At 30.3% G+C, this 115,343-nt stretch carries 122 protein-coding genes (1 of these 122 running past the window's edge); 56 read left to right on the top strand and 66 right to left on the bottom strand.

Going from position 1 to position 115,343, the window contains the following annotated elements; all coding sequences use genetic code 11:
- The 5 genes in view from VP91_RS04615 to VP91_RS04595 are tightly spaced (at most 23 nt apart) and all read right to left on the bottom strand, a layout consistent with a single transcriptional unit that may run on beyond the window.
- Window positions 1-352 carry the 5' portion of an FMN-dependent NADH-azoreductase gene (locus tag VP91_RS04615; protein ID WP_169036287.1) on the bottom strand. It extends 239 nt beyond the left edge of the window, so the window shows 352 of its 591 coding nt (coding positions 1-352); its start codon is at window positions 350-352; its stop codon lies off the left edge, out of view.
- A gap of 23 nt (window positions 353-375) precedes the next feature.
- On the bottom strand, window positions 376-1,083 hold the full coding sequence (locus VP91_RS04610; RefSeq protein ID WP_169036286.1) for a cytochrome c biogenesis CcdA family protein: 708 nt from the start codon (window positions 1,081-1,083) through the stop codon (window positions 376-378).
- Window positions 1,084-1,089: 6 nt separating this feature from the next.
- Window positions 1,090-1,932, bottom strand: coding sequence for a fumarylacetoacetate hydrolase family protein (locus VP91_RS04605; protein ID WP_169036285.1), 843 nt, complete (start codon window positions 1,930-1,932; stop codon window positions 1,090-1,092).
- Between the two features lie 4 nt (window positions 1,933-1,936).
- Window positions 1,937-2,803: an NAD(P)-dependent oxidoreductase gene (locus tag VP91_RS04600; protein WP_169036284.1), complete on the bottom strand. Its 867-nt coding sequence runs from the start codon at window positions 2,801-2,803 to the stop codon at window positions 1,937-1,939.
- A 5-nt stretch (window positions 2,804-2,808) separates the two neighbouring features.
- On the bottom strand, window positions 2,809-4,251 hold the full coding sequence (locus VP91_RS04595; protein WP_169036283.1) for an NAD-dependent succinate-semialdehyde dehydrogenase: 1,443 nt from the start codon (window positions 4,249-4,251) through the stop codon (window positions 2,809-2,811).
- 92 nt (window positions 4,252-4,343) lie between these two features.
- On the opposite strand from VP91_RS04595, the gene VP91_RS04590 reads away from it, so the two are divergent.
- Window positions 4,344-4,670, top strand: a complete 327-nt coding sequence (locus VP91_RS04590; RefSeq protein WP_169036282.1) for a GYD domain-containing protein — start codon at window positions 4,344-4,346, stop codon at window positions 4,668-4,670.
- 62 nt (window positions 4,671-4,732) lie between these two features.
- Here VP91_RS04590 and VP91_RS04585 read toward each other — a convergent pair whose 3' ends face one another.
- Together VP91_RS04585 and VP91_RS04580 are read right to left on the bottom strand one after the other, a co-directional pair.
- On the bottom strand, window positions 4,733-5,059 hold the full coding sequence (locus VP91_RS04585; protein WP_169036281.1) for a c-type cytochrome: 327 nt from the start codon (window positions 5,057-5,059) through the stop codon (window positions 4,733-4,735).
- Window positions 5,060-5,088: 29 nt separating this feature from the next.
- Window positions 5,089-6,306, bottom strand: a complete 1,218-nt coding sequence (locus VP91_RS04580) for a sulfite oxidase (protein ID WP_169036280.1) — start codon at window positions 6,304-6,306, stop codon at window positions 5,089-5,091.
- Between the two features lie 167 nt (window positions 6,307-6,473).
- Between VP91_RS04580 and moaA the strand changes: the two genes are divergently transcribed.
- Genes moaA through VP91_RS04555 form a run of 5 tightly spaced genes read left to right on the top strand, consistent with a single transcriptional unit; the run spans window position 6,474 to window position 9,199 of the window.
- On the top strand, window positions 6,474-7,466 hold the full coding sequence (gene moaA, locus VP91_RS04575; RefSeq protein ID WP_169036279.1) for a GTP 3',8-cyclase MoaA: 993 nt from the start codon (window positions 6,474-6,476) through the stop codon (window positions 7,464-7,466).
- Window positions 7,466-8,011: a cyclic pyranopterin monophosphate synthase MoaC gene (moaC, locus tag VP91_RS04570; protein WP_169036278.1), complete on the top strand. Its 546-nt coding sequence runs from the start codon at window positions 7,466-7,468 to the stop codon at window positions 8,009-8,011. The genes moaA and moaC overlap by 1 nt, the downstream gene beginning before the upstream one ends.
- Before the next feature lie 8 nt (window positions 8,012-8,019).
- Window positions 8,020-8,487 carry a thioesterase family protein gene (locus VP91_RS04565; protein WP_169036277.1) on the top strand — a complete coding sequence of 156 codons (468 nt, stop codon included), beginning with the start codon at window positions 8,020-8,022 and terminating at the stop codon, window positions 8,485-8,487.
- Entirely contained in the window at window positions 8,484-8,753 is a 270-nt protein-coding gene (locus tag VP91_RS04560; RefSeq protein ID WP_169036276.1) for a molybdopterin biosynthesis protein MoeD, read from the top strand. Before VP91_RS04565 ends, VP91_RS04560 begins: the two co-directional genes overlap by 4 nt.
- Window positions 8,753-9,199 (top strand): molybdopterin synthase catalytic subunit, encoded by a 447-nt coding sequence (locus VP91_RS04555; protein ID WP_169036275.1) that lies wholly within the window; start codon window positions 8,753-8,755, stop codon window positions 9,197-9,199. Before VP91_RS04560 ends, VP91_RS04555 begins: the two co-directional genes overlap by 1 nt.
- Window positions 9,200-9,241: 42 nt before the next feature.
- Here VP91_RS04555 and VP91_RS04550 read toward each other — a convergent pair whose 3' ends face one another.
- Window positions 9,242-9,676 carry a pseudoazurin gene (locus VP91_RS04550; protein ID WP_169036274.1) on the bottom strand — a complete coding sequence of 145 codons (435 nt, stop codon included), beginning with the start codon at window positions 9,674-9,676 and terminating at the stop codon, window positions 9,242-9,244.
- 124 nt (window positions 9,677-9,800) lie between these two features.
- Here VP91_RS04550 and VP91_RS04545 point away from each other — a divergent pair, with 124 nt between their 5' ends.
- Window positions 9,801-10,046 carry a DUF1244 domain-containing protein gene (locus tag VP91_RS04545; protein WP_169036273.1) on the top strand — a complete coding sequence of 82 codons (246 nt, stop codon included), beginning with the start codon at window positions 9,801-9,803 and terminating at the stop codon, window positions 10,044-10,046.
- Here VP91_RS04545 and moaB read toward each other — a convergent pair whose 3' ends face one another.
- A complete protein-coding gene (moaB, locus tag VP91_RS04540; protein WP_169036272.1) occupies window positions 10,047-10,547 on the bottom strand; it encodes a molybdenum cofactor biosynthesis protein B in 501 nt (166 codons plus the stop codon).
- Between the two features lie 24 nt (window positions 10,548-10,571).
- Between moaB and VP91_RS04535 the strand changes: the two genes are divergently transcribed.
- Genes VP91_RS04535 through VP91_RS04525 form a run of 3 tightly spaced genes read left to right on the top strand, consistent with a single transcriptional unit; the run spans window position 10,572 to window position 12,819 of the window.
- Window positions 10,572-11,315: a sulfite exporter TauE/SafE family protein gene (locus tag VP91_RS04535; protein ID WP_169036271.1), complete on the top strand. Its 744-nt coding sequence runs from the start codon at window positions 10,572-10,574 to the stop codon at window positions 11,313-11,315.
- 4 nt (window positions 11,316-11,319) lie between these two features.
- Window positions 11,320-12,225, top strand: coding sequence for a protein-methionine-sulfoxide reductase catalytic subunit MsrP (gene msrP / locus VP91_RS04530; RefSeq protein WP_169036270.1), 906 nt, complete (start codon window positions 11,320-11,322; stop codon window positions 12,223-12,225).
- Window positions 12,226-12,249: 24 nt separating this feature from the next.
- On the top strand, window positions 12,250-12,819 hold the full coding sequence (locus VP91_RS04525; protein ID WP_169036269.1) for a sulfite oxidase heme-binding subunit YedZ: 570 nt from the start codon (window positions 12,250-12,252) through the stop codon (window positions 12,817-12,819).
- Here VP91_RS04525 and VP91_RS04520 read toward each other — a convergent pair.
- Entirely contained in the window at window positions 12,816-13,163 is a 348-nt protein-coding gene (locus VP91_RS04520; RefSeq protein ID WP_169036268.1) for a DUF779 domain-containing protein, read from the bottom strand. The two genes, VP91_RS04525 and VP91_RS04520, sit on opposite strands and share 4 nt — an antisense overlap.
- Before the next feature lie 45 nt (window positions 13,164-13,208).
- Window positions 13,209-14,759 (bottom strand): aldehyde dehydrogenase, encoded by a 1,551-nt coding sequence (adh, locus tag VP91_RS04515; protein ID WP_425305183.1) that lies wholly within the window; start codon window positions 14,757-14,759, stop codon window positions 13,209-13,211.
- Window positions 14,760-15,094: 335 nt separating this feature from the next.
- Between adh and VP91_RS04510 the strand changes: the two genes are divergently transcribed.
- Window positions 15,095-15,685 carry a 2OG-Fe(II) oxygenase family protein gene (locus VP91_RS04510; RefSeq protein ID WP_169036266.1) on the top strand — a complete coding sequence of 197 codons (591 nt, stop codon included), beginning with the start codon at window positions 15,095-15,097 and terminating at the stop codon, window positions 15,683-15,685.
- Here the strand turns inward: VP91_RS04510 and VP91_RS04505 are convergent.
- Both VP91_RS04505 and VP91_RS04500 read right to left on the bottom strand, forming a co-directional pair.
- Window positions 15,675-16,565, bottom strand: coding sequence for a DMT family transporter (locus tag VP91_RS04505; RefSeq protein WP_169036265.1), 891 nt, complete (start codon window positions 16,563-16,565; stop codon window positions 15,675-15,677). The two genes, VP91_RS04510 and VP91_RS04505, sit on opposite strands and share 11 nt — an antisense overlap.
- Entirely contained in the window at window positions 16,562-17,041 is a 480-nt protein-coding gene (locus VP91_RS04500; protein ID WP_169036264.1) for a YbaK/EbsC family protein, read from the bottom strand. The genes VP91_RS04505 and VP91_RS04500 overlap by 4 nt, the downstream gene beginning before the upstream one ends.
- Window positions 17,042-17,188: 147 nt before the next feature.
- On the opposite strand from VP91_RS04500, the gene glnA reads away from it, so the two are divergent.
- Entirely contained in the window at window positions 17,189-18,595 is a 1,407-nt protein-coding gene (glnA, locus tag VP91_RS04495; protein WP_169036263.1) for a type I glutamate--ammonia ligase, read from the top strand.
- Between the two features lie 5 nt (window positions 18,596-18,600).
- On the opposite strand, the gene VP91_RS04490 is transcribed toward glnA, so the two are convergent.
- The 9 genes from VP91_RS04490 to VP91_RS04450 are packed head-to-tail and all read right to left on the bottom strand — an operon-like array spanning window position 18,601 to window position 24,997.
- On the bottom strand, window positions 18,601-18,771 hold the full coding sequence (locus VP91_RS04490; protein WP_169036262.1) for a hypothetical protein: 171 nt from the start codon (window positions 18,769-18,771) through the stop codon (window positions 18,601-18,603).
- A 58-nt stretch (window positions 18,772-18,829) separates the two neighbouring features.
- A complete protein-coding gene (locus VP91_RS04485) occupies window positions 18,830-19,162 on the bottom strand; it encodes a HesB/IscA family protein (RefSeq protein ID WP_169036261.1) in 333 nt (110 codons plus the stop codon).
- Entirely contained in the window at window positions 19,162-19,458 is a 297-nt protein-coding gene (locus VP91_RS04480; RefSeq protein ID WP_169036260.1) for an iron-sulfur cluster assembly protein, read from the bottom strand. Before VP91_RS04480 ends, VP91_RS04485 begins: the two co-directional genes overlap by 1 nt.
- 3 nt (window positions 19,459-19,461) lie before the next feature.
- Entirely contained in the window at window positions 19,462-19,932 is a 471-nt protein-coding gene (gene sufU, locus VP91_RS04475) for a Fe-S cluster assembly sulfur transfer protein SufU (RefSeq protein WP_169036259.1), read from the bottom strand.
- Window positions 19,929-21,149 carry an aminotransferase class V-fold PLP-dependent enzyme gene (locus VP91_RS04470; RefSeq protein WP_169036258.1) on the bottom strand — a complete coding sequence of 407 codons (1,221 nt, stop codon included), beginning with the start codon at window positions 21,147-21,149 and terminating at the stop codon, window positions 19,929-19,931. Before VP91_RS04470 ends, sufU begins: the two co-directional genes overlap by 4 nt.
- Complete coding sequence (gene sufD / locus VP91_RS04465) at window positions 21,146-22,393, bottom strand: Fe-S cluster assembly protein SufD (RefSeq protein ID WP_169036257.1); 1,248 nt, start codon at window positions 22,391-22,393, stop codon at window positions 21,146-21,148. The genes VP91_RS04470 and sufD overlap by 4 nt, the downstream gene beginning before the upstream one ends.
- Entirely contained in the window at window positions 22,394-23,128 is a 735-nt protein-coding gene (sufC, locus tag VP91_RS04460) for a Fe-S cluster assembly ATPase SufC (protein ID WP_169036256.1), read from the bottom strand.
- Window positions 23,128-24,570 (bottom strand): Fe-S cluster assembly protein SufB, encoded by a 1,443-nt coding sequence (sufB, locus tag VP91_RS04455; protein WP_169036255.1) that lies wholly within the window; start codon window positions 24,568-24,570, stop codon window positions 23,128-23,130. The genes sufC and sufB overlap by 1 nt, the downstream gene beginning before the upstream one ends.
- Before the next feature lies 1 nt (window position 24,571).
- Entirely contained in the window at window positions 24,572-24,997 is a 426-nt protein-coding gene (locus tag VP91_RS04450; protein ID WP_169036254.1) for an RrF2 family transcriptional regulator, read from the bottom strand.
- Between the two features lie 150 nt (window positions 24,998-25,147).
- Between VP91_RS04450 and VP91_RS04445 the strand changes: the two genes are divergently transcribed.
- Entirely contained in the window at window positions 25,148-25,792 is a 645-nt protein-coding gene (locus tag VP91_RS04445; protein ID WP_425305182.1) for an alpha/beta hydrolase, read from the top strand.
- On the opposite strand, the gene VP91_RS04440 is transcribed toward VP91_RS04445, so the two are convergent.
- The gene (locus VP91_RS04440; protein WP_169036252.1) at window positions 25,789-26,985 is read right to left on the bottom strand and encodes an anhydro-N-acetylmuramic acid kinase; all 1,197 of its coding nucleotides are present in this window, start codon (window positions 26,983-26,985) and stop codon (window positions 25,789-25,791) included. The genes VP91_RS04445 and VP91_RS04440 overlap by 4 nt on opposite strands.
- 47 nt (window positions 26,986-27,032) lie before the next feature.
- Here VP91_RS04440 and tyrS point away from each other — a divergent pair, with 47 nt between their 5' ends.
- Complete coding sequence (gene tyrS / locus VP91_RS04435; protein WP_169036251.1) at window positions 27,033-28,262, top strand: tyrosine--tRNA ligase; 1,230 nt, start codon at window positions 27,033-27,035, stop codon at window positions 28,260-28,262.
- On the opposite strand, the gene VP91_RS04430 is transcribed toward tyrS, so the two are convergent.
- The 3 genes from VP91_RS04430 to VP91_RS04420 form a co-directional block, all read right to left on the bottom strand.
- Window positions 28,259-30,457 carry an AsmA-like C-terminal region-containing protein gene (locus VP91_RS04430; protein WP_211181513.1) on the bottom strand — a complete coding sequence of 733 codons (2,199 nt, stop codon included), beginning with the start codon at window positions 30,455-30,457 and terminating at the stop codon, window positions 28,259-28,261. The two genes, tyrS and VP91_RS04430, sit on opposite strands and share 4 nt — an antisense overlap.
- Window positions 30,454-31,549, bottom strand: a protein-coding gene (gene prfB / locus VP91_RS04425) for a peptide chain release factor 2 (RefSeq protein WP_425305180.1) whose coding sequence is annotated in 2 segments (ribosomal slippage) — window positions 30,454-31,479 and window positions 31,481-31,549 — 1,095 coding nt in all. Because the reading frame shifts where the segments join, the coding sequence is not laid out codon by codon here. The genes VP91_RS04430 and prfB overlap by 4 nt, the downstream gene beginning before the upstream one ends.
- Window positions 31,549-33,882 carry a penicillin-binding protein 1A gene (locus tag VP91_RS04420; RefSeq protein ID WP_169036250.1) on the bottom strand — a complete coding sequence of 778 codons (2,334 nt, stop codon included), beginning with the start codon at window positions 33,880-33,882 and terminating at the stop codon, window positions 31,549-31,551. Before VP91_RS04420 ends, prfB begins: the two co-directional genes overlap by 1 nt.
- Before the next feature lie 100 nt (window positions 33,883-33,982).
- Here VP91_RS04420 and VP91_RS04415 point away from each other — a divergent pair, with 100 nt between their 5' ends.
- Window positions 33,983-35,827 (top strand): Rne/Rng family ribonuclease, encoded by a 1,845-nt coding sequence (locus tag VP91_RS04415; protein ID WP_169036249.1) that lies wholly within the window; start codon window positions 33,983-33,985, stop codon window positions 35,825-35,827.
- Here the strand turns inward: VP91_RS04415 and VP91_RS04410 are convergent.
- Window positions 35,824-36,597, bottom strand: a complete 774-nt coding sequence (locus tag VP91_RS04410; RefSeq protein WP_169036248.1) for a thiazole synthase — start codon at window positions 36,595-36,597, stop codon at window positions 35,824-35,826. The genes VP91_RS04415 and VP91_RS04410 overlap by 4 nt on opposite strands.
- A gap of 4 nt (window positions 36,598-36,601) precedes the next feature.
- Window positions 36,602-36,820: a sulfur carrier protein ThiS gene (thiS, locus tag VP91_RS04405; RefSeq protein WP_169036247.1), complete on the bottom strand. Its 219-nt coding sequence runs from the start codon at window positions 36,818-36,820 to the stop codon at window positions 36,602-36,604.
- Window positions 36,821-36,836: 16 nt separating this feature from the next.
- Between thiS and aroQ the strand changes: the two genes are divergently transcribed.
- Genes aroQ through accC form a run of 3 tightly spaced genes read left to right on the top strand, consistent with a single transcriptional unit; the run spans window position 36,837 to window position 39,035 of the window.
- Window positions 36,837-37,286 carry a type II 3-dehydroquinate dehydratase gene (aroQ, locus tag VP91_RS04400; RefSeq protein ID WP_169036246.1) on the top strand — a complete coding sequence of 150 codons (450 nt, stop codon included), beginning with the start codon at window positions 36,837-36,839 and terminating at the stop codon, window positions 37,284-37,286.
- A complete protein-coding gene (locus tag VP91_RS04395) occupies window positions 37,273-37,698 on the top strand; it encodes an acetyl-CoA carboxylase biotin carboxyl carrier protein (RefSeq protein ID WP_169036245.1) in 426 nt (141 codons plus the stop codon). The genes aroQ and VP91_RS04395 overlap by 14 nt, the downstream gene beginning before the upstream one ends.
- On the top strand, window positions 37,698-39,035 hold the full coding sequence (gene accC / locus VP91_RS04390) for an acetyl-CoA carboxylase biotin carboxylase subunit (protein ID WP_169036244.1): 1,338 nt from the start codon (window positions 37,698-37,700) through the stop codon (window positions 39,033-39,035). The genes VP91_RS04395 and accC overlap by 1 nt, the downstream gene beginning before the upstream one ends.
- Here accC and VP91_RS04385 read toward each other — a convergent pair.
- Both VP91_RS04385 and VP91_RS04380 read right to left on the bottom strand, forming a co-directional pair.
- Window positions 39,032-39,436 (bottom strand): DUF2155 domain-containing protein, encoded by a 405-nt coding sequence (locus VP91_RS04385; RefSeq protein WP_169036243.1) that lies wholly within the window; start codon window positions 39,434-39,436, stop codon window positions 39,032-39,034. The two genes, accC and VP91_RS04385, sit on opposite strands and share 4 nt — an antisense overlap.
- On the bottom strand, window positions 39,396-39,755 hold the full coding sequence (locus VP91_RS04380) for an NADH-ubiquinone oxidoreductase subunit NDUFA12 family protein (protein ID WP_169036242.1): 360 nt from the start codon (window positions 39,753-39,755) through the stop codon (window positions 39,396-39,398). The genes VP91_RS04385 and VP91_RS04380 overlap by 41 nt, the downstream gene beginning before the upstream one ends.
- Window positions 39,756-39,869: 114 nt before the next feature.
- Between VP91_RS04380 and VP91_RS04375 the strand changes: the two genes are divergently transcribed.
- Window positions 39,870-40,694 carry a ribonucleotide reductase gene (locus VP91_RS04375; protein WP_169036241.1) on the top strand — a complete coding sequence of 275 codons (825 nt, stop codon included), beginning with the start codon at window positions 39,870-39,872 and terminating at the stop codon, window positions 40,692-40,694.
- 2 nt (window positions 40,695-40,696) lie between these two features.
- On the opposite strand, the gene aspS is transcribed toward VP91_RS04375, so the two are convergent.
- Genes aspS through VP91_RS04360 form a run of 3 tightly spaced genes read right to left on the bottom strand, consistent with a single transcriptional unit; the run spans window position 40,697 to window position 44,217 of the window.
- Window positions 40,697-42,481 carry an aspartate--tRNA ligase gene (gene aspS / locus VP91_RS04370; RefSeq protein ID WP_169036240.1) on the bottom strand — a complete coding sequence of 595 codons (1,785 nt, stop codon included), beginning with the start codon at window positions 42,479-42,481 and terminating at the stop codon, window positions 40,697-40,699.
- Complete coding sequence (locus tag VP91_RS04365) at window positions 42,482-43,144, bottom strand: DnaA ATPase domain-containing protein (RefSeq protein ID WP_169036239.1); 663 nt, start codon at window positions 43,142-43,144, stop codon at window positions 42,482-42,484. It abuts the gene before it with no gap.
- Window positions 43,141-44,217, bottom strand: a complete 1,077-nt coding sequence (locus VP91_RS04360) for a hypothetical protein (RefSeq protein ID WP_169036238.1) — start codon at window positions 44,215-44,217, stop codon at window positions 43,141-43,143. Before VP91_RS04360 ends, VP91_RS04365 begins: the two co-directional genes overlap by 4 nt.
- Window positions 44,218-44,228: 11 nt before the next feature.
- On the opposite strand from VP91_RS04360, the gene purM reads away from it, so the two are divergent.
- Together purM and purN are read left to right on the top strand one after the other, a co-directional pair.
- Window positions 44,229-45,257: a phosphoribosylformylglycinamidine cyclo-ligase gene (gene purM, locus VP91_RS04355; RefSeq protein ID WP_169036237.1), complete on the top strand. Its 1,029-nt coding sequence runs from the start codon at window positions 44,229-44,231 to the stop codon at window positions 45,255-45,257.
- On the top strand, window positions 45,235-45,813 hold the full coding sequence (purN, locus tag VP91_RS04350; protein WP_169036236.1) for a phosphoribosylglycinamide formyltransferase: 579 nt from the start codon (window positions 45,235-45,237) through the stop codon (window positions 45,811-45,813). Before purM ends, purN begins: the two co-directional genes overlap by 23 nt.
- On the opposite strand, the gene VP91_RS04345 is transcribed toward purN, so the two are convergent.
- Together VP91_RS04345 and VP91_RS04340 are read right to left on the bottom strand one after the other, a co-directional pair.
- Window positions 45,803-46,168: a hypothetical protein gene (locus VP91_RS04345; RefSeq protein ID WP_169036235.1), complete on the bottom strand. Its 366-nt coding sequence runs from the start codon at window positions 46,166-46,168 to the stop codon at window positions 45,803-45,805. The genes purN and VP91_RS04345 overlap by 11 nt on opposite strands.
- Before the next feature lie 121 nt (window positions 46,169-46,289).
- Entirely contained in the window at window positions 46,290-46,571 is a 282-nt protein-coding gene (locus tag VP91_RS04340) for a hypothetical protein (RefSeq protein ID WP_169036234.1), read from the bottom strand.
- Between the two features lie 123 nt (window positions 46,572-46,694).
- On the opposite strand from VP91_RS04340, the gene VP91_RS04335 reads away from it, so the two are divergent.
- A complete protein-coding gene (locus VP91_RS04335; protein ID WP_169036233.1) occupies window positions 46,695-47,543 on the top strand; it encodes a DMT family transporter in 849 nt (282 codons plus the stop codon).
- A gap of 6 nt (window positions 47,544-47,549) precedes the next feature.
- On the opposite strand, the gene VP91_RS04330 is transcribed toward VP91_RS04335, so the two are convergent.
- From VP91_RS04330 to VP91_RS04315, 4 genes are read right to left on the bottom strand one after another with little or no spacing between them, the layout of a single operon-like run.
- Entirely contained in the window at window positions 47,550-48,137 is a 588-nt protein-coding gene (locus tag VP91_RS04330; RefSeq protein WP_169036232.1) for a sarcosine oxidase subunit gamma family protein, read from the bottom strand.
- The gene (locus tag VP91_RS04325; RefSeq protein ID WP_169036231.1) at window positions 48,134-51,130 is read right to left on the bottom strand and encodes a sarcosine oxidase subunit alpha family protein; all 2,997 of its coding nucleotides are present in this window, start codon (window positions 51,128-51,130) and stop codon (window positions 48,134-48,136) included. The genes VP91_RS04330 and VP91_RS04325 overlap by 4 nt, the downstream gene beginning before the upstream one ends.
- Window position 51,131: 1 nt before the next feature.
- Window positions 51,132-51,398, bottom strand: a complete 267-nt coding sequence (locus VP91_RS04320; protein WP_169036230.1) for a sarcosine oxidase subunit delta — start codon at window positions 51,396-51,398, stop codon at window positions 51,132-51,134.
- Complete coding sequence (locus VP91_RS04315; RefSeq protein WP_169036229.1) at window positions 51,399-52,655, bottom strand: sarcosine oxidase subunit beta family protein; 1,257 nt, start codon at window positions 52,653-52,655, stop codon at window positions 51,399-51,401.
- 127 nt (window positions 52,656-52,782) lie between these two features.
- Between VP91_RS04315 and VP91_RS04310 the strand changes: the two genes are divergently transcribed.
- Complete coding sequence (locus VP91_RS04310) at window positions 52,783-54,468, top strand: formate--tetrahydrofolate ligase (RefSeq protein WP_169036228.1); 1,686 nt, start codon at window positions 52,783-52,785, stop codon at window positions 54,466-54,468.
- 3 nt (window positions 54,469-54,471) lie between these two features.
- On the opposite strand, the gene VP91_RS04305 is transcribed toward VP91_RS04310, so the two are convergent.
- Genes VP91_RS04305 through VP91_RS04290 form a run of 4 tightly spaced genes read right to left on the bottom strand, consistent with a single transcriptional unit; the run spans window position 54,472 to window position 57,654 of the window.
- Window positions 54,472-55,263: a type 1 glutamine amidotransferase gene (locus VP91_RS04305; protein WP_169036227.1), complete on the bottom strand. Its 792-nt coding sequence runs from the start codon at window positions 55,261-55,263 to the stop codon at window positions 54,472-54,474.
- Window positions 55,260-56,423: an iron-containing alcohol dehydrogenase gene (locus VP91_RS04300; RefSeq protein WP_169036226.1), complete on the bottom strand. Its 1,164-nt coding sequence runs from the start codon at window positions 56,421-56,423 to the stop codon at window positions 55,260-55,262. Before VP91_RS04300 ends, VP91_RS04305 begins: the two co-directional genes overlap by 4 nt.
- A 14-nt stretch (window positions 56,424-56,437) precedes the next feature.
- Window positions 56,438-56,632 carry a hypothetical protein gene (locus VP91_RS04295; RefSeq protein WP_169036225.1) on the bottom strand — a complete coding sequence of 65 codons (195 nt, stop codon included), beginning with the start codon at window positions 56,630-56,632 and terminating at the stop codon, window positions 56,438-56,440.
- Window positions 56,626-57,654: a 2-dehydropantoate 2-reductase N-terminal domain-containing protein gene (locus VP91_RS04290; protein WP_169036224.1), complete on the bottom strand. Its 1,029-nt coding sequence runs from the start codon at window positions 57,652-57,654 to the stop codon at window positions 56,626-56,628. Before VP91_RS04290 ends, VP91_RS04295 begins: the two co-directional genes overlap by 7 nt.
- Before the next feature lie 80 nt (window positions 57,655-57,734).
- On the opposite strand from VP91_RS04290, the gene VP91_RS04285 reads away from it, so the two are divergent.
- Together VP91_RS04285 and VP91_RS04280 are read left to right on the top strand one after the other, a co-directional pair.
- Window positions 57,735-59,075, top strand: a complete 1,341-nt coding sequence (locus VP91_RS04285) for an NAD(P)-binding domain-containing protein (RefSeq protein WP_169036223.1) — start codon at window positions 57,735-57,737, stop codon at window positions 59,073-59,075.
- 20 nt (window positions 59,076-59,095) lie between these two features.
- Window positions 59,096-59,470: a cupin domain-containing protein gene (locus VP91_RS04280; protein ID WP_169036222.1), complete on the top strand. Its 375-nt coding sequence runs from the start codon at window positions 59,096-59,098 to the stop codon at window positions 59,468-59,470.
- Here the strand turns inward: VP91_RS04280 and VP91_RS04275 are convergent.
- The 6 genes from VP91_RS04275 to VP91_RS04250 form a co-directional block, all read right to left on the bottom strand.
- Window positions 59,467-61,620, bottom strand: a complete 2,154-nt coding sequence (locus VP91_RS04275; RefSeq protein WP_169036221.1) for an ABC transporter permease — start codon at window positions 61,618-61,620, stop codon at window positions 59,467-59,469. The genes VP91_RS04280 and VP91_RS04275 overlap by 4 nt on opposite strands.
- A 3-nt stretch (window positions 61,621-61,623) precedes the next feature.
- On the bottom strand, window positions 61,624-62,655 hold the full coding sequence (locus VP91_RS04270) for a quaternary amine ABC transporter ATP-binding protein (protein WP_169036220.1): 1,032 nt from the start codon (window positions 62,653-62,655) through the stop codon (window positions 61,624-61,626).
- Between the two features lie 73 nt (window positions 62,656-62,728).
- The gene (locus tag VP91_RS04265) at window positions 62,729-63,283 is read right to left on the bottom strand and encodes a hypothetical protein (protein ID WP_211181512.1); all 555 of its coding nucleotides are present in this window, start codon (window positions 63,281-63,283) and stop codon (window positions 62,729-62,731) included.
- Between the two features lie 2 nt (window positions 63,284-63,285).
- Window positions 63,286-63,660 carry a hypothetical protein gene (locus tag VP91_RS04260; protein ID WP_169036218.1) on the bottom strand — a complete coding sequence of 125 codons (375 nt, stop codon included), beginning with the start codon at window positions 63,658-63,660 and terminating at the stop codon, window positions 63,286-63,288.
- An 8-nt stretch (window positions 63,661-63,668) separates the two neighbouring features.
- Window positions 63,669-64,112: a hypothetical protein gene (locus VP91_RS04255; protein ID WP_169036217.1), complete on the bottom strand. Its 444-nt coding sequence runs from the start codon at window positions 64,110-64,112 to the stop codon at window positions 63,669-63,671.
- Between the two features lie 99 nt (window positions 64,113-64,211).
- On the bottom strand, window positions 64,212-65,117 hold the full coding sequence (locus VP91_RS04250) for an ABC transporter substrate-binding protein (RefSeq protein WP_425305181.1): 906 nt from the start codon (window positions 65,115-65,117) through the stop codon (window positions 64,212-64,214).
- 176 nt (window positions 65,118-65,293) lie between these two features.
- Between VP91_RS04250 and VP91_RS04245 the strand changes: the two genes are divergently transcribed.
- The 17 genes from VP91_RS04245 to VP91_RS04165 all read left to right on the top strand — a co-directional run bounded on the left by VP91_RS04245 (window position 65,294) and on the right by VP91_RS04165 (window position 82,470).
- A complete protein-coding gene (locus VP91_RS04245) occupies window positions 65,294-67,621 on the top strand; it encodes a DUF1989 domain-containing protein (protein ID WP_169036215.1) in 2,328 nt (775 codons plus the stop codon).
- A 2-nt stretch (window positions 67,622-67,623) separates the two neighbouring features.
- Window positions 67,624-67,974: a hypothetical protein gene (locus VP91_RS04240; protein WP_169036214.1), complete on the top strand. Its 351-nt coding sequence runs from the start codon at window positions 67,624-67,626 to the stop codon at window positions 67,972-67,974.
- Window positions 67,975-68,076: 102 nt separating this feature from the next.
- Window positions 68,077-69,405, top strand: coding sequence for an NAD(P)/FAD-dependent oxidoreductase (locus VP91_RS04235; RefSeq protein ID WP_169036213.1), 1,329 nt, complete (start codon window positions 68,077-68,079; stop codon window positions 69,403-69,405).
- A 72-nt stretch (window positions 69,406-69,477) separates the two neighbouring features.
- Complete coding sequence (locus VP91_RS04230) at window positions 69,478-70,947, top strand: glutamine synthetase family protein (protein ID WP_169036212.1); 1,470 nt, start codon at window positions 69,478-69,480, stop codon at window positions 70,945-70,947.
- A 25-nt stretch (window positions 70,948-70,972) separates the two neighbouring features.
- Window positions 70,973-71,917: a class II glutamine amidotransferase gene (locus VP91_RS04225; protein WP_169036211.1), complete on the top strand. Its 945-nt coding sequence runs from the start codon at window positions 70,973-70,975 to the stop codon at window positions 71,915-71,917.
- Window positions 71,905-72,759, top strand: a complete 855-nt coding sequence (locus tag VP91_RS04220; protein WP_169036210.1) for a GXGXG motif-containing protein — start codon at window positions 71,905-71,907, stop codon at window positions 72,757-72,759. The genes VP91_RS04225 and VP91_RS04220 overlap by 13 nt, the downstream gene beginning before the upstream one ends.
- The gene (locus VP91_RS04215; RefSeq protein ID WP_169036209.1) at window positions 72,759-74,183 is read left to right on the top strand and encodes an FMN-binding glutamate synthase family protein; all 1,425 of its coding nucleotides are present in this window, start codon (window positions 72,759-72,761) and stop codon (window positions 74,181-74,183) included. Before VP91_RS04220 ends, VP91_RS04215 begins: the two co-directional genes overlap by 1 nt.
- Before the next feature lie 9 nt (window positions 74,184-74,192).
- Window positions 74,193-74,600 (top strand): hypothetical protein, encoded by a 408-nt coding sequence (locus VP91_RS04210; RefSeq protein WP_169036208.1) that lies wholly within the window; start codon window positions 74,193-74,195, stop codon window positions 74,598-74,600.
- 126 nt (window positions 74,601-74,726) lie between these two features.
- Window positions 74,727-76,127, top strand: a complete 1,401-nt coding sequence (locus VP91_RS04205) for an ammonium transporter (RefSeq protein ID WP_169036207.1) — start codon at window positions 74,727-74,729, stop codon at window positions 76,125-76,127.
- 12 nt (window positions 76,128-76,139) lie between these two features.
- Complete coding sequence (locus VP91_RS04200; RefSeq protein WP_169036206.1) at window positions 76,140-76,364, top strand: hypothetical protein; 225 nt, start codon at window positions 76,140-76,142, stop codon at window positions 76,362-76,364.
- A gap of 65 nt (window positions 76,365-76,429) precedes the next feature.
- On the top strand, window positions 76,430-76,582 hold the full coding sequence (locus VP91_RS04195; protein WP_169036205.1) for a hypothetical protein: 153 nt from the start codon (window positions 76,430-76,432) through the stop codon (window positions 76,580-76,582).
- Window positions 76,583-76,596: 14 nt separating this feature from the next.
- Window positions 76,597-77,481, top strand: a complete 885-nt coding sequence (locus VP91_RS04190) for a class II glutamine amidotransferase (protein ID WP_169036204.1) — start codon at window positions 76,597-76,599, stop codon at window positions 77,479-77,481.
- Window positions 77,481-78,164: a protein glxC gene (locus VP91_RS04185; RefSeq protein WP_169036203.1), complete on the top strand. Its 684-nt coding sequence runs from the start codon at window positions 77,481-77,483 to the stop codon at window positions 78,162-78,164. The genes VP91_RS04190 and VP91_RS04185 overlap by 1 nt, the downstream gene beginning before the upstream one ends.
- A gap of 2 nt (window positions 78,165-78,166) precedes the next feature.
- Window positions 78,167-79,495 carry an FMN-binding glutamate synthase family protein gene (locus tag VP91_RS04180; RefSeq protein WP_169036202.1) on the top strand — a complete coding sequence of 443 codons (1,329 nt, stop codon included), beginning with the start codon at window positions 78,167-78,169 and terminating at the stop codon, window positions 79,493-79,495.
- A gap of 42 nt (window positions 79,496-79,537) precedes the next feature.
- The gene (gene glnT / locus VP91_RS04175; protein ID WP_169036201.1) at window positions 79,538-80,863 is read left to right on the top strand and encodes a type III glutamate--ammonia ligase; all 1,326 of its coding nucleotides are present in this window, start codon (window positions 79,538-79,540) and stop codon (window positions 80,861-80,863) included.
- A 4-nt stretch (window positions 80,864-80,867) separates the two neighbouring features.
- On the top strand, window positions 80,868-81,995 hold the full coding sequence (locus VP91_RS04170) for a diaminopropionate ammonia-lyase (RefSeq protein ID WP_169036200.1): 1,128 nt from the start codon (window positions 80,868-80,870) through the stop codon (window positions 81,993-81,995).
- A 13-nt stretch (window positions 81,996-82,008) separates the two neighbouring features.
- Window positions 82,009-82,470, top strand: a complete 462-nt coding sequence (locus tag VP91_RS04165) for a hypothetical protein (RefSeq protein ID WP_169036199.1) — start codon at window positions 82,009-82,011, stop codon at window positions 82,468-82,470.
- Here VP91_RS04165 and zapE read toward each other — a convergent pair.
- Genes zapE through VP91_RS04130 form a run of 7 tightly spaced genes read right to left on the bottom strand, consistent with a single transcriptional unit; the run spans window position 82,461 to window position 89,488 of the window.
- On the bottom strand, window positions 82,461-83,510 hold the full coding sequence (gene zapE / locus VP91_RS04160; protein ID WP_169036198.1) for a cell division protein ZapE: 1,050 nt from the start codon (window positions 83,508-83,510) through the stop codon (window positions 82,461-82,463). The two genes, VP91_RS04165 and zapE, sit on opposite strands and share 10 nt — an antisense overlap.
- Complete coding sequence (locus VP91_RS04155) at window positions 83,507-83,935, bottom strand: hypothetical protein (RefSeq protein ID WP_169036197.1); 429 nt, start codon at window positions 83,933-83,935, stop codon at window positions 83,507-83,509. The genes zapE and VP91_RS04155 overlap by 4 nt, the downstream gene beginning before the upstream one ends.
- A 1-nt stretch (window position 83,936) precedes the next feature.
- Window positions 83,937-85,235, bottom strand: a complete 1,299-nt coding sequence (locus VP91_RS04150; RefSeq protein ID WP_169036196.1) for a PQQ-binding-like beta-propeller repeat protein — start codon at window positions 85,233-85,235, stop codon at window positions 83,937-83,939.
- On the bottom strand, window positions 85,228-85,872 hold the full coding sequence (locus VP91_RS04145) for a hypothetical protein (RefSeq protein WP_169036195.1): 645 nt from the start codon (window positions 85,870-85,872) through the stop codon (window positions 85,228-85,230). Before VP91_RS04145 ends, VP91_RS04150 begins: the two co-directional genes overlap by 8 nt.
- 2 nt (window positions 85,873-85,874) lie before the next feature.
- The gene (acnA, locus tag VP91_RS04140; protein ID WP_169036194.1) at window positions 85,875-88,544 is read right to left on the bottom strand and encodes an aconitate hydratase AcnA; all 2,670 of its coding nucleotides are present in this window, start codon (window positions 88,542-88,544) and stop codon (window positions 85,875-85,877) included.
- Window positions 88,545-88,550: 6 nt separating this feature from the next.
- Complete coding sequence (locus VP91_RS04135; RefSeq protein ID WP_169036193.1) at window positions 88,551-89,141, bottom strand: LysE family translocator; 591 nt, start codon at window positions 89,139-89,141, stop codon at window positions 88,551-88,553.
- Window positions 89,142-89,146: 5 nt separating this feature from the next.
- Complete coding sequence (locus VP91_RS04130) at window positions 89,147-89,488, bottom strand: tRNA-binding protein (protein WP_169036192.1); 342 nt, start codon at window positions 89,486-89,488, stop codon at window positions 89,147-89,149.
- 27 nt (window positions 89,489-89,515) lie between these two features.
- On the opposite strand from VP91_RS04130, the gene argE reads away from it, so the two are divergent.
- Genes argE through VP91_RS04110 form a run of 4 tightly spaced genes read left to right on the top strand, consistent with a single transcriptional unit; the run spans window position 89,516 to window position 93,133 of the window.
- Window positions 89,516-90,706, top strand: coding sequence for an acetylornithine deacetylase (gene argE / locus VP91_RS04125; RefSeq protein ID WP_169036191.1), 1,191 nt, complete (start codon window positions 89,516-89,518; stop codon window positions 90,704-90,706).
- Between the two features lie 38 nt (window positions 90,707-90,744).
- Complete coding sequence (gene puuE, locus VP91_RS04120; protein ID WP_169036190.1) at window positions 90,745-91,644, top strand: allantoinase PuuE; 900 nt, start codon at window positions 90,745-90,747, stop codon at window positions 91,642-91,644.
- Between the two features lie 2 nt (window positions 91,645-91,646).
- Window positions 91,647-92,633 carry an allantoicase gene (gene alc, locus VP91_RS04115; RefSeq protein ID WP_169036189.1) on the top strand — a complete coding sequence of 329 codons (987 nt, stop codon included), beginning with the start codon at window positions 91,647-91,649 and terminating at the stop codon, window positions 92,631-92,633.
- The gene (locus VP91_RS04110; protein WP_169036188.1) at window positions 92,630-93,133 is read left to right on the top strand and encodes an ureidoglycolate lyase; all 504 of its coding nucleotides are present in this window, start codon (window positions 92,630-92,632) and stop codon (window positions 93,131-93,133) included. The genes alc and VP91_RS04110 overlap by 4 nt, the downstream gene beginning before the upstream one ends.
- 47 nt (window positions 93,134-93,180) lie before the next feature.
- Here the strand turns inward: VP91_RS04110 and VP91_RS04105 are convergent, their stop codons facing one another.
- The 3 genes from VP91_RS04105 to speB form a co-directional block, all read right to left on the bottom strand.
- Window positions 93,181-94,629, bottom strand: coding sequence for an NCS1 family nucleobase:cation symporter-1 (locus VP91_RS04105; RefSeq protein WP_169036187.1), 1,449 nt, complete (start codon window positions 94,627-94,629; stop codon window positions 93,181-93,183).
- Window positions 94,630-94,813: 184 nt separating this feature from the next.
- A complete protein-coding gene (locus VP91_RS04100; protein ID WP_169036186.1) occupies window positions 94,814-96,250 on the bottom strand; it encodes an aldehyde dehydrogenase family protein in 1,437 nt (478 codons plus the stop codon).
- 20 nt (window positions 96,251-96,270) lie between these two features.
- Window positions 96,271-97,230, bottom strand: a complete 960-nt coding sequence (gene speB, locus VP91_RS04095) for an agmatinase (RefSeq protein ID WP_169036185.1) — start codon at window positions 97,228-97,230, stop codon at window positions 96,271-96,273.
- Between the two features lie 57 nt (window positions 97,231-97,287).
- Between speB and VP91_RS04090 the strand changes: the two genes are divergently transcribed.
- The 9 genes from VP91_RS04090 (at window position 97,288) to VP91_RS04050 (ending at window position 104,653) form a co-directional block, all read left to right on the top strand.
- Window positions 97,288-98,010, top strand: coding sequence for a putative zinc-binding metallopeptidase (locus tag VP91_RS04090; RefSeq protein ID WP_169036184.1), 723 nt, complete (start codon window positions 97,288-97,290; stop codon window positions 98,008-98,010).
- A gap of 3 nt (window positions 98,011-98,013) precedes the next feature.
- Window positions 98,014-98,658 (top strand): peptidylprolyl isomerase, encoded by a 645-nt coding sequence (locus tag VP91_RS04085; RefSeq protein ID WP_169036183.1) that lies wholly within the window; start codon window positions 98,014-98,016, stop codon window positions 98,656-98,658.
- A gap of 147 nt (window positions 98,659-98,805) precedes the next feature.
- Window positions 98,806-99,942: an aromatic ring-hydroxylating oxygenase subunit alpha gene (locus VP91_RS04080; RefSeq protein WP_169036182.1), complete on the top strand. Its 1,137-nt coding sequence runs from the start codon at window positions 98,806-98,808 to the stop codon at window positions 99,940-99,942.
- On the top strand, window positions 99,935-100,354 hold the full coding sequence (gene gloA, locus VP91_RS04075) for a lactoylglutathione lyase (RefSeq protein ID WP_169036181.1): 420 nt from the start codon (window positions 99,935-99,937) through the stop codon (window positions 100,352-100,354). Before VP91_RS04080 ends, gloA begins: the two co-directional genes overlap by 8 nt.
- Window positions 100,355-100,371: 17 nt before the next feature.
- The gene (locus VP91_RS04070) at window positions 100,372-100,767 is read left to right on the top strand and encodes a cupin domain-containing protein (protein WP_169036180.1); all 396 of its coding nucleotides are present in this window, start codon (window positions 100,372-100,374) and stop codon (window positions 100,765-100,767) included.
- 20 nt (window positions 100,768-100,787) lie between these two features.
- A complete protein-coding gene (locus VP91_RS04065; RefSeq protein ID WP_169036179.1) occupies window positions 100,788-102,209 on the top strand; it encodes a glutamine synthetase family protein in 1,422 nt (473 codons plus the stop codon).
- Entirely contained in the window at window positions 102,209-103,219 is a 1,011-nt protein-coding gene (locus VP91_RS04060; protein WP_169036178.1) for an alpha/beta fold hydrolase, read from the top strand. Before VP91_RS04065 ends, VP91_RS04060 begins: the two co-directional genes overlap by 1 nt.
- A gap of 65 nt (window positions 103,220-103,284) precedes the next feature.
- Window positions 103,285-103,452, top strand: coding sequence for a hypothetical protein (locus tag VP91_RS06995; RefSeq protein ID WP_320412069.1), 168 nt, complete (start codon window positions 103,285-103,287; stop codon window positions 103,450-103,452).
- A gap of 67 nt (window positions 103,453-103,519) precedes the next feature.
- Window positions 103,520-104,653, top strand: coding sequence for a primosomal protein (locus tag VP91_RS04050; protein ID WP_169036177.1), 1,134 nt, complete (start codon window positions 103,520-103,522; stop codon window positions 104,651-104,653).
- A 2-nt stretch (window positions 104,654-104,655) separates the two neighbouring features.
- Here VP91_RS04050 and VP91_RS04045 read toward each other — a convergent pair whose 3' ends face one another.
- The 7 genes from VP91_RS04045 to VP91_RS04015 all read right to left on the bottom strand — a co-directional run bounded on the left by VP91_RS04045 (window position 104,656) and on the right by VP91_RS04015 (window position 113,410).
- Entirely contained in the window at window positions 104,656-106,878 is a 2,223-nt protein-coding gene (locus VP91_RS04045; RefSeq protein WP_169036176.1) for a 3-hydroxyacyl-CoA dehydrogenase/enoyl-CoA hydratase family protein, read from the bottom strand.
- 55 nt (window positions 106,879-106,933) lie between these two features.
- Window positions 106,934-107,788 carry an ABC transporter permease gene (locus VP91_RS04040; RefSeq protein WP_169036175.1) on the bottom strand — a complete coding sequence of 285 codons (855 nt, stop codon included), beginning with the start codon at window positions 107,786-107,788 and terminating at the stop codon, window positions 106,934-106,936.
- Between the two features lie 3 nt (window positions 107,789-107,791).
- A complete protein-coding gene (locus VP91_RS04035; protein WP_169036174.1) occupies window positions 107,792-109,039 on the bottom strand; it encodes an ABC transporter permease in 1,248 nt (415 codons plus the stop codon).
- Window positions 109,040-109,105: 66 nt separating this feature from the next.
- Complete coding sequence (locus VP91_RS04030; protein WP_169036173.1) at window positions 109,106-110,224, bottom strand: extracellular solute-binding protein; 1,119 nt, start codon at window positions 110,222-110,224, stop codon at window positions 109,106-109,108.
- 124 nt (window positions 110,225-110,348) lie between these two features.
- A complete protein-coding gene (locus VP91_RS04025; protein ID WP_169036172.1) occupies window positions 110,349-111,437 on the bottom strand; it encodes an ABC transporter ATP-binding protein in 1,089 nt (362 codons plus the stop codon).
- A gap of 57 nt (window positions 111,438-111,494) precedes the next feature.
- Window positions 111,495-112,661: a M24 family metallopeptidase gene (locus VP91_RS04020; RefSeq protein WP_169036171.1), complete on the bottom strand. Its 1,167-nt coding sequence runs from the start codon at window positions 112,659-112,661 to the stop codon at window positions 111,495-111,497.
- A 5-nt stretch (window positions 112,662-112,666) separates the two neighbouring features.
- On the bottom strand, window positions 112,667-113,410 hold the full coding sequence (locus tag VP91_RS04015) for a maleate cis-trans isomerase family protein (protein WP_169036170.1): 744 nt from the start codon (window positions 113,408-113,410) through the stop codon (window positions 112,667-112,669).
- Window positions 113,411-113,876: 466 nt separating this feature from the next.
- On the opposite strand from VP91_RS04015, the gene VP91_RS04010 reads away from it, so the two are divergent.
- On the top strand, window positions 113,877-115,124 hold the full coding sequence (locus VP91_RS04010; RefSeq protein WP_169036169.1) for a hypothetical protein: 1,248 nt from the start codon (window positions 113,877-113,879) through the stop codon (window positions 115,122-115,124).
- Window positions 115,125-115,343: the final 219 nt, after the last annotated feature.

Genomic DNA, 115,343 nt, shown 5'->3' with positions numbered 1-115,343 from the left:
TATATTTAAAAGTCTCTTTAACTCTTGCAGCTAAATCTGCCCACGCTTTTAGTGTTGCGGGTGGTCCAAAATTATAAATGGGAACTGAAATTATTATTGTATCACAATCTTTAAGTTCTAAAACTAACTTATCTGATAACTCAAACATTTTTTTATGTTGTGCAGTTTTTTTATCTTCAGGAATTTTCATTCCTGACTCAGTTAGATTGGAAATAAAAATCATCTCATCATTAAGATCTCTATAAATAACCTCATCTTTAGGTTTTTTAATTTTGTCTAATAATTTTTTTGCTAATGCCCTTGAAGTAGAACCTTCTTTTCTAGCACTTGTATCAATTTGATAAATTTTCATAAGTATAAATAATTATTAAACTATTAACCAAAATTTTGCAAAAAGGGTAATGTGTTTAATAGATAATAGCCAAAAATCTGGAGTTGATTAGTTAAAATTAAAATTCCTGTTATTAAAAGAATTATACCCCCAATTCTTGAAACTAAGTTGATATTTTTTCTAAAATTTTTAGAAAACATCAAAAATTTTTGCATTAGATATCCAGATAAAATAAAAGGTATTGCTAAACCTAGTGAATAAAAGCTTAATAAAATTATTGCGTTAAACATTGTTTCTTCTGTTGAGGCTAATGCAAGAATAGAACCTAGGATTGGTCCTATACATGGTGTCCAACCAAAACCAAAAGCCATTCCGACTACAAAAGAAAACCAAACATTATTATTATTTTTTGCATAAATTTTTTTCTCATAATTTAAAAAACTTATATTAATAATTCCAATTAATTGTAGAGAGAATACAATTATTACTAATCCTGCAACTATTCTTAAAAATTGAGAGTTTTGTAATAAGACCTGTCCTAAGTAAGAGGCTGCAGCACCAAACATAATAAACACAAAAGAAAAACCCAAGGTGAATAATATTAATGGGATTAAGTTTATTTTTTTATCCTCAAGTAATTCATTTAAAGAAGCTCCAGTAATAAAAGAAATATAACCAGGTATTAGGGGTAAAACACAGGGTGATAGAAAACTAATTAATCCTGCACCGAAAGCAACGAAAAGTTCAATCATATTAAATTATTCTGCTTTTACTTTTATATTTTGTTTACCAAGACTATCAATTGACAAGTTCATCAAATCACCATTTTTTAAAAAAACCGGGGGACTCATTCCTAAGCCAACTCCAGGTGGAGTACCTGTTGTGACTATATCACCAGGCATCAATGTTATAAAGCTAGTAATATGGGCTACCAAAAAATTAAAATTAAAAATCATTTGATTGGTGTTTCCTGTTTGATGTCTTTCACCATTAACATCTAATGTTAAATTTAAATTATTAATATTCTTAATCTCATCTTTTGTGACCAAATAAGGACCCAATGGACCAAATGTATCACCAGACTTTCCTTTAACCCACTGACCACCTTTTTCTTTTTGCCACTCACGCTCACTTATATCGTTACAAATACAATAACCAAAAATATAATCTTGAGCATCTTTTTCTAAAACTCTTTTAGCTACTTTTCCAATAACAAAAGCAATTTCAACCTCATGATCTAATTTATTAGAACCTTTTGGAATTATTACATCATCATTAGGTCCGACTATTGAATGAACTGATTTGTTAAATAGAACTGGATTTTCAGGAGTTTTTGCTCCTGTTTCTTTTGCATGTTCTGCATAATTTAATCCTATTGCAAAAAAATTTCCTGGTTTTGTTATACAAGACCCAATTCTTATATTTTCATTAATTTCTTCTAAACTTTCTAGATTACTTTTCTTTAATATTTCTAAGTTTTTAAAATTTATATTTTCAGGATCTAAATCTTTTATAATTGAAGTAAGGTTTCTATATTTTCCATTTTTATCTAATGCAGCAGGAATTTCTTTACCTTTTTTTCCAATTCTTAATAATTTCATATTTTTATTTTTTATCTATTTTATTAATCTCATTATATAATGAGCTATGATCAGTATCACCATGCCCATTTTTTACTAAGTTTTGATACATTTCTTTTATTAATTTTGAGATTGGTAAATGTAAATCAACTGCTTTGCCAGCGTTTATAATATTTGTCATGTCTTTTAATTGTGTTGTAGTTTTTCCTTTAGGTGAAAAATCTTTATCAGTCATCCTTTTTCCATGAGTTTGTAATATTTTGCTGTCTGCCCAACCTCCTGCTAAAGCTTTAATCATTTTATCAGGTTTTGTTCCTGATTTTTCACATAATGTTACTGCCTCCGCTACAGCTCCTATGGTCACACCAACTATAATTTGATTGGCTAATTTAGATATTTGTCCAGATGATACCGGTCCTACCAATGTTGGATTTCCTAATATTTTAAGTATATCAAAATTTTCTTTAAATATTTTTTCGTCTCCACCCACCATTATAGCTAGTGAAGCATCTTCAGCTCCTATCGTGCCACCTGAAACGGGAGCATCTAAATAATTTATATTTCTTTCTTTTAAAATTTCTGAATATTTTTTTGATATTTCAGGACTAATTGAACTCATATCTATTACTGTTGCTTGTGGTTTGATATTTTTTATAAATTCTTCACTACCCATTACTTTTTCAACAGCAGCGTCATCGGTGAGCATTGTAATAATTATGTCTGAGTTTATAACAACATTTTTAATTGATGTTGAAACTTCAGCACCGAATTCTTTTAATCTTTTAGCTTTATCTTGCGATCTATTAAATACTTTTACCTTGTAACCAGATTTTAGTAAGTTTTTTGCCATAGGAAAACCCATAAGGCCAATTCCTATAAAACTAATTTGCATAAATATTAGCCTTTAATACCCATGTGAGTATATTTAACATTAAGGTAGTCTTTGATAGCCATTGATCCACCTTCTCTTCCATAACCACTCTGTTTAATTCCACCAAATGGTGCTTCGGCAATCGCAACTACGCCTGTGTTCACTGCTACTGACCCTGTTTCTAGTTGTTCCGATGCCAAGTGGGCTGTTTCCATTGAATTAGTGCAAACATAACTACATAATCCAAGTTCATGATTGTTTGCTCTTTCAATTACTTCATCAAAAGATTTAAAAGATAACATTGGTACTAGTGGTCCAAATGGTTCTTGTTTCATAATAGTATAATCATCTTTTACATTATCAAATATTGTTGGCTCATAAAAAAACCCTTTGTTAAAACCAGCTGGTCTTTTTCCACCTAATAAAACTTTAGCACCTTCTTGTTTAGTTTGTTCAACTAACTCTTCAATCTCATCTAATCTTTTTTTAGTTGTTAAAGGACCTAATTGAGTGTCTGGGTCCATTCCATTACCAATTTTTAATTTTTTTGTTTTTTCTATAAATAAGTTTACAAACTCATCTTTTTTAGACTCTTGAATATAAAACCTATTAGGAGATATGCAGACTTGTCCATTATTTCTAAATTTAGCAGCTATTGCCATGTCAGCTGCTTTTTTAATATCCGCATCATCAAAAACAATAAATGGTGAATGACCCGACAGTTCCATTGTTACTCTTTGAACTTTATCAGCAGCTTGCTTTAATATTAATTTTCCAACTCTTGAAGATCCTGTTATTGAAATCTTTTTTACTATATCTGAGTCAATTAATTGTGATGCTATACTTGGCGGATCACCAGATAATAAGTTTACTACCCCTGCTGGTACTCCACATTCTCTACAGATATCAACCATCTCCATTACAACACCTGGTGTGATTACATCTGGTTTAATAATAACAGAGCATCCTGCTGCTAATGCTGTAGAAATTTTTCTTGCTGATAGAACTAAGGGAAAATTCCAAGGTGATAGTCCAGCTACAACTCCAACTGGTTGGTAATAAACATGTACCCTTGTATCTTCAAATCTACTTTCAACTGTTTGCCCATAAATTCTTTTTGTTTCTTCTGAGTTCCATTCAAAAATATCTGCAGCACCAGTAACTTCTCCTTTTCCTTCAGCTAAAGGTTTTCCTACCTCTAGAGTCATCCATTTGGCAAGTACATCTTGCTTCTCTCTCATTTTATCAGCAATTTTTCTTAAGGTATAAGCTCTTTGCCATGGTGGAGTTTTTTTCCAAACTTGTAGTCCTTTTTCAGCAGACTTTAATGCACGCTCAACATCAGCAGGTGTAGCTTTTGAGGCATGACCTAAAACTTCTTCTGTTGCAGGATTAATAACTTCATAAGTTTCCTTGTTAGAAGAGGGTGACCAATTGCCATCGATAAATTGTCCAAATTTTTCGTACATAATTTGCTAAACCTTAAGTTGATTTTAAAAAATAATTATTCTAATTTTTAACAAATATGTTTTAATCTTACAAATTAATAAAGGAGAAACTTATGAAAAAATATATTGTGATGGGAAATTATACTGCAAAAGCATTTCAAGGCTTTATGAAGAATCCTTCTCAAGATAGAGCAGCGGCAGCAACTCAATTATCAGAAGCTGTTGGTGGTAAAATGGTATCTTTTGATATCGTTAGAGGAACTTATGACTTTGTTGGAGTAATAACTGGGGATGTAGGTTTTGAGGCAACTGCAGCTGTTAAATTAGCTGTTGAGTCAACTGGAACAATAACAAACTTTACTATCCTTGAAAAAATGGACATTAACAAAGCTGCTGAATTAGCTACTAAAGCTATGGCTGGTTACAAACCTGCTGGATAACTGTTTATTCTAACTTCCAGCTTTTACTAGTTGGAAGTTAACTTGTCGTAATGTTTTTATAATTATTTTCCAGCAGAATTTGCTACATAAAAAGAGACTATATCTACTTGCTCTTTTGTTAACATTTCATCTTCCCCATAAGCAGGCATTACACCAAGTCCATAAAATACCATGTCTTGAACTTCGGCTTCTGTTGGTTTTAAAGAATCTAAACTAGGACCCACATTCCCTTCTGCTCCTGCTGCTTTTAAAACATGACAGCCCGCACACCCTGCAATTTCATTAAAAATTTCAAGACCCTGTATCATTTTAGTCTCATCTGCTTTTACACTTTTTAAAATAAAAAAAATGATAAAAAAAAGGGCTATAAAAAAATTATTTTTTTTCATAGGCCCTTTTAAATTATTTGATTAGTAAATTAAACTACAGAAATTTTTACGCTATGGTCTTTCCAGCCATTGTGCGCATAACCTCTTCTATTTTCCATTCTAAGCTCAGGTTGCGTGTTCGAACCATTGCTAGCTTTACTAGAAAGAGTGTAAGTTCCAGCGGATAAAGTAGTTTCTAAAGCGAACTGTCTCCAAGCAAATTTACCAAGGTCTGGTCCAATAAATTTTGCTTTTTTCCAACTGTTACCACCGTCTACTGACACTTTAACACTTCTAGCTTTTTTAGTTCCACCCATTGCAACACCAACGATTTGGACTTTTCCAGCTTTTACAGTACCCGTTTCATCTGTTGGTCTTGTAATCCAAGATTTAACTGGCATCTCCCAACATGTAGGATATTGAGATCCTTTTTTTCCTATAGGTGAGATTCTGTAACTACTTTTCATATATTTCACATCAGACTCTGTTTCTGTAAATGCTAATTTTCCAACATGTTTTACATTGTTAATTCCAAAATAACCCGGTGTAATAGTTCTTAATGGTCCACCATGTGAATTTGGTAGTGGATCACCATTCATTTCCCAAGCTAAGATAGCATCCTTATAAGCTTTTTTAGGAACTGATCTTTCTACCATTGCTTTTTTTGGATCCAGTCCAGTTGGCGCATGGTCAACTCCTGATGATGTCATAAAAACTGCACCGCTAGAAATACCACCACAAGCATCTACTACTGCTTTTACTGGAACACCCGTCCACAAAACACATGCAGCTGCTCCTGTTTTCCATTGTGATCCTCTTACTTTGTGTGCAAAAAACCCTCTTCCATTTCCTGAGCATTGCAAAATTGTAGCTATTGTTGTGTGACCAAGCTTTTGTAATTGAGCTAGTGTAAATGTTTTAGGATTTTTAACTCCTGAAACAGAAATCTTCCAATTTTTTCTATTACCGATTTGTGCATCAGTCATAGTTGGCATATTATTTCTTATATAAACATTTGCATTTGGTGTAACAATACTTTCTCCAATTGCACTTCTATGAGTTTCTATTCCTTTGTCTGAGTGAATAATTAATGCGTCTCTATTTTTCCAATTAATAAAATTAGGTAAACCTTTTGATCCATCTTTGTGATTTGCAGTTGCAAATGTAATTGGTACAATAGCTGCAGTGGCGGCTAAACCAGCTACTGAAGCTGATCCTGTTAAAAAATTTCTTCTACTTGAATTAACTCTTACTTTAGATTTTTTCATATTTTTCCTTTTTTTTAAATTCAATAAGTTAGAACATTTTAATAATATCAAAAAAAAACATGCTAACAATTAAAAAAATAAGTCTATTTCTCGTAATAGTTTATTAACTTATAGGTTGTGCCTAAAATAATCATTCTTATTAGATTTTTATTGTGTTAAAAAATATTATGAAGGAATTGCAAGATACATTTGGAAGAAAATTTCCTTATATAAGGCTTTCAATTACGGATGTGTGTAATTTTAGATGTACATATTGTTTGCCTCAAGGATATAAAAAAACACCTGGAGATATGAGTAGCTTCATGAGTGCTAAAGAAATATCAAGATTAGCAAAAGCATTGTCAGAATTAGGTGTGTGTAAAATAAGATTAACTGGTGGTGAGCCAACTGTTAGAAAAGATTTTTTTGATATTCTTAAAAATATGAAGCAGAATTCAAATATTCCAAAAATTACAATGACTACAAACGGCTATCGATTAGATAAGATTGCTAAACAATTATATGATGCAGGGTTAGATGGTATCAATATAAGCATAGATAGTTTAAATAGAGAAACTTTTAAAAATCTTACTGGACACGATAGGCTTTCAGAAATTTTAGCTGGTATAAAAATTTTACAAGATTTGGATTTTAAAAGCATAAAAGTCAATGCTGTTTTACTCAAAGATATAAATGATACTGAAAAAGATTTTGAAACTTTTGCAAACTTTATAAAAGAAAATAAAATTGACTTTAGATTTATAGAATTAATGGAAACTGGAGATAGTAAAGAATATTTCAAAAAAAATCATGTTCCTGCAAAAATATTTAAAGATTATTTAGAAAAAAATAATTGGATTTATCAAACTCATGGAAAAGATGCTGGTCCAGCTTTAAATTATATACATCCAGAGTTTAAAGGTAAGTTTGGATTAATAGCACCTTACTCAAAAGATTTTTGTAAATCCTGTAATAGATTAAGAATTACTGCTAGAGGTGATTTAAGATTATGTTTATTTGGAAATACCGGAACAAAAATTAGACATCTCTTACAAAGAGACAATCAAAAAGATGAATTGGTTGACCTGATCATCTCACAATTACACCTTAAAAAAGCGTCACACCACTTAGAACTTGGAGATACTGGAATTACTCCAAATCTTTCAAGCACTGGAGGATAATGACAACTTTAAAAGCTATAAATAAAGATCAATTAAAAGATTGGGCTAAAGAAATTTTTAAAAAAAATTCTTTTAATATGATTGATGTTTCTTCCAAAAAAGAAACTTTTAGAAGAGCTTTAGCATCTGGAAAAATTTATGTTGGAAAAGAAGTTTTTGATCTAATTAAGAATAAAGAAATGCCTAAAGGTGATCCTATTACTTTGGCTGAAATATCAGCTGTATTAGGTGTAAAAAAAACAAGTGAACTAATCCCTTTGTGTCACCCACTTCCAATAGATCATACTGCTACAAAAATTATTATGCATGAAGACGATAGTTCTTTAGAAGTTTTTTGTATTGTCTCAGCTTTTTCTAAAACGGGTGTAGAGATGGAGGCTATTATGGGAGTTAATGCAGCTTTAATTACAATTTATGATCTTAGTAAAATTGTAAATCAACACCTGCGAATTGATGGTATTAAACTGCTAATTAAAGAAGGTGGAAAAAGTGGTCTATGGACAAACCCTGATGGATTACCAGATTTTTTAAAAGGTATCTTTTAGATAAAATCGTGTCTGTTTATTTAAAATCAGAAAAAATAATTAAGGAATGGGTTGATTATAATAACCACCTTAATATGGCCTATTATATTTTAATTTTCGATCAAGCGTGCGAAGTATTACTTGAAAAATTCAAAATGGGTGCTGAATCAGCTAAAACAGAGAAAAGAAGTACAATGGTTGTTGAAACTAATACTAAATATATTAGTGAAGTAAAAGAAGGAAATGAAGTAGATACAATGCTAACTTTTTTTGATCATGATAAAAAAAGATTGCATTTAAAACTTGAAATAATTGAAAAAAAAACAAAAAAAGTTTCAGCCTCTATTGAGTGGCTTTCGTTATATGTTAATTTAGAAACAAGGAAAGTGACCGAATTTGAGAATGAAAAAATAATGATAATGAATAATTTCATTGAAAAAAATAAGAATGATTTTAATTATGAGGATCTAAAATTTTCTTCAAAACTTAAAAAATGAAAATAAAACTTGAACTTTTTGGTGCCTGTAGAGATTTTAGTGATAGAGATCATTTGGAATTTAATATTAAAGATCAAATAGAAATCAAAGATTTTAGAATAGAAATCATTAATTATTTAGAAAAAAACTTTAAAGGAAATGAAAGTTTTAAAAAAATTGTAAAAAGCTCAGCTTTTTGCTCAGAAGATAATAATATTATCAATGATAGTTATAAAATTTCAAGAGATCAAAAAATTGGAATTATACCCCCGATAGGTGGTGGATAATGTTTCATGCAAAAGTCATAGATATAACAAAAGAAAAAATTGAACTTTCAAAAGCTGAAAAATTTATTGCATCTAGTAAGTGTGGTGCTTCAATATATTTTGTTGGAACTGTACGAGATTTAAATAATGATAAAAAAGTAATTGGCATGACTTATGATAGTCACGACGCTTTGGTAATTAAAAGCTTTGAAGAAATATATAAAGATTCTTTAAAAAAATTTAAATTTGATAATACTGCAGTTTTCATAGAACACATAAAAGGTAAAATTCAACTGGGAGATATAAGTATTCTTATTGCTGTTGCTTGCAAGCATAGAAATCAGGCATACGAATTATCTAGATTCTTTATTGAAGAGATTAAAAAGAAAACCCCTATCTGGAAAAAAGAACATTACGAAAATGAAGATAGTGAATGGTTAGAAGGTAATCCAATTCAAACTAAATAATAAATTTCTGCCAGTATTTCTACTGGCAAAAAATTCTTTTACTTATAACTGATCAAATAATTCTGCTGCTAATTTTTTTGATTTACCAACAAATTTAATGGATTTTATTATTTCAAGGTTTGACTTGTCATTTCCTACTACTACAAACCCTATCATTCCCATCATTTTATGTGGTGTACACCAATAAGCATATATGCCAGGTTTTTCAAATTTAAACTGTGTATCCTTATTCATTTTTGATTTGAATTTTGTGACACCCTCTGGTGTTCCTCCTTTAATAAACTCAACATTATGACCTTTACTAGCAGCTTTCCAAAATACAGTGTCTCCAACATCAACTCTAACTATTTTGTTAGAAAATACCATTATCTCTTTTCCTGATTTATTTAACATTTCTATAGTTACATCTGCTGCAAATGCAGAATTAAAACTACTTAAAAAAATTAAAATAAGTGTTTTTTTTAATATATTTTTCATATTCATTTTTTTCTTTTCTACACATATATTGATTGATATTTTATAAGATAGATAAATTAACAACTTAAAATTCGCAACTAAATTATTTTTTTAAATTGTGAGTTGAATAAATAAAGATAAAAATATGGATAATAAATTAAACCAAGAGTTACAATCTTTAACATTTGAAAGATTATTAAGTCACTTAAGAGAAAGAAAAGATGTTCAAAATATAGATTTGATGAATCTTTCTGGATTTTGCAGAAACTGTTTATCTAAATGGTATAAGGAAGAAGCTGACAAAAAAGGTATTGTAATTTCTGATCTTGATGCAAGAGAGCATGTATATGGAATGCCTTACCCTGAATGGAAAGAAAAATATCAGAAATAATTATTTCTCTTTTAGTCTTGGAAATAATTCAACAAAATTACAAGGTTTGTGATTAATATCTAACTGATGTTTTAATATTCCTTCCCATGCATCTGTAACTCCTCCTGAAGATCCTGGTAATGCAAAAACGTATTTGCCATTTGCTAATACCGCACAGGCTCTAGACTGAATTGCTGAAGTGCCAACAGTTTTTAAGCTTATAGTTCTAAAAACTTCACCAAATCCTGGTATGTGTTTGTCTGCTATTTCATTGACTGCTTCAGGGGTAATATCTCTTCCAGTAAGACCTGTGCCACCTGTGGTAATAATTACATCGATATCTTTTTTATTTATCCACACTTGTAAAATTTTTCTTATATCTTCTTTTTCATCTTTGCAAATTTTTCTATCTACTAGATTGTGAGATGCTTCTTCAATTTTTTTTACTAAAATTGCACCTGACTTATCATTTTCAAAAGTTCTAGTGTCAGTTACTGTTAAAATAGCTATATTGACTTTCATATATTTTTATAAGAATAGTTAACCATGAGCATATTATCAATCTTATTTTTTATCACTGCAATTTTATACTCTAGTGTTGGTTTTGGTGGTGGCTCTACTTATCTGGCACTCCTATTAATTTGGGGGGTTCCATATACTATTTTTCCAATAATAGCTTTGACATGCAATATAATAGTTGTCTCAGGAAACTGCTTTAATTACATTCGAGCTGGTAATCTTAATTTTAAACTACTAATGCCTTATCTAATTGGATCTATTCCATTAGCATTTATAGGTGGTTCTCTTCCAGTTGATAAAAAAATTTTTGAAATTTTATTATTTTTCGTTTTGTCAGTAGCTGGATGCTTATTATTATTTAATTTTAAATCCTATGATGACCAAAAAGAGAGTTATAAAAATATCTCATATTTTATGTCTATCATTATTGGAGGTATCTTAGGATTTATCTCAGGAATTGTTGGTATTGGTGGGGGTATTTTTTTAAGTCCCATTCTATTTTTACTTAAAGTTGCTAAACCAAAACATATAGTTACTTCAGCATCTTTATTTATATTAATAAACTCTGTATTTGGAATTATTGGTCAATTAACTAAAAATTTAAACTTCAGTGACATGTATGGTTATTTCTATTTATTAATGGCAGTTTTAATTGGTGGACAAATAGGCAACTATTTAAATTTAAAGATATTTCCAACTAGATTATTAGCATTAATAACCTCTGGCCTTGTATTATTTGTAGCTATTAGAATGGGTTTTAAGTTAATTTAACTTTATGAAAAAATATAAACAATCAGAGATAACACCTGAAAAAATATATAAAAAAAGAAGAAAATTTATTAAATCTATTGGCCTAGGTATGAGCTCATTGTCCTTAAGCACCATACCGTTTTTAAACAAAGGCTATTCACAAAATAAAAATGAACTAACGTCATATGAGGATATAACAACTTATAACAACTATTATGAGTTTGGAACTGGGAAAGGTGACCCCTTCAAAAATTCACAAGAATTTGTTACTAAACCGTGGAGTGTCACTATTGAAGGTGAAGTAGATAATCCAATAACACTTTCAGCTGAAGAAATAATTTCTTTATTTCCTTCTGAAGAAAGAGTTTACAAACTTAGATGCGTTGAAGGATGGTCTATGGTAATTCCTTGGATGGGATTTTCTTTAAGTAAATTACTTAATAAAGTATCTGTTAAAAATAGTGCAAAATTTGTTGAATTTGAAAGTATTTACGACCCTTTGCAAATGAAAGGTCAAAAGTATCCAGTATTAAACTGGCCCTACAGAGAAGGATTAAGAATTGATGAAGCTATGCATCCTATAACAACAGTTGTTACCGGGCTTTATGGAAAAGCATTACCTAATCAAAATGGAGCTCCATTAAGAATTTTTGTTCCTTGGAAATATGGTTTTAAAAGCGCAAAAGCAATTGTTAAAATAAAATTAGTTGAAAATATGCCCACATCATCTTGGATGAGGTCATCCCCAAGAGAATATGGGTTTTATTCAAATGTTAATCCTAACGTTTCACATCCTAGATGGTCACAAGCAACAGAACGTGTCATAGGTGAAGGTATTTTTTCTCCCAGAATTGAAACAGAAATGTTTAATGGGTATGGTGATGAAGTTGCAAATTTATACTCAGATATGGATTTAAAGAAAAACTTTTAAATACATAAAATTTTTTTATAAAATATGCAGAAATATATAAAAATACCAATTTTCTTTTTATCTTTACTACCAATATTAATTATTTTTTATCAAATTATCTTTAATCAGTTAGGTCCTGAGCCTGTAAAAGAAATTACACATGTAACTGGTAATTGGACACTTCGTTTTATTATAATTACACTTGCAATGACTCCTTTACAAAAGTTTACTAAATTAAATTTCTGGATTAGCTATAGAAGAATGTTTGGCTTGTTTGTATTTTTTTATGCATCATCACATATGATGACTTATGTAGGAATAGATTATCGCTTTGATTGGTCCAGTATTAGTGATGATATTGTAAAAAAAAAATTTATATTTGCTGGATTTTTAGCTTGGCTTTTATTAGTGCCACTCGCTCTTACTTCGTCTAAACGAATGATAAGATTGCTAAGAGATAAGTGGAAAAAACTACACAAACTTATTTATATAATTTCTTTATTAGGAATTATTCACTATTTGTGGTTAGTTAAAGTAGTTACAGTTGAACCCTTAATTTATCTTATAATTATAGTAATTTTACTTATGCTAAGAGTAAAAATGAAATTCAATTAATTAATTGAATTTTTTTCTGGCACACAAATCTCTGATCTTGTTAAAAATCTTCTTCCAGTTCCATTATCGAGTGAAAACATTCCACCCATACCTTGAATACAATCAATAATTAAATCTGTATTTTTCCATGCTTCATGTTGGGTTTCGCTTATATAAAAAGGAATACCACCAATTTTTCCAACTAACACATCATCTTCACTTACAAGAAATTCTTTAACTGGGTAGCACATTGGAGCACTACCATCACAACATCCACCTGATTGGTGAAAGAGTAATTCTTTACCATGATCCTTTTTTAGATCTTCAATTAGCTCTAAAGCTGAGGGTGTTGCTGAAACTTTCATAGTTATATGGCCTGTAATTTAATACAGGCCACTATAATATATCTGTTAAAAGAAGCCTAATTTTTTCTCACTGTATGACACGTGTAAGTTTTTCACCTGTCTATAATGATTAAGCATCATTTTATGTGTTTCTCTACCAATTCCAGATTGTTTGTAACCTCCAAAAGCAGCATGAGCTGGGTAAGCATGGTAACAGTTAGTCCAAACTCTACCTGCTTGGATTCCTCTTCCCATTCTATAAGCAACATTACCGTTTCTAGTCCAAACACCTGCTCCTAAACCATAAAGAGTGTCATTAGCAATTTCTAATGCATGAGCTTCATCTTTAAATTTAGTAACAGATACTACTGGTCCAAAAATTTCTTCTTGGAAAACTCTCATAGAGTTATTACCTTCAAAAATAGTAGGTTGAATGTAGTTTCCTTTTTCCAAACCACTATTTAAGTTAGCAACTTCACCACCACATAGAACTTTGGCACCTTCTTTCTTACCTAAATCTAAGTAAGATTTTATTTTTTCCATTTGTTCTAATGATACTTGAGCACCAATCATAGTTTCCATTTTTAAAGGATTATCTTGTTTAACTGCTTTCGTTCTAGCAATAGCTCTTTCCATGAATTTATCATAAATAGATTCTTGGATTAATACTCTACTAGGACAAGTACAAACTTCACCCTGATTAAGAGTAAACATCGCAAAACCTTCAAGACATTTATCAAAGAAATCATCATCTTGATCCATGACATCCTCAAAGAAAACATTTGGAGATTTTCCACCTAATTCTAAAGTTATTGGAATTAAGTTTTGTGATGCATATTGCATGATCAAACGTCCAGTAGTTGTTTCACCAGTAAAAGCAATCTTTCTGATTCTTTTAGATGAAGCTAATGGTTTACCTGCTTCAAGACCAAAACCACTTACAACATTAACAACTCCTGGGGGTAATAAGTCTCCAATAAGCTCCATTAATAGTAAGATTGATGCTGGTGTTTGCTCAGCTGGTTTTAAAACTACACAGTTACCTGCAGCAAGTGCTGGTGCAAGTTTCCATGTTGCCATTAATAATGGAAAGTTCCATGGTATAATCTGTCCAACTACACCAAGTGGTTCAGGTATATGATAAGAATATTCGCTATTACTTATCTCTGAAACAGAACCTTCTTCTGCTCTGATTACTCCAGCAAAATATCTCCAATGATCAACAACTAACGGTAAGTCGGCTGCCATACATTCTCTGATAGGTTTTCCGTTATCTAAACATTCAGCAGTAGCTAATAGTTCTAAATTTTTTTCAATAACATCAGCTATTTTAAGTAGCATGTTAGATCTTTCAGTTATTGATGTAACTCCCCAAGTAGGAAAAGCAGCATGTGCAGCATCTAATGCAGCATCAACATCTTTTGCATCTGATCTTGGAACAGAACATATAACTTCATTGTTAATTGGGCTTACGTTATCAAAATACTTTCCTGATTTTGGCTTAACGAATTTACCCCCTATAAAATTTCCATATTGTTCTTTAAATGGGAATTTGACTTTTAAGTGAGATGTATCTAGTAATGGAGATCGTCCACTTTTTACTGTTTCTGTGCTCATTTTTATCCTCTCTATCTTATTATTGTTTCTTAGCTTATTTTTTTTAATTGGTTTAAGTAACTTCTTTTTAGTCACACCTTTTTTCTTTTTGACTTTTTTAAGATTTTTATTTTTTTTAGGTAATCGTTTAGCCAAGTTTTTCTTTATTTTTTTTTTGACTTTACGTTTAGATTTCTTGGCTGTTTTTTTCTTTTTAATAGCCATGTAATAATTAAACAAAGATTAACTTTAAGATCCATAAATTATATTATTAATTTTCTACTCAAGATTGAAAAAAACCTACATCTTGTGCTTAATATAAATGTGTCTAATACTCACTCTTAAAATAGGAAATTATGAAAACTTTAAGAGCATTTGGTCCCACTTTAGGAAAGGGTAAATTATCAAGAAAATTTATTACTACCATAAATTCGCAGATAGAAAGGTCCATCTTGACTAAAAATAATGACTATAGCTCAAAACTTGCTAGTCAAATTAAAAATGAAATAAAAATATCTAATTCTTTTGTTAAAAAAAAACTATCTAAAGAACTAATAATAAATATAAAAACTTATTTAAAAGACTCAGAAATTCATAATATTGAAGAAATTAAGATAATAAACCTCTGGGTAGTTAGACAACTTAAAAATGAATATAATCCAATTCACTATCATGATGGCCAGTTATCAGGTGTTGGTTATCTTAAAATACCAAAAAATATGAATCAAAATCAAATAGTTAAAAATAAGAAGATTAAAACAAATGGAACAATTGATTTTATAAATGGTCAAAGAGGTTTTTTAAGTAAAAGTATTTATAACTTAAACCCGAAAGTTGGGGACCTTTTACTGTTCCCAAACTATTTGATGCATACTGCCTATCCTTTTAATATTAATGGAGAAAGAAGATCTTTTTCATTTAATGTTAAAATTATTTTTAAAAAGTAGTTTTTTTATTACCTGCTTTTTTTACAAAATAAAGTCCAACTAGAACTGCTAACAATGAAGTTAGAACCTTATCAGTAATTAATTCGTCTAAAAATATATAACTTAAAATAATTCCAAAAAGAGGTATTAAGTAAGAAACTTGAGACTGAAATATTAGTCCATTGTTCTTTAAAATTTTAAATCTTAGAAGCCATGCTAAACCTGTTGATACTAAACCAAGGTAAACCACAGAAATACTTGACTCCATTGAAGGTGTGGTTTCCCAAGGTTTTTCTATAAAAGAAACAAATGGTATCAAAATTATTAAAGCCCAGATTAATATTGATCCAGTTACATTTTCATTTTTTTTATTACTGATTTTAAGAGTTAGAACTCCCCCCACTACATAGCAGGTTGATCCAAGTAAAATCATTAACGCGGAGAAAAAATTATTATCATTAATCAAAAAGTTATCTGAAAATAAATAAACAATACCTGAAAAACCAATTAATATTCCAAATGTTTTAATAAAATCAAATTTTTCATTTCTAGTAAAAAAATGTCCTAATACAGTTGAGCTCAATGGTGTAGTTGACATTAATATCGCTGCTAAATTACTTTGTACTGACTTTACGCCATAGGCAATCAAGAAAAATGGCAATACCAAATTTACAAATCCGATTATAGCAAACCAATACCAATCTTTTGAAAAAGCTTCAATTTTAATCTTTTTATAAAAACATAGTAGTAGTACTGGAATTGATCCAAAAAAAACTCTTAAAAAAGCAATTGTGATAGGACCAAAGGATTCTGTTGCAATTTTTATATTAAAAAAAGCTGATGACCATATTAAAGCTAAAATTACTAATAAAGTATAATCAATTAATTTAGGCTGTCTCATTCAATTATATCTTCAACTTTCCCATTTGTAATTTTTTGAATATCTTCAAAATTAATCTTAAAAACACAGTTTGGATGTCCAGCTGCTGCAAACAACTCATTAAATCTTTCTATAGAGTCATCTATAACAATTTCAATTTTTTTTAAATGACCAATCGGTGAAACACCCCCTATTGTATATCCAGTTTGGGTTTTAACCTCTTCTGGAGATGCCATTGAGATATCTTTTGTATTTTTTATTTTTTTTAGTTTATTTAATGAACACCTCTTATCTCCTGCTATTAAACACAATATAAAACTATCCTCTGTCTTAAAAAGTAGACTTTTCACAATAGCACCAACATCACAACTTAACGCCATTGCTGCATCTTGTGCAGTCCTTGCTGAATTTTCTAAAACAATAACTTCTAAGGATTGGTCAAAATCCTTAAGAAATTTTTCTGCTCTTTTAACTGGTTCTTTATCTAATAAGCTCATATTTCAACTAACAATTGATTGCTAATCTAGCAAATAATGTTGTAATTCATATGTAAAAAATGCATAGGTGATATTTATTAATCAAGCAATATTATTAGAAAAAAATTTGCTAATATTTTGGTACAAAATTTATAAAGGGGAGAAACTATGACTGCTGCTAATGTTTTAAAATTCATGAAGGAAAAAGAGGTTGAATTTGTTGATTTAAGATTCACAGATCCTAGAGGTAAACTTCAACACTTAACCATGGATCATACTATTGTTGATGAAGAAATGCTAAATGAAGGTGTGTTTTTTGATGGTTCATCTATTGCTGGTTGGAAGGCTATTAACGAATCTGATATGATTTTAAAGCCAGACACTTCAAGACTTATTATGGATCCTTTTACTTCTCATAATACATTAATTCTTTTTTGTGATATTTTAGATGCTGTAAAGAAATCACCATACGATAGAGATCCTAGAGGAACTGCAAAAAAAGCAGAAGAATATTTAAAAAAATCAGGAGTTGGTGATAAAGCGTTTTTTGGTCCTGAACCAGAATTTTTTGTTTTTGATGATGTTAGAATTAATAATGACCCCAATAATACTGGTTTTAAAATAGATAGCAAAGAAGGTCCTTACAATTCAGGAACCGAATATGCTAACGGAAATATGGGCCATAGACCTCCAGTAAAAGGTGGATATTTCCCAGTCCCTCCAGTTGACAGTGAACAAGATATGAGAGGTGAATATTTAAAAAGTTTAAAAGAAGTTGGGATTAAAGTTGAAAAACATCATCACGAAGTAGCACCAAGTCAGCATGAACTTGGTATGTATTTTGGAACACTCGTAGATCAAGCTGATAATGTTCAGTTATATAAATATGTAGTACAAATGGTTACTCATTCTTTTGGTAAAACTGCAACATTTATGCCTAAACCAATCGCAGGAGACAATGGCTCTGGAATGCATATTCATCAATCTATTTGGAAGGGTAAAACACCAGTTTTTTCTGGTGATAAATACGCAGGTCTTTCTGAGACGGCATTACATTATATCGGTGGTATTTTAAAACATGCAAAAGCAATTAATGCTTTTTCAAACGCAACAACAAATAGTTATAAAAGATTAATTCCTGGTTTTGAGGCACCAGTATTGCTTGCTTACTCTGCAAGAAATAGATCTGCTTCTTGCCGTATACCAATTTCGTTAAGTAAAAATGGTGCAAGATGCGAAATTAGATTTCCTGATGCTTCTGGAAATCCTTATCTTACTTTTGCTGCTATGCTTATGGCCGGTTTAGATGGAATTAAAAATAAAATACACCCAGGAGAATCTTTTGATAAAGATCTTTATGATCTACCTCCAGAAGAGGTTAAGGATATTCCAACTGTTTGTGGTTCTTTGAGAGAAGCTATGGAAAGTTTAGATAAAGATAGAGAATTTTTAACTGAAGGTAGTGTATTTACTGATGATCAAATTGATGCTTATATTGCATTAAAGTTTGAAGAAATCCATAAATTTGAACATGCCCCTCATCCAGTTGAGTTTGAAATGTATTACAGTAGTTAAAATAACTATTGTCTGGTTGTTGCAATTTTATCTTTGTTAATCCCTTTTTTAACAACGTAGTCCTGTGTGCCATTTGCACCAGTGTTCACCTCTGTTCTAAGGGTCTTGAAGAATGTTCTTTCTTTCAAAGATTTTTCCAATGATTTAACAAGATTTTTAAATTCAAATTTATTCATACTTAAATATTACACTAGATATGTGAAATTTGCAATGCTGATATGCGTATTTGTTATACTATACTTTAAAGGACTCACCACAACCACAACGTTCAGATTCATTGGGATTGTTAAAAACAAATGAGGAAGAAAAATCCTCTTTTTTATAGTCCATCTCTGTTCCTAAAAGATACATTACAGCCGCCGCATCTACGAAAACCTTAACACCTTTATCTTCAATTATCTCATCTGTTGGATTAACTTCTTTAGCATACTCCATAACATAAGACATACCCGCACAACCACCAGACTTAACTGCAACTCTAACACCTATTGAGTTTGACTCAACTCCAGACATAATTTCTTTAATACGGCTTGCGGCATTATCACTTAATTTAATTATAGGACTCATTATAAATTTAACTCCAACTTAGCAGCTTCTGACATCATAGATTTTTCCCAAGGTGGTTCAAAGACTAAATCAAGATCAACCTCCTTTATACCTTCAACTTGCATAGCACTATCTTTAACTTCTTTAGGTAAACTTTCAGCAACAGGACAATTAGGTGTAGTTAGGGTCATAATAATTTTAGCTTTAGCATCTTTTACCTTAACATCATAAATCAAACCTAGTTCATAAATATTTACTGGTATCTCAGGATCGTAAATTTTTCTTATTTCAGCTATTACTTTTTCTTTTAAATCCATAATTTAATCTAGTTTCTCACTATTAATTTCTTCTTGAGTATTGTCAATTGCAGAAATTAAAGTATGCCATGATAAAGTGGCACATTTTACTCTCATTGGATATTGCTTTACTCCAGATAAACACATTAATTTAGTTTTTTCATCCTCTTTTAAATTTTCTGAATTTAATTTAGGGTTTTCTTTTATCATTCCTAGAAAATCTTCCACAATTTCTTTAGCTTCATGTTCATTCTTTCCTTTAATTAAGTCTGTCATAATTGATGCTGATGCCATTGAGATAGCACAACCACTTCCTTCAAAAGAAATATCTTCTACTATTTTTTGTCCATTAAGTTTTAAATACACATGTACATTATCACCACATAAAGGATTGTGTCCTTTAGCATCTTTATTAAAATTATCAGTCTTACCAAGATTTCTTGGATTTTTACCATGTTCTAATATTATTTCTTGGTACAATTCTTTTAAATTCATTTTTGGTTAAATATTTTTTTACAATTATTTATTGCTTCATTAAGTTTATCTAGATCATTTCTCGTATTATAAACTCCAACAGATGCTCTTGAGCTTGCTGGTATATTTAATTTATCGTGCAGAATTTGACAACAATGATGACCTGCTCTTATTGCAACTCCATCTTCATCTAAGATAGTTGCAACATCATGTGGATGAATACCTTCAATAGTAAAAGATAAAACTCCACCTTTATTTTTAGGGTTTCCAATAAGCTTAACTGAATTATTTTTTTGTAATAGTTCCTGTCCATATTCAATTAAATCAGCTTCATGTTTCACTACATTGTCTATTCCAATTCTTTCTAAAAACTTAATAGATTGATCAAATGCAATGACTTGCGCTGTAGCCATAGTTCCTGCTTCAAATTTATTTGGTAAATTACCATAAGAAATTCTATCTTTTTTAACTTCATTGATCATTCCACCACCACCTTGATACGGTGGTAATTCCTCTAACCATTTCTTCTTACCATATAATACACCTAATCCAGTTGGACCATACATTTTATGACAGGAAATAGCATAAAAATCACAGTCCAAATCTTGCATATCTAATTTTAAATGTGGAGCACCCTGACAACCATCAACCACAACAACTATTCCTTTTGAATGAGCGAGCTCTGTTATTTCTTTAATTGGCAAAATAGCGCCAGTAACATTTGATAAATGTGTAATTGAAATTATCTTGGTCCTAGAAGTAATTTTTTTTTCAATCTCCTCCAATGTAATCTCAATATCATCATTGATTTCAGCAAAATTAATCTTTATTTTTTTTGATTTTCTTAGAAAATGCCATGGTACGTAATTAGAATGATGTTCCAGTTCTGTAATAAGCACTTCATCACCTTCTTGTAAGTAATTTTGTCCCAATGTATTGGCAACTAAATTAAGTGCTTCTGTTGCACCTTTAGTAAAAACAATTTCATTTTTATCTTTAGCATTAATAAACTTTTGAACTGAAGCTCTTGTGTTTTCATATAAATTGGTAGCTGCAACAGCTAGATAATGAACACTTCTCCCTACATTGGAAAATTCTTTAGTATAAAATTCATTAATTCTATCTATTACAACTTTTGGTTTTTGAGAAGAATTTGCACTATCAAGATAAACTAAATCATTATTTTGAATTTTTTCGTCAAAAATAGGAAACTCTTTTTTTATCGTATCTATATTCATTCTTTAACTCCAATCATATTTTTTATCAAATTTTTAATTTCAGAATCTGTTATTTTTTCTATTACATCTAGCAAAAATCCGTTGATTAAAAGTTCTCTTGATTGCTGATAGTTTAATCCCCTAGACATTAAATAAAATATTGAGTCCTCATTTAAACTACCTGATGAAGATCCATGTGAACATTTTACATCATCTGCATAAATTTCTAATTCTGGTTTTGCATTAAATTCGGATGCTTCATTTAACAGAATTGCTTTGCTCAACTGATAACCATCTGTTTTCTGTGCTTCAGAATTAACAAATATTTTACCTTGATATACAGCTTTAGAACTATCATCCAAAACACTTTTTACTAATTGATAACTTTTAGTATTTTCTGTTAAGTGATTTATAGTTGTTCTAATTTCATGATGCCTATCCTTAGAAAGTGAAAAGATACCATTTATAAATGCTGACGAATATTTTCCTTTTAGATTACAATTAATTTCATTTTTACAAAAATTTGATCCTGAAGATAAAATGAATGTTTCTGAAATACTATTTTTTTCTTGCTCAATATTATTAAAAGAATACTTAATATTTTTATTTTCAAATTTATCTATTTTATAATTTTTTAAAACTGCATTTTCTTTTAAATCAAAGCTATAAAAAATATTTAAAAAATTTTTTTCAGAAGTTTCGTTAAATAAATCAATTAGTCTCAGAGAACTACCTTTATCTAGTTCAAAATTTAATCTTAAATTTATATTTTTAGACCAAATTTTTGAGTTAGTTGTATGATAAATAATAAGTGGTTTTGCTAATTGATAACCTCTTTTAACCAGTATTTTAAAAGATTTGTTGGTAAAGGCATTATTTAAATCAGATAAAGAATTATTATTATTAAATTTATTAATAGTTTCTGATTGATCAATTATTTCTATTTGGTCCTTTTTTTCATAGTCAAAATCAATTTTTTCAATTCTGCCATTTATAAAGACTATTTTGTTATGCTCTAATCCATCTACGAATACAGAAGTATCAACTTTGTTAGTAGACATGTAATCACTATAAAAACTTAGGGTTCCAATATTTTTTTTTATTATTTGATTAAGATCAGAGAATTTCCAATCTTCTTCTCTTCTGTTTGGAAATCCTCTACTAATAAAATTATCTAAATAAAATTTTTTTATTTCAATATCTTTTTGAGATAAACTTAAATTTTCAATAGTATTGTCAAAATCTTTTTGTAATTGCTCTTTCATTTAGTGAAAATTTTCATACCCCTTTTTTTCTAATTCTAAGGCTAAGTCTGCACCTCCAGATTTAACAATTTTTCCATTCATTAAAACATGGACATAATCAGGCTTGATGTAATCTAGTAACCTTTGATAATGTGTAATTATTAAAAATGAATTTTTGTCGTCTCTTAAAGTATTCACCCCGTCAGCAACAATTTTTAAAGCATCGATATCTAATCCTGAATCTGTTTCATCTAAAATAGATAATTTTGGAGCTAATAACGACATTTGTAAAATTTCATTTTTCTTTTTTTCTCCACCTGAAAAACCAACATTTAATTGTCGATTTAATTTCTCCTCATCAAATTTAAGTTCTTTCGCTTTTTTCTTCACAAGTTTTAAAAATTCTATAGCATCAAGCTCTTTTTCACCTCTTGCTTTCCTTACTGCATTTAACGATGTCTTTAAAAATATATTTGTATTAACTCCTGGTATCTCCAACGGATATTGAAAAGCTAAGAAGATACCTTTGTGTGCTCTTTCTTCTGTTTCAAGTTCAAATAAATCTTTTTCTTCAAAAAGAACTTCTCCTGAGACTTTATAGCCTTTTTTCCCAGATAAAATATTTGATAATGTGCTTTTACCAGATCCATTTGGGCCCATAATAGCATGAACCTCTCCAGGATTTATATTAAGTGAAAATTCTTTTAAGATCTCTTTATTATCAATTTTTGCGTTTAATTTATTTATTTTTAACATTATCCAACGCTTCCTTCTAAACTGATACCAACAAGCTTTTGAGCTTCAACTGCAAATTCCATAGGTAATTGTTGTAGTACTTCTTTGCAGAATCCATTTACTATTAACCCAACTGCTTCTTCTTGGCTTAAGCCTCTTTGCTGGCAATAATGTAATTGTTCTTCACTTATTTTTGAAGTTGTAGCTTCATGAGCAATATTAGACTCAGAGTTTTTATTCTTGATGTACGGAACCGTATGTGCTCCACATTTGTTACCCATTAATAACGAGTCACATTGGGTATAATTGTTAGAATTTGAAGCTTTTGAAGAAATATCAACAAGCCCTCTATAAGTCATATCTGAAAATCCTGCGCTTATTCCTTTTGAAATAATTTTACTCTTAGTGTTTTTGCCTAAATGGATCATTTTTGTACCTGTGTCAGCTTTTTGATGATTATTTGTAATTGCTATAGAGTAAAATTCTCCAACAGAATTATCTCCTTTTAAAATGCAACTTGGATATTTCCAGGTAATAGCAGAACCCGTTTCTACTTGTGTCCATGAAATTTTAGAATTCTTGCCTTTACATAAACCACGTTTAGTAACAAAATTATATATTCCACCTTTTCCATCTTTGTCTCCTGGGTACCAATTTTGTACTGTCGAATATTTTATTTCAGCATCATCTAGTGCTATCAACTCTACATTAGCAGCATGTAATTGATTTTCATCTCTCATTGGGGCTGTACAACCTTCTAGGTAACTTACATAACTTCCTTTATCTGCAACAATCAAGGTTCTTTCAAACTGACCTGTATTTGAAGCATTTATTCTGAAGTAAGTTGATAATTCCATTGGACATCTTACTCCTTCTGGTATGTAGGCAAATGAACCATCAGTAAAAACAGCAGAATTAAGAGTTGCAAAAAAATGATCTGTTATAGGAATTACAGATCCTAAATATTTCTTAACTAGTTCAGGATGATTTTGAATAGCTTCTGATATAGGACAGAAAATAATTCCTAACTTAGATAATTCCTCTCTAAAAGTTGTGGCAACTGAGACTGAGTCAAATACAGCATCTACAGCAATACCATTTAACCTTGCTTGTTCTTGAAGAGGAATACCAAGTTTTTTATATGTTTCTAAAAGTTTTGGGTCCAATTCGTCTAAACTTTTGGGTTTATCATCCATACTTTTGGGTGCTGAATAATAGTATAAATTCTGATAATCTATCTTTGGATATTTTGGTTTTTGCCAATCAGGTTCTTTTAATTGTTTGAATCTTTCGAATGCTTTTAATCTAAAATCAAGCATCCACTTAGGTTCCTTTTTAATATTTGAAATAAATTTAATCACATCTTCATTTAAACCTTTAGGTGCTCTTGTGTTTTCAATATCAGTTGAAAACCCATACTTATAATCTTTTAATTTTTCTATTTCTTTTTCTCTTGTATCCATTTTAATTTCTACTTTCTGAAGAATTGTCTATTAGATCATTTAAATTTTTTTGTTCAAAAAAAAGATTTATATGAACTTCTAACTCATCCCATAAATTGTGAGTAATACATTTCGATGTTTTGCTATTGCATCCTTTTTTTGAATCTTTCTTACATTGAACAGTTTTCACTTCCTCATCTACGGCATTAAGAATGTTTGCTAATTTAATTTCAACAGGTTGTTTATTTAAAATATATCCACCATGAGTTCCTCTAATACTTTTGACTATGCTGTGCTTTTTTAATTTTGAAAATATTTGTTCAAGAAAATCTAAAGATATACCTTGTCTTAATGATATATCTCTTAAAGATACTGGATTAACGCTATTAAACTTAGCTAAGTCTGCTAAAGCCATTACGGCATATCTACCTTTAGATGTTAATTTCATATTTACCCTTATATAAGAGGCCTTTTTATACAAACTTGACTAATTTAGTCAAGTTTACAATTAATAAAAAAATTAACATATTGTCGCTCAGTTATGGTAGATGTAGTTTTTTTTTGAGAATAATAATCAATAACACTTATGGATAACAAGATTGTAGAAGTTTTTATACCTGGTCCAGCTGGCAGGATGGAGGCTAAATATTATAAAAGTGATAAGATAACATCACCGATAGCCTTAGTATTACAGCCTCATCCTCAGTATGGCGGAACAATGAACAATAAAGTTGTGGTGGACACTTTTCATACATTTATGGAAAATCAATTTTCAGTTTGCAGAGTAAATTTTAGAGGTGTAGGTAAAAGTGATGGTGAGTTTGATAATGGTCAAGGTGAATTAGCAGATGCAGCTGCTGCATTGGATTGGTTAGAAAGAGAAAATTTTGATAATTCTCAATGTTGGGTCTCAGGATTTTCTTTTGGTTCACTAATAGCTATGCAATTACTTATGAGAAGACCTGAGATAAATAGATTTATAGCTATATCTCCTCAACCAAATGTATATGATTTTTCATTCTTATCACCTTGTCCAACATCAGGTTTGATGATCTATGGAAAAAAAGATGAATTAGTTCCATTGGAGTATATTGTTGATCTTGATAAGAAATTAAGTGCTCAAAAAGGAATTAAAGTTGATTTTCAAGCAGTTAATGATGCTAATCATTTTTTTAAAAATACTGAAGATAATTTAATGAAAAATTTAGATAAGTATATTAAAAAAGAATCAGCATTATTTTAATAATTTTTAACTATCACTCCACCTGTAGTTTGTTTTTTACATCCGGTAGTATTTGGATATGAAATGGGTAAATCCAAATAAGATCTAATTGCTAAATAAGCAAAAGCTTGAGACTCTATAAAATCTCCATTTAAGCCCTGTCTATCAATCAACATTAGTTCTCTAATATTCAAATTGTCTTTTAACTTATCCATTAAATATTTATTTTTTCTACCTCCTCCACAAACTAAACATGTGGTCTTATTTAAAACATTAAGACTAGGATTATTATTTTTTGACATAAATTTAATTAAACCCTCTCCAATTAGTTTTGCTGTCAAGTGTGTTAAAGTAGCTGCACCATCTTCTAAGGAAAGGCCTCTTACAAATGAAATATCAAAATCTTTTACATCAAGAGATTTATTTGTAAAATTATCTAAATCTAAAAAATTATCTACAGCTTGATTGAAAATTAATTCATTTACTTTTCCTGATTTAGCTATCAGACCATCTTTATCAAATCTATATTTTGAATTTTTTCTTATCCATTCATCAATCAAACAGTTGCCTGGACCGATATCTTCAGCAAATAAATTATGATCTTTTCTAGATTTTGTTATATCATTATCGATAATATCTCCATTTGGATAAAACATTGAAACACTTGTTGCATTGGAAATCCCACCAATATTTAAAACTATTATTGGCCAGCTATTTAGATCGATATTTCTAATTAAATTTTGGTGAAAAATTGGAGTTAAAGGTGCTCCCTGACCACCATTTTCTAAATCATTTTGTCTAAAATTATAAACTACTTTTTTTTTTGTTAGTTGAGATAAAAGCTTTCCATTGCCTAATTGAACTGAAATTTTTTCATCTGCATTATGAAATATTGTCTGACCATGAAATCCTATGATATCCAGCTCAAATTTAGGCTGTAATTTAATCATTTGGTTCACTATCTTTGCGTGAAATAAAGTAATTTCTTTTTCAATTAAATTAAGCTCATTAGAATAATTCTTTAGATCTTTTGAATTAGTTATTTTATCCCTTAAATTTGTTAATTTTTGATAAAGATCTTTGTCATATTCGAAGTATTGGTTCTCTAGGCTATTGGTAGGACCTTTGTCACCATCAGATATAATCGTTGATGCATCTACTCCATCCATTGATGTACCGCTCATTAGTCCTAAAGCTATATAATTTTTTTCCATTCTTATTTTTTTTTATAAAAATTTGTATATTGTACGACCTTATACTTATGAATAAATTTTTAAAAGAATTTAAAGATAGAGGCTTCTTCTATCAATGTACCAGTGAAGATGAATTATCTAAATTATTAGATAAACAAAAAATTAATGGTTATATAGGTTTTGATTGTACGGCTGAAAGTCTTCATGTTGGAAGCTTGCTACAAATAATGTGTTTAAGACTTCTTCAAAAACATGGGCATAGACCCATCGTACTATTAGGAGGTGGCACTACTAGAATTGGCGATCCTTCTGGCAAAGATAAAACGAGAACCATATTAAATGAAGAAGAAATTGAAAAAAATATTAGAAATATAGAAAAAATATTAAAAAATTTTTTAGATATTAAAGATCCAAAAACAAAACCAATTTTTGTAAATAATTACACTTGGCTCAAAAATTTAAATTATATTTCTTTTTTGAGAGATATTGGAAAACATTTTACGATAAATAAAATGTTAAGTTTTGACAGTGTTAAAATAAGATTAGATAGAGAACAGTCATTAAGTTATATGGAGTTTAATTATATGATCCTTCAAGCTTATGATTTTTTAGAATTAAATAAAAAAGAAAATTGTGTTTTGCAAATGGGTGGATCTGATCAATGGGGTAACATTGTGAATGGTGTTGACTTAATAAAAAGACATTCAAATAAGCAGGCTTTTGGTTTAACAACACCATTAATAACACTGGCATCTGGGGCTAAAATGGGGAAAACAGTATCTGGCGCTGTATGGCTAGATAAAAGATTTCTTTCTTCTTATGATTATTGGCAATTTTGGAGAAACATAGATGACAGAGATGTACTAAAGTTTATTAAGATTTTTACCGACATAAATATAAGTGAAATTGAAAAAATAAAAAATAATAATATTAATGAATTAAAAATTCTATTAGCTAATAAGGCAACAGAAATGCTGCACGGTGAAAAAGAAGCTAAAAAAAGTGAAGAAACAGCAAAACAAACTTTTTCTAATAATTCAATGGGGGGAAATTTACCCTTTATCTCAATTGACGAAAAAGAACTTAAAACTAAAGTAACTATTATAGATTTAATAATCTTATCTAAATTAGAAAATTCTAAAAGTGAGATTAAAAGACTAATTAAAGGAAGTGGGATTAAAATAAATAATCAAGTTATTGCTGACGAAAAACTGATAATTACTAAGGATCACTTTCAAGATAATTTAATCAAACTTTCTTTAGGTAAAAAAAGACATATTAAAGTAAAACTAATTTAATTCTTTTTGATCTTTTCTAAAGTTCTAGTTATAAATCGTGGGGTTAAAGTCTTGATAGGATTAACAGAAGTTTTAAGGTCTTTCGGTGATCCTTTAATTTTAAAACTAACACCAAAAACACCTTCTCCACTCTTATCACCAACTAAAATTTTTCCCAATAAAGGAATAGCAGCTATCGTTCTATTTATCGTTGTAGCTGGTACTAAGGTTCCTCTCAAACTAATTAGGTTTTTTTTTTGAATATATCCATCAATTAAAATAGAAACAGCGGGTCCAATTGCATATACTTCCTCAATAGTTGTAAGATTATTTTGATTTGAAAAATTCATTTCAAAATTATTAAATCTTATACCTTCACCTGTTAAAAGGTCAGCTATACCCTGTAGTGATGCCAAACTTAATAGTTTTGCTAACACTGGAACTTCTTGGACTTTAAAATTTTCAATAGTTAATACTGAGTTGGATTTATTTCCTTTTTTTGTGGAATAAAAATTTAACTTTCCTTCTTCAAATCCTTTAATAAAATCATACCTTTCAACTAAAGGTTTCGGGTAAGATGAAAATAAACTTGTTACTATTTCTGCTTTGTTATTAGTTTTGATAGATAGACTTATTTTTTTTTTATTTGGAAAAGTTGACTCTAATATAAGATTATTAACTTTGTTATTATCATAAACCATATTTCCATTAAGACCATTTAAATAATTAACTTCATCTATATAAGTTTTATCAATTTTTACCGTAATTTTAGAATTTAAATTCTCAAAAATAAATAGAGTATCATTATCACTATCTAAAATATCATTAATCATTCTAGAAGCGTCAAAACTTTCTCCTTCAATAATAAAATTTGATTCATTTTTCTTTAACACAAGGTTATTTATAATTTTTTTTTCATTTTTATAGTTAATGCTAAAATTTTCGATATCTATAATTTTAAAATTTTCATTTAACATTAAATTTTTTATTAAAATTTCATTATTATTTTCTTTTAGACTAATTTGATCAAAATTTAGCTGATTATTTTTTTTGAAATTTCCTTTTATCAAAAGTAAAGAATTTGAACCTTCTTTTTTTTCATAATCTAAAAAATCTATTTGTAACGAATTATTCTTAAGAAATATTTTGGAATTAAAAAAAAAATTACTTTTATCTTTTTTCATTTCGTAAGATAAGTTATCTAATTTTTTTTCTAATAAAATATTTCCATTCCCTTTTATGTTAAATTTTTCTTTTTGATAATTAATATCAATCTTATGGTCTGTTAGTTCTACTTCATTAACATAACTTGGAAAAAAACGATTTAATTTTAATTTTTTTTCATTAAAAACAAGCTGTTTTAAAGTAACAGTAGACTGAACCTTAAGGTTATCAAATTTTAATTTTTTACTTATATTAAAAGAAAAATTATTGTTTGAACTAAATATAATTTTTTTTATATCTATATCTGCAGACAGGATAGAAAAAAATGGTTTTAGTTTTTTAATATCAAAGTTTTTTTCCTCATTTAAAAATTTGCCATTTACAAAAAATCCATTTTTTTTTTCTTGTATTTCAATTATTGGAGAAATTATTTTTATATCATTGAGTTTCATTTCTACTTTTTTTAAGGAGTAAATGTTTTTATTGATATAGAAGTTAAAATTTAAATTTTGTAATTTAAATTGATTCAAAACACTTAATTTTGCTTTTTTTATATATCCCTCAATTTCATAATTTTCTTTAATTTTTCCTTCTTCATCAAAGTTTAAAATGACATTTGCTGCTATAGATCCATCCTTGATGATTTTATTTAAAACAAAAAGTTCTGTTGTGTTCTTTAATACTCTACCTAATGCAATTGCATCATTAATTTTAATTTCTTTTGTTTTTAAATGTAAATGATCAACTAAAAATTGACCTTTAATTAAAGATTTTAAAGCTATGTTTGTTTGAATATTTTTTATTTCAAAATTTCTTCCATCCAATGATAGCTGGGGATTTTTAGTTTCAATTATCACTTTAAAACTATATGGGTTTAATGAATATTTAACGTCTTTTATGTTTAGGTTGATTTTTTCATTTTTTTTTAAAATTTGCTTAACAATTTGATTGTTAAATTTATCTGTTTTTATACCAAAAATACTTAAATATAAAATTACAAGAAGTAAAATTAAAATTATTACTGATAAAATTTTAATTATTTTTTTTATCATTTTATTTTATATAACGAACTTTCTAGAAAATCGTCTATGTCACCATCCAATACTTTATCAGGGTTTGAACTTTCAAAATTAGTACGATTATCTTTAACCATTCTATAAGGATGAAGAACGTAAGATCTTATTTGATGTCCCCATCCTATATCTGATTTAGAAGACTCTACAGTTAGATTTTTTTGCTCTCTTTTTTTTATTTCAAAATCATAAAGTCTAGCTCTAAGCATATTCATACAAGTTTCTTTATTTTTATGTTGTGACCTTTCGTTTTGACATTGAACAACAATTTTTGATGGAATATGTGTAATTCTAACAGCACTGTCTGTTGTATTAACGTGTTGACCCCCTGCTCCACTCGATCTATATGTGTCGATCCTTAAATCTTTTTCTATAATCTCAATATCTATATTTTCATCTACAACAGGATAAATCCATACACTTGCAAAACTTGTGTGTCGCCTTGCTCCTGAGTCAAATGGAGAAATCCTTACTAGCCTATGTATACCAGACTCAGATTTAAGCCATCCAAAAACGTAATCCCCCACAATTTTTATTGTTGTTGATTTTATTCCAGCCTCATCTCCCTTGTGCTCACTTATCAACTGTGATTTAAAACCTTTTATAACAGACCATTTCATATACATCCTTCTTAACATTTCGGCCCAATCCTGACTTTCTGTTCCTCCTGCACCAGCATGAATTTCTATATAGCTGTCCAAACTATCAGATTCATTTGATAAGAAGCACTTTGTTTCATTTTTTTTAGCTTCCTTTTTAAGACTTTTTATATTTTTTAAAACTTCTGTGATGATTGCTTGGTTATTTTCTTCTAAAGCCAGTTCATTTAGCTCGTGTAAATCTAATAAAGATTTAACAGAATTATCATATGCATTTATCAATTCTTCATATAACTTTTTTTCTTTAATTATTTTTTGGGAATTTGTCTTATCTTGCCAGAAATTATTCTCTAGCATTTTTTGATTATTATTTTTTAATTTTAAATAAATATCATTCTCTTCAAAGATACTCCTTGACTCTTTGATTTATTTTTTTAATTTCAGACCTTTGATTTAAATATTCATTTTCCATTAATAAAACTTTAATATATTATTATTTTTTAATCTATTACTAATATCTTGATTTAATATGTTATTATTTTTAACATTTTTATAAGCCTCTATTATAGTAGAATTACTATCTGTAAGTGCTTTTTCACCTGTTATCGGGTCAATAACTCTAAGCAAAATACCATCAGCAACTTTAAAGGGTCTTGCGTCTTCTTTTTTAACCGCATCTTTTATAAAATTTTTGAAAATTGGCAACGCTGTTTTTGCTCCTGTTTCATACTTTCCTAATGACATTGGATTATCTGATCCAACATATACGCCTATTGCAAGCTTGGAAGTAAACCCTATGAACCATGTATCTGTATTACTATTAGTAGTCCCTGTTTTTCCAGCCAAGTCTAAATTGAGATTTTTTAAATTTTTTCCTGTTCCATTTTGCACAGTCCCTTCCAATATTGAAGTCATCTGATAAGCTGTTTGAGCAGAAAAAATCTGGGGAAATTTATCTTCTATCTCAGGATAATTTTTATTTAAAAAAGATATTTGATCACAATTTATACATTTTCTTTTTTCATTGTTAAAAATGGTATTCCCTTCACTATCTTGAATTCTATCAATCATTATTGGTTTTACTAACTTACCACCATTGACAAAAGATGAATAAGCAGACGTAAGTTTTAACAATGTTGTTTCTGCTGACCCTAGCGATATTGATAAAAGCTCGCTAGGATTTTCATAAATACCCAATTGTTTTGAAAAATTAACTATTTTTTTTAAACCAAGATTTTGAGCTATCCTAACTGTCATCAAGTTTCTAGATTTTTCTAATCCCATTCTTAAAGTGGAAGGACCATAAAACTTTTTTCCATAGTTTTCTGGCTTCCACATTTTTAAGTCTGTACCTTGTTCTAAAACTAGCGGAGCATCTAAAATTAAAGTTGATGGGGTGTAACCGTTTTCAAGTGCTAGAGCATAAATAAATGGTTTAAATGCAGAGCCAGGTTGTCTCAATGCTTGCGTCGCTCTATTAAATTCACTTTTTCGAAAACTAAACCCTCCACTTAATGCCAAAACTCTTCCTGTAAATGGGTCCATCACAACTATACCTCCGTTCACGATAGGCAGTTGTCTCAAAGCAAATACATTGTTGTTTATTTTTTCTACATAGATTACATCCCCAACTTCTAGTATGTCTTTAAATTCTTTTTTGATCCAAGAAATATTTTCATATTGAATAATACCATTAGACTCATTCTCAGTTTCAATTTCTATAGAAAATTTATCAATCTTTTTTACTATTGCTAAATTCCAGTTAATTGATTTTTCTAATTTTAATTTTCCTATCTGATCTTTCCAATTTTTTAAATTTTTTTTTTTTAACAGCGGTCCACGCCATCCTTTTCTTTTATCATAACTTATTAAACCTTTTCTTAGAGATTTAATGGCAATTTTTTGTAAACTTAAATTAATTGGTGTACTTATATTCAATCCCTCTTTATAAACTTTATCAAAGCCTAATTGATTAACCACATCTTTTCTAATGTCTTCAACATAATAACTGGTGTCTTCAGCAAGATTTTTTTTTCGTTTTTTTAATATTATTTTTTTATTAATAAATTTTTCATATTCAATTTTTTTTATATAGTTATTTTCATATAAATTTTTTAAAACTAGGTCTCTTCTAAACTTAGCAAGTCCTATATCTTTATAGGGATTGTATCTGCTTGGTGCTTTTGGTAATGCGGCTAATAATGCAGCCTCATCATAATTCAATTCACTGATGGATTTATCAAAATACTCTAAACTTGCAGATGCCACTCCATAAGCTCCTCCTCCAAGATAAATTTGATTTAGATATAATTCTAATATTCTTTCTTTTGAAAGAGCTCTTTCTATTCTGAATGCTAAGATTGCTTCTTTTATTTTTCTATTTAAACTTACCTCATTTGTTAATAAAAAATTTTTTGCTACTTGCTGAGTTATAGTTGAAGCTCCTTCTAACCTTTTTGAAGATACAATATTTGATATATTATTTATTACAGCTCTTAATACTCCCTTCGCATCAACTCCAGGGTGAGAGTAAAAATTTTTGTCTTCAGCAGATAAGAAGGATTTTATTACTTTTTCTGATATCGCATTGTAGGGAACAAAAATTCTTTTCTCAGTTGAAAAATCATTCACTAATTCTCCATTACCTGAATAAACTTTACTTGAAACTGCTGGTTTATAATTTTTGAGAAATTTATAATCTGGTAAATTATTAGAAAAAGCCCATAAAATGGCTAATATAAAAAATGCGCTTAGTAAACTAAAGCTTAAAACTAGTATAAATATTTTTTTAATAATTTGATACATTTTAGTTTAATATACACCTGAATTTGTTAAAGTTAAGGCACCAGAATTAAAACAAAATTTAAAATTATTTAAATACAATGAAACAACTAATCAAAAATATATGGAAAAAAATTTATATATCGATGCATCGCATCCTAATGAAACTAGAGTCGTTCTTAAATCAGGCGATAATATTGAAGACTATGAATACGAAGGTGTAAAAAATAACTTAATCAAGAACAACATATATCTTGGAAAAGTTAGTCGTGTAGAGCCATCCTTACAAGCTGCTTTTATAGATTTTGGAAGAGAAAGACATGGTTTTTTATCTTTCAATGATATCCAGTCTGACTATTACCAAATTCCTCAAAGTGATTTAATTAAGATAAAAGAAGAAGAGGAGAGAGAAAGAGAAGAGCTTTTAAAAGAAAGTGAAAAAGAAGAGCAGAAAGATATTAACGAGGGTAATCTGGATGGTAATGATCCAGTTGAAATTAAAGTCCAACCTGAAATAGACTCTATTACACCTGGAGAATCAATAATAACTGATGAGCTTTTGTCCAAAGATAATACAAATAAAGTGACTCAGGTTGCTGAAATTAAAAAATCAACACCCAGGTTAAGATCTAGAAGATACAAAATACAAGAAGTTATAAAGCCCAATCAAGTAATTTTGATCCAAGTATTGAAAGATGAAAGAGGTCAAAAAGGAGCTGCTTTAAGTACTTTTATTTCTATTGCAGGAAAATATATTGTGCTGATGCCCAATACGCCGAAAGGTGGAGGAATATCTCGTAAAATTTTTAATCCAGGAGAAAGAAAAAAAATTAGGACTATTTTAAATGATATAACTATACCAAAAGAAATGGGCCTTATTGTTAGAACTGCTGGATCTAATAAGACTAAAAATGAAATAGACCATGACCTCCAAACATTAATAAAAACTTGGAATGGAATTAAAGAAACTGCTTTAAATTCTATTGCACCATCCTTAATACATCAGGAAAGTGATATCATAAAAAGAACTTTGAGAGACTTGTATGATGAAGATACTAATAACATAATTATCGAAGGTAATGAAGGATATAAAAAAGCACAAAGTTTCATGAAATTAATGATGCCCTCTCATGTAAAGAAAATAAAAAAATATAGAGAAAAAGTTCCTTTATTTTTTAAAGAAAATATAGAAGACAAATTAAACCAAATCTATGAAACAGAAATTAAATTAAAATCTGGCGGATATCTAGTAATCAATCCAACAGAAGCATTAGTTTCAATCGATATAAACTCTGGAAGCTCAATAAAACAAAAAAATGTTGAGAATACAGCCTTAGATACTAATCTTGAAGCAGCAGAGGAAATATCAAGACAAATTAAAATTAGAGATTTATCTGGCTTAATAATAATTGACTTCATTGATATGTTGAGCTTTGGAAATAGAAGGTTAGTTGAGAGAAAGCTCAAAGAAAAATGTAGAACTGATAGAGCAAGAATTCAAATAGGAAGAATTAGTACTTTTGGCCTATTAGAAATGTCAAGGCAAAGGCTTCGGGAAAGTGCTGTAAAGTGGAAAGTTACTCTCACAGATGAGTCTTTTGCCATGAAAGTTCTTAAATTAGTTGAAGTCAAAGCAGTTTTAACGAAAGCTAAATTCGTTGAATTGAAAATTTGTGAAAAAATATCAGACTTCATGAAAGAAAATTTCATTGAAGATTTGAAATATTTTGAAGAAAAAAACTCGATTAAAATAGATATTATTTCAGATAATTCTCTTGTTATTCCAGAGTACATAATTGATTTACAAAATAAGACTAAAAAAACAATTGAAACCTTAGAGCATCTAGAAAAGCTAAAAAATTTAGAAGAAAAAAAAAAAGAAGATAAATATGCAGAAAAACCAAATAAAAAAAAGCTTTATAAAAAGAAAACTTATAAAAAAAAATTTTTTAAGAAACCTGCTGCTTAAATAATTCCAGTTGTTGGTGAGGATGCGCTCCCATATATAGATTTTTCTATACGTCCCGCTAAAAAGGATTGTCTTCCAGCAGTAACTGCATTTTTAAAAGCTAACGCCATTTCAAATGGTTTTTTAGCTTTAGCAATTGCTGTATTAGCCAAAACTCCATCACAACCCAGCTCCATTGCAATAGCTGCATCTGAGGCTTGACCTAAACCAGCATCAATTATTAAAGGAAGTTTTGTTTGACTTCTTATAATTTTAATATTTGTTGTATTTTGAATTCCAAGTCCTGACCCTATAGGTGCAGCTAAAGGCATAATCGCACAGGCTCCAACATTTTCTAATCTCTTAGCCATCAACGGGTCATCACTGCAATATACCATTACTTTAAATCCTTCTTTAGATAAAACCTCGGTAGACTTTAAAGTTTCAATCATATCAGGAAATAAGTTTTTTTTATCTCCTAAAACTTCAAGTTTTACTAATTTCCATCCACCAATCTCTCTTGCCAACCTTAATGTTCTAAGTGCTTCTTTGGAATTAAAACACCCAGCTGTATTTGGAAGGTAGGTAATTTTTTTTGGATCTATATAGTCCATAAGTAAGGGTTTTTTTTTATCTGAGATATTAACTCTCCTTACAGCTACAGTTACTATTTCAGCACCAGATAACTTTATGGCTTTTGCACATTCTGACATGCTTTGATATTTTCCAGTACCTACTATTAGTCTAGAATCAAATTTTTTTTTAGCTACTATTAATTTATCTTTATTCATTTTTTTAACCACCTCCAATAAAATGAACAATTTCTATTTTATCATTTTTTTTCAGTTTTATTTTATTTGTTTTATTTTTATCTATTATTTCCTGATTTAATTCAATTGCTACTTTTTTTACAGGAATTTTTAGTTCTTTTAGAAAAAATGAGAGGCTTAAATTTTCATTTATTATCAAAATTTTACCATTTATCTTGATTTTTATTTTTTTTATTTTTTTCATAATGTATAAGAGTCTAATGAGCAAAAATATAATAATTATTAATGGTCCTAACCTTAATCTATTAGGTAAAAGAGAACAATCACAATATGGATCAATAACTTTTGAAAAATTGAAAGAAAATTGTTTAAACAAAGCCAAAGAATTGAAAATTAATTTAAATTTTTATCAATCAAATGTAGAGGGTGAATTAATTACAGCTATACAAAAAGCTAAAGAAAAGTTTGATGGCATAATCATTAATGCAGCTGGCTTTACTCACACATCTGTTGCTATTAGGGATGCTCTAGATATTTACAAGAAACCAATTATTGAACTTCACATATCAAATATATATAAAAGAGAGGAATTTAGACACAAATCTTTAATCAGCGATGTTGCAACTGGTGGGATTTTTGGTTTAGGTGATAATGGTTATATTTTGGCCATAATTGCAATGCAAAAGATGCTAGAAAATGAAAATAGATAAAAAATTAATTAAAGAATTAAATGACTACTTAAATGAGTTTAATTTAACTGAGATTGAATACACTAATAAAGATACAAAAATAAAAGTATCAAAATCAAATATTTCTAACTCAAATAAAGTTTTAAGTGTCGCGACATCTCCTTCAACTTCTATAAAAGAAATACCTAAGAATGAAACTGGAACTGAAGTTAAGTCTCCTATCATAGGTACTGCTTATCACTCACCAGAGCCCGGAGCTAAAAAATTTTCTGAAGTTGGAAAAAAAATTAAAAAGGGTGAAACAATTATGATAGTTGAGGCTATGAAAACTATGAATCATGTTCCTTCTACAGTGGATGGAATAATTAAAGAAATTTGTGTAGAAGATGGCCAACCAGTTGAGTATGGTCAAACTATTATTATCGTTGAATAATGTTTAAAAAAATTCTAATTGCAAACCGTGGGGAGATTGCAGTCAGAGTTATACGTGCGTGTAAAGAATGGGGAATAGCAACAGTTGCTGTTCATTCTGATGTCGATAGAGATAGTATGCATGTAAGACTTGCAGATGAAAGTATTTGCATTGGCTCACATCAACCAGCAAATAGTTATTTAAATGTGCCAGCATTAATGTCTGCGATTGAGCTTACAAAAGCAGAGGCAGTTCATCCTGGATATGGTTTTTTGTCTGAAAATGCAAATTTTGCTGAAGTATTAGAGAAAAATAATATTAAATTTATTGGTGCATCTTCAAAGCTCATAGAAATGATGGGAGATAAAATTCAAGCAAAAAAAATTGCCAAAGAACACGGTTTACCAGTTATTGAGGGTTCAGAAGGTGGTATAACAGACATAGAGTCAGCTAAAGAAATTTGTAAAAAGATAGGTTTTCCAGTTTTAATAAAGGCATCCGCTGGTGGTGGTGGCAAGGGAATGAAAATTGTCCACAAAGAAGAGGAATTTGAAACATTATTTTCAACAGCAAAATCCGAGGCAAAAAAATATTTTGGTAATGATGAGATATACATTGAAAAATTTTTTCAAAACCCAAGACATATTGAAGTTCAAGTGTTATCTGGAAAAAACAGAACTGTTCATTTACATGAAAGAGATTGTTCTGTTCAAAGGAGACATCAAAAATTGATAGAAGAAACCCCTAGCCCAATTTTAACAGATCCAATTAGAAAAGATCTTTTTGAAAGAACAGTAAATATGGTTAGCAAAATTGGCTATGAGGGTGCCGGAACAGTAGAATTTATTTATGAAGATGGAAAATTTTATTTTTTAGAAATGAACACACGGGTTCAAGTAGAGCATCCAGTTACAGAAATGGTTACTGGTATTGATATAATTAAAGAGCAAATTTGGATAGCCTACACTGGTGAAACAGCACTTAAACAAAGTGATATTAACCCAAGAGGACATGCAATTGAATGTAGAATTAATGCTGAGGATGCAAGTAGAAATTTTCAACCCTCTCCTGGAACTATAGGTATGTGTCATCAGCCATCTGGTTTTAGAACAAGGGTAGATGGAGCAATTTATCAAGGCTATAAAGTTACTCCTTACTATGACAGTATGGTTTGTAAAGTGATTACTCATGGAAGAAATAGAACAGAAGCAATTCAAAGAATGAATCGCTCTTTAGATGAGTTTGTAATTGAAGGCATCACTACAACAATACCACTTCATAAAATCTTACTTAACCATAAAAAATTTGTTGATTCTGATTTTAATGTGAGTTGGTTAGATAATGAAAAAGTTATTTAATAACATTTAGTCAACCAAATATCATAAACGGGGTGATCAAATGGATTGATTGCTGGACTAGACGAAAAAGTCCATCCATTAAATATAAATACTTCGTCGTTGTCTTTATTTGTTAAATCTTTGACTTGAATATACGCGGTTATTTCTGGGTTATCATCAAATTCTGAATTTTTGCATTTAAGACTTTTTATCAATAAATTTTTAAATATTTTTTCTTTTCCAATTTTTAGTTTTAAGAGATTTGTTTTTGAGCTAACTTTATCTAAAACTTTTATTTCGATAAATAGACCTTCTATATTTTCTGAGGAATAAATTTTAGATGCAATAATCGTAAAAAAAAATATTAAAATTATTATGAAATTAACTTTTCCAACTACTATATTTTTTTTTGATTTGTTCATTGTTTTTATTTGGGTGATAAGCGTTTTCTGTACCTGTTTGATTTGATTGATGAGGCTTCTGCCAATCATATTTTTTAAATTGATGCATCATTTCAATTTTATTTTTAGTAAAGTGAATCCATGAATACCATTCATTTGGAATTTTTGAAGCATCAATTTCACCACCGTAAATAACCCATCTTTTTCCATCTTTGCTCTCATAGTACTTGTTGCCAAAAGAGTCACTTCCTACAAGTCTTCCATAAAATAAGGTTTTTAATTTAGTTCCAAGAGTCTCTTGATTCCACCAAATGAAAATTTTTTTTAAAAGTGTCAACATATAATTTTGCTTATTCTTCAATCTTAAATTGTATAATTTAGATTAGACTAAAGTAAGTAATTGTATATAAATTATTTATCTTAAGATTCAAAATTAAAATTAAATAAAGGAAAAATGGCAAAATATTTAGTAGAAACTTATTACACATGCAGCTTTAAAGTTAATCACTACTTAGATGATGTTAATGAAGCAGAATTAGCAAATCTTGAAAAACGTGACGATGGAAAATTTGAAGTTTTAGATGTTAAACTTGATACTAGAAAAACAAAAAGTTTAGATCCAAATAACAATAAAGTAACAGAAACAAAAAAATTAGACATTTTAACTGAGCAAAACCAATCAAAAATTATTTCAAAAGAAAATAATACTACATTTGTAAAGAAGATTACTGAAGGTGTGGGTAAGAGATTTAGTATGCCTGATAGAAGAAAAGGCTATATTCAAAAGGCAACTATTGGTGATCATAAAGTTTATTTACATACTGGTGAATATGAAGATGGTAAAATAGGTGAAATATTTATTGATACAAGTAAAGAGGGAGAACTAGTAAAAGCTTTAATGAATAATTTTGCTATAGCTATATCACTTGGACTCCAGTATGGCGTTCCTTTAGATGAGTTTATAAGTGCTTATGTCGATACGAAATTTGAACCATCTGGAAAAGTTTACGGCAATGACAGAATAATAAGTGCATCTTCAATTTTAGATTATATTTTTAGAGAATTGGCTATTTCATACCAAAGCAGAGAAGACCTGGCGCATACACCAGCTATTGGTGGATCGGATAGATCTTCACCTGAGGAGGAAAATACAGAAGATCAAAATCAACTACTTAAAATTGTAAAAGATATTACTAGCAAAGGGTTTGTTAGAAATAATTACAAAAAAAACCTTGTGGATCTATCAGATGTTAAAATAAGTTTAAAAGGTAAAAAGTAATATTATTTTTTAAGTTTTAAAGCCAATCCAAGTTCTTTAAGTTGCTCTTCATTAACTTCTGAGGGAGCATTCATCATTAAGTCTTGGGCATTTTGATTCATTGGAAACATTGTAACTTCTCTAATATTCTTCTCGTTAGCTAAAAGCATTATAATTCTATCTATTCCTGGTGCTATACCTCCATGAGGAGGTGAACCATAACTAAGTGCGTTAATCATGCCACTAAATTTATCATTAACTTGTTCTTTTTTATACCCAGCAATTGAGAATAATTTATACATCAGTTCTGGTATGTGATTTCTAATTGCACCAGAAGATAATTCTATTCCATTACAGACAATATCATATTGATATGCTTTAATGCTAAGTGGATTATCAAAATCAATATCTTTTACATCTCCCTGAGGCATTGAAAATGGGTTGTGGCTAAATTCAATTTTATTAGTCATTTTATTTTTTTCAAACATTGGATAATCAACAATCCAGCAAAATGCAAAAATATTTTCATTAATTAAGTCTAAATCTTTAGCAATTTTATCTCTAGCTTGAGAGGAAATTTTTTCTACATCATTTATTTTACCACAAGCTAAAAATATACTATCCCCAACTTCAGCTCCTGTAATTTTTGTGATTTCTTCTAACGCTTCTTTTGAAAAAAATTTACCTACTGGTCCCTTAGCTGAAATATTTTCATTTTTTTCAATTGTAAAATAAGCAAGACCAGACGCACCTTGTTCCTTAGCCCATTTATCAATGTTGTCAAAAAAACTTCTAGGTTTTTCTTTTGTATTCTTGGTTACTATACATCTTACTTTAGATCCAGATTTTACAAGTTTTTTAAATATTTCAAAAGTAACATCATCACGTATAAATATGTCTGATAAATCATAAATAATTAATGGGTTTCTTAAATCAGGTTTATCTGTTCCATACTTAAGCATTGACTCATCATAAGAAATTCTTGGAAATTTTTCATATATTAATTTTTTTGAAGAAAAATTTGTAAAAACATTCACTATCAATTTTTCTACAACCTGAAAAATGTCTTCCTGTTCAACAAATGACATTTCTAAATCTAGCTGATAGAATTCACCAGGACTTCTATCTGCTCTAGCATCTTCATCTCTAAAACATGGGGCAATTTGAAAATATTTATCAAATCCCGATACCATTATTAATTGTTTAAATTGTTGTGGTGCTTGTGGTAAGGCATAAAATTTACCTGGGTTTAATCTACTTGGTACCAAAAAATCCCTAGCACCTTCAGGACTCGAAGAAGTAAGTATTGGTGTTTGAAACTCTAAAAATCCAAGTTTAAACATTTCATTTCTAATAAAAGAAATAACTTTTGATCTTAAAATAATATTGTCATGAATTTTTTTTCTTCTTAAGTCTAAATATCTATATTTAAGTCTAATTTCTTCAGCATATTCTTGATCACTAAAAACAGGCATTGGAAGTTCCTTACATTTTCCCAGTACTTCAAATTTATCAATATTGACCTCTATGTCACCAGTTTTAAGTTCAGAATTGATGGTATCTTCACTTCTCTCAACAACTTTTCCAATAATCTTAATTACACTTTCTAACTGGGTTTTTTCTAATAATTTAAAAAAATCATTACTTTTATCAATAATACATTGTGTCATTCCATAATTATCTCTTAAGTCAATAAACAAAAGATTTCCATGATCTCTTTTTTTATTAATCCATCCAGATAATACAATTTCTTGTCCACTATTATCTTTAGTTAATTCGTTACAATTATGTGTTCTATATTTATTCAACTATTTTTCTAATGCTTCATTAATAATCTTAAAGTCAATTGATTTTTTTTTTTTTAAACTAATCTTGTCAATTTTATATATGAATTCAAATATTTTACTATACGATCTATCAACTCTTTTAATAATAAAATCAATCAATTTTTTATCTAATGTAATCTGTCTATCAGATAAATTTTTAAGAATTAATGCAAACATTAGTTCATCATCAGGGTTTTCAATTTTTGCTAGAAGACAATTTCTAGTTCTTGACCTGAAATCTTTTAACTTAAAACTAATTTCAGCTATTGGTTTTAAAGAAGTAATTATTAAAAATTTATTATCTTGATCAATTATATTGAATAAAGTGTAAGCAAGCTTCTCGTCAATATCTGCATTTAAATCTTCTAAAACTACATTTTGATTAAGTTTAACAGTTTCTAAATTTTTATTACACAATTTATTAGAATGGATTCTTATTCCTTTAAATTTTTTTATAAAGATATTGGTTAAATGAGTTTTGCCAGAAAATTTTTCTCCACTTATATTTAAAAAGTTTTTTTCCCATTTGGGCCAATTATTTATTAGCTCAAATGGGTAAAAATTACTTTTTCCAACATAAAAATCATCATCTTTAAAATTTTGTTCGTAGTCAAATTTTAATAATAGTTGATTTAAATTTTTCATTTAATTATCCAAATATTATTTTCTATAACTAGATTAAAATTTTTATTATTCATATCATTAAAAAAAAAATTAGGTGGTCCATTATAAATTATTTTGTATTGAGTGTTATTATTATCAAAATTTGATATATAAAAATCTGCTACTAAATCGATATTGTTGAGTGTATTCTCTAAAGCAATAATCTTCTTATATTCCCCTGACTTTATTGATAAAGTTAAAGGAAGTTTTATGGATGTATTAATTTCATTATTTTTTTTCCATTGATCCTCATAAGTATTTTTTAATTTTTTTAAAATTTTTTCAACATCTTCTTCATTATTTAAATTAATTTGAGAATATGTCTTATTATTTATTTTAAGTGAGTCATTTAAATTTATCTTTGAAAGAGTCTTAAATTCATCTTTATTTTTATATATTATTAGAATTATATGATCTTTTAAATCATATTTTTTAATCAAATTCGCAAAATCATATGTATCTATGGTGTCCAGCATATTTTGAATTTTACTCAAATCTTCAAGATCTTCTGTTGGTAATATATAATCTAACAATTGATATTTTTCTTTCTTTTTGTTCCATCTCTTGTAGAAAATATTATCAAATAGATAAACACTATTACTTTCTATATCTACTAATATTGGTATTAATAAAACTTTATTTTTTATTGGTATTGAGGGAAATATATTTTTTTTTTCTAAAAAGGTTAAAATTTTTTTTTTATTAAATGATGTTTCAAGTTTTGCAAAATATACATTATTTGTAAATTTCTCATTACTAATGGTAAAAGAATCAATCATACTTTTTAGTTCCTTTGTTGAAACATTTTTAATTTTGTTTTTATCACCTGAGGTTGTAATCATTGAAAGTAAATTTGAGAAAGAAATATGAAAGCCAGCATCTATTACTGTATTTTTCTTAAAATTTAGGTCAAATGAGGATGAGATTTCAATATCAGATACTCTAAAAGCATCAGCTTTCAAATAAGTTGTGGAAAAAATTATTATAAATAAGACTATTGAAAAAAAAAATATATATACTTTTTGTAATCTAAATATTTTATTAATAATTTGCATATTTAATAATAATGAAAAAAAAAAATTTTACCTATGAAAAAAGCGGTGTAAACATAGATACTGCTGATAATTTTATTAAATTCATTTCTTCTACCTCATCAAATAATAAAGGCAAAAAAAAGTTTAATAATATTGGCAGTTTTGGGTCAATTTCCAATATACCAAAAAATTTAAAAAAACCCAAAATTGTAGCTTGTACCGATGGGGTTGGAACAAAAGTTGAAATAGCAAATATACTTAATAAATACGACACAATTGGTATCGATTTAGTTGCAATGAGTGTTAACGATTTAATTGTTCAAGGAGCAAAGCCTTTGCTATTTCTCGATTATATTTCAATTAATAAAATTAATTTAAATAAATTAAAATCTATTCTTAGGGGAATAATAAAAGGTTGTAAAATTTCCAATTGTGAACTTGTTGGTGGTGAAACTGCTGAAATGCCAGGTACGTATGAAAAAGGTAAATTTGATATTGCTGGTTTTGCTGTAGGTTTGGTAGAAGAAAAAAAAATTTTTAAAAAAAAAGATATAAAAAAAAATGATTTAATACTAGCTATACCATCCAGTGGACTTCATTCTAATGGGTATTCCCTAGTTAGATATGTTTTAAAAAAAAAAAAAATCAAATTAGAAAAAAATTTATTTTTAAAAAAAGAATTAATTAAACCTACAAAAATTTATGTTAAAGAAGTTTTGAATCTAATTAATAACAATCTCATAAAGGGATGTGCAAATATAACAGGTGGTGGAATAGCTGATAATATTAAAAGAATAATCCCAGACAAATTAGTTGCAAATATTAATTTAGATAAGATTAAAACAAAAAAAATTTTTAAGTGGCTTAAACAAAATAACATTAATGATGCTGAAATGCTTAAAACTTTTAATTGTGGTGTGGGTTTTTGTCTAATAGTGAAAGAAAATAATCTAAAAAAAATTACAAGATATTTTACGAAAGAATTTAAACCATATGTTATTGGTAAAATTACTTCTGGAAATAACAAAGTTAAACTTAATGGTAAAATTGACTGGTCCTAAAAAAACTAAAACTGCAGTTTTTATTTCTGGAACAGGAAGTAATCTGCTCAGTTTGATAAAATTCTCAAAAAAAAAAAGATGTCCAATTTCAATAGATTTAATTATTTCAAACTATGTTAAAGCTAAAGGCTTAAAATATTCAGTAAAATTTAATATAGAAAAAAAAATATTTAGTTTTAAAAAAAAAAATCTAAATAATAAAAAAATATTTTCTTATTTACAAAAAAAAAAAATTAAACTTATTTGCCTAGCAGGTTTTATGGAAATTTTACCAAGTGATTTTATTAAAAAATTTAAAGGCACAATTATTAATATTCATCCATCTTTATTACCTAAGTACAAAGGACTAAATACCCATGAAAGAGCTATTAAAAATGAAGATAAATTTTCAGGATGCACGGTTCATTATGTTTCTAAAAAATTAGACTCTGGGAAAATAATATTACAAAGCAAAGTTAGAATATCATCAAAAGATAATGCCACATCTTTAGCTAAAAAAATTCTCAAAAAAGAACATAAGCTATATCCTGCTTCTATATCAAAAATTATGGATTAGAGTTTTCTTTTGAATACAAATTAGCAACAACTCTATAAAATTCTGAAGATTTTTTAGCTATAGTTTTTTTATCTATAGTTTTTTTAGTTATAGATTTATTTATTGAATCTATAATCTTATTATCATCTACTTTTTGAATTAATAGTTTTTGAAAATTTTCAATTGGTGTTTTGCCTGTAATTTTTGTTACTGTGTAATTAGTGCTGTAAGATATTCCTGCTTGTAAAGCACTTCCAGTGCTTGCACCAGTTACTGCAGCTGGTCCTAAAAATGCAGAACTTTGAACACATCCACTAAGTGTAAACAAAGCTAGTACACCAATTAAAAAACTTTTTATAAAAAGCGATTCTTTCATACACTTTCTTTTATTTAATATTTATTGCAACTCAAGTTGGAATTTGAATTTATTAGATTTACATTCAACTTATAATTGAGAAAATATTGTTATTTATTTTAAATTAAAAATTTTATTTTGTTTAATCTAATAATTTTCTGGTTTTTATGATTCTCGCTTTTAAGAATTTTTGCAATTCATCGTCATTTATATTTGGTTCTAAAATTTCTCTGATATTTTTCTGTGTAGTTTTACCAGTAATTTCATTTATGGCTTTATTAGTGGTATAAGAAAGCCCTGCCTGGTATGCATTTCCAGTTGTTCCCAAAGTGTAAGCCGGTCCAAGTAAAGAAACTGGATTTTGGGCGCAATTATTCAGAAATAATATTAAAAAAAATGAAAAAAAAAGATTTTTATTAATCATTAATTAAGAATCTTATACATTTAAATTTACAACTCAAGATAGAATTAAAACTCTTTGTTTTCATGCTTTATTTAACTAAATTAAGTAAGAATATGAAAGAGTTAATGTTCTATAAAGCCTGAAATGAACACAATTTTTCCCTACTTGTTTATCGTACTTTGGTCATCTGCTTTTGTTACAACAAAGCCAATAATTGATAATAGCGATCCTTTTGCTGCTTTAGCATTTAGATTTTTTTTTGTTGCATTAGGTTTTCTTATATACGCAATTTATAAGAAGAAAATAATTTTTACTAACATCAAAAATTTACTTCAGTCTCTTTTTAGTGGAGTTCTATTCCATGGTGTTTATTTAGGAGGTGTTTTTTATTCAGTTTCAATTGGAATGCCTACTGGAATAACAGCTCTAATTGTAACTCTGCAACCAGTTCTCACAAATGTTTTAGCTGAAAAATTTTTAAAGGAAAAAGTTTCATTCAAACAATGGATTGGAATTTTACTTGGATTTATTGGTGCTTCCGTAGTATTAGGTTTTGATATTGGGTCAAGTCTTCCTTTAATGGGAGTAATCGCATCTTTTATTGCCCTGCTTGCAATAACAACTTCCACTATTTGGCAAAAAAGAATTGGAAATAATTTATCTTTATCTGTAAGCAATATGTATCAAGCAATAGGTGGATGCCTATTTCATGTTTTGATTATCATCTTTTTTACTAAAACTTATATAGATTTTAACTCGACTTTCTTAATTGCTATGAGTCATCAAATATTTCTTGTTTCATTTGGAGCATTCACAATTTTAATGTTTTTAATTAAAAATAATTCAGCAAGTAAAACTGTTTCTATATTTTTCTTAATTCCACCCACTACCGCAGTAATGGCTTGGTTATTTTTAAATGAAACTTTAAATAATATAGATTTAATTGGATTCGGAATAGCAACACTTGGTGTCTATATTGCAACAAGAAAATAATAGTATCTAAACGTTCTTATAACCATATTCCAAGCAAGCGTCTGTAATAGAGTGATATAATGACTCACCAAAACTTCTAAGAGTAAATATTCTAATTTTATCAGGTTTATCCTCTAACATATCTATAGTCACTGACATTCCATTATAAACTGAATTTAAACAGTTATTATTTTTTAATTCATTAAAGTTATATGGACATCCTTTTTTTAATATTTCTTTTGTATTTTTTCCTTCTATCTGAATTATTGTTCTGCTATGAGATAAATTAGTTATAGCAAAATCTGTTTCTTTTAATTTTTCATTTATTTCTTTTAAAACTTCTTTATTGATTGAAATTAAAAGCCAGTTATTTGGGCCATTCCATAAAATTCTTGTTTTGCTGTTGCAGTGTACAGTCAACGTCTCATCATTTAAGTTGAGGTTGTCAATTTTTATATCTTTGTTTGTGATTGATGATTTTTTATATTTAACTATTTGAACAATTAAAAAATCTTTTAATTCACTTATTCTTAACAGCTCACTTTCATTTTTTCCTTCATGGTCGCCAAATAAACCCTTTATGTGTGCATCTCTTAAAGCTGAAATAGAACTCATGATCTAACCCTTTCACCTTTTGGATCTACGTAATGTGAAGAAACTATTTCAACAGGTATCGTTTTATTTTTTAATGGTGACATTGCAAATAACTTTTGCCCAATCATATTTTTTCCATCTTTAATAATTGCTAGAGAGAATGGATTGTCATACTCAACACTCCAACATGATGCAGAAATATAACCTAATTTAGGATTTGGTATTTGTGCTTTTGCATCTTTAACTAAATGAGATCCTTCAGGTATGCTTGTTTTTTTATCAATGGGCACGACGCCTACTACTTTTTGTCTATCTTCAGCTACAAAAGCTTTTCTACCTAAAGAGCGTTTGCCTATAAAATCTTTCTTTTTACTAACTAATCCTTCTAAAGAATTATCATAAGGAATGGTCCTGCCATCCAACTCTGATCCTGCAATGTGGCCCATTTCAATTCTTAATGTAGATAATGCCTCAGTTCCATAGGGTTGAATTTCAAATTCTTTACCTATTTCCATTATTTTTTCCCACATAAAGTTTCCATTATCTGACTCAACATTAACCTCATAAGCAAGTTCACCTGAGAATGAAATTCTAAAAATTCTTGCATGTACTCCAAATAATTCAGCTTCTAAGTATCCCATAAAAGGTAACCCATCGTTTGAAGTATCAATATTTGGAAATAGTTTTTGTAATAAATCTCTTGATTTTGGTCCAGCTATTGCAGCTCCTGCCCATTGTTCAGTGGTTGACACTACATTTACATTTAGTTCAGGCCATACTACTTGTAAGTAATACTCAAGATGTGATAAAACATTTGCAGCTTGTGCTGTTGTTGTCGTCATATGGTAATGGTTTTCAGAGATTCTAGTTGTTGTACCATCGTCCATAACAATTCCGTCTTCTCTTAACATTACACCGTACCTTGCTTTACCAACAGGCAACTTTAACCAAGCATTAGTATAAACTCGATTTAGTAGTTCTGCAGCATCAGGTCCTTTAATATCAATTTTACCTAAAGTAGTTACATCACATACACCTACATTTGCTCTAACATTTTTAGCTTCTCTTTTAGAACCTTCAAATAATGTTTCTTCTCCAATTTTGTAATATCTGGGTCTCAACCAAACACCTGCATCTACAAACACTGCGTTATTTTTTTCATGCCAAGAGTGCATCGGTGATTTTCTTGTTGGTTTAGAATGTTTGCCAATTTCTCTTCCAACAATCGTACCAATAGTAACTGGTGTGTATGGTGGCCTAAAAGTTGTATGACCTACTTCTGGTACTATCTTATTTTCTATGTTTGAAACTAGTTGCAAACCGTTGAGATTGCTTGTTTTTCCTTGGTCTGTGGCCATTCCTAGTGTCGTATATCTTTTTACATGTTCAATAGATCGATAACCTTCCTTTAGTGCAATTTCTATATCAGAAACTGCTACATCATTTTGAAAATCTAAAAACCTTTTATATGTTTTTCCCTTAGGCAAAGGTACACACCAAAATTTATCGTGTGTGGTTGATTTTTTTTCCATAACTATTGGTGATGATGTTTTATTGTCATTATTAGTTATTTTTTTTGACAATTCATATCCACTATCAAATGAATTTTTTAATGTTTCTTCTAACGTAAAAGTTCCATTTGCAGCACCTAAAGTTGTTTCATTTTGTTTAGATAGCCCGGGTACAAATGCGTCTATGTCTTTATTAAAAATAGTTTTATTTCCAGATTGAGAGGCTAAGTGAATTGTTGGAGTCCAAAAACCTGAAACACAAATACAATCACAATTTATATTTTCTAAAGTTCCTAATTCATTTTTGTCATCTGAAATTTTTGCAACTTCTGCAGATTTAACTTTTTTATATCCTTTGGCTGCAACAACTACATGAGAAAATTTAATTTGAATATCTAATTTTTTTGCTTCATCTATAATTTCTGACTTAGGTTCTTTTCTTGTATCTAAAATAATCGGATCAACACCATTTTTTTTAAATTCTATAGCCGTTTCATATCCACTATCATTATTTGTAAATATTAAAGGTTTTTTACCAACTAAAACTCCATAGACTTTTAAATATTCTTTTGCTGCAGAAGACAGCATCACACCTGGTGTATCATTATTTCCAAATACTAAAGGTCTCTCAATAGAACCAGAAGAGATTAAAACTTCTTTAGCTCTAATATACCAAAGTCTTTGTTTTGGATTATATTTTTTAGTTTTAGGTAGGTGATCACTTAATTTTTCTGACATCACTAACATATTATGATCGTAGTAACCAAATACTTGAGATCTATTTTTAACAATAACATTAGGCATTTCTTTAAGTTCAGAAATAATATTTTCTGCCCATTCTTTTCCTGTTTGATTTCCAATATTAACTTCACTCGTTAATAAAGTTCCACCAAATCTAGGTTTGTCTTCTGCTAAAATTACTCTTGCTCCATTTTTGGCCGCAGCGTATGCACTTGCTAAACCAGAAGGTCCTGAACCTGCAATTAGTAAATCACAATACTCATATTTGTGTTCATACCTTTCTTTATCATGTTCTATTGATGCAACCCCAAGTCCAGCAGCTTTTCTTATAAATGGTTCATAAATTTTATACCAAAAACTTTTTGGCCACATGAAAGTTTTATAATAAAATCCTGCTGGAAGAAATATCTTTAAAAAATTATTAATTGCTCCAATATCAAAATTTACACTAGGCCAACAATTAACACTTGTTGCTTCCAAACCTTCAAAGAGCTCTTGTTCTGTAGTTTTTATATTCGGCTCAGTTTCATTATTTCTGTATAATTGAACAATTGCGTATGGTTCATCAACCCCTGCACCAAAAAAGCCTCTAGGTCTATGATATTTAAAGCTTCTTCCTATTAAATGAATTCCATTAGCAATCAGTGCAGATGCTAATGTGTCCCCCTCATAACCAAAATAAGTTACTCCATTAAATTTAAATGAGATTTTTTTATCTCTATTTATAAGTCCAATATTATCTAGTCTATAATTTTGAGTCATTTTAAATATCTTCGTGAGCTTTAACTGTTTTAAATATTTCGTGAGTGGCTGTGTCTCTTTCTACTTTAATCCACTGTCTACATCCTGATATATGTTGCCATAACTCTTTATGTTTTCCTCTTAAGCTTTTTCTGTTGTAGACAAAATTATCCCAATCTTTATCTGAAACTTCTTTATTAAGCTCTGGCCTTTTAACAGTTGCATCACCACCATATGAAAATTCATTTTGAGATCTCATCCCACAGTGAGGGCATTTAATGTGAAGCATTTATGAAATCCAAGTCTTTGTTCCAAGTCCTTTTTCATCTAGTAAGTGACCTGTATTAAATCTACTTAAGCTATAACCTTCATTTAATTTGTGAACTCTATCTTGTGCAATTGTATGAGCAAATGTCCATCCTGATGCTGGTGTGGCTTTAAACCCACCATAACACCAACCACAATTTAAATATAATCCTTCAATATGAGTTTTATCTATTATGGGTGAACCATCCATTGACATATCCATAATCCCTCCCCAAGTTCTAAGCATTTTTAATTTACTTAAAAAAGGCATCATTGCAATTCCTTCTGTTAGTACATGCTGTAGTGTTGGTAAATTTCCTCTTTGGGCATAACTATTATATCCATCCAAATCTCCCCCCATTACCATTTCACCTTTATCAGATTGACTAATATAAAAATGTCCTGCTCCAAAAGTAACCACACTATCTAATACAGGTTTAACAGGTTCCGTAACACATGCTTGAAGAAGATGAGTTTCTACTGGTATAGTCATATTTAGTTTTTCAGCTAAAATATTTGTACTTCCCGCAACACACAAACCAATTTTCTTAACTTTAATATCTCCTCGTGAAGTTCTCACTCCTTGAATTTTTCCACCCACAACATCAAAACCTGTTACCTCACAATTTTGAATTATATCTACCCCCATTGAATCTGCTTGACGAGCATAACCCCATGCAACAGCATCATGTCTTGCTGTTCCAGCACTTGGTTGCATTAATCCACCAAATATAGGAAACCTTACATTGTCTGAAAAATCTGCCATTGGAATAATTTCTTTTACTTCTTCTCTATTTAAAAGAACTGCATCAATACCATTTAAACGCATTGAGTTTCCTCTTCTTGCGAAAACGTTCATTTGGGCATCTGAGTGTGCAAGATTAATTATTCCTCTTGGAGAAAACATTACATTATAATTTAAATCCTGGCTCATCTTTCTCCATAGATCCATTCCAAACTCACTGAACAAAGCATTGTCGTCATGCATATAATTTGATCTAATAATCGTGGTATTTCTCCCCATATTTCCACCACCAAGCCATCCTTTTTCAATAATAGCTACATTTGTAATATTGTGTTCTTTTGCAAGGTAATATGCGGTAGCTAGCCCATGGCCTCCACCACCAATTATAACAACATCATATTCCTTTTTTGGAGTAGCATCTTTCCAGGCTAAATCCCACTTTTGATGACCGGAGAAAGCATTTTTTATTAGGTTAAATATTGAATATTTTTGCATTAATTAATTTTATCTAAAAGAATATAAATAGTTATTATTATTTTTATATATAATTTTTATAAGTTTCAAAAATTCATAAAAGAAGATACTAATTCCTCAAAGAAATATTAATTTACAGGAGTTTTAGATGAGCGAAGTTAAATCAGACATTCAGATAGCTAGAGAAGCTAAAATGCAACCTATAAATGATATCTTGGCAAAAATAAATGTACCAGATGAAAGTACTGCGTTCAGTCCAATGGGCAGACATATTGCAAAAATTAACTTAGAGTATCTAGATACTTTAAAAGATAAACCTGACGGAAAACTTATTTTAGTAACTGCAATCACACCAACTCCAGCAGGTGAAGGTAAAACCACAACTTCAGTTGGTTTAAATGATGGCTTAAATAAAATAGGAAAAAAATCTATTGTTTGTTTAAGAGAACCAAGCCTTGGTCCTTCTTTTGGAATGAAGGGTGGTGCTGCTGGTGGTGGTTATGCTCAAGTAGTTCCAATGGAGCAAATTAATTTACATTTCACAGGAGACTTTCATGCAATAACTTCTGCTCATAATTTATTATCTGCATTAATTGATAACCACATCTATTGGGGAAATAAATTAGATATTGATGTTAGAAGAATTACATGGAAAAGAGTTATGGATATGAATGATCGTTCTTTAAGATCAATTAATATTAATTTAGGAGGAGTAGCAAATGGTTTTCCAAGAGAAGATAGCTTTGATATAACTGTAGCATCAGAAATCATGGCAATCTTTTGTCTATCAAATGATTTAGGGGATTTAGAAAAAAGAATTGGAAATATTACGATTGCATACACAAGAGGTAAAAAACCTGTTTATGCTAAAGATTTAAAAGCACAAGGTCCAATGACTGTATTATTAAAGGATGCAATTAGACCTAATGTTACTCAAACTTTAGAAAACAATCCTGCAATTATTCATGGTGGTCCTTTTGCTAACATTGCACATGGTTGTAATTCTGTAATTGCTACAAAGACTGGACTAAAACTTGCTGACTACGTTGTTACAGAAGCAGGATTTGGCGCAGACCTTGGTGCGGAAAAATTTCTTGATATTAAATGCAGAAAGTCAGATTTAAAACCTAGCTGTGTTGTAATTGTTGCAACTATTAGGGCTTTAAAAATGCATGGTGGTGTAGCAAAAGATGATCTTAAAACAGAGAATGTAGAAGCATTAAAAATGGGTTTAGTTAATCTTCAAAGACATGTTGAAAATATTAAAAAGTTTAACTTACCTGTTGCAATTGCTATTAATCATTTCATCAAAGATAGTGATAATGAAGTAAAAGCTTTAATTGAATTTTGTAATAAAATTGGTGTTAAAGCAAGTCTCTGCACTCACTGGGCAGATGGTGGTGAGGGAACAAAAGAGTTAGCAAATAATGTTGCTGAACTATGTGATAAAAATGAGAATAAATTTAAATTCTTATATGAAAATAAAACTGCTCTTTTTAAGAAGATAGAAACAATTGCTAAAGAAATTTATAGAGCAGATGAAGTTATTGCAGACACTAAAATCAGAGAACAATTAAAAAGCTTTGAGGATGCTGGTTATGGTGATTTCCCTATTTGTATTGCTAAAACACAATATAGCTTTTCAACAGATCCAAGCTTAAAAGGAGCGCCAACTGGACACTCTTTACCAATTAGAGAGATCAAACTTTCTTCTGGAGCAGAGTTTATTGTTGTTATATGTGGGGCTGTTATGACAATGCCTGGACTACCAAGAGTTCCAGCGGCAGATTCAATTAAGCTAAATAAAGATGGTCAAATTGAAGGTCTATTTTAGAAACTAGTTACGTAGATAATTAAGCCAATTTCTAACTTCACATGTTCTATTATTAAAATCTAATAGTTCGTTTTGAGATTTTATGTATGAAATATGACTTTCATACTCTTCTTCATTTAAAAAATTCTTATTTACAAATAGTCGTTCTTTACGACCTTCGATAAGTTTAAGCATCTGAAAATATTCATAATCAGGATGATATTGTAAACCAATAATTTCAGAGTTTCCTGCATTAAAGCTAACACCCATTACATTGTTAACTTCATCACTTGATAGAAGAATAGCATTTTTTGGTAATTCACTAACTTCATCAAAATTAAATGCTGGTGATGTAAAAAATTTTTTTTTATCTTTGTATATAAAATGCTTCTCACCTTCATTATTAATAATTACGTCTGATGCAATTCCAATGTGAGCACCATTTTTCCCAGGGTTTACTTTACCTCCAGCTGCTGTTGAGCAGATTTGCAATCCCCAACAAATAGCTAAAATTTTTTTTTTTTGAGTAAAACAATTTGATGCAAAATTAATATGTTTCTTAATCACATCTGTCATATCATTTATTCTCATTGCACCACCCGTAAAGACAATACCATTATATTTACTCATATTTTTTAGAGCACTTGTTGTCTCCTCATCATGACCAGGATTTATAATTTCAGTAATTGCAGATGGTTCTATTTTTAAAATTAAGTTTTTTAAGTTATCTGCTGCAGAACTTCCAGCAGCCTTAATAAAAAACTCACTATCTTCTCTAATATTTCCCTCAACAATTAAAATATTCAAATCACTCATTTAAACAATTCACCTGTCATACTGTGTTGGTACATTATCTTCATATCATCTTCTGTTAATTTTTTTGGATTTCCTCCGGTAGATGGGTCTGCTAAAGCCATTTTTGATAATCTATCAATATCAAAATCTTTTTCATCAATCACTTCTGATAATTTATGAGGCATATCAAGTTTTTTTCTTAAATCTAAAACCCAGTTAACAAAACCATCAAAAGATCTGTCTTTAAGCTCTAAATAGTCACAAATTTTAATTATTTTCTTTTCAATTACATCTTTGTTAAAAGTTAATACGTAAGGCATAAATATTGCATTAGATAAACCGTGATGAATATTATTTAATGCATTGACTGGATGACTTAAAGAATGAATTGCCCCTAAGCCTTTTTGAAATGCTGTTGACCCCATACTAGCTGCTGTTAACATGTTTTGCCGTGCTTCAATATTTGATCCATTATTAACTGCTTCAAGTAACCAATCATTAATTAATCTCATGCCCTCTAAAGCAATTCCATCAGCCATTGGGTGATATCCAGGAGCACAATATGCCTCTAAGTTGTGAGCTAGCGCATCCATACCAGTTGCGGCTGTAATCTTTGCGGGCAATCCAACTGTTAAAACTGGATCTAAAATAACTATTGAGGGTAAAAATTTAGGATGAAAAATAATATTTTTTACACCTGTTTCTTCATTCAATATTACTGACGCTCGTCCTGTTTCAGAACCAGTGCCTGCAGTTGTGGGTACAGCAATAATTGGTGCAATTTTATCAGAGTTTGCTTTAGTCCAGTTATCACCAACATCTTCAAAATCCCAAATAGACTGTGTTTGACCCGACATGAATGCTATAGCTTTACCAACGTCTAAGCCACTACCTCCTCCAAAAGCTATCACTCCATCACAATTATTTTTCTTATAATAATCAGCACCTTCATTTACATTGGTGCCAGTAGGGTTACCAACAACATTTGAATATAATTCAACTAAAATACCATTTTCTTTTAGATTATTTAAAACGTTAATTACAATCTTTGATTTAGCTAGACCACTATCAGTTACCAACAAAGGTTTATTAATATTCAAAGTTTTACAAGCAATACTTAAATCTTTAACTCTATCTTTGCCAACCCACATAGTTGTTGGATAATTCCAGTCTGAGTTCATGAGTTGATCTCTTTCTAATCTTTATTTTTTTTAATTTCTTCTTCACAAAATTTTTTAGCTTCTTCAAGATCAACAATTTTAGACTTAGATAATTTTTGACTTCCAGCTAAACAGGCATCTACAGCTCTTTTTAAATTATGATCACTAAAATTTAAAATAACCACCATTCCAAGTACTATAAAAGCAAATATTAATATATTTTTTACCATTTAATCTCTAATTTCTTATTTTCACATATGGTATTTAGCATACTAAACATTAATGGAAAATGTTTAGAATTAAGATCTTGTAAAATTTTAGGTCCAATTTCTAATGCAAGTTGCGCACCCTCAACTGTAATATTTTTCATAAATTTTTCTTTAGCTTCTTTATATAAATATCCTTCACCTAAATATTTTCCCATTAAACTATTTCTTCCCCCTATTGCACTTACATATAAATCACCTAAACCAGCTAGACCATAAACTGTATCTGCTCTACCTCCATAGAAAGAAACAAATTCAACCATTTCAGAAATTGATCTATGAATTAATGAGGCTGATGTATTTAAATAATATTTAGATTGAATTTCTTTAGGTGCTTTTGAATTACTTAATCCTTCAGAAGCTCCAATTAACATTGAATAAATATTTTTAATTGCACCTGATAACTCGATGCCAGTTAAATCATCTGACACTTCTGTTGAATAATAATTTGTTGATATAATTTTTTTTAATTTTTCTGTTTCCTTAATGTCTGGGTTTGCAATGACTGTTCCGGTTCTCATTTTATATGCAAGACCTGCTGCTAAACAAGGTCCTTTGATTGCTGAAATATTTACATCTCCATGACCTTTTTCTTTGAGAAGTTTTTTAATTTTATCTGAAAGTGTTATTAATTCATTTTCCTCTACAGCTAGACCTTTTGTTAATAAGATAATTGGAAGATTTTTTTTGTAAGTTGATGCTATTTGTTTAACAAACCATTCAATTCCTACAGAGCTAACACCTGCAACAATTATATCCACACCTTCTTCAAGGATTGATTTTAATTTCTTAAATTTTTCTACCTTTAATTTTGATGATAATTCAATATTTAAGGCTGGATGCAAATTATTATTTGACTGAATATTATTTATTAAATTATCCTCAAGATGAGTACCAACAAGTGTCACTTCATTCTGGTTTTCAAGACATGGTACAGCAAAAGCTGACCCCATAGCTCCAGCACCAATAATAATAATTTTTTTCATAATACTGTATTTTTTTATATTAATTTTTAGCATTTTATTGGTAAAGTACAGATATAAATTTATTAGAGAGAGGTGATTTTATGACGAAAGTAGCAGTTATTGGTGCTGGGCCTTGTGGTTTATCAGCTTTAAGATCTTTCGAGCAAGCTGAAAAAAAAGGTGAAAAGATCCCTGAAATAGTTTGTTTTGATAAACAAGAAGATTGGGGCGGTTTATGGAATTACAGTTGGAGAACAGGATCTGATCAATATGGTGACCCTGTACCTAATAGTATGTATAGATATCTTTGGTCAAACGGCCCTAAAGAATGTTTAGAGTTTGCTGACTATTCATTTGATGAACACTTTGGAAAACCCATTCCATCTTTTCCACCCAGAGAAGTTTTATATAATTACATTTTGGGTAGAGTTAAAAAGGGAAATTTAAAGAATAAAATTAAATTTAATACCTCTGTAACTAGTGTTTCTTATGATGGTAAAATTTTTCAAGTTACTTATCATGATAAAAAAAATGATATTATTTCAAAAGATGTATTTGATTATGTGATTGTGTCTACAGGTCATTTCTCGGTTCCATTCATACCAGAATATCCAGGAATGAAATCATTTCCTGGAAGAATAATGCACTCTCATGATTTTAGAGATGCAGAAGAATTTAGAGGTAAAAATGTTGTTGTTTTAGGAAGTAGCTACTCTGCAGAAGATGTTGCTCTTCAATGCCATAAGTATGGAGCAAAAAGTGTCACCATAGGATATCGACACAATCCAATGGGATTTAATTGGCCAAAAGGAATGAAAGAAGTTTATCACCTAGACAGACTTGAAGGAAATAAGGCAATCTTTAAAGATGGTCACGAACAAGAATCAGATGCTGTAATTCTTTGCACAGGATATCTTCATAATTTCCCTTTTATATCTGAAGATCTTAAACTTAAAACAACTAATAGATTGTACCCTCCTAAATTATACAAAGGTGTAGTTTGGCAAAACAATCACAAATTAATGTACCTAGGTATGCAAGATCAATTTCATACTTTTAATATGTTTGACTGTCAGGCTTGGTTTGCAAGAGATATTATAATGGGGAAAATTAAAATTCCAAAAGAAACAGATATTGATAAAGACATAAATAAATGGGTATCAATGGAAGAAAAGTTAGAAAATCCAGATCAAATGATTGATTTCCAAACTGAATATACAAAAGAACTTCATTCTTTATCAGATTATCCAAAAATTGATTTTGAATTAATTAGAAAACATTTCAAAGAATGGGAGCATCACAAAGTTGAAAATATTATGACTTATAGAAATAAATCTTTTTCTTCACCTGTAACAGGTTCTGTGGGCCCACTACACCACACGCCATGGGAAACAGCAATGGATGACTCTTTAAAAGCTTTCTTAGATCAACCAAAAAAATAAAGTTTGTACTTTGATTCTGTATGATATTTGTAAATAATCTTAAATCAGTTTCTGATCAAGAGTGGTCAACAACAGAAAAATATCCTGGGGTAAGATGGAAATTTTTAATTGATGCAGATTTTGCAGGAAGTTCTGGACTTTCACTCGGCTTTGCTGAAATTGCACCAGGTGGAGACTTGACGCTTCATTACCATTCACCTGCAGAAATATATGTTGTTACCGGGGGCTCTGGAATATTAAATAAATCTGGTGAACTAGAAAAGATTAAAGAAGGTGATGTAGTTTATATAGCAGGAAATGCAAAACACGCTTTGAAAAATAATGGAAAAGATACTTTAAAATTTTATTGGATTTTTCCTACAGATCGTTTTTCAGAGGTTGAATATTTTAACTAAACTATACCCAGGTGTTTTTTTCTTTGCTCTACCCAAGTTCGAATTAAATGGTCAAATACCAATCCAATAAAAGCAACACAAATACCTAAAGTTAAACCTATACCCGCACCCTTTTTGTCAGATAAAGCTTTTAGAATATACTGTCCCAAATCTTCTGTTCCAATAAACGCTCCAATAATTACCATAAATAAAGCAAATACAATGGTTTGATTTAAACCAAGCATCATGTGAGGAAATGCTAAAGGAAATTCTATTTTCATTAACCTTTGTATTTTTGTTACACCTGACATTGAAGCCGCGTCATGTAAAGCAGCTGGTACGCTTCTCAATCCTTCAATAGTATACCTTGTGGCAGGTATAGTAGCATAAACAACTACTGCAATTAACACAGATGTATCAGTAACACCAAAAAGCATCATCACTGGTATCAAGTATACAAATGAAGGGAATGTTTGAAATATATCACAAACGCCCAACATAAAACTTGTGGTATGTTTGTTTTGAAAACATAAAGTTCCAACAGTAAAGCCAATTATACAAGATATAATAACTCCAAAAGTTGCCATGTATGTAGTGACTAAAGCTCTATCCCACCAAGGACTTAGTGCTATAAATAATGTTAATCCACCCACTACAAAAGCTGAACGCACTCCACCTATTATATAGCCTGCGCCGATAACCAATACTAAAGTGGCAACAGCTGGCATTCTTAAATATAATGCTCTCATTGGTTGAAGAACTTCTGTGATTAACCAGGTGTTAAATATTTTTAAAGTATAAAAAAAAGTATCCCAAATCCAATCAACACCTCTGTTCCAAAAATCTGCTGTTGATATTCCTTTATTGTGTGGTACTTCATATAAATAATTAAAACCTTCCTTAAAGTAAAAAGATCCAACATAAGCAAGTACAGTCCCAACCAATACTACACCAGCAAAACACAGTCCATTTTTATGTTGCTCAAAAAAAGTTAGATTACCAAAATAATCTATTTGTTTATTTGCCCAAGCTAAAGACATCTTATCTAAAAGTATTGCAATTAAACTAATACATAAACCTGCCTCTAGTGCCAATCCAATATTCAATTGATTTAATGCAAGCAATAAATTAAAACCTAATCCTTTGGCACCTATAAAAGCTGAAATAACTGCCATAGAAAAACACACCATAATCACTTGGTTTACACCTATTAATATGTCTCGTCTTGCAGTTGGAATTAATACCTTGAACATGAGTTGCCAATTATTGCATCCACTCATTCTGCCAGCCTCAATAACTTCAGGGGGTATTCCCCTAAGGCCTAACAATGTTAATAATATCATTGGGGGAACTGCAACAACCATAGTTATAATAACCGCTGCGTGGTCACCAACACCAAAAAGAACAATTGCAGGAACTAATACAGCGTATTGAGGCATAGTCTGCATAACTAAAAGTATTGGAGACAAGGCTTTTTCAACACGTTTACTTTTGAAAGCTGCAATACCTAGGCCTAAGCCAAAAACAAAAGAAAGTGGCGCCGCAACCAATATAAAAGAGAGAGTTTGCATCGATGGCTTCCATTGACCAAATATAGAAATATAAATCATAACTATACCAGCGAATAAAGCTAAACCTTTTCCACTCAAGTTATACCCAAGTATTACTGCACCCGCTGTAACAATTGTCCAAGGTAACCCTGGTAGTTTTGCCCATGGATTTGCGTCTATCCAGTCCCAACTAGTAAATGCGACGACAGTTTGAACGCCTCCTAACATAATTTCTCTAATTAGTTCAATAAGAAATGTCATGAAAGCAGTCATGTTTCTTGTTAATTGTAAAACTAAAGGTCGAGTTTTGTATGATTGTGTACTTTCATTCCAAAACTCCATTGGCATCCATTCGTTCATTAAAAAAAATAAGGAATCGTTTATCCAGATAGGCAGCCATCCAAGCAAAGGAGGTAATCTCCAAAAAACATCAAATGCATAATATCTTACTTCTGCACCAAAGAGTGTGTAAGTGCTTTGATTTGGGTCTTTAATGAATTCGGCCTGACCTCTTATAAATTTGTAAGTTTCAGGAACTTCAATTGCAAAGCATAAAAAGAAAAATACAGTTATTAAAAATAACCATTGAAATAATTTTGGATTTTTTTTTATTAGCTCCATATTTTAATCACTATTTTTTTTTCCACCGAAAACAGTATTAATTATTTTTGAAGGGTGAACGGTTCCAACAATTTGATTATTTTCATCAATTACCCCCACAGATTTTTCTTGGGTTAAAATCTTTTCAGCTACATTTTCGATTGTTTCATTTTTCAAAACTTTTAAATCACTTAAATTTTCATTATGTGGTTTTTCCATAATATCTTCTATTTTCAATACTTTTTCTCTAGGCACCTCTTGGGTAAATTTTCTAACATATTCCGTTGCTGGGTTTAATACAATGTTAGCTGGCGTATCTAGTTGTTCAATTATTCCATCTTTCATAATTGCAATACGGTCAGCAAGCTTTAATGCTTCATCAAAATCATGTGTAATAAACATAATTGTTTTTTGTAACTTTTCTTGAAGTCGCAAAAATTCATCCTGCATTTCTTTTCTAATTAATGGATCTAATGCAGAAAAAGGTTCATCTAAAAACCAAATATCAGGTTCAACAGCTAATGAACGGGCAATACCTACTCTTTGTTGTTGTCCCCCTGAAAGCTCTCTTGGAAAATAATTTTCCCTTCCATCTAGACCAACAAGTTTAACCATATCCATAGCCTTATTGATACTCTCTTGATCTTCAATGCCTTTAATTTGAAGAGGAAAAGCAATATTTTCTAAGACTGTTTTATGTGGAAGTAGAGCAAAACTTTGAAACACCATTCCCATTTTATTTCTTCTAAGATCAATTAACTCTTTATTATTTAATGAAAGTAGGTTTTGACCTTCTATAAAAATTTTTCCACTAGTTGCATCTGTTAATCTGGAAATACATCTTAATAATGTTGACTTTCCTGATCCAGATAAACCCATCACAACTAGCATTTCTCCTTTTGAAACTTCGAAAGAAGCATTGTTTACACCCACTATACACCCATTATCTTGAAATGTTTTTGCATCCACATTTCCATTGGCGTCTTGGAGCATCTTTTTTGCGTTTGCCCCAAAAATTTTGTAAACTGAATCGCACTTAATTACAGCATTAGTCATAATAAATTAATAAGTTACACGAAATAAAAATAAAATACACTTTTTATATTTTCTGTAATTATTATTTTCCTCCTTAAAAATTTTTAATAAAATAAACTCTTGTGTCGATTCCTGTGCTTAAAAAATTTAAAACTTCCCCACTGACAGTAATTTTTTCTTTTTCTCCATCATTAACACTTCCAATTAAAACAAAACCAGCAATACATTTTTTTTCTTTTTTATCCCAATTAACAAATGTTTCAGCAATTTGATTACCATTAGCATTGTATATTTGTGTAGCTTTAAAATTTATTAAATTAGCACCCATAACAGCACGTTGAGGGATAATTTTTGTTATTTTGCAGACTGTTTCATATTGTTCTTTAGATAATTTGTAATTACCACTTCCTTCATAAAAAGTTAAAATACCTGTCGGAAGTGTGGAAATAATTTTACTTAGTTTGTTGGCTTCTGCAATTCTTGTTTCTTCTTTTTTCATTTTTTCCACCAGCTCATCACCCTGGCCAAAAAAAATATTTAAAATAGCAAAAGAAAAAATCACAACGAATGTTAAGGAAACAAGACCGCCCAATTGTCTAACTGGCTCAGGTAATAATTCTCTTAACTTGCTAAAATATTTTATATTCATATTTATTCTTGTAATTTGCCATTTTCCCAAATTCCTATTTTTTCTTTTCCATTAGACCAGGTGAATTTTCCTTTTCCATTCATAAAACCATTGGCCCATTCACCTTCATAAGTGGATCCATCAGGGAAGGTTAAAATTCCTTTTCCACTCCAGTTGCTTTTATTAAATTCACCTTTGTAAATATATCCATTTGGCCAAGTTTCAGTTCCTAGGCCTTGTTTTTGTGTACCTACCCAATTTCCTTCATAAGTTGTTTTGTCTGTATAAGTCCATTTACCAAAACCATTTTCACAGTTTCCCTCACAGCCCGTCTTTCTAGCTGACACCGAAGTTGCAATTAAAAAACTTAGGATTGTGTAAAGAATATATTTTTTCATTTTATTATTTAACTACATTTATAAAAAGAAATATCTTTTTTAAAGTTATCACTTTTAATGTCTTTTGTAACTTCATGAACTAATTCACCTGATTCTCTATTGATTATACCCGACTCTGAATAGTTTTTTTCTTCGTCAAAAGCTTTAAATAAAACTATGTTTTTGTTTACAACTTTTACGTCTAATTTAGTATTTTTTGAGAGAAACATTGATAATCCATTAATCAAAAGTTTTTCTGGTTTTTTTGAATCGATTTCAAATTTTTCTAAATTTTTTTCATTTAAATCTTTAGCTAAAAAAGTTTGATAATTGTATTCTGAATTCTTAAGTATTTTTTTTTCTAATTTACATACAAAACCAATTTTAATATCTTCCTGTATATCAATATTTTGTGCAAAAGATAAATTAAAGATTAGTAGACCAAGAAAAATGCATAAAAAATATTTAATCATTTAAATAATAAGCCCTCAGTTTAAATTTTTTATAGTCAGTATGAATAAAAAAATCCCCCCCAACAAGTTGGGGGAGATTTAAATTTATTTATTTTACCTTTATTTTGTAAAAGGTTGCCAAACACTCTTATTGTCAGCTAACCATTTTTTAGCAGCATCTTCATGAGTCATTTTATCTTCGTCTACTAAAGCAGCCATTGCCCCGATATGACTTGTTGAGAATGACATTTTTTTGAACACTGCTGCTGCAGCTGGATGAGTTGTTGGAAAATCAGCATTTACAGCTTTTTTCAAATAACCATCTGGAGATCCACATTTTCCATCACCACCATCTTCTGGTCTACAACCAGCAGAGTATGGAGGGAAGTCTATAAATGTGAAACCTTTTCCATCTGTAAAGTTTGGAGTCCAGTTGAATATTATAGTTCCTCTTCCTTCTTTCTCAGCAGCTTTAAGTTCTGCCCAAAGTGCATCTGCACTTCCAGCAAATTTAACAGTCCAAAGATCACCTAAACCAAGAGCATCAACTCTCTGAGGTATTAAATCTCCGTGCCAAGATTGTGGACCTTCCAACATTCTTCCTTTTCCATCTGAATCAGGTGTTGCAAAGTTTGCAGCACAATCTGGATTTTTTAATGCAGTCCAATCTGGAAGACCAGGACATAATCCTTTATCAGCAACCCAGTTTGGATATCCCATATCCTCAAGAGTTCTTGCTTCATGATCACCCCAATCAACTATTCCACCTTTATCAAGCGCTGTAGTAAATGATTTACCAAAAGCAGATTCCCAAACTTCATGTGCTAAAGATACATCACCTATACGAATAGATTCGTATACAGCTTGTGAGTCAGTGTTTACATAGCTTACATTATTCCCCATGCTTTCAAAAATTCCACCAATAACGTGAGCCATTACAATTTGGCTTGACCAATTATGAGTGGCAATAATTATAGGTTGAGCACTATCACCACCTTTTTTGGCAGTTTTGTCTCCACCTTGCATAAAGAAAATTGCGCCAACAACAATTACCACTGCTGCGATAATTAACGGCAATTTATTTTTCATATTTTTCTCCCTCAATATTAAGTTAATTCAACATGTTCTCATTAATTAAATTTATAGTCAATGCTCTTTGATTATATTAAGTTAAACTTAAATTATTAAAATTTATACTGGCAATGCTACATACTAGTAATGATATAAGAAATCCCGGCTTAAGAACTTTACCACCAGGAGTTGAAAGATATCCTGTAAAAGGTGGTGGTCTTTCAATAATAGAAATTTCACCAGATGATAAAATAGAAATCATCAATGAAGAAGGAAGACAAATTTGTGAAATAATTGTTTTTAATTCAAAAGGTAAATCTGATTTATCTATTTTAAATCTAAAAGAAAATGCTAATGCAGATTTTTTAAAAAAAACTATTTCTACTGATGAAAAAATTTCAAAGCTACTAAAGAAAAAAAACTTTGACTTAAGCAATGCTAAATCATCAATTATTTTTAACAATGATTGTATGATGGGTGAAAAAATAACACTAACTTCAAAAGATAAGTGTGTGGTTATGATTGCTGCACCTGGTGATGCAATGAATGTTCATGAACAAAATCCACCAACAGATTTAACTATTTTTTTAAATAAAGCTAAATTTATTGAAACTGATGAACAATTTATTTTGCCCGATCCACTTAGCGATCCAATTATAGAGCAACTTGTTAAAAGAAGAACTGCTGAAACTTACGAAGTAAAAGCTGGTGAATATATTCAAATAATTGACCCAGGTGGAAGACAATGCTCAGATTTTTTAGCTTTTGATACACATAAATTAAATGAAGGAATTGAAAGTATTATAGATGATAAAGCAACACGAACGTTTATGGGTGGTGCTTACCCTGGGCCTGGTTTGTTTTCAAAGTTTTATGATGGTGATCATGAAGCAATGATTGAAGTTGTAAGAGATACAGTTGGACGGCATGACACTTTTAATCTTGCTTGCACATCAAAATATTATGAGGATATGGGGTATATGGGCCATATTAACTGTACAGATAATTTTAATAATAGACTTGATAAATATGACATTAATTCTAGAAAAAGTTGGTCTGCAATAAACCTTTTTTTTAATACTGCTATTGATGCTAATAATGTTGCTTCATTTGATGAACCCTGGTCAAGACCTGGGGATTATGTTTTATTTAGAGCTTTAAAAGATCTAACATGTATATCATCAGCTTGTCCCTGTGATGTTGATGGTGCAAATGGGTGGAATCCAACTGATATTTTTGTTAGGACTTATTCAAAAGAAAAAAAATATTCAAAAGCAACAGCATTTAGAATGAAAACAGACTCTGAACCTAAGCTAACTCAAGAAACTGGTTTTCACAAAAAAACCTCAGAACTAACAAGAAATTTTATTGAATATAAAGGTTTCTGGCTTTCAAACAATTTTACGAAATCAGGAACTATAAAAGAATATACAGCTTGTAGGGAAAGTGCAATTGTAACAGACTTATCACCTCTTAGAAAGTTTGAAATTCTTGGACCCGATGCAGAAAATTTAATGCAATATACACTTACTAGAAATATTAAAAAATTATCAGTTGGCCAAGTTGTTTATACAGCTATGTGTTATGAAAATGGCCGCATGCTAGATGACGGTACTTTATTTAAATTAGGACAAGATAACTTTCGATGGATTGGTGGAGATGAATACAGTGGTGAATGGTTAAAAGAACAAGCCAAAAAGAAAAATTATAAGGTTTGGATTAAATCTGCAACAGATCAAATTCATAACATTGCAGTTCAAGGTCCAAATAGTAGAAAAATTTTAGAAAAATTTGTATGGACACCTCCAATACAACCATCGATCACTGAACTTGAATGGTTCAGATTTAATATTGCAAGAATAGATCATGAAACTGGAACACCAATTGTTATTTCAAGAACAGGTTACACGGGTGAACTTGGTTATGAGATATGGTGTCATCCAAAAGATGCAGCAGAGGTTTGGGATAAAGTTTGGGAAGCTGGTAAAGAGTTTGATATCACTCCATTAGGCTTAGAAGCTTTAGACATGGTTCGTATAGAAGCTGGCCTTATTTTTTATGGCTATGAGTTTGACGATCAAACAGACCCTTTCGAAGCTGGAATTGGTTTTACCGTTCCTCTAAAAACTAAAGAAGATGATTTTATAGGTAAAGAAGAATTAATTAAAAGAAAAGCAAATCCACAAAAAAAATTAGCTGGTCTAGAATTAGTTGGTCATGAGCCAGCAGTAAATGGAGATTGTGTTCATATAGGTCGTGGTCAAGTGGGTGTAATAACAAGTGGGATGTTATCACCTAAACTTGGAAAAAATATTGCACTTTGTAAAATTGATGTAAAATATTCTGAAATAGGAACCGAAGTTGAAGTTGGAAAGCTTGATGGTCATCAAAAAAGAATTGGTGCAAAAGTTGTTCCCTTCCCTTTCTATGATCCAACAAAATCAAGAGTTAGAGCTTAACAATGTCTGATGGTAGCAAAGATTTATTAAATTTTTGGGAAGATCAGATGAAACAGTCACATACTTCAAGTAACTATTTTTTTAGAAAATCTCCATCACACTATCATATGATGCTTTTAGTAATGTCTGCATACAAGTTAAATGAGAAATTATCTGTTGAAGGATTAAAAACAAAGTTATTTAAAACCTCTAGACCAAAATCTGCTTTAATAATTAATGAAGCTTGTGAAAAAGGATTCTTTCGTCTTGAAAAGACTTCAACTGATCAGCGAATAAAAAATATAATGCCCAGTGAAACATTTATTAATGAGTTTAAAGAATATTTAAACACACTGAAAAAGATAAGCTATTAGTTGTTTATTTAACAATCTTATTAAATTAACATTTTTTATATATAAAATTTAGTTATAAAAATAATTATATTAATTACTTTTTAAGAAAAATATTGTTTTGATATGTCATCACTGCCAACTAAAGCTAAAGTAGTTATCATAGGTGGAGGAATTCATGGCTTGAGTACAGCTTGGAAACTTTCAGAAACTTATAAAAATCCTGGTGACATTGTAATTCTTGAAAAAAAAGATACTGCAGCAGGTGCAAGTGGAATTGCTTGTGGTGTTATAAGAAATAATTATTTTCAACCAGCTATGAGAGAGTTAATGGCGCATTCAGTTTCTGTATGGGAAAGTGACCCTAAAGCATGGAAATATAATGCCGTAGGGTACTTGCAGATATCTCCAGAAGTTATGCACGAAGATGTTGCTACAATTTTTGAGCAACAAAAAGCTATTGGATATGAATCAGAATTTATAGAAGGTGAAGCAGACTGCACTAAATATATGAAGAGTATGTTTGATGATTGGCAAGCAGAAGGTATAACTTCTGTGTTACATGAAAAAAAAGGTGGCTATGCATTCAACAAGGCTTCCGTAAAAGCTCTAGAAGAAAAATCTACTACAAACGGTGTTGAGGTTATTAAGGGTGTGACAGTTACAGGATTTAAAAGAGGAAGTAATAGTAAAGCAGTTACAGGTGTCGAAACAGACAAGGGAATTATTGAGTGTGAACAAGTAGTTGTTGGTGCTGGTCCTTGGGTTAGAGATTTTTGGAATATGTTAGAGCTTCCAAAAGTTGCAAATATTAAAGGACAAGATGGAAAATTTCATAAAGAAGATATGTGGAAATATTGGATGTTACAAGAAGGTGTTATTGGTGTTGATAAAGATTTTTTAAGAATGAATGATGGTGGTCAGCCTCCTGTAATGCATGTTGATTCGACTGCTCCGCTATATTCCGATACAAGTAAGAAATTAATTACAGATGAACTTTGGGGAATCTATTATAAGCCAGACATTGAAGGTCTTGGTGTTCAGGGTGGAACATCTCCTTACATAGTTGATAAACATTTTGATAAAATAAATATTGATCCTTACGGACTTGACTCTCCTGAATTTCAAACAACAGAGTCCTTTAATGATATGTGGTGCTCAGCTTTGGCTCATTGTCATAAAAGGTTTGAAGGTAAATCTGGTTTATATAGAAAAGGACCTTCGGGTGGTCTTGGATGTATGACACCAGATAATTTTCCTATCTTCGATAGATTTTTAGAAAATGTTTACATGATAGCAGATGCAAACCATGGATATAAAATGATTGGTGTAGGTGAGCTTGTTGCGCAAGAAATTTTGGGGACTGAAAGTGAATTATTAAAACCGTTTAGATTCAACCGTTACGAGAAGGGTGAACTTCATCCAACTTCTAATAGTCCATTCCCTTGGAGTTAAACTTCAAGCCTGGACACAAATAATTTTTTCAGTTACGGTTCCTTAAATAAAAATTCATTAGAGAGAGGGATAATGACTGATTTAGAGAAGCATGTTGCGCAACCCGGTAGAGACAAATTAGTAAAGCAAGTACGAGCTAAGATTAATGAGCTGGGTGTTGAATATATTTTTTTTCAATTTATTTCAGTAACTGGAAGAGTTGTAGGTAAAGGTATTCCAACTGATCATTGGGAAAGAACTTGTGAAAAAGGCTTTCAATTAGTTTACGGTGCTACAGCAAACTTGTTCACAGATCGTCATGGAAATTATATTGGTTATGGACCAGAGGCTAAAGAGCTTGTTGGCATACCTGATCCTGAGACTTTTTGTCAACTTCCTTGGGATAAAAAAGTTGCAAGGGTATTTGTTACTTGCTTTAGAAATAGAGAAGAAAGAGATAATCCAGGCGCACATCTAACTTCGGACTGCCGTGGAAATTTAAGAATACATGCACAAGAATTTAAAAAAAAACATGGCTACCAATTAAGAGTTGGAACAGAGCCAGAAATGATGTGGTTAACTAAAAATGAAGATGGTTCACCTACCGGTAAGGGTTTTTCTAAACCTTATTGTTATCATATAGATCAATTTGAGTCGTTAAGACCAGTTTTTATGCAAGTCTTTAAATATGCTAGAGCAATGGGTTTTGACATGATTCAAGGGGATCATGAAGATGCACCAGGACAATTAGAATTAAACTGGATGTATGATGATGTTTTAAGAAATGCAGATAGATTATCAACTTACAGACAAATTTGCGCACAAGTAGCTAGAGAATTTAATTTAATAGCTTGTTTCATGACAAAACCTTTTATGGGTGTGTCAGCAAGTGGCTGTCATACAAATATGTCCTTATGGACAGGTGGAAAAGATGTGATTAATAAATTATCTCATAAATCATTGCCAGGGATGGACCATGTTTTCACTTATGTAGAAGGTGGAACAAATACATTTATGCCAGATACAAAAGATGTTCAGTTACCAGGTAAAATTGGTTTGAAAGCAATTGGTGGTGTAATGAAACATTTGGGTGCCTTAACTGCAATTGGCTCTTCAACTGTTAACTCATATAGACGATTATGGGATACAGGTTTTTGGGCTCCTGTTTATGCTGACTGGGGATATCAAAATAGAACATGTGGGTTAAGAGTTTCAGCACCAGGTAGATTTGAATATCGTTCAGTTGACTCAATGCACAATCCATATTTAATGGGTTCTGGTTTATTAAAATGTTTTGATGACGGGTTAACAAATAATATTGATCCAGGAAAACCAGAATCTAGAAGTATGTATGAAGCTCAAGCTGCTGGAAAAGAAGTTAAAAAACTACCTTTAAGTCTAGGGGAGGCATTAAATCGTTTAGCAGAAGATGAAGTTATTAAATCAGCTATGCCAGATGAAATGTATAAAGTTTTTCATTGGTACAAAAATGATGAATGGGAAAAATTCTTAGGTGCAACAACTCAATGGGATCTAGATACATATCTGGATTGTCTACCATAATCTTTAATAGAAACAGGGGAAATAAATGTGTGGAATAGCAGGATTAATACATAGAGGAAAATCATCCAATGTAGGAAGTGAACTACAAGGAATGCTTCAAGCATTAAAACATAGAGGAGAAGATTCTACTGGTTACGCGTTATATGGTGATACAGATGGTAAAAACTTTATTATGCGTTTTAAGGTTGGTGAAAATGTTGGTGAAGGAAGCTCTTCGATAGTTGAAGATGTTTCAGTTTATGATGAAAGAAAAAAAATTGTTGATCAATACTTATCTGAGCTAGGTGCTAAAATAATTAAAGAAGAAAGAGTTCTACCCTACTCTTTGAGATATGAAATTGTATATGAAACAAAAGATTTATTAAAATTTTCTCAAAAAATTGAAAGCATTCCAGGTGTTGAGATTCTTTCTATGGGAAAATCATTAGAGGTTATAAAAGATTTAGGTAACGCTAAAATGGTTTGTGATAGATATGATTTGGATAAAGTAGTTGGAACTCATGCAATTGGGCATGCTAGAATGGCTACAGAGTCTGGTGTAGATATTAAGTCAGCTCACCCTTTTTGGGGTTATCCTTTTAGTGATGTTTCTGTAGTTCATAATGGTCAATTAACTAATTATTGGAACAACAGAAGGTTACTAGAAAACAAAGGTATGAGGTTTATGTCTGAATGTGATTCAGAATTGATTGCTGTATACATTGCTCAAAAAATGAGAGAAGGAGCATCTCTTGAAGAGGGGATGAAAGCTTCTTTAACAGGCCTTGATGGAGTATTTACATATTTTGTTGCAACTATAGATTCTTTAGGAATGGCTAAAGATACAATGGCTGCAAAACCTTTGGTTCTTTATGAGTCAGATGATTTAGTAGCAATGGGTTCAGAAGAAATAGCAATCAGATCAATTCTACCGCAAGAGATAGATACATATGATCCATTTGATGGGGAGGTAAAAGTATGGCAAATTTAAAGACTACAGAGAAAAAAACAAAGTCCCAGTCAATGGGTATGCATACCGAAGTTTTAACTGGTAGAACTCAACAAAAGTTTTTCAACCCAGATGAGGCAGAAAATTTTTTTTACTTTGGGACTTACGATGTAGATTTTAATAAAAGAACAGAGTTAGATGTTAATGAAATGACAGCTCCTGAAGCTAATAAAGAGATAGATAATTTAATGAGCCAAGGTTATGGAACAATTGTTATTAAAAACCCTCAAGGAAAACATAGTTTGGGTGTTGGTATTTTAAATAAACTAAATTTAATTTTCGAAGGAAGTTTGGGTTATTTTGGCATGGGCTCATGTGATGGACCTACAGTTAGAATTAATGGTAGAGTAGGATGGTCTTGCGCAGAAAACTTAATGGCTGGAAAAGTTGTTATTGAAAAAAATGCTGGCTCTTGTTTTGGTGCCGCAATAAGAGGTGGAGATTTAATTTGTAAAGGAAGTGTTGGTGCTAGAACTGGTATTGATATGAAGGGTGGAACTATTATTATTGGTGGTGATGCTGGAGCGTTTACTGGTTTTATGATGCAAAGAGGAAGAATAATTATTCTTGGCGATGTTGGAATAAATTTGGGTGACTCAATGTATGATGGAACAATATTTATTGGTGGTAAAATTAGTTCTTTTGGAAGTGATGCGGTTACTGCAGATCTTACTAACAGTGATCAAGACTGGTTAAAAAGAAAACTAAAAGTTGCAGAGATAGGTGAAAAATTTGATGTTAGTAAAATGACAAAAATAGTCGCAGGTAAAAAACTTTGGAACTATGATAATCTAGAACCTACAGAAAAGAAAGGAGCTATCTAATGGCTAAAAAGAAAACTAAAAAAAATGAAAAAAAATTAAAAAAATCAAACGGTAGCGTTGGAGGAAAAGCTGACGTTCATGCTCATGAAGAAGGCAAAAGAAATAAAAGTTTATTAGGACACAATGCTATTTTTACTCCTGAAGTCATAGACGATATTCATATTAAAGCTCAACTTGGAAGATACAGAATGCGTGGAATGGCATTAATGAAAAAGATTCCAACATTTGATGATTTAGTTTTTTTACCAGGTACTCTCACAAGGTTTGTAATTGAAGGTTACAGAGAAAAATGTGAAACTAAAACTGTAATTGGTCCTAATTGTGAAAACCCAATTGAGTTAGACATACCAGTGTATATTACAGGTATGAGTTTTGGTGCCCTTTCTTATGAAGCAAAAACTGCTTTAGCAAGAGGAGCTACAATGGCTGGAAGTGCTACATGTTCTGGTGAAGGCGGAATGATACCTGATGAAAGAAGATATTCTGAAAAATGGTATTACCAATGTATTCAATCAAGATACGGTTTTAACCCTCATCATGCTCAACTTGCAGATGGAATTGAGGTGTTTATTGGCCAAGGACAAAAAGTTGGAATGGGTGGACACTTAATGGGTCAAAAAGTAACTGATCAAGTTGCTGAGATGAGATCTTTACCTTCTGGTATTGATCAACGATCTCCCGCAAGACATCCTGACTGGTTAGGTCCTGATGATTTAGCTTTAAAAGTTGAAGAGTTAAGACAATTAACAAAAAATAAAGTACCAATTCAGTTAAAACTTGGTGCGTCAAAAGTTTATGATGATGTCCGTATGGCTGCAAAGTGTAATCCTGACTCTATTTATCTAGATGGAATGGAAGGGTCAACTGGAGCTGGACCACACATAGCTGCTGCTAATACTGGTATTCCAGGAATCGCTGCTATCAGAGAAGCTAGAAGAGCTATCGACGATGTTGGTAAAACTGGACAAGTAACTTTAATTTATGCTGGTGGTGTTAGGGATGGTGCTGATATGGCTAAAGCTTTAGCATTAGGTGCTGATGCAATAGCAATTGGTACTGGATCAATGATCGCTTTAAACTGTAATAAAGATATACCTGAAGCTAATTTTGAAAAAGAAATGGGTGTAAAAGCCGGTGAATGTTATCACTGCCATACTGGTCGTTGTCCAGTTGGTGTCGCTACACAAGATCCTAAATTAAGAGCCAGATTAAATCCTGATGATGCTGCATTAAGAGTTTATAATTACTTACATGCAATGACACTAGAGGCTCAACTTTTAGCAAGAGCTTGTGGTAAAACAAATATTCACTCTTTAGAACCTGAAGATTTAGCTGCTCTGACTATGGAGGCATCTGCTTTAGCAAAAGTCCCTATGACTGGAACTAACTATACAGTTGGTGTTGACAATTATCATAAAATATAAGGATCAAAAATGGTTAAAAAAAAAGTAAAAGCAAAAGTTAAAAAAGAAAAGAAACTTAAACTGGGTACTTTTAAAGAGACAGCTAGAGAGAAATTAATTGGTCAGCATATTGGTTATAGATATGATGTTAATTTACTACCAGACTATAAAAGAATTACTCCATTCCTAAAAAGGTATGTAGAAGCTATGGGTTGGGATGACCTTAATTGGTTAGAAGATGTTCATATGGGTTATGAAGAAGATAGACCTGCAGTATTTTGTAGAAATGCAAATGGATGGGTAACTATTCCAAAATCAATTAAATTACCTGATAACCAACAAGATAGAGATATGATAGCAAGAGAGCTTTTAGTTAAGTTTCAAATGTCTCCAAAACATCCGCTTGTTGATTTGAAAAAAGCTTACCTAAAATTCTAGCATCACAATCAAGAGTTGTTTATTTTTTAAAAACTCACCGTCTGTATTGGGTTTTTAAGAAATGTTTAGTTTGTCACACCTCCCTAAATTTCATAAGATTTCTGAAACTAATATAGGAGAGAGATTATGACTGATCAGTTAGGTGCTCTAACAACTATATTTACAGAGTTTTACTACTGGGTAACTGTAGTACTGATGTTTTTAATTCACGTCGGTTTCTGTATGTATGAAGTTGGAGCTTCTCGATACAAACATCACCAACACACTCTTATGAAAAATACTATGGTTATACCCTTAGTAACGGTAACTTGGTTTTTCTTTGGTTGGTGGATTTACTGGGCATTCCCAACAGGACCAGGGATTGCACCATCAATAATGAATGAGAGTACTGCATTAATAACAGACGATTCTGCGTTTAGTGCCACTTACTATTTAGCTAACAGTCCACTAATGGCTGTTAACTTAGGTGATCACATAAGTGGAGTATTTTGGGCTGCATTTTTACTATTTTCATGGACAGCTGCTTCAATTGTTTCTGGAGCAATCATTGAGAGGATTACAACTTTTGCATTTGGTATTTTAGCGATTGCAATTGGATCTGTATTTTGGACAATCGATGCTGCTTGGGGATGGCACTTTGATGGATGGATGCTCAAAATTTTAGGATATCATGACGCTTATGCATCAGGAGTAATTCACGCAATTGCGGGTGGATTTGCTTTAGGTATTCTAATCGTTTTAGGACCTAGAATTGGAAAATTCTCATCAAGTGGTGAGCCAAGAAATATAGGACCAAGAAACCCATGGCTAGTTACAGTTGGATTATTTTTAATCTATACTGGTTTCTGGGGATTTTATGCGGCATGTAATATACCGATATTTGATCTTGGACCTGAATATGGAATGGAAGGTGTAACCTACTGGACAGCAACAAACATATATGTAACCCCAACCACCCTGAGTGGAATAACCTATAACTTCTTGATGTCACTATCAGGAGGATTATTAGCTGGATACGTGGTCGCTAAAGGTGATCCATTCTGGACTTACTCAAGTGGACTAGCTGGGATCATTTGTGCATCTGCAGGTAATGATTTGTATCACCCGATACAAGCAATGCTTATTGGTGCGATTGGTGTTGTTATAGCATATAAAATGCATTACTGGGTTGAACGTAAGTTCAAAATAGATGATGCGGTTGGTGCAGTAGCAGTACATGGTTACGCAGGATTTGTTGGTCTTGTAATTTGTGGATTTGTTTTAAATGGCTATCCTTCATCTGGATACAGTGTTGGAGCTATGTGGGACGGATCAACTTATGCATCAATCAATCCACTGGGACAATTCCTTGGAGCAATTATAATGTTTGGAGTTCTTGGAATGTTACCAGGCTATGTCTTGGCTAGAATACTAAGCGCTTTTGGTAAATTAAGAATCCCACGTGAAGTAGAAATAGCAGGACTAGACTATGAAATGATGGAGGACGATAGAGATGCTGAAAAAGCAGTCGCCTCTTCAACTAGGTAAAGGAGAAAAAATATGGCTACAGTAACAAACTGGATAGATCATTTAAGTGCTAAGGAAGTTGTTGGAGCAGTTTATCCCGGAGCTGGATCTAGTGAAACTTTACTAGTTATTCTAGGTGTAGTTTTCTGGATTGGCTGGCATGTCCTTACTAACAAATCTGAGAGTGAAAAGCTCTCGAGATTGGCTAGAAAAAGACATGGTGCTAATGATCATAAGAGCAATATTACCGACTGGTAATATCAATTAAAAATTTGGGCGCTACTTAATTGTAGCGCCCTTTTTTTTACAAAAATTATACAATCATGGATAGAAACAATAACGAAGATCTAAGACCAAGTAAAATGAGAGGTGTCGTTTTTCCAAAAGCAAAATATGGAGTGATAGCGGCTATTATCATCATTGTAGTAGGAAATATTTTCTACTATAAAGATTTTCTACTGTCTTTAATAAAATAAACTTAAAAAAATTTATGTGTGGAATTGTTGGCATCTACTTAAAAACTAAAAAATTTGAAAAAAATTTAGGAAAGATGCTATCTGGTATGCTTAATAATATGGAATCTCGTGGACCAGACAGTGCTGGCTTTGCGATTTATAAAGATGAAAGTAAAAAACTATACAAATTTTCTTTATGTATTAATGATTTAAACTTTAATAGCTTTAAGAAAGAAATATCTAAAAAACTTAAAAAAGCTAAACTTACTCAAATCTCAGATCATGTAATTTTAAAAACTCTTGAGCAACCAAAGAAAGTGATTAAGATAATCAATTCTAATTTTCCTAAAGTATCTATAGTTGGGTATGGCCGATCAATAGAAATATTTAAACAAGTTGGTAATCCTAAAGATGTAGTAAAAAAATTTAAATTAGATAGTTTTAGTGGTACTCATGGAATAGGCCATACAAGAATGGCTACAGAAAGTGCTATAACTACAGATGGATCTCACCCCTATTCGACTGGTGAGGATGAATGTTTAGTTCATAATGGATCACTATCAAATCATAATAATTTAAGAAGAGAACTCACTAAAAAAGGTAACTTCTTTAACTCTGAAAATGATACTGAGGTTGCAGCAGGATACGTTTCTAACAGTTTATCAAATAATAAATCTCTAAAAGATACACTTACTTCTAGTCTAAAGGATTTAGATGGTTTTTATACTTTTATTACTGGAACTAGAAAAGGCTTTGCAGTTGTTAGAGATGAAATAGCATGTAAGCCAGCCGTAATAGCAGAAACAAAAAACTATGTTGCAATAGCATCTGAGTTTCAAGCAATGGCACATTTGCCTGATGTAAATGGTGCAAAAATTTTTGAACCTGAACCTGGTATTGTCTATTCGTGGGGAAATTAATGAAACTAGATTTAAAAAAAAAGAAATTAAGAGAAATTAACAGCACCCTTCAAAATTTAGATGTTAAAAAAAATGAAAGAGATTTTATAATTATAAACCCAGAGGGTAACCACGCATTGTGTGCTGGATTAAATCAAGAAATGAAAGTTTTAATAAAAGGTCATGTTGGTTATTACTGTGCAGGAATGAATCAAAAAGCACATGTAACGATAGATGGAAATGTTGGAACAGGTGTTGCTGAAAACATGATGTCCGGAACTGTTCATGTTAAAGGTAATGCTTCACAATCTGCAGGTGCTACTGCACATGGAGGTTTACTTTTAATTGATGGAGATGCTAGTTCAAGATGTGGTATTTCAATGAAAGGAATTGATATTGTGGTTAAGGGTTCAGTTGGTCATATGTCGGCTTTTATGGCTCAATCTGGTACAATGATAGTTTGTGGAGATGCTGGTGAAGCTTTAGGAGATAGTCTTTATGAAACAGATATTTTTGTTAAAGGATCAGTTAAATCTTTAGGTGCAGATTGCATTGAAAAAAAAATGGAAAAGAAACATTTGAATAAAATTTCAGCTCTTTTAAAAAAAAGTGAAATAGAAAATATTAAACCAGATAGTTTTAAGAGATATGGTTCAGCACGAAAACTTTATAATTTTAATATCGATAATGTATCAAGTTATTAATAATGCCAGATAATAAAAAAACTCATCCTCGTATATCATGGACTTTTGATGAGTATACAAATTCAGAAATAAGACGAGCAGCTGAAACAGGAATTTACGATATAAGAGGTGGAGGATCTAAAAGAAAACTTCCTCACTTTGATGATTTACTTTTTCTTGGAGCTTCAATGTCTAGATACCCTTTAGAAGGATATAGAGAAAATTGTAATACAAAAGTAACTTTAGGAACTCGTTATGCAAAAAAACCTTTGGAACTAGACATTCCTATTACAATTGCTGGTATGAGTTTTGGAGCGTTATCAGGAAGAGCTAAAGAAGCTTTAGGACGTGGAGCAAGTATGGCTGGTACATCTACAACTACTGGTGATGGTGGAATGACACCAGAAGAGAGAGGACAGTCTAAAAATTTAATCTACCAACTTTTACCTTCTAGGTATGGGATGAATCCTGATGACCTTCGAAAAGCAGATGCTATTGAAATAGTTATAGGACAAGGTGCAAAACCAGGTGGTGGTGGAATGTTACTGGGCCAAAAAATTAGTGATCGTGTTGCTGAAATGAGAACTTTACCTAAAGGTATAGATCAAAGATCTGCATGTAGACACCCTGATTGGACAGGTCCCGACGATTTAAAAATTAAAATTTTAGAAATAAGAGAAATTACTGGTTGGAAAGTTCCAATATTCATTAAGGTTGCAGGAGCAAGACCATATTATGATACTGCGCTTGCTGTTAAGGCTGGTGCTGATGTTGTTGTATTAGATGGAATGCAAGGTGGAACAGCTGCTACTCAAGAAGTATTTATAGAAAATGTTGGTCAACCCACTTTAGCATGTATTAGACCTGCTGTAGATGCACTTCAAGATTTAGATCAACATAGAAAAGTTCAATTAATCATATCTGGTGGAATTAGAAATGGTGCAGATGTTGCTAAGGCAATGGCTCTTGGAGCAGATGCAGTTTCAATTGGTTCTGCTGCAATGATAGCATTAGGAGATAATGATCCTAAATGGGAAAAAGATTATAATAAACTAGGAACTACCGCTGGTGCTTATGATGATTGGCATGAAGGAAATGACCCCGCAGGAATTACAACTCAAAAACCTGAGCTAATGAAACGATTTGACCCTGTTGCTGGTGGAAGACGTTTATCAAATTATTTAAAAGTAATGACGCTTGAAGCTCAAACAATAGCCAGAGCCTCTGGTAAAAATGATTTACATAATTTAGAGCCAGAAGACTTATGTGCACTTACAGTTGAATCTGCTGCTATGGCTAGAGTCCAACTAGCAGGAACTAACTGGATACCAGGATTAAAAAATAAAAAATAGTATTGTGAAGGTTAATTAACAGTTATAAATTAAAGAATTAAAATGCCTAAAAATTTATCTACAATTGCAAAAACCAAAAAAATTAAATACTTTTTAATTAGTTTTGTAGACTTTTTTGGTGTCTTAAGATCAAAATTAGTTCCAGCACAAGCTATTGCTGATATGCAAAAGAATGGTGCCGGCTTTGCTGGGTTTGCAACCTGGTTAGATATGTCTCCTGCAGATGGAGATATGTTTGCTCTGCCAGATCCTGATAGTTTAATTCAATTACCTTGGAACAAAGAAATAGGTTGGTTAGCTTCAGACTTATATATGTATGGAAAGCCAGTAAAGGCATCACCTAGAGTAATGCTCAAAGAGCAAATCTATCAACTAAATAAAAAAAATTTAGTTATGAAGTCTGGAGTGGAGTGTGAATATTTTTTAATATCTGAAGATGGCACCAGAATTGCTGATACTAGAGACACTCAATCTAAACCTTGTTATGATCAATCTGCTTTAATGAGAAGGTATGATTTAATTAAAGAAATATGTGACAGTATGATTGATATGGGTTGGAATCCTTACCAGAATGATCATGAGGATGCGAATGGTCAATTTGAGATGAATTGGGATTATACAGATTGTTTGACAACAGCTGATAGACATGTTTTTTTTAAATATATGGTTAAATCATTGGCTGAAAAACATGGATTAAGAGCAACATTTATGCCTAAACCTTTTGTTAATTTAACAGGAAATGGATGTCATGCTCATATTTCTTTATGGAATGGAAAAATAAATAAATTTTTAGATAATGGAGATAGATTGGGTTTAAGCAGGTTAGCATATAATTTTTTAGGAGGAATTATGAAGCTTACTCAGCCATTGACTGCTTTTTTTAACCCTACAATTAATAGTTACAGAAGAATAAATGCACCACCAACTAAATCAGGTGCTACATGGTCACCTAGCAGTATTTCTTATACGGGAAACAATAGAACTCATATGATAAGAGTTCCTGATAAAGGTAGATTTGAATTAAGATTAATGGATGGAGCTGTAAATCCTTATTTGCTTCAAGCAGGGGTAATTGCTGCAGGATTACATGGAATCAATAACAAAATAGATCCTGGGGAACCTTTATCTTGTAACATGTATACTGATCATAAAAATTATCCAAATCTAAAGAAATTACCAGATACAATTGAAGATGCTTTGGATCAATTAGAAAGTAGTAAAGAAATTAGAGAAGCTTTAGGTGATGATACCATTAAAAGCTATATAAAATTAAAAAGATCAGAAATTGAGAATTTTGATCTAGAAGAAAAATTTGATAAAAAAGACCCAGTTACTGATTGGGAAAAAAATAGCACTCTTGATTGTTAATTAAATGAAAACAATACTCCAAAAAGAACTTTGGTCTATTTCATCTTTTTTAGAAAATAAGAATTTTTTATTTGATGAGAATAAAATTTTAAACTCTTTGCCAAAAAAAGATATTGATGAAGCCTATTCTAGTATTTCTAGTTGGAAAGATTATTCTCCAACACCATTAATTGAATTAAACAAACTTTCAAAGGAATTAAATTTGAATAAAATTTTTTATAAAGATGAAAGTAAAAGATTTGATCTTAAATCTTTTAAGGCACTTGGTGGCGCCTATGCTGTAGAAAAAGTTACAAAGGGAAATAAAGATATTGTTGTTGCAACAGCTACAGCTGGAAATCATGGTAGATCTGTTGCATGGGGCGCAAAAAGACTTGGTTTAAAATGTAAAATTTTTATTAGTGAGTATGTTAGTGATGCAAGAGGACAAGCTATGGCAGATCTTAGTGCTGATGTAATTAAAGTTAAAGGCAATTATGAAAAATCATTAATTGAATGCATTAAACAATCTACAGAAAATAATTGGCAAATTGTTCAGGATGTTGCTTGGCAAAATTACATGTTAGTGCCAATGTATACAATGGCTGGCTACACAGTAATGATGAAAGAAATTGTTGATCAAATTAAAAATGATAAAATCACCCATATAATATTACAGGCTGGAGTTGGTGGTATGGCAGGTGCTATGATTGTGGGTATAGCAAGATATTTAAAAAATGTACCTGAAACTATTGTTGTTGAACCAGATAGTGCAGCATGCGTAATGGAAAGTATCAAAACAGGAAAAATAGAAAAGATTGATATTAAAAGAGAAAGCTTAATGGGAGGAATGTCTTGTGGTGAGGTATCTTTAGTGCCATGGGAAATACTTAAAAATGCTGTTAAGTTTTGTATTAGTTTACCTGATGATGATATTGCAAAAACTATGAAGTTGCTTGGAGATTCTAGCTTTAGTGAAGAAAAAATAATAGCAGGAGAAAACTCTGCTCCAGGAGTGATTAGTCTAATAGCTTCGTGCCTTAATGATCAGATTAAAGAAAGATTAAAATTAAACTCAAAGTCTAATATATTGGTTATTGGTTGTGAAGGCGATACAGATAAAGAAATGTATCAAAAACTTATCAATCAATAAAAAAAGTATGTAAATGAAAAAAATTTTACAAAAAGAAGATAATAATTTAGATTTTTATAAAATTTTTAAACCTGAATTAACTCCCAAAAGAATGATGGAATTAGGAGTTTTTGGAGGTGCTTACTTTGGCCTAAGCTTAAAAGAATATCCTAAATCATGGTTTAAAAATGCAAAGATAAGTAAAACTTTCGATGTAAATTTAAACAGATTTAAGGTTGTTTCAGGTTTATCAAGAGAACATTGGATAGAAAAAGGATGGATTTTTAAAGAAGATCCTCTGGGTTGGTTTCAATGGTATTGTAGATTTTGTAACGGTAGAAGGATTGCGCACATGGATAAAATTCAAATAAAAAGATGGAAAAATTTTAGAAGACATGTTTCAGCAATTGAAAAAAATTGTGAAAAAGGTGATCTTGGATGTAGAAAAAGACAAAGGCAAGCTATATTACAATGGGCTTATGATCCTTATAGATAATCAAAACTTATAGAGGTCAACTCGTGTAAACGACTAGTTGTTCTTTTGAATGTATCAACTAAACTTTTTGAAGATTTAATCAATTTTAAATCAACTTTAGACCTAATTGTTAAAGGTATTTTCTTTTCATACAAAATATCAATTAAAGTAATGAATCTTTTTTGTTGATTTGAATTATCATCATTAAAAAATGGCAAATTATCAATAAAAATAAAACTACAATTATCAGAAATTTTTATGTAATCCTCAGATCCAAGATTTCTATTACAAAGTTCTTCAAAGTTAAATTTAGCGACTCCATCATAAAAGTTTTCTAATACTATTTTACGTCCTTTAATCTCAATTATTTTTAAAAATTTTTTTTTATCTTTTGTTATTTTTCTAAAAAATTTATTAAAAATAAAATTTGTTGACTCATTTGTTGGTGAAAGAAACCTTTCTAAATTTATATTTTTATTAGTGCGATAGTCTTCTTTAATCAATAAATTCTTTTCACAACAAAATTCTTTTAAAATTTTAATAAAAGGAATGAATTGATCTCTTTGTAATCCATTTTTATACAAGTTATCAATATTTATATTTGAGGAAAAAATAACTCTTATATTTTTTTGAAAAATTCTTTTAAACAATTTCCCCAAAATCATTGCATCGACTATATTCGTAACTTGAAATTCATCAAAATAAATTAATTCAGTTTTTGATTTTAAATCTTTTACAAAATAATCAATTCCATCTTTATCTTTGTTTTGGAAGATAAAGTTATGAAAATGAATCATAAATTCATTAAAATGTAGTCTCAATTTTCTTTTTTTAAAATTATCAAAAAAAAAATTTAAAATCATTGTTTTGCCAACACCAACATCTCCTGCAAGGTAAAAACCAAGTTTATCATTTTTTTTACTTAGAAATTTGCTTAAAATAGATCTTTCAAAGTTTTTTTTATAATAATCTTGAAGATGATTGATTATTTTAAATTGACTTTGATTGATTTCAAACTTTTTCTCTACACAAAATTCTAAAAATATTTTCTCTAATTTCATTTCTTTATTTTAAAGTCTATTCCATACTCAGATCTTGGTCCCTTTCTAAATCCGAAAGGTCCTGGTATAAATATTGTCATAGGTTTCGAACCTGGCTCTAAATCAACTCTATGAAGATTATTTGCCGACCGGAAACCAACATACCCTGGATGTCTCCAGAATTTACCTGTTTTAAGTGTTTCCCAATAACCTCCTCGTAATATAATTGTTATATATGGACATAAATGTGTATGAACACCTTCTCCATGATCATCTGCCAACATTTCATGTATCAAAATATTAAAAGGAAACCACTTTGGTCTATTTCTAAATATTAAATAATACCTGTTCATCCATGGTTTTGCATTTTTATAATTTGGGTGAGAGGGTCCTCTATCCAATACAACTTTTTTACGGCCCAGTTTATCAAGTAACCTTAAAAACATTTTATTGTACTTTAATTATGCCATCATTTGCTATTACAAATAAGCTTTTTTCTAGAACAAATCCTCTAGAAATATATCCATTATCAATTTTTATAGATGACATAACTCGTCCTTTTTTTATATCAATAATTAAAATTCTTCCATTATTCACTGACACATAAATTTTATTTTTTCCAACTATAAATCCTGTTACTTGCAGTTTATTTCTTTTTTTTTTTTTAATTTGATTAAAAATATCAGTACGTCTAATAATTTCTCCAGTTTTAGATTCTAAAATAGACAAATAACCATCATCAGATATTGAGTATATAATTCTTTCAACAACTGTTGATCGTAATGATGACCCAATATTTTGAATCCAATTAACAACTCCACTATTAGTGTCTATGGAATAAAACTCATTTTTATTTGTAGAAAAATAAAGATTATCATTATTTAATATTAAATTTGATGTTTTTAAAAAATAACTACTCGAAGAGTCTAAATTTTTTAATGTTGGTACAATCCACAATAAATTTCCTGTGTTTATATCTACTGCGGTTATGTCACCTATAGAGTTATTAAAAATAACTTTATTTCTATCAATAACAATAGAAAGTTTTTTTTGTGATTTTAGTATTGAATTTTCAGTTTTAACTTTCCATAATTGCCTTCCATCTTTAATAGAAAAACATCTTAAAATATTTTTATAATCAATTACAAAAAAATGGTCTTTATAGATTTTTAATTCAGAGTTAAACGCCACAGTATTTTTTTTACTCCAAAGAAGTTCCCCTGAATTAGTATTTAATGCATAAAATTTAGCTATATTATCAGCAACAATAAGAGTGTTATTATGATTTGCAAAAAATAAAATTGGCTCAAGTTTTTTTTCTTCTTTGTTATAGTAATTTTTACTCCAAATTAATTTGGATTTACTGTCAAATTTTAAAATAGACCCCTTTTTTGAAAAAAAGATAAGATTATCTTTATCAAAAATTATTTCTGGTTCAAATTCATTAAGTTTTTTTATCTTTGAAAAATTGAATTTTAAAGCTTTTTTCATTTCACCATCATAATCCAATCTTCCATTATTATTTGTTAGATTATTTTGAAATGATTTTTTTGAAAATGTCTTAGATCTTATATCTATTTCTAAATTTGGATTAATTTCAAAATTGGTTTTTTTTATTTCTTTAAATAATTCTTTTTTATTTATTTCTTCTTTGATTTCACTATTTTTCCAAAAACTACTTTTTGAAGCAAAAGAGCAATGACCAATGAATAATATAGTGATTAATAATAAAAACTTTTTATTCACTAAAATCTCTATTGAGTCTTTTTTGTGTTTTTTTTTTAATATCTAAATTAATGTTAGGTAATTCTAAAATTTTTTTATAGAACTCTTTTGATTTGTTTTTTTCATTATTTGAATAAAAATACTCTGCTACCAAGTACAATGAATGTGATTTCCATATACTTTCAGAATTAATTATTGGATTTAATATTTTTATTAAAACATTTTCTGTTGAAAAGCTTGAATTAAATAATGCTTTTTTGTATAGGATCAAATTCCTAATTTCTTTGTCTAATGTAGTTTTGTTTATTAATTCATCAAACAAATTATTAATTGCATTTTTATCATCTATTAAATTGTTATCTATTAAAAAATATAAAGCTAAAGGTGAATAAGTAGAGTCATTTTCATTTATTATTTGAGTTAATTGATCAGCTGTTTTTTGTTTTGTATTTGTACTGAAATTTATTTTTGTTTTATTGAATGCATTTGCTAATTTTATTTTTTTTTGCACTTTCAATTCCTTTATTGAAAGATAACTAATTACTACAACGAGTATAATTGAAAACCCTATTAATAAATTTTTTTTATTATTAATAAAAAAATTTTTAATTTTTTCATTTCTTGTATTAGAGTCTATAATTGTAATTTCTTCATCCATATTTAAAGCATGTTCCTTAATACATATTGAAGAATACCACCATTTTTATAATATTCTAATTCATTTTTTGTATCAATTCTGCAGAGTGTTTTAATCTTTTTGATGTCACCTGATGCATATTTAATTTCTACCTGTATATGATCTGAAGGTTTGACACCTTCTTGAATATCAACAACTGTAATTAACTCTGATCCAATTAAATTTAAATTAGTTCTATTGGTTCCTTCTGTAAATTGAAGTGGTAATACACCCATACCAATTAAGTTCGATCTATGAATTCTTTCAAAGCTTTCTGCTATTACAACCTTTACACCTAATAATTTTGTTCCTTTAGCTGCCCAATCTCTTGATGATCCTGTGCCATATTCTTTTCCACCAATAACCACCAAATCTGTTCCTCTTTTTTTATACTCTTCTACAGCACTGTAAACTGGCATTACCTCTTCTTCAGGATATAATTTTGTAAAACCACCTTCTGTGCCTGGGGCCATCTCATTCTTTATTCTAATATTTGCAAAAGTTCCTCTCATCATAACTTCATGGTTTCCTCTTCTTGAACCATAAGAATTGTAGTCTTTAGGTAATATTTGGTGCTCCATAAAATATTCACCAGTAGGGCTTTCTTTTTGAATATTTCCAGCTGGGGAAATATGATCTGTAGTGACCATATCTCCTAAAATCAAAAGTGGTCTTGCATCCTTAATAGGTTTGAAACCTTCAGGTTTATCAGTTAGGTTTTCAAAAAATGGTGGTTTTTTTACATAAGTTGAACTTGTATCCCAATTATAAATACTTGTATTTTCAGTTTTTATTTTTTGCCATTGTTTAGGACCTTCTGAAACATTTGAATATCTATTGATAAACATTTCAGCATTTAAAGCATCTCTTAAGGTATCTTCTATTTCTTTGTTAGATGGCCAAATATCTTTTAAGAATATATCTTTATCCTCTTTATTTTTCCCTAATGGTTCATTGTATAAATCAAATTCCATATGACCTGCAAGGGCATAAGCTACAACAAGTGGAGGTGATGCTAGATAATTTGCTTTAATATGTGGAGATATTCTTCCTTCAAAATTTCTGTTTCCAGATAATACTGAAACAGCATATATATTTTCTTTATCAATAGCCTTCACAATTTCCTCAGGTAAAGGTCCTGAGTTTCCTATGCAAGTTGTACACCCATATCCTACTAAATTAAAACCTAGTTTATCTAAAAATATATTCAATCCAGCTTTAGCTAAATAATCTGTTACTACTTGTGATCCTGGGGCTAATGACGTTTTTACCCACGGTTTTGTTTTTAAGCCAAGTTCTACAGCTTTTTTTGCAAGCAACCCAGCTCCAATTAAAACATTTGGATTTGATGTATTTGTGCACGAGGTAATTGCTGCTATCAATATGGAGCCATCTTTAATTTCATAACTTTTTCCAGAAACTTTTGAGATATTTTTTGTTTTTCTTTTAGTCGATTCTTCAAGAACTTTTTTAAATTCTTTTGAGGCATCTGTTAATAAAACTTTATCCTGAGGTCTCTTTGGTCCTGAAATTGTTGGAACAATTGTTGACATATCTAACGATAAAGTGTCAGTAAACTCAATTCCATCACTAGCCCATAGGCCTTGTTCTTTTGCATACTTTTCAACAATATTAACTGCTTCATTGTCTCGTCCCGAAAATCTCAGATATTTTAATGTCTCATCATCAATTGGAAAAAAACCACAAGTTGCTCCATACTCTGGAGCCATGTTTGCAATTGTCGCTCTATCAGCAAGTGTTAAATTTTTTAACCCCTCTCCATAAAACTCAACAAACTTTCCTACAACACTCTTATCTCTCAACATTTTTACTACCGTTAACACTAAATCTGTAGCTGTAGTACCTTCTGGCATTTTATTAATAACCTCAAATCCAATTACTTCTGGAATTAGCATTGAGATTGGCTGGCCCAACATGCCTGCTTCAGCTTCGATTCCACCAACACCCCAACCAAGAACTGATAAGCCATTAACCATTGTTGTGTGACTGTCCGTACCAACTAAAGTATCAGGAAATAGATAGTCTTCGTCATTAAATTTTTCTGACCAAACCACTTTAGATAAATATTCTAAATTGACTTGATGGCAAATTCCTGTTCCAGGAGGAACTATTCTAAAATTATTAAATGCTTGTTGTCCCCATTTTAAAAAAGAATATCTTTCACCATTTCTTTTAAATTCAATATCTACATTTTTTTCAAATGAGTCGATGTTTGCTGACTTATCAACTTGAACTGAGTGATCAATGACCAAGTCAACAGAAGATAATGGATTGATTGTATTTGGATCTTTATCTTTTTCTTTAACAGCTTCTCTCATAGCAGCAAGATCAGCAACTGCAGGAATTCCTGTATAATCTTGTAACAAAACTCTTGCTGGTCTATATGCAATTTCGGTTGAGGATTTCTTTGTCTTTAACCATTCTTTAACTGCCTCAATTTGATTTCTAGTAACAGATAAATCATCTTCATATCTTAGTAAATTTTCTAATAAAACTTTTAGTGATTTTGGAAGTTTTGAAATTCCGCTTAAGCCATTTTTTTCAGCTTCTAATAAAGAATAGTATTTGTATTCGCTATCATTAATTTTAATAGACTTTAAAGATTTATATGAATTTTTATTTCCTGGTTTCATTTAGTTTTAGATGTAGAACCCTATTATACAAACGATAAGTAGCAATGACATAGCATAATTAAATCGTTTTATAAAATTATTATTTGTAGCAAATTTCCTTAAAAACTTGCCTAAAAATGTCCATGAAGTGATACTTAAAAATGCTGTTACACTGCAAACTACAATCACCCAAATAGAGTGATTCAGGTATTTTTCCCCTTGTTCAACAAAATTTGAACTTAATGTCACTCCAGCCATAACACCTTTTGGGTTTATAAATTGAAATATGAATTTATCTAAAAATTTTACTGGGTTTTCTGTTTTTCCATCTGAAGAAATTTTTGAAAATGAAATTTTATAAGCTAGATAGATTAAAAAAAATGTTCCAAGGACTCTAATAATTTCCTGTATGATTGGATAATTTTTAAAAGTTGATATTAAAACAAAATTAATCAATATGATTAATGTTGTATAACCAAAACCAACTCCTAAAATTAGTGGTAAAGTTTTTTTTATACCAAAATTAAAGCCTGAGTATGCTGCTACAGCATTATTTGGTCCTGGCGTAAATCCTAATGAAAAAGAAATTCCTATTAATAATAATAATTCTGGATGCATAAGAATTAAGCTATCGGAAGACCGTTTTCAGATTTTTGAGATGGATGAACAAGTATAACTTTTCCATCTTTATCTATTGATCCTAATATAAGTACTTGAGATACCACTCCTGCAATATTTTTTTCAAAAAAATTACATACTCCGATTACTTGTTTTCCTTTAAGGTTATCTTCATTATAGTAGTGAGTAATTTGAGCAGATGACTGTTTAATTCCAATCTCTTTACCAAAATCAACCTCAACCACTAAGGATGGTTTTCTAGCTTTTTCATTTTTCTTTACTGAGATTACTGTTCCAACTCGAATATCTATTTTATCAAATATTTCAAAGGTTATTTGTTCTTTCATATATTTAATATATAATGGTTGATAAATATGAGTACAGAAAATAATTCAGAGTTATTGTATAAAAATTCAGTTCAAATTTTAACAGACTTAATAGCTTTTAAAACTATTTCAGGACAAGATAACAGTTCATTAATTGATTATTGTGATGATATCTTAAAAAAGCTAGGCGCTACTTCTTTTAGAACTTATGATGATGAAAAAAAAAGAGTAAATTTATTTGCTTCACTAAAAGCTAAAAATTCAAATAATAAGAAGCCAATTATTTTATCAGGTCACACTGATGTAGTTCCTGTTTCAAAAGGTTGGAGTTCTGATCCTTTTACTGCAACTATCAAAGGTGGTAAATTATATGGAAGAGGCTCATGTGATATGAAAGGTTTTATTGCTTGTACTTTAGCTTATGCACCTATTTATTCTAAATCAAATTTAAATAGAGACATTCATTTCTCATTTACGTTTGATGAAGAAACAGCATGCCAGGGTGCACCTATATTAATAGAAGAATTGAAAAGAAGAAAAATTAAAGATGGTATTTGTATCATTGGTGAACCAACTAATATGAAGATTATCGATGCTCATAAGGGATGCTATGAATACACAACTTATTTTAAAGGTTTGGCGGGGCATAGTTCGGCACCTCATAAAGGTGTAAGTGCTGTTGAATATGCATCAAGATATGTAAATAAATTAATTGAACTTAGGAATAAACTTAAAAGTAGAGCACCTAAGGACTCTATTTTTGATCCACCTCACTCTACCCTTTCTATTGGTGGTGTGTTTGGTGGTATTGCTCACAATGTAATAGCGGACAAATGTCATGTTAATTGGGAAACAAGACCAGTCGTTAAAGAAGATGGCATATTTTTAAATCAAGAAATCGACAAGTATGCAAATGAAATATTATTACCTGAGATGAAAAAAATTTTTCCTAATGCATCAATTGAAAAAGATATTATTGGTGAAATAGTTGGGTTTGATAGAGAAGATAAGTCAGATGCTTGTGAATTAATTTCAAGTTTGACAGGTGATAATTCTAGACAAGTTGTTTCATTTGGAACTGAAGCAGGTTTATTTCAGGAAATTGGGATTAGCACAGTGGTCTGTGGTCCTGGATCAATTGATCAGGCTCATAAAATTGATGAGTTCATTGTTTTGGATGAACTTAAAAAATGTTTAAACTTGCTTGATGGTATTAAAGTAAAGTCTATTACTAATTAATAAATTGTTAAACCATACAAAGTAAATTATAATTTTTTATGTCTAAAAAAAATCCAAGAGATATGATTGGGTATGGCTCCAAAGATCAAAAAGTTAAATGGCCTAATAATGCACGTATTGCTGTTCAAATAGTTTTAAATTATGAAGAAGGTGCTGAAAATTGTGTTTTAAATGGAGACAATAACTCAGAAGTTTTCTTATCAGAAATCATTGGTGCTCAGCCTATCAAAGGTAGACATATAAATATGGAGTCTCTTTATGAATATGGCTCAAGAGCAGGATTTTGGAGATTACATAAACTATTTCAAGAAAAAAAGGTTCCTATAACAGTTTTTGGTGTTGGTATGGCTTTAGAAAAAAATCCTGAAGTTTGTAAAGCTATAATAGAAGCTGATTATGAAGTTGCATCTCATGGTTGGAGATGGATTGACTATCAAAATATTAAAAAAGCAGAAGAAAAAAAACACATGAAACTTGCTATTCAAACTCATACGAAAATTTTTGGGAGAAGACCTGATGGTTGGTATGCGGGAAGATGTAGCCCCAATACTAGAGACTTGGTTCTGGAAGATGGTGGTTTTTTATATGACAGTGATTCTTATAGCGATGACTTACCTTACTGGGAAACTAGAAATAAGAAAAAGCAATTAATTATTCCATATACTTTAGATAACAATGATATGCGTTTTGCAACCAATCAAGGGTTTAATACGGGTGATCATTTTTTTTCATATCTAAAAGATAGCTTTGATGTTTTATACGAAGAAGGAAAAACAAATCCCAAAATGATGTCAGTAGGATTACACTGTAGATTGATTGGGAAACCTGGCAGAGTTCAATCTTTAAAGAAATTTCTAAATTATATTCTTAAACATCAAGATGTGTGGATATGTAAGAGAATTGATATAGCCAAACATTGGATTAAAAACTATTCTTAATAATGTCAAAAAAAATTATTTTTACAAATGGTCTTATAGATTTGGCTCAACCCAGGTTAGGCACCAAAGTTATATTTAAAACTGATGACTTTTTTGCATCGGCAAATAGAATTATTTACCCTTTACCACCAGTTTTTAAAGATGGGTTATTTGATAAAAATGGTAAATGGATGGATGGATGGGAGTCTAGAAGAAAAAGAACTACAGGACACGATTATATAATTTTAAAATTAGGTAAACCTGGTTTGATTAAAAAAGTTGACGTTGATACTTCTCACTTTAATGGAAACCAGCCAGCTATGATTTCAATTGAAGGAACAAATTCAAGTTCAAATAAGATCAGTCAACTAAAATGGCTACCATTACTTTCTAGAAAAAAAACACGTGCAAATAGTCATCATTTGTTTTCTGTAAATAGTAAAAAAAATTTTACTCATATAAAATTTAATATTTTTCCCGATGGTGGTGTTGCTAGATTGAGATTATTTGGTTCAATTATCAAATCAAAAAAATTAAAAAATAAAAAAATGAATCTTGCATCATTACTAGATGGAGCATCTGTTATTGCTTGTAATAATGAACACTTTGGTAAGGCTGAAAATATTTTAGCACCTGGTAAAGCTAAAAATATGGGTGATGGATGGGAAACAAGGAGAAGACGTAGCCCAGGATTTGATTGGTTAATATTAAATTCTTTAGATGGAAAAGAAATCAATAAAATTGAAATATCCACTCATCACTTTAAGGGTAATTTTCCAAGTCATTGTTCATTGCAGGCAACTTATATACCAACATCAAAAAGCTCTAAAACAATTGTAAATTCTTCAGTCAAATGGAAATATTTATTAAAAAATGCAAAACTATCATCTAATAAAATACATATTTTTAAAAATGATTTAATGAAAAAAGATAAAATTAATTTTATAAAAATTAATATTTTTCCAGATGGTGGTATATCTCGATTTAGAATTTATGGAAAAAAAATATGAGTAACTTAGTAATTAAACCTAAAGCTATTAATAAAGAAAACTTTAAAAAATTTGGTGATATGATCACAACAGACGGTATCAAGCCTTTAGAAATAAATGATGGTTATGCAAAACGATATGATGGCATAGCCAACCTAGATGCAAGGAAAGATAATGGAGATTCTATAATTAGTATTTTTTCAGCTTTAAAAAGATCCTTTCCTATGAAAGTCGATATGATGGAGAAACATCCACTTGGTAGCCAAGCTTTTATTCCAATGAAAGAAACTACTTTTTTAGCTTTTGTCGCTCCTGAGGGTGATAAACCTGATTTAAATAAAATAGAAGCTTTTATCATTCCGAATGGAATAGGTGTTAATTATAATGCTGGGATTTGGCATTTTCCTCTAATTGCAACAGAGGATATGAATTTTTTAGTAGTTGATAGAAAAGGTGAAGGTGACAATCTAATTCTTCACGATTTAAATAAAGAAAACATCACTTTAGAATTTCAAGCATAAAAAAAGCCCATCAAAATAAATTGATGGGCTTTTAGTTAAAAGTTTAATTATCTTTTAGATATAGCTAAATGAACTACAGCACCTAGTGATGCTCCTATGATCCATGCATATCCTCCGCCACCACCTAAGTTAGCAAAGAAATCTCCTAAACCTAAAAATAAAATGTTTGGCCAAACAGAACCAACTGCAATATAGCCAGATAATATCCAAGCTATCATTCCTTTATGGTTAAAGCCACCATTGTAATGATACTTAGCTTTTGGACTAGCATCAAATAATGCATCTACATCTAGTTTTTCTTTTTTGATAATATAGTAATCCACAATCATAATACCAAATACTGGTGCCAGAATTGCTCCAAGGGTATTAACAAATGGAAATAATCCCATTTGAGTAATAACAGCAACCCACATACCACCAATTACAAAACCAAAACCAGCAGTTATTAATCCACCTGTTTTAAAGTTTATCTTGCTAGGCATTAAATTAGCTAAGTCATATGCAGGAGGTATAAAGTTTGCAACCATATTAATACCAACTGTTGCTGCAAAAAATGCGAATGCAGCAATAATTGTTAATCCCAAGTTGTCTACTTTAGCAACCATTTCTGTTGGACTTGATACGTATTCACCAAAAATTGCGATTGTTCCTCCAGTAATCATTAAAGTAATAAAAGAAAACAAGATTACATTTCCTACTAATCCCCATAGGTTACCTTTTCTCATTTCTTGTTCATTTTTTACAAATCTAGCAAAGTCACCAAAGTTAATAACTACTGCAGCAAAGTATCCAACCATAATTGAAAATACAGCTATGAAAGCTCCAAATGATCCTAGGCCTTCAAAACCACCAGTTCGCTCTCCTCCAGAAAATATAGTTCCTACTTCTGAAAAAAGTCCTCCACCAGCTTTTGCCCAAATAACTATCATTAAAAGTATCATAATGGCATAAACAGCAGGTCCTGCAAAGTTTAAGAATTTTCTGATAAGGTCTACACCTTGCCAAAATAAATAAACTTGGAATGCTGAAACAAATATAAATGAAAACCACATTACACCTGTCATACCAAGCATCATTACTTCACCTTCCATTCCTGTAATTCCAGTAATTAGAAGCGCTACAGCAGTTGATGCTGCGTAGGTTTGTGCTCCGTACCAAAACATTGCAACAAGACCTCTTGCCATTGCTGGAAAGTTTGCTCCAAACACACCCATACTGACTCGAGCAAATACTGGATATGGAATTCCATGTTTTACACTTGGTTTACCTGACAAGTTTACAAGCCACATTATAAAAAATCCTGCAAGAATTAATGCAGCAAATACAGCCCAACCATTTAGTCCTGATGCTAAAAACAAAGATGCTGCCAAAGTATAACCAAATAAACTTTGGACATCATTTGCCCACACGTTAAAGATTTCAAACCATCCCCAATTTTTTTTACTGCTCGGAGTTGGAGCTAAATCAGAATTGTAGAGTTTTGATGATCTACTCATATTTTTCTCCCTCTATTGTGCTACAATTGATTTAATTTAACATAATTGAAGTAACACTACTGCGACAGTATGGTTTTTTATAGTTCTGTAAACAATAATTTTATACAATCATAAGTAGAATAAATTAAACAAATAAACACAGGGGTAATTTGATAACTAAAAGCCTATTTTGAACACTAACAAATTAATCGTTCCAACCACTAACTACTTTAACTTCTAAATATTCCTCTAAACCTAATTTCCCAGCTTCTCGGCCAATACCTGAATGTTTGTAACCACCAAATGGAGCATCTGGTGCTAGACCAGCACCGTTAATATCAACCATACCTGATCTTAATTTTCTTGCGACTCTATTAGCTTTTTCTTGATCTTGAGTTTGAATAAAGTTTAATAATCCATAAGGAGTATCGTTAGCTATGGCTATAGCTTCATCTTCTGTTTCAAAAGGTATAATTGATAAAACAGGTCCAAATATTTCTGTTCTTGCAATTTGCATTTGATTATTAACATCAGCAAAAGCAGTAGGTTTAACAAAATATCCTTTATCAAGTCCATCAGGTTTACCAGTTCCACCAGCAATTAATTTAGCACCTTCATCGATACCAACTTGAATTAAAGCTTGGATTTTATCAAACTGAGTCTTCGAAACTACTGGTCCTATGTGATCTCCTTTTTTTGTTGCAACATCAACCTTCATTGAATTGGCAAAATTTTTTACTCTTTCAACAGTTTCACCATAAATAGATTTTTCAACTAACATTCTTGTTGGTGCATTACAAGATTGCCCTGAATTTCTAAAACATCTTAGAGCACCTCTTTCAACAGCTTCTGCATCTGCATCTTTAAATATAATATTCGCTCCTTTTCCACCAAGTTCGAGACTAACTCTCTTAAAATCATTTGCTGCATTTTGAGAAATTAAAGCTCCTGCTCTAGTAGATCCTGTAAATGAAACCATGTTTACATCAGGATGACTTGTTAATGCATTTCCAGTAACTGCACCATCTCCATTGACTAAATTGAATACACCTTTTGGTAATTTAATTTCATCAATCATCTCTGCTAAAATCATTGAAGATAATGGAGCTATTTCAGATGGCTTAAGTACCATTGTACATCCTGCAGCAATTGCCGGAATTACTTTTAAACAAGTTTGGTTCATCGGCCAATTCCATGGAGTAATTAACGCACAAACTCCTTTTGGTTCATGTAAAATATTATTATTAAGAGCATGCTCTCCTAGCTTTGCTTCAAACGTGTATTCTTTTAAGACTTTTATATAAGATTTTATATGACTAGCTCCAGTTCCAGCTTGTAATTGTGTTGAAAAATCAATTGGTGCTCCCATTTCAAGGGTTATGGCCTTAGCCATATCAGCCCATCTTTTTTTATAAACAACATACAAAGCTTCTAAATATTTCAATCTCTCTTCTTTGGTTGAAAATGCCCATGTTTCAAAAGCTTTAGTTGCTGCGCTTACTGCATCATTTACATCTTCTACTCCACCTAAAGATATAACAGCACACTCTTCCTCTGATGAGGGATCTGTTACTTTAAAGTCGTTTGGTTTTTTTGTGGAAACCCATTCACCATTGATATAAAATTTTTTCTTATCTAACATTTTGAGAAACTATCCTTTCTTTATGATTTTGCAAATAAATTTGTTAGTTCGTAAACAATGGTTGCTGCAGCTAACGAGGTAACCTCAGCATGATCATATGCTGGAGAAACTTCAACCACGTCAGCAGAAACAAGATTTAAACCAGACAGTCCTCTTAAAACATTAACCATTTCTCTTGTAGTCATACCAGCAATTTCAGGTGTGCCTGTACCTGGGGCAAAAGCTGGATCTAAAACATCTATATCAATAGACAAATAAAGTGGATTGTTACCAACTCTTTTTTTAATTCTTTCAGCAATTTTATCTGTGCCTTGTGTTTGAAACTCATCACAGTGAATAATTTTGAAACCAAATTCTTCATCATTTTTAATATCATCTCTACTGTAAAGAGGGCCTCTAATGCCAACATGCATTGAAGCATCATCTAAAAATAAACCCTCTTCTCTAGCTCTTCTAAATGGGGTTCCGTGTGTGTATGGAGCACCAAAATAAGTGTCCCAGGTATCTAGATGTGCATCAAAATGTACTAAGGCAACTGGTCCATTACATTTTTTATTAATTGCTCTTAACAAAGGTACTGCGATTGTATGGTCTCCACCTAAACTAATTATACCACCAACTTTATTTAATAAATCTGTTGCTCCTGCTTCAATTTGTTTTATCGACTCATCAATACTGAATGGATTGCAAGTGATATCGCCAGCATCAGCAACTTGCTGTACCTTGAAGGGCTCGACATCATAACTTGGATGATAGTTAGTTCTTAAATGTCTAGAGGCTTGTCTAATGCTCATTGGTCCAAATCTAGCTCCTGGTCTATAGCTAGTTCCTGCATCAAAAGGAATTCCAACAATTGCTACATCACAACTTTCAACATCTCTTAATTCTGGTAATCTTGCAAAAGTAGATGGTCCAGCAAATCTTGGGACTTTAGTTCCACTAACAGGTTGAATTGGATTTTTATTTCTATCTTTTTTCATTTATAAATAAAATGTACCACATTCTTTGAGAATGGAATATATTCTATCTTTAAAATTATGAACCTAATTAAAGCCTTTTTATTATTAATTATTTTTATTACCCCACTAAAAGCTAATACCATTTATAATCTCATCAAAATACCCAATCTAGAGATTTATGAAATAAATACGAAAAATAAACTTAAGTATTTTTATGCTGCCAGACCTTTTAGGTTAGGTACTCAAAAAAATATTGTTTGTTCAGATTCAAATAAGAAAGATTTAGAGGTAAAATATAAAATTATTCATAAAAATCTTAGCAGATATTCTTATGATTTTTTAAAAAAAATTAACCTCAAATATATTGTTATGTGTGAAAATTTATCAATTTCAGAATTATATACAGCTGGTATTCCAGATAACGTAATGAAAACGTTAATACTCGATATTAAATTTAATGAAGATTACTTTGAAAGAGTAATCCATCATGAAGTTTTTCATGTAATGCATCTTCAGCACAAAGAAGTTTTTAATGAAGAAGAATGGATGGATTTTAATAAAAAGGGTTTTCAATATGCTGATTGTTCAACATGTACTGATAAAATTGATCTTAATACATATATTGATACAGATGGATTTTTAACAGAATACTCAAAGACAACACCCTCAGAGGATATGGCAGAAGTTTTTTCACATATAATGTTTGGTATAAATATTCCTAACAATGATTCAATTCTTCAAAGAAAAAAAGAATTTATAATAAAAAATATATTGAGGGTGGATAAAACTTTCAAATTCTAGGAAATGATAAAAAAAATTAGGGCCTCCATATCTGAAAAAATTCTATTGATTTTTTTAATGATCCTAGCAATGTTTTCTTTGACTTCTTATATAATTATTAAAAATAAATGTTTATTTGTCAAAAATTATAATCCAAATGATATTCAATTTAGCAATCCAGAGAATATAGCAATACTTAATGCTCCATGTGGAAATGTTATCATAGAACTTTATCCAGATGTGTCTCCAAATGCAGTTGAAAGGTTTAAAGTATTAATAAGAGCTAATAGATATGATGATGTTGCTTTTCACAGAGTAATTGAAAATAAATTAATTCAAGCTGGAGATTTAGAGTTTGGTAGAAAAAATAGTTTAGATTATGGAAAAATAGGAACGGGTCAATCTGGATTAGGAACTATCAATTCTGAGTTAGAAGCTGAATTTAACTTCACAAAAGGAAGTGTTGGTTTAGCTAGAACTTTTAGAAATAATACAGAGGATAGCCAATTTTTTATAATACTTGAGGATGAGCCATTGTATGAAGGTGAATATACTCCAGTTGGTAGGGTTATTTATGGAGTAAAAGTCTTAAATAAAATTAAATTTTTAGATAGTTCTGAGTATGTTCTGAGACCTGATTTCATTAATACCTTTAGAATGCTCGATTAAATCATCTAGGCGCAGTTTAGTTGTATATTTTAATACTCTGAATTTCCTGCTTTAATTTACCAGCTATCTAAATTATCTTATTGTAAAATCAATTTTTCTTCAATAAGGTTTTCAATATAGAGCATAGCATATTTAATAAAACAGCAGATGGCGAAACAGAAAAACTTTACTAGAATTAAAAAGCCTAAAAACTTAAATACTATATATGGACTACCCCCAGAATCTTATACTGATGATGATTTTTGGAAAAAAGAATGTAATACAGTTTTATCTGATGATTGGTTGTTTGTTGGTCTAGTTCATGAACTTAAAAATCCTGGTGATATAATTCCTTTATCCATTGCAGGTAAGCCTATATTTCTTGTTAAAGATCTAGAAAACAAAATTTCCACTTTTCATAATGTGTGTAGTCATCGATGTTTGAAACTGGTTGATGAAAAAAAGAATGTAGGAAAAATTATTAAATGTCCCTATCATGCATGGAGCTATAATTTAAAAGGACAATTAAAGGCTGCGCCACATATAGGTGGTACAAATCAACATAAACCTGAAGGTTTTAATTTTTTAGATCATGGATTAAAGTCAATTAGAACCCATATTTGGCATGATTGGATCTTTATAAACTTTAATGGAAAGGCAAAAAAATTTGAAGAATATGCTAAACCACTTATAAAAAGATTTAATGATATTGATTTAACAAAATTAAATTACGTTGCGACTTTAGATTTTGGTAAAATAAATACTAATTGGAAATTTCTTATTGAAAATTTCATTGAGCCTTATCATGTTCAATTTGTGCATAAAAAAACAACAAATCAACCATTAAAAGATCATTACACCTTTGTTGATGGTAAGTGTTATGGAAGTGGTGTTGATGTTGCGCAAGAAGATGAAAAAAATTACAATGCTTTATCTGTTACCTCAAGATACTTATCACTTTTTCCAAATTTTATAATGGGGACTTATTATCCAAATCAAGTTGGTGTTTATTTAAATATTCCTATAAGTCCAGGTATAACCTCACAAAAAAGAATAATCTATACTATAGATAATAAAATGATGACTAAAAAAGAAATTCAAGCAACTAAGGATATTTGGTGGAGTGTTCATAAAGAAGATCATGAAATGTGTGAAAGATTACAAGAAGGTAGATCTTCTCCAGCATCCCATAATGGGGGGCTTTTATCTCCTGTATGGGAAAAAGGAGTTCAAGCATTTCAAAAACTTATAATTAATTCTATTAAAAGATCTTTTAAAATAACAAGAAGGGTAAAAAATGTCTAAAGAAATTAACCTGGAGGGTTACAGACTTGCTCATACTATGATTAGAGTTAAAAATTTAGAAGCGTCTTTTGATTTTTATTGCAAAACTTTAGGGATGAAAATTTTAAGAAAAACAGACTATCCAGAAGGGAAATTTACTAATGCTTTTATTGGTTATGGTCCTGAAACAGAATCACCTTGTTTAGAACTAACCTGTAATTGGGAACAAAAAGATGAGTATGACAAAGGTAATGGATGGGGACATGTTTGCATAGAAACACCAGATGTTTACAAAGCTTGTGATGATCTTACAAAATTAGGCATAAATATTACGCGTAAACCAGGTCCAATGAAACATGGAACTAGAATAATAGCTTTTTGTGAAGATCCAGATGGATACAAAGTTGAGTTAAATGAACCAGTAAAAGTATAAATAGAAAGGCAAGATAAATGTCAAAAAAACCTCAATTATATAAATTTAAAGATATTGAAAATAGACTTCATAGTTTAGAGCCAGGAAAAAGCTATATTAAGCCTTTTGTGACCAGTAAGGTGAGTAACACAATGTGTGGAGGTTTAAATTTTTTAAACAAAGCTTCTATACCATGGGATTTAACTTGTGATGAAATCATCTATTGTATGACAGGAACTTTTCGCCTTACATGTAATGGTGAGTCTTATATTTGTAACCCTGGAGATGTGCTTTATATTCCAAAAGATAATCATATTGCTTATGAATGTGATGAAAAGTGTGTAATATTTTATGCTGCTTATCCTCATGATTGGAAACAGCAAGCTGGTATTACATTCGTACCTGGAATTGACCCTGAAGATATGCCACAATAGTAAAACTAAAAGAGATCAATATGAGTAAGAATGAAAAAATTTATTATGAAAACTTTAAAGATGCAGTTGAACGTAATAGAAAAAAAATACCTTCTGTTTATAAAGAATTAAAAGCTGCTGGTGTAAAGTATATTTTATCCAGCTGGATTGATCTCCATGGCATACCAAAATCAAAGCCCGTACCAATGACTGATTTTGAACCATTATGCCTCGGTAAAGGGCCTCAGTTTGCTGTTCATTCCATCTCTTTTGTGCCTGAGCTTACTCCTGCAGACTCTGATCAGGTCATGTTACCAGATTTAGATGCTGTTTTTATTTGTCCATGGGACACTACTACTGCTATTATTTTTGCAGATCTTTTTTGGGAAGATAAACCTTACAATGTTTGTCCCCGACAAGCTTTAAAGCGTGCTATGCAAAAAGCCCAAGATGCTGGATATAAAGGAATGGCCGGCATAGAGCCTGAATTTATTGCAATGAAATATGATGAAAATGGTGAAGCAGTTAAAGCCATTGATAATGATCCAGTCAATGGCATCAGACCAAGACGTCAAGCTTTTGGTTACGATGTAGAACACACATTAGACTCTATGCATTTTTTAAAAGAGCTAATAGATATTTTAAATGATCTAGGTTGGATGATACATGACGTTGTGGCAGAAGGAGCTTATTCTCAATTTGAATTGGATTTTCATTATACTAATCTTTTAGAGATGGGAGATAGATTGGTTTTTCTTCGAATTCTTTTAAAAGAAATAGCTAAAAAACATAACATGTTTATTACTTTTATGCCAAAACCAACAATAGGTGACTGGAGATCAGGAGCACATATCAATTTTTCAATGGTAGATAAAAATGGAAAGAATATTTTTGATGGTGGAAATAAGTGGTCAAAAGAATCAATCTTTGCTGTTGGTGGTTTAATGAAACATGCTGAAGCAATAACTTCTATCACTTGCTCAACTGTAAATTCATATAATGGATTAGTACCTAGAGTTGGTGGATTTGAAGGTGGAACAGTTACTTGGGCACCAACAAACATCACTTATGGACATAATAATAGATCTGCACAATTTAGATTACCTCAAAACAGGTACTGTATTGAAAATAGAGCTGCTGATATGACGATGAATGTTTATCTTGCACTTTCGATGACAATTTCAGCAGCAATTGAAGGAATTGAAAATAAGATACATCCAGGAGAGCCTACTGATCAAGATTTATACAATATGTCTGAGAGTGAATTTAAAAAACTTGGAATTAAAAGACTTCCAAGAAATTTATTAGCTGCAATTGAAGCTCTCAAAAATGACAAATTGACTGATGAAGTTTTAGGTCTTGTAATGAAAAAGTCATTGCTTGCCTATAAAAATGATGAATGGGAACGATACCATCAAGCTGTTACAGACTGGGAAGTAAAAGAGTATCTTAGACTTTATTAATGAAAAAATATCAAGAGTTTAACTTAGGAAATGTTAAACTTTTATCTGGTAAGATTTTAAAGTCTGCCAAATTAGTTTATAAAACTTATGGCAAACTTAATAAAGATCAATCAAATGTAATTGTACTTCCAACTTTTTACACAGGTACACATATTCGTAATGAAGGTTTTATTGGAAAAAATAGGGCAATAAATCCAAATAAATATTTTATTATTTCAATAAACATGTTTGGTAATGGTTTATCTTCATCACCAAGTAATAGTAATAAATTACAGCGTAGTTCTCAATTTCCTGAAATAACACTTTGGGACAATATTTATTGCCAACATAAACTAATAACCGAAAAACTTAAAATAAAGAAAATTGCACTGGTTACTGGTTGGTCTATGGCTGGATGTCAGTCTTACCAATGGGCAGCACAATATCCTAATATGGTCAAAGCGATTTTACCTTTTTGTGCATCAGCAAAAACTTCAATACATAATCATGTTTTTTTAGAAGGTGTAAAAGCTGCATTAATTGCAGATACAAACTGGAATAAAGGAAATTATAAAAAACAACCTGTTGCAGGCTTAAGGGCATTTGGTCGTGTATATGCTGGTTGGGCATTCTCTCAAGATTTTTATAGAGATAAACTTTATAAAAAATTAGGTTTTAACAGTGCAGAAGATCTTCTTGATAATTGGGCCAAAGATCATGAAAAAAATTGGGATGCGAATGACCTTTTAAGTAAATTAAAAACTTGGCAACTAAACAATATAAGCAGTGGTCCACTCTATAAAGGGAATTATATTAAAGCGTTACAATCAATTAAAGCAAAAACAATTTTAATGCCCTGTAATCAAGATCTATATTTTAGAAAAGAAGATAATATGTTTGAAAAAAAATTCATTAAAAGAGCATCTTTAAAACCTATTGACTCCCCATATGGACATTGTGCTGCAAATCCAGGTAATGATAAAAATTTTCAAAGAAAATTAGATCTAAATATTGCTGAACTATTAACTTAGTAAAATAAACAAGTAAAAATAATACTGAAGACAGTCAATTTTTTATAATCCTACAAGATGAACCTTTGTTTGAAGGAGAATATACGCCAGTTGGCAAAGTACTTTACGATCTAGAGGTTTTAGAAAAAATTAAATATCAAAGATATTCCGAATATATACTAAGACTGATTTTATTAATACCTTCAAAATGTACAAATAATTATAACTTAACTCATAAGTTGAACCCATTTTAATCATTAAAAATGTATTTTTATTGATTAAATTTTGGTTAAATAGTTGTGCAAAATTATTAATAATAAAATGTTAAAAAAACCAAAAAAAACAAAAAAACCAAAAAAAGAAATTCTTAAAGATCCACTAAATGTAATTAAGAAAATAAAATTTGATAATTTTAAAAAAATTACATCGTTTTCTTTAAATAAAACATTTGATAATTTTAAAAAAAAAATAAAACAAGCTGAAATAGAAAAACAAAAAAAATTAACAAGAGAAAAAATTCAAGAAGCCAAAAAAGAAAAATTGAACCAAAAAAAACAAAGGGCAGAAGAGGCAAAACAGATTAGAAAAGAAGAACTTCAGAAAATAAAAGATGAAAAACAGAGATTGATAAATCAAGAAAAACAAAAATTTAAGATTGAAAAACAACAAAGACAAATTGAACAACAAAATTTAAAAGTTGAAAAACAAAGACTAAAAGCTGAAGAACAAAAATTAAAAGATGAAACAGAAAAGAAGAGAAGAGAAGATGATTTGAGATTAACACAAGAAAAATTAAGATTGGAATTTTTAGAGAAACAAAGATTAAGACAAGAAAAACAAAAAACAAAAGAGAAAGAAGATGAACAAAAAAGAGTTGAGCGTGAAAAAATAGAAGAAGAGAAAAAAAAAATAAGAGAAGAACGGGAAAGGTTAAAAGATATAGAAATTAATAAACAAAAAGAAGAGCAATATAAATTGGACGAAGAAGAGCGAAAATTAAAATATCAAGAACAAAAATTAAAAGAAGCTGAAACAAGAATAAAAAATATTGAATCTCAAAGATTAAGAGAGATTGAAATTCAAAAATTAAAAGAAGCTGAAGAATTAAGAAATAAAGAAGAAGAGCTTAAATTAAAAGAAAAAGAGGAAATTGAAGAATTAAAAGCTCTAAGATTAAGAGACGAGGAACATAAAAAAAGAGAAGCAGAATTAAAAAAGAAAAAAGAAGAAATTAGATTACAAGAAATAAAAGATGAAAAAGAAAGAGAAGCAAAAATCACTGAAGAAAAAAGACTTGAAGCTGAAAATGAAAGAATAAAAGAATGGGAAAGAAAATTTGATGCTGACCAAAAAAGAAAAGAAGATGAATTAATTCAAAGATTTGAGGAGAAAGAAAATAAAAATAGAAATAAAGAATCTAAAAAAGAAGAATCATCAAATGATGATGTTCATTAGTTCTAATTAACTAATGGCTTTCCTGTAGCCAAAGTATATTCTATTCTATCTTGAGTTTCTTGAGTTTCAATTAATCTCATGAAAGCATTTAATTCTAATTCAAATAAATCATCTTCTGATAATGTTTTATCTATCGATGTATCTCCCCCACTCAAGACATGAGCCAATTCCTTTGCAACTGTAACCCCGTGCTCACGAATTATTTTTTCATCATAAAGTTTTTCTATAATTTTATTCATTTCTATTAAAACTTCTTTTCCTGGTAGTTTGAATTTTGTTTCAGATGGAGATTTAAATTCTTTATTACTATTTAAGATTTTTTTTGAAACTTCTAATAAACTATTTCTATTCATTATCTTTTTATCTTCGGGTTTTAAGTATTTTAATGGTTCTGCCTCAACTGGTGATGTTGCAGTTTTTCCGTAACCGATAATATCAAAGACTTTAAGAGGAGCATAATGAGGATCTTTTTTAGCTTCATTTGTATCAAGCCATCTTGCTAACATTTCCTTACATCCCCCACCAGCTGGTATTAATCCAACTATTGTTTCCACTAATCCAACTACAATGTTCGTATGTGAGGCTACAAAATTACTTTGAACCATAACTTCAAATCCTCCACCAAGTGTTAATCCTGATGGTGCAGAAACAACTGGGTGACTGGAATACTTAAGGTGTTTGCAGGTTTCCTGAAAATATCTAATAAATTTTTCTATAGATTTAAAATCATTCTTATTTGCGAAATCCATCGTATAACTCAGGTTTACTCCAGCAGAAAATTGCATACTTTCATTTATTATAATCAAAGGTTTATCTGTAGCTTTTTTTAAAGCATCCATTGAGTCATAATCTAGCGCATTTGCTTTAGTTGTAAACTCGACAATATTAAAATCATTAAATCTATATATCTGAGCTGAGCTATTTCCATCTACACTTACTGCTTTCTTTTTTTCTTTTCCAAATGTTTCAATATCAGTATATTTTTGTCTAGATCCATAAAAATCTTGATTTTTGCTTTGAAATAGATTTTCTAAAAAAATATTTCCTTTAAAGTCATCGATCTTAGCAAAAAAAGGTTCAACACCAATTTCTTCCAACATTTCAAATGGACCTTTAGTCCAATTAAAACCCAACCTCATTGCTTCATCGATATCATTAAAATCTTTTGTAATTGATGGAACTAAAGAAGAAGCATATTTAATAATCTTAGAAATAACAGACCAAGCATACTCACCATACTTGTCTTCTCTTGAGATTAATTTTTTAAGATCAACTTTATCTGACTTAATATTAATCTTTTTACTTACTACATACTCTCCAGTTTCAAGATTAATTGCTTCCATGACTTTAGCTTCACCAGTTTTATTTACTCGATAAAACCCTCCCTTACCTTTTCGACCTGTGTACCCAGTTTCTATTAAGGTTTTTACTAGAGGATTTTCTTTTGCAACTATTTGAAAAGGATCTTTTTCTGATAATTCTTTAATAAAACTTTTTAAAACATCGGCCATTAAATCTATGCCAATTAGATCATAAAGACCAAACACACCTGTTTTTGGTATACCCATTGGTCTTCCAAAAATTGCATCAGCTTCTTCTATGCTAAGTTTCATTTTAAAAGCCTCAGTCATTGCAACTTGCATTGCAAAAACACCTATTCTGTTTCCTAAAAAACCTGGAGTGTCATTACAAATAATCGCTCCTTTTCCAAGCTCTGATTCACAAAAACTTTTTAAAGCATTTATTTTATCTAAATCATTATTTTCATTTTTAACTATCTCTAATAATCCCATGTATCTAACTGGGTTAAAAAAGTGGGTAATGCAAAAATCTTTTTTTTCCTCTTTTGATAAATGTTCAGATAAAACCTTAATAGGTATAGATGATGTATTTGAAGAAACTATTGCACCTTTTTTTCTTTCTTTAAATATTTTTTTATATATATCATGTTTAATATCTATTCTTTCAACAACAGCTTCTACTACCCAATCTGCCTCTTTAACTTCATCAAAATTATCTAAAATATTTCCTACTTTAATATTGTTTATTTTTGACTTATCTAGCAAAAGTGGAGGTCTTGATTTGTGAATCTTATCTCGTGCTTGCTGGCTTATTTCAGTTTTTAAATCTAGCAAGGTTACTGGAATATTTGCATTACATAAATGTGCAGCAATACCACTACCCATAGTACCTGAACCAATAACTACTACTTTTTTAATTTCCATAAAATTTTAAATTGAACAGACCTTTATAATAAAAAAAATTAACTAAATAAATAAATTATCTATTAATTCCTCTAAGTCTTTCAGATCTTCTTCTTAAAAGTTCTGCACTAACCAGGATTAAAGTAGACATTATAATTAAACAAGTTGCCACAGCCATTATTGTTGGGCTTAACTGCTCTCTTAGACCAACCCACATTTGAATTGGAATAGTAGTGTTTTCTAGTCCTGCTAAAAATAAAACAACTACAACTTCGTCAAATGAAGTCACAAATGCAAATAATGCACCAGAAATGACACCTGGTAAAATTAATGGTAATGTTATTTTCATAAAAGTATTTACTGGATTACTTCCCAAACTTGCAGCAGCTCTTGTAACGCTATGGTCAAACCCTGTTAATGTTGCTGTTACTGTAATAACTACAAATGGTGTACCTAAAATAATATGTGCTAAAATTATTCCTGTATGTGTTGCAGCCAAACCTACTTTTGCCATAAAGAAAAATATTGCAGTTCCTGAGATAATTAAAGGAACAATCATTGGTGATATCAATAAAGCCATAAACGCTGCTTTGTAAGGCATATACCTACTACTTAAACCTAATGCTGCAACTGTTCCAAGAATTGTTGAGCCAATTGTTGCAAAGAAAGCTATAATAATACTATTTTTTGCAGCAAGTCCCCATGGGTTTTTAGTTCCATAGATCATGTCTTCATACCATCTCAACGAAAATGCATCTGGATCAAGTGCTAACATTCCTGCGGAAAAATGAATGTATTGTTCAGCATTAAATGAAAGTGGTAAGATTATAAACAATGGTGCAATTAAAAAGAAAAATACTAGTCCACAAATCGTTAAATATGTGTAGTGCCAAATTCTATAATTCCATGCTGTATAATTCGGTAATGACATAGTTTATCCTAGTTTAATATTATCTATTCCTACTAATTTATTATAAATCCAGTAAATAGTTAAGACACCTACCAACAACATTGTGCCTAATGCAGCTGCAAATGACCAATCTAAAGAACTTTTCATATGATAGGCAATTGTATTACTAATCAAAGAACCACTTGCTCCTCCTACTAAAGCAGGAGTTATATAATAACCTATTGCTAAAATAAAAACTAACAAAGATCCAGCACCAATTCCTGGAATTGTTAATGGAAAGTATACTTTTCTAAATGCTACAAAAGGTGTTCCACCCAAAGATTTTCCAGCTCTCATCAAGCTTGGAGATATTGTTTTCATTACACTATAAAGCGGTAAAACCATAAAGGGTAATAAAATTTGAGTCATTGCAACAAAAGTTCCAATTACATTATACATTAATTCTGGTCTAGCATCATTTGCAGCAAAACCAAGCCATACAATTAAATCATTAATTGGGCCTTGCTGCTGAAGTAAAACCATCCAACTTGAGGTTCTAACTAAAAGCGATGTCCAGAATGGAAGAAGTACACATATCATCAATAAATTACTGTATTTCATTGGTAATGTAGCTAATAAGTATGAAATTGGATAAGCAAGAATGAAACAAAATATAGTTACCCAAAAAGCAACTTTGAGAGTTCTTAACCATAGTACTTTATGAATTCTTCTGTCCTCTGGTTGTTCCACTATACTACCATTTTGATCATACTTTAAATCAACACCTTTTAGATATTTAGCAAAAGTCCAATTGGGTGCAGCATTCTTTAAAGAAACCAAATAATCATTTTGACCCCATCTTTTGTTAACTTCTATAAATTGTTCTTTATAATTACCTTCTTCAAATTTTCCAAGTTTTCTAACTGTTTTTTTTATTAAGCTACTAAATCCACCTTTTTCATAATTCAATCTTGCTATAATCTTACCGTAAGTTTTATTTTTTTTTAAATAAGCCAAGTCCTCATAAAGTGCAGCATAAACTGGCTCTCCTGGGAGATCTTGGCCATCCCATTTTTCAATCGCTGTAAAAGTATTTGGTAGCATTTGAGTGATCTTACGATCATCAATACTTCTAAATAACATATCTCCTATTGGAAATACGTATGTAATTATAAGAAACAGGAATAATGGTCCCACAAGCATTACTGCTCTAAATTTATTTTTTCTTTCAGCCTTCTTTAAACTGATCTCTAAAGGTATTCCGTCTGATGATAAAATTTGTTCAGTGCTCATAATAAAAAAGGGCAGCTATATAATAACCGCCCTTTAAATAAAATAAAAGTTTAATCTATAATTAAATTATAGACCAGCTTTCATAGCTTCCCATTTTTCACCAATTTCATCCTGGTTATCTGCCCAGAATTCAGGGTTCATAAGAATGTAGTTTTTAGTATTAGCTGGTGCTGTAGGCATGTGTTGTACCATGCTTGTCTTACCATCTTTATACCAAGGCTCTCCTGCTTCCATGATAGCAATTGAAGATTTTCTCCAAGGAGCGTAAGCAATATACTTAGCACTTCCTGCTAGACCTTCAGTACTTGTCATTTCTCTAAGAACTTTCATAGCTTTACCGTTAGCATCGTTAGGTCCACCTTTAACCATAGCGAAATACTCATAGTCAAGAATTTGTGCATCCCATACTTGTACAATTGGAGTTCCTTCCATTTGTGCATTAAAGAATCTTCCATTCCAACCAGTAGCCATAACAACTTCACCATTAGCTAGTAGTTCTGGTGGCTGTGCTCCAGCATTCCAGAATACACATCCGCCTTTTGGATCTTCACAAAGTGCTTTGATTTTAGCTATCGCTTTATCAACTCCACCATCAGCTGCAAGTTTGTTGTAAATCTTATCACCACCTTTACCAGCTTTTGTACCCATAGCTGCTTGTGCTATTTCTATACTAGACATTGCACCTTTGTAGATAGCTCTTTTACCAGGAAACTTTTTAGTATTAAAAAAGTCTTTTACTGACTTTGGAGTACCTTTTACATTGTTCTTATTGTAAGCAAAGTTCCAAGAGTACAGAATGTTTCCAACTGCACATTTAGAAGGCATGCCTGTAAAGAAGTCATCAGAAGCTTTTGTTCCATCTGGAGCAGGAGCAAAGTCTTTGTCAAAATCAAATTCAACAAAAATACCTTCGTCACAACCAATGATAGTGTCTTTTGCGTACACATCAATGATGTCCCAAGTGATTTTTCCAGCTTCTTTTTGAGCTTTAATTTCAGATAATCCACCTGTGTAGTCTACCCAATTAACAGGTATTCCAAGTTTTTTAGCAGTAGGATCACCATAACCTAACTTTTGACTTTCTGTGTAAGCACCACCCCAAGACACTACAGTAACTGCAAATGCCGAAGTTGTGATAGAAAGGACAAACGATAGAGCAAGTAATAATTTACTTAATTTTTTCATTTTTTCTCCTATTTAACGTTAACGTTTATTATTTTATAAAGTGAAAGTAAAACAAGATCAGTTAGATGAGTCAACAGCCAATTATGGCTTTTTTGCCTTTATTTTCTTAGCAATTATTTAGATTTTATTTGGGGTCTAGCGCTCTGCTATCTTTTGTATTCCATCCGACATTAATATCATTTCCTAATTTAATGTCTAAATTGGAAGTACTGTTAGGAATTTTTAGAATAAATTGATCATTACCTAATAAATTAATTCTAACTCTAGTGTGGTCACCGTGATAAATTATTTCTTCTATTTTACCTTTGTGATTATTATCCATTTTGTCTTTTGGATTAATCAGGGCTCTCTCAGGTCTTAATGATACGGTTGTTTTTTCTCCTTTAGCTTTGATAGAAATTGGATTTGCAAAAATTTCAGTTCCATTAGTTAATTTAACTTTACAGCTATTACCTGAAATATCACTAACTGTTCCAGCAAAAGTATTATTCTCACCAATAAATTCTGCTACAAAAGAATTTACAGGTCTTTCATATAATTCATCTGGGCTCGATAGTTGCTGAACCTTACCATCATTAAATACCGCGATACGACTTGACATCGTTAATGCCTCAGTTTGATCATGTGTAACATATACAACCGTTACGCCAATGCTTTCGTGAATATGTTTAATTTCATACTGCATGCTTTCTCTTAAATTTTTATCTAAAGCTCCAAGTGGTTCATCCATTAATACAACTTGTGGATCAAAAACTAAAGATCTTGCAACAGCTACTCTTTGTTGCTGTCCTCCAGATAACTGCATCGGCATTCTTGCTTCAAAGCCTTGAAGAGACACCATTGATAGTGCTTTATCAATTTTTTTATCAGCCTCATCTTTTGGAATCTTTCTAACTCTTAATGGAAATGCTAAATTTTCATAAACTGTCATGTGAGGAAACAAAGCATAGTTTTGAAAAACCATCCCAATTCCTCTTTTATGAGGAGGAATATTTGAAATTGGATTGCCATCTAAATAAATTTCTCCATGTGTTGGTGTCTCAAAACCAGCCAACATCATCAGACAAGTTGTTTTGCCAGAACCAGAAGGTCCTAACATTGTTACAAATTCACCTTCAGCAATATCTAGCTGCAAACCTTTAACAACTAGGATTTTTCCATCATAGCTCTTATCAACATTGTCAAATTTGACGAAATCATTTTTCATAGACATATTTTTTTATAGATTTAAAACATTTGTTGAGTTTTTTATCAAGTTTTTTTATTTAAGCTATTTTATATGCAAATCTTTTGGGAAATTGCAAAATAATTCGCACCCTTTGTTGGTTATTCTGATTGCTTCAGATGCTTCAACACCCCAACCTCCAAATTGCATCACTGCAATCATATGAAATGTTACATTTGGCTCTAAAGGTGTCATGTCACCTTTTGAAATATTTAAAGTATGTTCGCCCCAATCTGGAGGATAGCCAATACCTATTGAATAACCTGTTCTAGAGGTCTTCTCTATTCCATATTTGTCTAATACTTTCCAAAAAGCTTGAGCAACATGATTTGCTGTGTTTCCAGGTTTTGCAGCATCAATGCCAGCCTGTAATGCTTCATTTGTTTTGTTCATTGTATCAATTTTTAACTGGTCTGGTTTACCAAGTAAAACTGTTCTGGCCATTGGACAATGATATCTTTGATAAGTACCTGAAAGTTCTATTATTGTTGCCTCTCCCTCAATAAATTTATCTTGTGTAGCTGTTAAATGTGATGCTGAAGTTCCCTTACCTGTTGGTAATAAAGTTGCAATACTAGAATATTCTCCCCCAAACTCTGGAGTTCCATAAAATAATGCTTTTTGAATTTCACCTACCGCATCGCATTGTCTTATACCAGGGTTTATTACATCAATTGCTGTTTTCATTCCTTTTTCAGAAATAAGCGCAGCTATTTTCATAAGTTCTATTTCAGCATTAGATTTTATAATTCTTGCCCAGTTAACTAATCGTTCAGAATCTTTTAATTTTGCATTTGGTAATCCTTGCTTTATTTTTTCATAACAATAGGCTGTAAAGTAATGACTATCCATTTCAAGCCCTATTGTAAGTTTATCCCATTTTTTTTCTTTAATAATTTCTACAAGATTGTCGTAGGGATGAAGTGGCCATGTATGAATATATCTTTCATCATAAACCAAAATATTTTCATCTTTTAAATATGTTTTTATGTAAGCTCCTCCTGAATCTTGTTTTCTAACCCAGCACAATGGTTCTTCAGCATTAACATGAACCACTACAGCTTGAGCATAATAAAATGACCAGGCATCATAACCGGTTAAATAGTTCATGTTGGCTGTATCGCTAGAGATTAATAGTTCTATGCCTTTATCTTGCATAGATTTTTGAACTTTTTTTAATCTTGCTTTGTATTCTTCTTTACTAAAATTCATATTTTTTAACTATTAAATAATTTTCCAAAACCGTCAATCTTTTCTTTATAATTAATTGCATTAAGTGAGTCCCAGATTAAAGTTTGATTACTTGATAGAACAATTTTATTTATTTTTTTTTCTAATTTATCAATTATAGATAATACTGGTAAAGCTGTACATGAAACAAATAGTGCCTCACTGCCCTCTAGATCTATTTTTGATAAAACCTCAAATAAATAACCTTCATCTACCTTTCCAATATCTAGATCGGAATCAATATCAAAATATGTTAAAGAATTAATAATAATATTTTTTTTTTCAAAGTAGTTAACCACAGAGTCATTTATTATTTTTGTGTAAGGTGTAAAAATAGATATCTTATTGATACCCAATACTTTTAAAGCATTAATTGCAGAAGTTATTGGAGTTGTTACTTTTGCTTCTGGTTTAGCTAAATGTACTTTTTCTTTTATTGTATCATAGCCAGCTGCAACTGTTCCAGATGTGCAGCCATAAGCAACACAGTCTATTTTTTGATCAGGTAAAATATCTTTTGTGACTTCTGTTATGTCATCTGCCATTTTAGCTAATGTTTCATTAGTAAGTGGATTGTAGCAATGGATTCTATTTACATAGAGATCAATATCTCTTCCATAAATTATATTACTAAAATCTTTTTCAATTCTAAAATCACTACCTAATGTGATTAAGCCAATTCTTGGGTTGGATTTAGAGATATATCTTGGTTCAACTTTATTTAATTTCATAAATTGCCTGTAATATATGGATTAAATATATATTGAATAAGGAGTCTAGTTAAAATAGAGTTGTAAAATAAGCGTACATAACTCGTCGTTACTTAAGGTTTAAAAGGTACTAAAGAATACGAAAGTGGGATCAGTCGCCCCTAAATACCAAACTCCTATCTTACTTTAACATTCCCTGACACTACTTATTCCTATCTAATTTAACACTTTGTTTAATAATTGTTCTAAAAATTAAGGACAAATGCACAAACAACTAGATCAAAAACATGTTAATTTTCTGGGTCATAATAATCCCCCAAAGAATATTAAGAGTATAGATTTCACTAACTCAGCAATAGAGAAGCTGAAGATAGCTAAAAGCCTTTTAAATCCTATAAAACTACCTTTTAAGAATCTATATCCAAATAAATAATTCAAAAATATTTTTTTTATTAAATCTAATATTTTGATAACATGTTTCAAAATTATGAAAAAAATCTCACTGATCTTAATTCTATTGTTTGCCTCAATTTTTTTTTCAAAATCTTATGCAATTGAGGTCTCATCTCTCAAAGCAGAAAAGCGACTAATATTCAATCAATTATTTTCAAAACACACCTGTGCGAAAATTTATACACAATTAAAATTTGGTCTTAAAAAAAAATTAGACAAAGAAGTTATGCTAGAAAGTTACCATAACCTTAAAAGAGTTAAAATTGATGAAAATGATGCGTTATTGACTATGTCCTTTAATCAAAGAACAGTTTTTTATAAAGAAGGGGACCTTGAGACAATAATTTTTAATGTTTTAGCTGCTCAAGATTTTTCTGATGAATTAGCTAATATTAATAAAACCATTACTAATGCAAAATCAAAAAAAATTGTAGTTTGTGAATATGATTTAAATAGATCTATAGAAGATGGAAGCTTTTTCAATTTTAACTTAAAATATGACAATTCTTTAAGAGTTGAATCTAATGTACCTCCTAAAGTACTTATTTATTACGATGGAACGATAGAGTATGCTTATTATGACGAGGAAGTTCAATATGCTATTCCCTCATTAAATTACAAAAAATATCCATTTGATTCCCATGAATTAAAGTTTTTAATTACGTCTGGGATTTACAGTAAATTATATTTTGAAAGATCTGACAAATTTAAAGTTTTACTATTAGAAACTAAAAAAAATAATTTTTCTAATATTTCATTTCCTGGCTGGACAATCAAACAATATGTTTCATATCCAAATTCTGAAACTTTAGACGATGTTTATTCAGACTATCAAAAGCATTTTGTAGTATCTGAACTTACGTTTGTAAGAAATTGGGTTTCATTTTTATATAAAATGCTTTTCCCACTTATAGGGATAACAATTCTAATTTATTTTGCTGTTTATATAAGAATAGCTGATGGTAGGATTGCAGTATTGTCTACTTTGTTATTAGCATTTGTCGCTTTTGATTTTGTAACAGTCGGACAAAGACCGGAGTTACCTTATATTACTTTGTTAGATTGGTTGATCTTTTTGGGTTATGCAATGAATATTATTACACTATTGTTCTCTTATTATGAATCGTATTTTATAAGACAACGAATGGTGGCACAAGCATCAGATCTAGAAGACTCTGAAAAATCTATACTTGATAAATGGAGATATAGATACAAGATCTATATTCCAATAATTTATTTTGTTTCCTTAATAACTGGTTACTTTACCATGTTAGCCACATAATAAATAAACAAATAGCTATTTAGTTTTTTTATATTGGCTATAAGACGATTCTTAAAGTTTAGAGTGACTAAATAAAAAATAATAATTTTTTATTTACAAACAAGCTTTAATTTTCCTTTTTTCCATTTCATTTTACATTTTTGAGCATTACTTGCTATTTTCTGAGCTTGTTGTCTAGCGTTTGCTGCAGCTTGGTCAGCTCTTCTTCTAGCGTCTGCT

The sequence above is a fragment of the Candidatus Pelagibacter communis genome (assembly GCF_012932795.1).
GTDB classification, from domain to species: domain Bacteria; phylum Pseudomonadota; class Alphaproteobacteria; order Pelagibacterales; family Pelagibacteraceae; genus Pelagibacter; species Pelagibacter ubique_S.
This window is presented reverse-complemented; position numbering and strand designations above follow the sequence as displayed.

Bases quoted from the DNA above. Each gene is read 5' to 3' on its own strand.
- VP91_RS04205 (WP_169036207.1), top strand. From the start codon at position 74,727: ATGACTGATCAGTTAGGTGCTCTAACAACTATATTTACAGAGTTTTAC.
- VP91_RS04430 (WP_211181513.1), bottom strand. From the start codon at position 30,457: ATGATAAAAAAAATAATTAAAATTTTATCAGTAATAATTTTAATTTTA.
- VP91_RS04440 (WP_169036252.1), bottom strand. From the start codon at position 26,985: ATGGAAAAAAATTATATAGCTTTAGGACTAATGAGCGGTACATCAATG.
- sufC (WP_169036256.1), bottom strand. From the start codon at position 23,128: ATGTTAAAAATAAATAAATTAAACGCAAAAATTGATAATAAAGAGATC.
- thiS (WP_169036247.1), bottom strand. From the start codon at position 36,820: ATGAAAAAAATAAAAAAAATAAAAATCAAGATAAATGGTAAAATTTTG.
- VP91_RS04225 (WP_169036211.1), top strand. From the start codon at position 70,973: ATGTGTGGAATAGCAGGATTAATACATAGAGGAAAATCATCCAATGTA.
- moaC (WP_169036278.1), top strand. From the start codon at position 7,466: ATGACAACTTTAAAAGCTATAAATAAAGATCAATTAAAAGATTGGGCT.
- VP91_RS04550 (WP_169036274.1), bottom strand. From the start codon at position 9,676: ATGAAAAATATATTAAAAAAAACACTTATTTTAATTTTTTTAAGTAGT.
- accC (WP_169036244.1), top strand. From the start codon at position 37,698: ATGTTTAAAAAAATTCTAATTGCAAACCGTGGGGAGATTGCAGTCAGA.
- VP91_RS04505 (WP_169036265.1), bottom strand. From the start codon at position 16,565: ATGAGACAGCCTAAATTAATTGATTATACTTTATTAGTAATTTTAGCT.
- VP91_RS04105 (WP_169036187.1), bottom strand. From the start codon at position 94,629: ATGAGTAGATCATCAAAACTCTACAATTCTGATTTAGCTCCAACTCCG.
- VP91_RS04270 (WP_169036220.1), bottom strand. From the start codon at position 62,655: ATGACTAATGCTGTAATTAAGTGCGATTCAGTTTACAAAATTTTTGGG.
- zapE (WP_169036198.1), bottom strand. From the start codon at position 83,510: ATGAAATTAGAGAAAATATTTTTAGAATTTTGTGTAGAGAAAAAGTTT.
- sufB (WP_169036255.1), bottom strand. From the start codon at position 24,570: ATGGATACAAGAGAAAAAGAAATAGAAAAATTAAAAGATTATAAGTAT.
- tyrS (WP_169036251.1), top strand. From the start codon at position 27,033: ATGAATAAATTTTTAAAAGAATTTAAAGATAGAGGCTTCTTCTATCAA.
- VP91_RS04420 (WP_169036250.1), bottom strand. From the start codon at position 33,882: ATGTATCAAATTATTAAAAAAATATTTATACTAGTTTTAAGCTTTAGT.
- purM (WP_169036237.1), top strand. From the start codon at position 44,229: ATGAAAAAAAAAAATTTTACCTATGAAAAAAGCGGTGTAAACATAGAT.
- VP91_RS04080 (WP_169036182.1), top strand. From the start codon at position 98,806: ATGGCGAAACAGAAAAACTTTACTAGAATTAAAAAGCCTAAAAACTTA.
- gloA (WP_169036181.1), top strand. From the start codon at position 99,935: ATGTCTAAAGAAATTAACCTGGAGGGTTACAGACTTGCTCATACTATG.
- VP91_RS04135 (WP_169036193.1), bottom strand. From the start codon at position 89,141: ATGCATCCAGAATTATTATTATTAATAGGAATTTCTTTTTCATTAGGA.
- aroQ (WP_169036246.1), top strand. From the start codon at position 36,837: ATGAGCAAAAATATAATAATTATTAATGGTCCTAACCTTAATCTATTA.
- argE (WP_169036191.1), top strand. From the start codon at position 89,516: ATGAGTACAGAAAATAATTCAGAGTTATTGTATAAAAATTCAGTTCAA.
- VP91_RS04605 (WP_169036285.1), bottom strand. From the start codon at position 1,932: ATGAAATTATTAAGAATTGGAAAAAAAGGTAAAGAAATTCCTGCTGCA.
- VP91_RS04070 (WP_169036180.1), top strand. From the start codon at position 100,372: ATGTCAAAAAAACCTCAATTATATAAATTTAAAGATATTGAAAATAGA.
- sufU (WP_169036259.1), bottom strand. From the start codon at position 19,932: ATGAATTTAAAAGAATTGTACCAAGAAATAATATTAGAACATGGTAAA.
- VP91_RS04245 (WP_169036215.1), top strand. From the start codon at position 65,294: ATGCTACATACTAGTAATGATATAAGAAATCCCGGCTTAAGAACTTTA.
- VP91_RS04555 (WP_169036275.1), top strand. From the start codon at position 8,753: ATGTTTCATGCAAAAGTCATAGATATAACAAAAGAAAAAATTGAACTT.
- VP91_RS04085 (WP_169036183.1), top strand. From the start codon at position 98,014: ATGATAAAAAAAATTAGGGCCTCCATATCTGAAAAAATTCTATTGATT.
- VP91_RS04490 (WP_169036262.1), bottom strand. From the start codon at position 18,771: ATGAATAAATTTGAATTTAAAAATCTTGTTAAATCATTGGAAAAATCT.
- VP91_RS04215 (WP_169036209.1), top strand. From the start codon at position 72,759: ATGGCTAAAAAGAAAACTAAAAAAAATGAAAAAAAATTAAAAAAATCA.
- VP91_RS04050 (WP_169036177.1), top strand. From the start codon at position 103,520: ATGTTAAAAAAACCAAAAAAAACAAAAAAACCAAAAAAAGAAATTCTT.
- glnA (WP_169036263.1), top strand. From the start codon at position 17,189: ATGACTGCTGCTAATGTTTTAAAATTCATGAAGGAAAAAGAGGTTGAA.
- VP91_RS04295 (WP_169036225.1), bottom strand. From the start codon at position 56,632: ATGGTAAAAAATATATTAATATTTGCTTTTATAGTACTTGGAATGGTG.
- VP91_RS04110 (WP_169036188.1), top strand. From the start codon at position 92,630: ATGAGTAACTTAGTAATTAAACCTAAAGCTATTAATAAAGAAAACTTT.
- VP91_RS04510 (WP_169036266.1), top strand. From the start codon at position 15,095: ATGAAAACTTTAAGAGCATTTGGTCCCACTTTAGGAAAGGGTAAATTA.
- VP91_RS04280 (WP_169036222.1), top strand. From the start codon at position 59,096: ATGATATTTGTAAATAATCTTAAATCAGTTTCTGATCAAGAGTGGTCA.
- VP91_RS04590 (WP_169036282.1), top strand. From the start codon at position 4,344: ATGAAAAAATATATTGTGATGGGAAATTATACTGCAAAAGCATTTCAA.
- VP91_RS04060 (WP_169036178.1), top strand. From the start codon at position 102,209: ATGAAAAAATATCAAGAGTTTAACTTAGGAAATGTTAAACTTTTATCT.
- VP91_RS04385 (WP_169036243.1), bottom strand. From the start codon at position 39,436: ATGAACAAATCAAAAAAAAATATAGTAGTTGGAAAAGTTAATTTCATA.
- VP91_RS04015 (WP_169036170.1), bottom strand. From the start codon at position 113,410: ATGAAATTAAATAAAGTTGAACCAAGATATATCTCTAAATCCAACCCA.
- VP91_RS04200 (WP_169036206.1), top strand. From the start codon at position 76,140: ATGGCTACAGTAACAAACTGGATAGATCATTTAAGTGCTAAGGAAGTT.
- purN (WP_169036236.1), top strand. From the start codon at position 45,235: ATGGTAAAATTGACTGGTCCTAAAAAAACTAAAACTGCAGTTTTTATT.
- VP91_RS04415 (WP_169036249.1), top strand. From the start codon at position 33,983: ATGGAAAAAAATTTATATATCGATGCATCGCATCCTAATGAAACTAGA.
- adh (WP_425305183.1), bottom strand. From the start codon at position 14,759: ATGAGCACAGAAACAGTAAAAAGTGGACGATCTCCATTACTAGATACA.
- VP91_RS04520 (WP_169036268.1), bottom strand. From the start codon at position 13,163: ATGAAAGTTTCAGCAACACCCTCAGCTTTAGAGCTAATTGAAGATCTA.
- VP91_RS04315 (WP_169036229.1), bottom strand. From the start codon at position 52,655: ATGCAAAAATATTCAATATTTAACCTAATAAAAAATGCTTTCTCCGGT.
- VP91_RS04220 (WP_169036210.1), top strand. From the start codon at position 71,905: ATGGCAAATTTAAAGACTACAGAGAAAAAAACAAAGTCCCAGTCAATG.
- VP91_RS04170 (WP_169036200.1), top strand. From the start codon at position 80,868: ATGAAAACAATACTCCAAAAAGAACTTTGGTCTATTTCATCTTTTTTA.
- VP91_RS04090 (WP_169036184.1), top strand. From the start codon at position 97,288: ATGAACCTAATTAAAGCCTTTTTATTATTAATTATTTTTATTACCCCA.
- VP91_RS04345 (WP_169036235.1), bottom strand. From the start codon at position 46,168: ATGAAAGAATCGCTTTTTATAAAAAGTTTTTTAATTGGTGTACTAGCT.
- VP91_RS04310 (WP_169036228.1), top strand. From the start codon at position 52,783: ATGAGCGAAGTTAAATCAGACATTCAGATAGCTAGAGAAGCTAAAATG.
- sufD (WP_169036257.1), bottom strand. From the start codon at position 22,393: ATGAAAGAGCAATTACAAAAAGATTTTGACAATACTATTGAAAATTTA.
- VP91_RS04545 (WP_169036273.1), top strand. From the start codon at position 9,801: ATGGATAATAAATTAAACCAAGAGTTACAATCTTTAACATTTGAAAGA.
- VP91_RS04230 (WP_169036212.1), top strand. From the start codon at position 69,478: ATGACTGATTTAGAGAAGCATGTTGCGCAACCCGGTAGAGACAAATTA.
- VP91_RS04260 (WP_169036218.1), bottom strand. From the start codon at position 63,660: ATGAAAAAATATATTCTTTACACAATCCTAAGTTTTTTAATTGCAACT.
- VP91_RS04145 (WP_169036195.1), bottom strand. From the start codon at position 85,872: ATGGATGAAGAAATTACAATTATAGACTCTAATACAAGAAATGAAAAA.
- VP91_RS04360 (WP_169036238.1), bottom strand. From the start codon at position 44,217: ATGCAAATTATTAATAAAATATTTAGATTACAAAAAGTATATATATTT.
- VP91_RS04255 (WP_169036217.1), bottom strand. From the start codon at position 64,112: ATGATTAAATATTTTTTATGCATTTTTCTTGGTCTACTAATCTTTAAT.
- VP91_RS04265 (WP_211181512.1), bottom strand. From the start codon at position 63,283: ATGAATATAAAATATTTTAGCAAGTTAAGAGAATTATTACCTGAGCCA.
- VP91_RS04275 (WP_169036221.1), bottom strand. From the start codon at position 61,620: ATGGAGCTAATAAAAAAAAATCCAAAATTATTTCAATGGTTATTTTTA.
- VP91_RS04395 (WP_169036245.1), top strand. From the start codon at position 37,273: ATGAAAATAGATAAAAAATTAATTAAAGAATTAAATGACTACTTAAAT.
- VP91_RS04045 (WP_169036176.1), bottom strand. From the start codon at position 106,878: ATGGAAATTAAAAAAGTAGTAGTTATTGGTTCAGGTACTATGGGTAGT.
- VP91_RS04380 (WP_169036242.1), bottom strand. From the start codon at position 39,755: ATGTTGACACTTTTAAAAAAAATTTTCATTTGGTGGAATCAAGAGACT.
- VP91_RS04600 (WP_169036284.1), bottom strand. From the start codon at position 2,803: ATGCAAATTAGTTTTATAGGAATTGGCCTTATGGGTTTTCCTATGGCA.
- VP91_RS04285 (WP_169036223.1), top strand. From the start codon at position 57,735: ATGACGAAAGTAGCAGTTATTGGTGCTGGGCCTTGTGGTTTATCAGCT.
- glnT (WP_169036201.1), top strand. From the start codon at position 79,538: ATGCCTAAAAATTTATCTACAATTGCAAAAACCAAAAAAATTAAATAC.
- VP91_RS04065 (WP_169036179.1), top strand. From the start codon at position 100,788: ATGAGTAAGAATGAAAAAATTTATTATGAAAACTTTAAAGATGCAGTT.
- VP91_RS04190 (WP_169036204.1), top strand. From the start codon at position 76,597: ATGTGTGGAATTGTTGGCATCTACTTAAAAACTAAAAAATTTGAAAAA.
- VP91_RS04480 (WP_169036260.1), bottom strand. From the start codon at position 19,458: ATGGATTTAAAAGAAAAAGTAATAGCTGAAATAAGAAAAATTTACGAT.
- VP91_RS04180 (WP_169036202.1), top strand. From the start codon at position 78,167: ATGCCAGATAATAAAAAAACTCATCCTCGTATATCATGGACTTTTGAT.
- VP91_RS04290 (WP_169036224.1), bottom strand. From the start codon at position 57,654: ATGAAAAAAATTATTATTATTGGTGCTGGAGCTATGGGGTCAGCTTTT.
- VP91_RS04185 (WP_169036203.1), top strand. From the start codon at position 77,481: ATGAAACTAGATTTAAAAAAAAAGAAATTAAGAGAAATTAACAGCACC.
- VP91_RS04130 (WP_169036192.1), bottom strand. From the start codon at position 89,488: ATGAAAGAACAAATAACCTTTGAAATATTTGATAAAATAGATATTCGA.
- VP91_RS04250 (WP_425305181.1), bottom strand. From the start codon at position 65,117: ATGCAAGGTGGAGACAAAACTGCCAAAAAAGGTGGTGATAGTGCTCAA.
- VP91_RS04030 (WP_169036173.1), bottom strand. From the start codon at position 110,224: ATGAAAAAATTAAGTAAATTATTACTTGCTCTATCGTTTGTCCTTTCT.
- moaB (WP_169036272.1), bottom strand. From the start codon at position 10,547: ATGAAAGTCAATATAGCTATTTTAACAGTAACTGACACTAGAACTTTT.
- VP91_RS04335 (WP_169036233.1), top strand. From the start codon at position 46,695: ATGAACACAATTTTTCCCTACTTGTTTATCGTACTTTGGTCATCTGCT.
- VP91_RS04165 (WP_169036199.1), top strand. From the start codon at position 82,009: ATGAAAAAAATTTTACAAAAAGAAGATAATAATTTAGATTTTTATAAA.
- VP91_RS04330 (WP_169036232.1), bottom strand. From the start codon at position 48,137: ATGAGTTCTATTTCAGCTTTAAGAGATGCACACATAAAGGGTTTATTT.
- VP91_RS04535 (WP_169036271.1), top strand. From the start codon at position 10,572: ATGAGCATATTATCAATCTTATTTTTTATCACTGCAATTTTATACTCT.
- VP91_RS04500 (WP_169036264.1), bottom strand. From the start codon at position 17,041: ATGAGCTTATTAGATAAAGAACCAGTTAAAAGAGCAGAAAAATTTCTT.
- VP91_RS04010 (WP_169036169.1), top strand. From the start codon at position 113,877: ATGAAAAAAATCTCACTGATCTTAATTCTATTGTTTGCCTCAATTTTT.
- VP91_RS04450 (WP_169036254.1), bottom strand. From the start codon at position 24,997: ATGAAATTAACATCTAAAGGTAGATATGCCGTAATGGCTTTAGCAGAC.
- VP91_RS04585 (WP_169036281.1), bottom strand. From the start codon at position 5,059: ATGAAAAAAAATAATTTTTTTATAGCCCTTTTTTTTATCATTTTTTTT.
- VP91_RS04365 (WP_169036239.1), bottom strand. From the start codon at position 43,144: ATGAAAAATTTAAATCAACTATTATTAAAATTTGACTACGAACAAAAT.
- VP91_RS04155 (WP_169036197.1), bottom strand. From the start codon at position 83,935: ATGTTTTTAAGGTTACTTGATAAACTGGGCCGTAAAAAAGTTGTATTG.
- VP91_RS04235 (WP_169036213.1), top strand. From the start codon at position 68,077: ATGTCATCACTGCCAACTAAAGCTAAAGTAGTTATCATAGGTGGAGGA.
- VP91_RS04240 (WP_169036214.1), top strand. From the start codon at position 67,624: ATGTCTGATGGTAGCAAAGATTTATTAAATTTTTGGGAAGATCAGATG.
- VP91_RS04340 (WP_169036234.1), bottom strand. From the start codon at position 46,571: ATGATTAATAAAAATCTTTTTTTTTCATTTTTTTTAATATTATTTCTG.
- VP91_RS04580 (WP_169036280.1), bottom strand. From the start codon at position 6,306: ATGAAAAAATCTAAAGTAAGAGTTAATTCAAGTAGAAGAAATTTTTTA.
- VP91_RS04525 (WP_169036269.1), top strand. From the start codon at position 12,250: ATGCAGAAATATATAAAAATACCAATTTTCTTTTTATCTTTACTACCA.
- speB (WP_169036185.1), bottom strand. From the start codon at position 97,230: ATGAAAAAAGATAGAAATAAAAATCCAATTCAACCTGTTAGTGGAACT.
- acnA (WP_169036194.1), bottom strand. From the start codon at position 88,544: ATGAAACCAGGAAATAAAAATTCATATAAATCTTTAAAGTCTATTAAA.
- VP91_RS04100 (WP_169036186.1), bottom strand. From the start codon at position 96,250: ATGTTAGATAAGAAAAAATTTTATATCAATGGTGAATGGGTTTCCACA.
- VP91_RS04210 (WP_169036208.1), top strand. From the start codon at position 74,193: ATGGTTAAAAAAAAAGTAAAAGCAAAAGTTAAAAAAGAAAAGAAACTT.
- VP91_RS04560 (WP_169036276.1), top strand. From the start codon at position 8,484: ATGAAAATAAAACTTGAACTTTTTGGTGCCTGTAGAGATTTTAGTGAT.
- VP91_RS04375 (WP_169036241.1), top strand. From the start codon at position 39,870: ATGGCAAAATATTTAGTAGAAACTTATTACACATGCAGCTTTAAAGTT.
- VP91_RS04320 (WP_169036230.1), bottom strand. From the start codon at position 51,398: ATGCTTCACATTAAATGCCCTCACTGTGGGATGAGATCTCAAAATGAA.
- VP91_RS04470 (WP_169036258.1), bottom strand. From the start codon at position 21,149: ATGAATATAGATACGATAAAAAAAGAGTTTCCTATTTTTGACGAAAAA.
- puuE (WP_169036190.1), top strand. From the start codon at position 90,745: ATGTCTAAAAAAAATCCAAGAGATATGATTGGGTATGGCTCCAAAGAT.
- msrP (WP_169036270.1), top strand. From the start codon at position 11,320: ATGAAAAAATATAAACAATCAGAGATAACACCTGAAAAAATATATAAA.
- VP91_RS04300 (WP_169036226.1), bottom strand. From the start codon at position 56,423: ATGAACTCAGACTGGAATTATCCAACAACTATGTGGGTTGGCAAAGAT.
- VP91_RS04025 (WP_169036172.1), bottom strand. From the start codon at position 111,437: ATGTCTATGAAAAATGATTTCGTCAAATTTGACAATGTTGATAAGAGC.
- VP91_RS04035 (WP_169036174.1), bottom strand. From the start codon at position 109,039: ATGAGCACTGAACAAATTTTATCATCAGACGGAATACCTTTAGAGATC.
- VP91_RS04610 (WP_169036286.1), bottom strand. From the start codon at position 1,083: ATGATTGAACTTTTCGTTGCTTTCGGTGCAGGATTAATTAGTTTTCTA.
- VP91_RS04485 (WP_169036261.1), bottom strand. From the start codon at position 19,162: ATGAGTCCTATAATTAAATTAAGTGATAATGCCGCAAGCCGTATTAAA.
- VP91_RS04410 (WP_169036248.1), bottom strand. From the start codon at position 36,597: ATGAATAAAGATAAATTAATAGTAGCTAAAAAAAAATTTGATTCTAGA.
- VP91_RS04305 (WP_169036227.1), bottom strand. From the start codon at position 55,263: ATGAGTGATTTGAATATTTTAATTGTTGAGGGAAATATTAGAGAAGAT.
- VP91_RS04325 (WP_169036231.1), bottom strand. From the start codon at position 51,130: ATGACTCAAAATTATAGACTAGATAATATTGGACTTATAAATAGAGAT.
- alc (WP_169036189.1), top strand. From the start codon at position 91,647: ATGTCAAAAAAAATTATTTTTACAAATGGTCTTATAGATTTGGCTCAA.
- VP91_RS04195 (WP_169036205.1), top strand. From the start codon at position 76,430: ATGGATAGAAACAATAACGAAGATCTAAGACCAAGTAAAATGAGAGGT.
- moaA (WP_169036279.1), top strand. From the start codon at position 6,474: ATGAAGGAATTGCAAGATACATTTGGAAGAAAATTTCCTTATATAAGG.
- VP91_RS04020 (WP_169036171.1), bottom strand. From the start codon at position 112,661: ATGAATTTTAGTAAAGAAGAATACAAAGCAAGATTAAAAAAAGTTCAA.
- VP91_RS04040 (WP_169036175.1), bottom strand. From the start codon at position 107,788: ATGTCATTACCGAATTATACAGCATGGAATTATAGAATTTGGCACTAC.
- VP91_RS04595 (WP_169036283.1), bottom strand. From the start codon at position 4,251: ATGTACGAAAAATTTGGACAATTTATCGATGGCAATTGGTCACCCTCT.